The 115,343-nt window shown below is 60.7% G+C and carries 95 protein-coding genes, 1 tRNA gene, 7 pseudogenes and 1 riboswitch (2 of these 104 running past the window's edge); of the genes and pseudogenes, 50 read left to right on the top strand and 53 right to left on the bottom strand.

Features of this window, described 5'->3' with window-relative positions:
* Together F7P80_RS02900 and F7P80_RS02895 are read left to right on the top strand one after the other, a co-directional pair.
* Positions 1-1,073, top strand: partial view of an ABC transporter ATP-binding protein gene (locus F7P80_RS02900; RefSeq protein ID WP_151042570.1) — the 3' portion only. Its footprint begins 13 nt before the window's first position; 1,073 of the gene's 1,086 nt are visible here — the last part of the coding sequence; its start codon lies off the left edge, out of view; the stop codon is at positions 1,071-1,073.
* A gap of 21 nt (positions 1,074-1,094) precedes the next feature.
* Entirely contained in the window at positions 1,095-1,988 is an 894-nt protein-coding gene (locus F7P80_RS02895; RefSeq protein WP_151042568.1) for an ABC transporter permease, read from the top strand.
* 125 nt (positions 1,989-2,113) lie between these two features.
* Here the strand turns inward: F7P80_RS02895 and F7P80_RS02890 are convergent.
* A pseudogene (locus F7P80_RS02890) lies at positions 2,114-2,527 on the bottom strand (transposase); the annotation flags it as partial.
* Positions 2,528-2,575: 48 nt separating this feature from the next.
* Between F7P80_RS02890 and F7P80_RS02885 the strand changes: the two are divergent.
* The 6 genes and pseudogenes from F7P80_RS02885 to F7P80_RS02860 all read left to right on the top strand — a co-directional run bounded on the left by F7P80_RS02885 (position 2,576) and on the right by F7P80_RS02860 (position 9,653).
* Positions 2,576-3,505, top strand: a pseudogene (locus F7P80_RS02885) (IS5 family transposase).
* 181 nt (positions 3,506-3,686) lie between these two features.
* Complete coding sequence (locus tag F7P80_RS02880) at positions 3,687-4,244, top strand: RNA polymerase sigma factor (RefSeq protein WP_151042566.1); 558 nt, start codon at positions 3,687-3,689, stop codon at positions 4,242-4,244.
* A gap of 106 nt (positions 4,245-4,350) precedes the next feature.
* Entirely contained in the window at positions 4,351-5,436 is a 1,086-nt protein-coding gene (locus tag F7P80_RS02875) for a FecR family protein (protein WP_151042564.1), read from the top strand.
* 86 nt (positions 5,437-5,522) lie between these two features.
* Complete coding sequence (locus F7P80_RS02870; RefSeq protein ID WP_151042562.1) at positions 5,523-7,970, top strand: TonB-dependent siderophore receptor; 2,448 nt, start codon at positions 5,523-5,525, stop codon at positions 7,968-7,970.
* Positions 7,971-7,980: 10 nt separating this feature from the next.
* Positions 7,981-9,207, top strand: a complete 1,227-nt coding sequence (locus F7P80_RS02865; RefSeq protein ID WP_211371985.1) for an MFS transporter — start codon at positions 7,981-7,983, stop codon at positions 9,205-9,207.
* Positions 9,204-9,653: a hypothetical protein gene (locus F7P80_RS02860; protein WP_151042558.1), complete on the top strand. Its 450-nt coding sequence runs from the start codon at positions 9,204-9,206 to the stop codon at positions 9,651-9,653. The genes F7P80_RS02865 and F7P80_RS02860 overlap by 4 nt, the downstream gene beginning before the upstream one ends.
* 27 nt (positions 9,654-9,680) lie before the next feature.
* Here F7P80_RS02860 and F7P80_RS02855 read toward each other — a convergent pair.
* Positions 9,681-10,033: pseudogene (locus F7P80_RS02855) on the bottom strand (carboxyvinyl-carboxyphosphonate phosphorylmutase); the annotation flags it as partial.
* Between the two features lie 121 nt (positions 10,034-10,154).
* Here F7P80_RS02855 and F7P80_RS02850 point away from each other — a divergent pair.
* Positions 10,155-10,775 carry a TauD/TfdA family dioxygenase gene (locus tag F7P80_RS02850; RefSeq protein ID WP_151042556.1) on the top strand — a complete coding sequence of 207 codons (621 nt, stop codon included), beginning with the start codon at positions 10,155-10,157 and terminating at the stop codon, positions 10,773-10,775.
* A 345-nt stretch (positions 10,776-11,120) separates the two neighbouring features.
* Here the strand turns inward: F7P80_RS02850 and F7P80_RS02845 are convergent, their stop codons facing one another.
* Both F7P80_RS02845 and F7P80_RS02840 read right to left on the bottom strand, forming a co-directional pair.
* Positions 11,121-12,605 (bottom strand): FAD-linked oxidase C-terminal domain-containing protein, encoded by a 1,485-nt coding sequence (locus F7P80_RS02845; protein WP_151042554.1) that lies wholly within the window; start codon positions 12,603-12,605, stop codon positions 11,121-11,123.
* Between the two features lie 148 nt (positions 12,606-12,753).
* Positions 12,754-13,047: a polyhydroxyalkanoic acid system family protein gene (locus tag F7P80_RS02840; RefSeq protein WP_151042552.1), complete on the bottom strand. Its 294-nt coding sequence runs from the start codon at positions 13,045-13,047 to the stop codon at positions 12,754-12,756.
* A 99-nt stretch (positions 13,048-13,146) separates the two neighbouring features.
* Between F7P80_RS02840 and F7P80_RS02835 the strand changes: the two genes are divergently transcribed.
* From F7P80_RS02835 to F7P80_RS02825, 3 genes are all read left to right on the top strand, one after another.
* Entirely contained in the window at positions 13,147-13,761 is a 615-nt protein-coding gene (locus F7P80_RS02835) for a hypothetical protein (RefSeq protein WP_054067172.1), read from the top strand.
* Between the two features lie 89 nt (positions 13,762-13,850).
* Positions 13,851-15,119 (top strand): class I SAM-dependent methyltransferase, encoded by a 1,269-nt coding sequence (locus tag F7P80_RS02830; RefSeq protein WP_151042550.1) that lies wholly within the window; start codon positions 13,851-13,853, stop codon positions 15,117-15,119.
* Between the two features lie 5 nt (positions 15,120-15,124).
* Positions 15,125-15,484, top strand: a complete 360-nt coding sequence (locus F7P80_RS02825; RefSeq protein WP_151042548.1) for a DUF1840 domain-containing protein — start codon at positions 15,125-15,127, stop codon at positions 15,482-15,484.
* Positions 15,485-15,564: 80 nt separating this feature from the next.
* On the opposite strand, the gene F7P80_RS02820 is transcribed toward F7P80_RS02825, so the two are convergent.
* The 8 genes from F7P80_RS02820 to F7P80_RS02785 form a co-directional block, all read right to left on the bottom strand.
* A complete protein-coding gene (locus F7P80_RS02820) occupies positions 15,565-16,554 on the bottom strand; it encodes a tripartite tricarboxylate transporter substrate-binding protein (protein ID WP_151042546.1) in 990 nt (329 codons plus the stop codon).
* A 325-nt stretch (positions 16,555-16,879) separates the two neighbouring features.
* Entirely contained in the window at positions 16,880-18,127 is a 1,248-nt protein-coding gene (locus F7P80_RS02815; RefSeq protein WP_151042544.1) for a phenylacetate--CoA ligase family protein, read from the bottom strand.
* A gap of 34 nt (positions 18,128-18,161) precedes the next feature.
* A complete protein-coding gene (locus F7P80_RS02810) occupies positions 18,162-18,989 on the bottom strand; it encodes an ABC transporter ATP-binding protein (RefSeq protein WP_058879980.1) in 828 nt (275 codons plus the stop codon).
* A 117-nt stretch (positions 18,990-19,106) separates the two neighbouring features.
* Positions 19,107-20,426 carry an ABC transporter substrate-binding protein gene (locus F7P80_RS02805; protein WP_054067189.1) on the bottom strand — a complete coding sequence of 440 codons (1,320 nt, stop codon included), beginning with the start codon at positions 20,424-20,426 and terminating at the stop codon, positions 19,107-19,109.
* Positions 20,427-20,512: 86 nt separating this feature from the next.
* The gene (locus F7P80_RS02800; RefSeq protein WP_054067177.1) at positions 20,513-21,577 is read right to left on the bottom strand and encodes a branched-chain amino acid ABC transporter permease; all 1,065 of its coding nucleotides are present in this window, start codon (positions 21,575-21,577) and stop codon (positions 20,513-20,515) included.
* Positions 21,578-21,592: 15 nt separating this feature from the next.
* Positions 21,593-22,522: a branched-chain amino acid ABC transporter permease gene (locus F7P80_RS02795; protein ID WP_054067178.1), complete on the bottom strand. Its 930-nt coding sequence runs from the start codon at positions 22,520-22,522 to the stop codon at positions 21,593-21,595.
* Between the two features lie 27 nt (positions 22,523-22,549).
* The gene (locus F7P80_RS02790; protein WP_054067179.1) at positions 22,550-23,335 is read right to left on the bottom strand and encodes an ABC transporter ATP-binding protein; all 786 of its coding nucleotides are present in this window, start codon (positions 23,333-23,335) and stop codon (positions 22,550-22,552) included.
* A gap of 23 nt (positions 23,336-23,358) precedes the next feature.
* Positions 23,359-25,293 carry an AMP-dependent synthetase/ligase gene (locus tag F7P80_RS02785; protein ID WP_151042542.1) on the bottom strand — a complete coding sequence of 645 codons (1,935 nt, stop codon included), beginning with the start codon at positions 25,291-25,293 and terminating at the stop codon, positions 23,359-23,361.
* Between the two features lie 280 nt (positions 25,294-25,573).
* On the opposite strand from F7P80_RS02785, the gene F7P80_RS02780 reads away from it, so the two are divergent.
* Entirely contained in the window at positions 25,574-26,317 is a 744-nt protein-coding gene (locus F7P80_RS02780) for a Crp/Fnr family transcriptional regulator (protein ID WP_205245379.1), read from the top strand.
* Between the two features lie 62 nt (positions 26,318-26,379).
* Positions 26,380-27,378: a hypothetical protein gene (locus tag F7P80_RS02775; protein ID WP_151042540.1), complete on the top strand. Its 999-nt coding sequence runs from the start codon at positions 26,380-26,382 to the stop codon at positions 27,376-27,378.
* A gap of 104 nt (positions 27,379-27,482) precedes the next feature.
* Here F7P80_RS02775 and F7P80_RS02770 read toward each other — a convergent pair whose 3' ends face one another.
* From F7P80_RS02770 to F7P80_RS02760, 3 genes are all read right to left on the bottom strand, one after another.
* Positions 27,483-28,613 carry an alpha-hydroxy acid oxidase gene (locus tag F7P80_RS02770; RefSeq protein ID WP_211371984.1) on the bottom strand — a complete coding sequence of 377 codons (1,131 nt, stop codon included), beginning with the start codon at positions 28,611-28,613 and terminating at the stop codon, positions 27,483-27,485.
* Positions 28,614-28,624: 11 nt separating this feature from the next.
* A complete protein-coding gene (locus F7P80_RS02765) occupies positions 28,625-29,305 on the bottom strand; it encodes a Fe2+-dependent dioxygenase (RefSeq protein WP_151042538.1) in 681 nt (226 codons plus the stop codon).
* A 144-nt stretch (positions 29,306-29,449) separates the two neighbouring features.
* The gene (locus F7P80_RS02760) at positions 29,450-31,738 is read right to left on the bottom strand and encodes a TonB-dependent receptor (RefSeq protein WP_151042536.1); all 2,289 of its coding nucleotides are present in this window, start codon (positions 31,736-31,738) and stop codon (positions 29,450-29,452) included.
* Positions 31,739-31,961: 223 nt separating this feature from the next.
* On the opposite strand from F7P80_RS02760, the gene htpG reads away from it, so the two are divergent.
* Together htpG and F7P80_RS02750 are read left to right on the top strand one after the other, a co-directional pair.
* Entirely contained in the window at positions 31,962-33,908 is a 1,947-nt protein-coding gene (htpG, locus tag F7P80_RS02755; RefSeq protein WP_151042534.1) for a molecular chaperone HtpG, read from the top strand.
* Between the two features lie 176 nt (positions 33,909-34,084).
* Entirely contained in the window at positions 34,085-34,519 is a 435-nt protein-coding gene (locus tag F7P80_RS02750) for a hypothetical protein (RefSeq protein ID WP_428840846.1), read from the top strand.
* A 45-nt stretch (positions 34,520-34,564) separates the two neighbouring features.
* On the opposite strand, the gene F7P80_RS02745 is transcribed toward F7P80_RS02750, so the two are convergent.
* The 4 genes from F7P80_RS02745 to F7P80_RS02730 all read right to left on the bottom strand — a co-directional run bounded on the left by F7P80_RS02745 (position 34,565) and on the right by F7P80_RS02730 (position 40,606).
* A complete protein-coding gene (locus tag F7P80_RS02745; RefSeq protein ID WP_151042530.1) occupies positions 34,565-37,378 on the bottom strand; it encodes an ATP-binding protein in 2,814 nt (937 codons plus the stop codon).
* A gap of 150 nt (positions 37,379-37,528) precedes the next feature.
* A complete protein-coding gene (locus F7P80_RS02740; protein WP_151042528.1) occupies positions 37,529-38,257 on the bottom strand; it encodes a response regulator transcription factor in 729 nt (242 codons plus the stop codon).
* A gap of 145 nt (positions 38,258-38,402) precedes the next feature.
* On the bottom strand, positions 38,403-39,854 hold the full coding sequence (locus F7P80_RS02735; RefSeq protein ID WP_151042526.1) for a serine/threonine protein kinase: 1,452 nt from the start codon (positions 39,852-39,854) through the stop codon (positions 38,403-38,405).
* Positions 39,851-40,606, bottom strand: a complete 756-nt coding sequence (locus F7P80_RS02730) for a metallophosphoesterase family protein (RefSeq protein WP_151042524.1) — start codon at positions 40,604-40,606, stop codon at positions 39,851-39,853. The genes F7P80_RS02735 and F7P80_RS02730 overlap by 4 nt, the downstream gene beginning before the upstream one ends.
* Positions 40,607-40,805: 199 nt before the next feature.
* On the opposite strand from F7P80_RS02730, the gene F7P80_RS02725 reads away from it, so the two are divergent.
* The gene (locus tag F7P80_RS02725) at positions 40,806-41,465 is read left to right on the top strand and encodes a 2'-5' RNA ligase family protein (protein ID WP_151042522.1); all 660 of its coding nucleotides are present in this window, start codon (positions 40,806-40,808) and stop codon (positions 41,463-41,465) included.
* Between the two features lie 3 nt (positions 41,466-41,468).
* Here the strand turns inward: F7P80_RS02725 and F7P80_RS02720 are convergent, their stop codons facing one another.
* Complete coding sequence (locus F7P80_RS02720; protein WP_151042520.1) at positions 41,469-41,888, bottom strand: organic hydroperoxide resistance protein; 420 nt, start codon at positions 41,886-41,888, stop codon at positions 41,469-41,471.
* 189 nt (positions 41,889-42,077) lie between these two features.
* The gene (locus tag F7P80_RS02715; protein ID WP_058879992.1) at positions 42,078-42,926 is read right to left on the bottom strand and encodes a 3-hydroxybutyryl-CoA dehydrogenase; all 849 of its coding nucleotides are present in this window, start codon (positions 42,924-42,926) and stop codon (positions 42,078-42,080) included.
* Positions 42,927-43,023: 97 nt separating this feature from the next.
* On the opposite strand from F7P80_RS02715, the gene F7P80_RS02710 reads away from it, so the two are divergent.
* From F7P80_RS02710 to F7P80_RS02690, 5 genes are all read left to right on the top strand, one after another.
* Complete coding sequence (locus F7P80_RS02710; protein ID WP_151042518.1) at positions 43,024-44,646, top strand: GMC family oxidoreductase; 1,623 nt, start codon at positions 43,024-43,026, stop codon at positions 44,644-44,646.
* Positions 44,647-44,797: 151 nt separating this feature from the next.
* Positions 44,798-46,573: a PHA/PHB synthase family protein gene (locus F7P80_RS02705; protein ID WP_282959014.1), complete on the top strand. Its 1,776-nt coding sequence runs from the start codon at positions 44,798-44,800 to the stop codon at positions 46,571-46,573.
* 169 nt (positions 46,574-46,742) lie between these two features.
* Complete coding sequence (gene fabI, locus F7P80_RS02700) at positions 46,743-47,519, top strand: enoyl-ACP reductase FabI (protein ID WP_151042514.1); 777 nt, start codon at positions 46,743-46,745, stop codon at positions 47,517-47,519.
* A gap of 79 nt (positions 47,520-47,598) precedes the next feature.
* Entirely contained in the window at positions 47,599-49,032 is a 1,434-nt protein-coding gene (locus tag F7P80_RS02695; protein WP_151042512.1) for a bifunctional enoyl-CoA hydratase/phosphate acetyltransferase, read from the top strand.
* Positions 49,033-49,052: 20 nt separating this feature from the next.
* Positions 49,053-50,270: an acetate/propionate family kinase gene (locus F7P80_RS02690; protein WP_151042510.1), complete on the top strand. Its 1,218-nt coding sequence runs from the start codon at positions 49,053-49,055 to the stop codon at positions 50,268-50,270.
* A 62-nt stretch (positions 50,271-50,332) separates the two neighbouring features.
* Here F7P80_RS02690 and F7P80_RS02685 read toward each other — a convergent pair whose 3' ends face one another.
* Positions 50,333-51,139 carry a putative bifunctional diguanylate cyclase/phosphodiesterase gene (locus F7P80_RS02685; RefSeq protein ID WP_151042508.1) on the bottom strand — a complete coding sequence of 269 codons (807 nt, stop codon included), beginning with the start codon at positions 51,137-51,139 and terminating at the stop codon, positions 50,333-50,335.
* Positions 51,088-52,260, bottom strand: a complete 1,173-nt coding sequence (locus F7P80_RS17250; protein WP_151042506.1) for a sensor domain-containing diguanylate cyclase — start codon at positions 52,258-52,260, stop codon at positions 51,088-51,090. Before F7P80_RS17250 ends, F7P80_RS02685 begins: the two co-directional genes overlap by 52 nt.
* A 457-nt stretch (positions 52,261-52,717) precedes the next feature.
* On the opposite strand from F7P80_RS17250, the gene dtd reads away from it, so the two are divergent.
* The 5 genes from dtd (at position 52,718) to F7P80_RS02655 (ending at position 57,745) form a co-directional block, all read left to right on the top strand.
* The gene (gene dtd, locus F7P80_RS02675; protein ID WP_054065935.1) at positions 52,718-53,176 is read left to right on the top strand and encodes a D-aminoacyl-tRNA deacylase; all 459 of its coding nucleotides are present in this window, start codon (positions 52,718-52,720) and stop codon (positions 53,174-53,176) included.
* A gap of 44 nt (positions 53,177-53,220) precedes the next feature.
* A riboswitch (S-adenosyl-L-homocysteine riboswitch) is annotated at positions 53,221-53,333 on the top strand.
* A 79-nt stretch (positions 53,334-53,412) separates the two neighbouring features.
* Positions 53,413-54,828, top strand: coding sequence for an adenosylhomocysteinase (gene ahcY / locus F7P80_RS02670; RefSeq protein WP_054065934.1), 1,416 nt, complete (start codon positions 53,413-53,415; stop codon positions 54,826-54,828).
* A gap of 133 nt (positions 54,829-54,961) precedes the next feature.
* Positions 54,962-56,134: a TlyA family RNA methyltransferase gene (locus F7P80_RS02665; RefSeq protein WP_151042504.1), complete on the top strand. Its 1,173-nt coding sequence runs from the start codon at positions 54,962-54,964 to the stop codon at positions 56,132-56,134.
* Between the two features lie 39 nt (positions 56,135-56,173).
* Positions 56,174-57,049 (top strand): methylenetetrahydrofolate reductase [NAD(P)H], encoded by an 876-nt coding sequence (gene metF / locus F7P80_RS02660; RefSeq protein WP_151042502.1) that lies wholly within the window; start codon positions 56,174-56,176, stop codon positions 57,047-57,049.
* A gap of 84 nt (positions 57,050-57,133) precedes the next feature.
* On the top strand, positions 57,134-57,745 hold the full coding sequence (locus F7P80_RS02655) for a septal ring lytic transglycosylase RlpA family protein (protein WP_249041353.1): 612 nt from the start codon (positions 57,134-57,136) through the stop codon (positions 57,743-57,745).
* A gap of 105 nt (positions 57,746-57,850) precedes the next feature.
* On the opposite strand, the gene F7P80_RS02650 is transcribed toward F7P80_RS02655, so the two are convergent.
* Positions 57,851-58,753, bottom strand: coding sequence for a 23S rRNA (adenine(2030)-N(6))-methyltransferase RlmJ (locus tag F7P80_RS02650; protein ID WP_054065930.1), 903 nt, complete (start codon positions 58,751-58,753; stop codon positions 57,851-57,853).
* Between the two features lie 317 nt (positions 58,754-59,070).
* On the opposite strand from F7P80_RS02650, the gene rplM reads away from it, so the two are divergent.
* The 3 genes from rplM (at position 59,071) to erpA (ending at position 60,507) form a co-directional block, all read left to right on the top strand.
* Positions 59,071-59,499: a 50S ribosomal protein L13 gene (gene rplM, locus F7P80_RS02645; protein WP_003059004.1), complete on the top strand. Its 429-nt coding sequence runs from the start codon at positions 59,071-59,073 to the stop codon at positions 59,497-59,499.
* A gap of 10 nt (positions 59,500-59,509) precedes the next feature.
* Positions 59,510-59,902, top strand: coding sequence for a 30S ribosomal protein S9 (gene rpsI, locus F7P80_RS02640; protein WP_054065929.1), 393 nt, complete (start codon positions 59,510-59,512; stop codon positions 59,900-59,902).
* A 239-nt stretch (positions 59,903-60,141) separates the two neighbouring features.
* Positions 60,142-60,507: an iron-sulfur cluster insertion protein ErpA gene (gene erpA, locus F7P80_RS02635; protein ID WP_054065928.1), complete on the top strand. Its 366-nt coding sequence runs from the start codon at positions 60,142-60,144 to the stop codon at positions 60,505-60,507.
* 170 nt (positions 60,508-60,677) lie between these two features.
* On the opposite strand, the gene F7P80_RS02630 is transcribed toward erpA, so the two are convergent.
* A complete protein-coding gene (locus tag F7P80_RS02630; RefSeq protein WP_151042691.1) occupies positions 60,678-61,838 on the bottom strand; it encodes an anhydro-N-acetylmuramic acid kinase in 1,161 nt (386 codons plus the stop codon).
* A 68-nt stretch (positions 61,839-61,906) separates the two neighbouring features.
* On the bottom strand, positions 61,907-63,265 hold the full coding sequence (locus F7P80_RS02625; protein ID WP_211371983.1) for a M23 family metallopeptidase: 1,359 nt from the start codon (positions 63,263-63,265) through the stop codon (positions 61,907-61,909).
* A gap of 185 nt (positions 63,266-63,450) precedes the next feature.
* Here F7P80_RS02625 and tyrS point away from each other — a divergent pair, with 185 nt between their 5' ends.
* Complete coding sequence (gene tyrS / locus F7P80_RS02620) at positions 63,451-64,683, top strand: tyrosine--tRNA ligase (RefSeq protein WP_151042498.1); 1,233 nt, start codon at positions 63,451-63,453, stop codon at positions 64,681-64,683.
* Positions 64,684-64,807: 124 nt separating this feature from the next.
* Here tyrS and F7P80_RS02615 read toward each other — a convergent pair whose 3' ends face one another.
* The 3 genes from F7P80_RS02615 to F7P80_RS02605 all read right to left on the bottom strand — a co-directional run bounded on the left by F7P80_RS02615 (position 64,808) and on the right by F7P80_RS02605 (position 66,816).
* Positions 64,808-65,317, bottom strand: coding sequence for a GlcG/HbpS family heme-binding protein (locus tag F7P80_RS02615; RefSeq protein WP_151042496.1), 510 nt, complete (start codon positions 65,315-65,317; stop codon positions 64,808-64,810).
* A gap of 103 nt (positions 65,318-65,420) precedes the next feature.
* Positions 65,421-66,209 (bottom strand): sulfite exporter TauE/SafE family protein, encoded by a 789-nt coding sequence (locus F7P80_RS02610; RefSeq protein WP_058880000.1) that lies wholly within the window; start codon positions 66,207-66,209, stop codon positions 65,421-65,423.
* Positions 66,210-66,360: 151 nt separating this feature from the next.
* The gene (locus F7P80_RS02605; RefSeq protein ID WP_151042494.1) at positions 66,361-66,816 is read right to left on the bottom strand and encodes a chalcone isomerase family protein; all 456 of its coding nucleotides are present in this window, start codon (positions 66,814-66,816) and stop codon (positions 66,361-66,363) included.
* A 218-nt stretch (positions 66,817-67,034) separates the two neighbouring features.
* On the opposite strand from F7P80_RS02605, the gene F7P80_RS02600 reads away from it, so the two are divergent.
* On the top strand, positions 67,035-67,868 hold the full coding sequence (locus F7P80_RS02600; RefSeq protein WP_151042492.1) for an NADPH-dependent oxidoreductase: 834 nt from the start codon (positions 67,035-67,037) through the stop codon (positions 67,866-67,868).
* Positions 67,869-68,043: 175 nt separating this feature from the next.
* Here the strand turns inward: F7P80_RS02600 and F7P80_RS02595 are convergent.
* The 13 genes and pseudogenes from F7P80_RS02595 to F7P80_RS02540 all read right to left on the bottom strand — a co-directional run bounded on the left by F7P80_RS02595 (position 68,044) and on the right by F7P80_RS02540 (position 82,198).
* A tRNA-Phe gene (locus F7P80_RS02595) sits at positions 68,044-68,119 on the bottom strand.
* A gap of 101 nt (positions 68,120-68,220) precedes the next feature.
* Positions 68,221-68,988, bottom strand: coding sequence for a hypothetical protein (locus F7P80_RS02590; RefSeq protein ID WP_151042490.1), 768 nt, complete (start codon positions 68,986-68,988; stop codon positions 68,221-68,223).
* A 3-nt stretch (positions 68,989-68,991) separates the two neighbouring features.
* Positions 68,992-70,461: a metal-dependent hydrolase family protein gene (locus F7P80_RS02585; RefSeq protein ID WP_151042488.1), complete on the bottom strand. Its 1,470-nt coding sequence runs from the start codon at positions 70,459-70,461 to the stop codon at positions 68,992-68,994.
* Positions 70,462-70,615: 154 nt separating this feature from the next.
* Positions 70,616-71,409: pseudogene (locus F7P80_RS02580) on the bottom strand (IS5 family transposase); the annotation flags it as partial.
* Between the two features lie 42 nt (positions 71,410-71,451).
* A pseudogene (locus F7P80_RS16695) lies at positions 71,452-71,607 on the bottom strand (entry exclusion lipoprotein TrbK); the annotation flags it as partial.
* Positions 71,604-72,543, bottom strand: a pseudogene (locus F7P80_RS02575) (LysR family transcriptional regulator). The pseudogenes F7P80_RS16695 and F7P80_RS02575, both read right to left, overlap by 4 nt.
* Positions 72,544-72,575: 32 nt before the next feature.
* On the bottom strand, positions 72,576-74,846 hold the full coding sequence (locus tag F7P80_RS02570) for a TonB-dependent receptor (protein ID WP_151042486.1): 2,271 nt from the start codon (positions 74,844-74,846) through the stop codon (positions 72,576-72,578).
* A gap of 121 nt (positions 74,847-74,967) precedes the next feature.
* Complete coding sequence (locus F7P80_RS02565) at positions 74,968-75,972, bottom strand: siderophore ABC transporter substrate-binding protein (RefSeq protein ID WP_151042484.1); 1,005 nt, start codon at positions 75,970-75,972, stop codon at positions 74,968-74,970.
* Positions 75,969-76,745, bottom strand: a complete 777-nt coding sequence (locus F7P80_RS02560; protein ID WP_151042482.1) for an iron ABC transporter ATP-binding protein — start codon at positions 76,743-76,745, stop codon at positions 75,969-75,971. Before F7P80_RS02560 ends, F7P80_RS02565 begins: the two co-directional genes overlap by 4 nt.
* The gene (locus F7P80_RS02555) at positions 76,742-77,689 is read right to left on the bottom strand and encodes an iron chelate uptake ABC transporter family permease subunit (protein ID WP_151042480.1); all 948 of its coding nucleotides are present in this window, start codon (positions 77,687-77,689) and stop codon (positions 76,742-76,744) included. The genes F7P80_RS02560 and F7P80_RS02555 overlap by 4 nt, the downstream gene beginning before the upstream one ends.
* Positions 77,689-78,630: an ABC transporter permease gene (locus F7P80_RS02550; RefSeq protein WP_151042478.1), complete on the bottom strand. Its 942-nt coding sequence runs from the start codon at positions 78,628-78,630 to the stop codon at positions 77,689-77,691. The genes F7P80_RS02555 and F7P80_RS02550 overlap by 1 nt, the downstream gene beginning before the upstream one ends.
* A complete protein-coding gene (locus F7P80_RS02545) occupies positions 78,630-80,408 on the bottom strand; it encodes an ABC transporter ATP-binding protein (protein ID WP_151042476.1) in 1,779 nt (592 codons plus the stop codon). Before F7P80_RS02545 ends, F7P80_RS02550 begins: the two co-directional genes overlap by 1 nt.
* On the bottom strand, positions 80,402-82,198 hold the full coding sequence (locus tag F7P80_RS02540; protein ID WP_151042474.1) for an ABC transporter ATP-binding protein: 1,797 nt from the start codon (positions 82,196-82,198) through the stop codon (positions 80,402-80,404). Before F7P80_RS02540 ends, F7P80_RS02545 begins: the two co-directional genes overlap by 7 nt.
* Before the next feature lie 269 nt (positions 82,199-82,467).
* Here F7P80_RS02540 and F7P80_RS02535 point away from each other — a divergent pair, with 269 nt between their 5' ends.
* Positions 82,468-83,118, top strand: a complete 651-nt coding sequence (locus tag F7P80_RS02535; protein ID WP_151042472.1) for a TetR/AcrR family transcriptional regulator — start codon at positions 82,468-82,470, stop codon at positions 83,116-83,118.
* Between the two features lie 7 nt (positions 83,119-83,125).
* Here the strand turns inward: F7P80_RS02535 and F7P80_RS02530 are convergent.
* From F7P80_RS02530 to F7P80_RS02520, 3 genes and pseudogenes are all read right to left on the bottom strand, one after another.
* Positions 83,126-83,925: pseudogene (locus F7P80_RS02530) on the bottom strand (IS5 family transposase).
* Positions 83,926-84,079: 154 nt separating this feature from the next.
* Complete coding sequence (gene ybeY / locus F7P80_RS02525) at positions 84,080-84,541, bottom strand: rRNA maturation RNase YbeY (RefSeq protein WP_054065918.1); 462 nt, start codon at positions 84,539-84,541, stop codon at positions 84,080-84,082.
* A 45-nt stretch (positions 84,542-84,586) separates the two neighbouring features.
* Positions 84,587-85,531, bottom strand: a complete 945-nt coding sequence (locus tag F7P80_RS02520; RefSeq protein ID WP_054065917.1) for a PhoH family protein — start codon at positions 85,529-85,531, stop codon at positions 84,587-84,589.
* A 61-nt stretch (positions 85,532-85,592) separates the two neighbouring features.
* On the opposite strand from F7P80_RS02520, the gene ruvA reads away from it, so the two are divergent.
* Positions 85,593-86,171: a Holliday junction branch migration protein RuvA gene (gene ruvA, locus F7P80_RS02515; protein WP_151042470.1), complete on the top strand. Its 579-nt coding sequence runs from the start codon at positions 85,593-85,595 to the stop codon at positions 86,169-86,171.
* Here the strand turns inward: ruvA and F7P80_RS02510 are convergent, their stop codons facing one another.
* Positions 86,172-87,482: a ParB/Srx family N-terminal domain-containing protein gene (locus tag F7P80_RS02510; protein ID WP_170265321.1), complete on the bottom strand. Its 1,311-nt coding sequence runs from the start codon at positions 87,480-87,482 to the stop codon at positions 86,172-86,174.
* 117 nt (positions 87,483-87,599) lie between these two features.
* Here F7P80_RS02510 and ruvB point away from each other — a divergent pair, with 117 nt between their 5' ends.
* The 6 genes from ruvB to F7P80_RS02480 all read left to right on the top strand — a co-directional run bounded on the left by ruvB (position 87,600) and on the right by F7P80_RS02480 (position 94,776).
* The gene (ruvB, locus tag F7P80_RS02505; protein WP_151042466.1) at positions 87,600-88,730 is read left to right on the top strand and encodes a Holliday junction branch migration DNA helicase RuvB; all 1,131 of its coding nucleotides are present in this window, start codon (positions 87,600-87,602) and stop codon (positions 88,728-88,730) included.
* 68 nt (positions 88,731-88,798) lie between these two features.
* On the top strand, positions 88,799-90,025 hold the full coding sequence (locus F7P80_RS02500; RefSeq protein ID WP_249041352.1) for an efflux RND transporter periplasmic adaptor subunit: 1,227 nt from the start codon (positions 88,799-88,801) through the stop codon (positions 90,023-90,025).
* Positions 90,022-91,254 carry an ABC transporter permease gene (locus F7P80_RS02495; protein ID WP_077345481.1) on the top strand — a complete coding sequence of 411 codons (1,233 nt, stop codon included), beginning with the start codon at positions 90,022-90,024 and terminating at the stop codon, positions 91,252-91,254. Before F7P80_RS02500 ends, F7P80_RS02495 begins: the two co-directional genes overlap by 4 nt.
* A gap of 3 nt (positions 91,255-91,257) precedes the next feature.
* Positions 91,258-91,986, top strand: a complete 729-nt coding sequence (locus F7P80_RS02490; protein ID WP_054065912.1) for an ABC transporter ATP-binding protein — start codon at positions 91,258-91,260, stop codon at positions 91,984-91,986.
* 197 nt (positions 91,987-92,183) lie between these two features.
* Positions 92,184-93,812 carry a peptide chain release factor 3 gene (locus tag F7P80_RS02485; protein WP_054065911.1) on the top strand — a complete coding sequence of 543 codons (1,629 nt, stop codon included), beginning with the start codon at positions 92,184-92,186 and terminating at the stop codon, positions 93,810-93,812.
* A gap of 169 nt (positions 93,813-93,981) precedes the next feature.
* Positions 93,982-94,776 (top strand): HAD-IIB family hydrolase, encoded by a 795-nt coding sequence (locus F7P80_RS02480; RefSeq protein WP_054065910.1) that lies wholly within the window; start codon positions 93,982-93,984, stop codon positions 94,774-94,776.
* Between the two features lie 139 nt (positions 94,777-94,915).
* On the opposite strand, the gene F7P80_RS02475 is transcribed toward F7P80_RS02480, so the two are convergent.
* Positions 94,916-95,896 (bottom strand): Bug family tripartite tricarboxylate transporter substrate binding protein, encoded by a 981-nt coding sequence (locus tag F7P80_RS02475; protein ID WP_151042462.1) that lies wholly within the window; start codon positions 95,894-95,896, stop codon positions 94,916-94,918.
* Between the two features lie 213 nt (positions 95,897-96,109).
* Between F7P80_RS02475 and F7P80_RS02470 the strand changes: the two genes are divergently transcribed.
* Positions 96,110-96,898 (top strand): bestrophin-like domain, encoded by a 789-nt coding sequence (locus F7P80_RS02470; protein WP_054065908.1) that lies wholly within the window; start codon positions 96,110-96,112, stop codon positions 96,896-96,898.
* 121 nt (positions 96,899-97,019) lie between these two features.
* Here the strand turns inward: F7P80_RS02470 and F7P80_RS02465 are convergent, their stop codons facing one another.
* Positions 97,020-97,436 carry a DUF4260 domain-containing protein gene (locus F7P80_RS02465; protein WP_151042460.1) on the bottom strand — a complete coding sequence of 139 codons (417 nt, stop codon included), beginning with the start codon at positions 97,434-97,436 and terminating at the stop codon, positions 97,020-97,022.
* Positions 97,437-97,593: 157 nt separating this feature from the next.
* A complete protein-coding gene (gene uvrA / locus F7P80_RS02460) occupies positions 97,594-103,512 on the bottom strand; it encodes an excinuclease ABC subunit UvrA (protein WP_151042685.1) in 5,919 nt (1,972 codons plus the stop codon).
* Between the two features lie 510 nt (positions 103,513-104,022).
* On the opposite strand from uvrA, the gene cyoA reads away from it, so the two are divergent.
* The 5 genes from cyoA (at position 104,023) to F7P80_RS02435 (ending at position 108,985) form a co-directional block, all read left to right on the top strand.
* On the top strand, positions 104,023-105,054 hold the full coding sequence (gene cyoA / locus F7P80_RS02455) for a ubiquinol oxidase subunit II (RefSeq protein ID WP_151042458.1): 1,032 nt from the start codon (positions 104,023-104,025) through the stop codon (positions 105,052-105,054).
* 61 nt (positions 105,055-105,115) lie between these two features.
* Positions 105,116-107,122, top strand: coding sequence for a cytochrome o ubiquinol oxidase subunit I (gene cyoB, locus F7P80_RS02450; RefSeq protein WP_077345484.1), 2,007 nt, complete (start codon positions 105,116-105,118; stop codon positions 107,120-107,122).
* Positions 107,067-107,747: a cytochrome o ubiquinol oxidase subunit III gene (cyoC, locus tag F7P80_RS02445; RefSeq protein ID WP_240184045.1), complete on the top strand. Its 681-nt coding sequence runs from the start codon at positions 107,067-107,069 to the stop codon at positions 107,745-107,747. The genes cyoB and cyoC overlap by 56 nt, the downstream gene beginning before the upstream one ends.
* Positions 107,748-108,194 (top strand): cytochrome o ubiquinol oxidase subunit IV, encoded by a 447-nt coding sequence (gene cyoD, locus F7P80_RS02440; RefSeq protein ID WP_054065903.1) that lies wholly within the window; start codon positions 107,748-107,750, stop codon positions 108,192-108,194.
* Positions 108,195-108,196: 2 nt separating this feature from the next.
* On the top strand, positions 108,197-108,985 hold the full coding sequence (locus F7P80_RS02435) for an SURF1 family protein (RefSeq protein WP_058880007.1): 789 nt from the start codon (positions 108,197-108,199) through the stop codon (positions 108,983-108,985).
* Positions 108,986-109,203: 218 nt separating this feature from the next.
* Here F7P80_RS02435 and cyoE read toward each other — a convergent pair whose 3' ends face one another.
* The 4 genes from cyoE to F7P80_RS02415 all read right to left on the bottom strand — a co-directional run bounded on the left by cyoE (position 109,204) and on the right by F7P80_RS02415 (position 112,789).
* A complete protein-coding gene (gene cyoE / locus F7P80_RS02430; RefSeq protein ID WP_054065901.1) occupies positions 109,204-110,106 on the bottom strand; it encodes a heme o synthase in 903 nt (300 codons plus the stop codon).
* A complete protein-coding gene (locus F7P80_RS02425; protein ID WP_151042456.1) occupies positions 110,084-111,265 on the bottom strand; it encodes a COX15/CtaA family protein in 1,182 nt (393 codons plus the stop codon). The genes cyoE and F7P80_RS02425 overlap by 23 nt, the downstream gene beginning before the upstream one ends.
* A gap of 389 nt (positions 111,266-111,654) precedes the next feature.
* Complete coding sequence (locus F7P80_RS02420; protein ID WP_151042454.1) at positions 111,655-112,335, bottom strand: HAD family hydrolase; 681 nt, start codon at positions 112,333-112,335, stop codon at positions 111,655-111,657.
* 43 nt (positions 112,336-112,378) lie between these two features.
* Entirely contained in the window at positions 112,379-112,789 is a 411-nt protein-coding gene (locus F7P80_RS02415) for a YchJ family protein (protein WP_058880058.1), read from the bottom strand.
* 103 nt (positions 112,790-112,892) lie between these two features.
* Here F7P80_RS02415 and F7P80_RS02410 point away from each other — a divergent pair, with 103 nt between their 5' ends.
* The 4 genes in view from F7P80_RS02410 to aceK are tightly spaced (at most 50 nt apart) and all read left to right on the top strand, a layout consistent with a single transcriptional unit that may run on beyond the window.
* A complete protein-coding gene (locus F7P80_RS02410) occupies positions 112,893-113,315 on the top strand; it encodes a MerR family transcriptional regulator (protein ID WP_151042452.1) in 423 nt (140 codons plus the stop codon).
* Positions 113,316-113,358: 43 nt separating this feature from the next.
* Positions 113,359-114,540 carry an isovaleryl-CoA dehydrogenase gene (locus tag F7P80_RS02405; RefSeq protein WP_151042450.1) on the top strand — a complete coding sequence of 394 codons (1,182 nt, stop codon included), beginning with the start codon at positions 113,359-113,361 and terminating at the stop codon, positions 114,538-114,540.
* Positions 114,541-114,590: 50 nt separating this feature from the next.
* Entirely contained in the window at positions 114,591-115,253 is a 663-nt protein-coding gene (can, locus tag F7P80_RS02400; protein ID WP_054065897.1) for a carbonate dehydratase, read from the top strand.
* A gap of 32 nt (positions 115,254-115,285) precedes the next feature.
* A protein-coding gene (gene aceK / locus F7P80_RS02395; RefSeq protein WP_151042448.1) for a bifunctional isocitrate dehydrogenase kinase/phosphatase crosses the window boundary here: on the top strand, positions 115,286-115,343 show its 5' end (the start). The gene runs 1,742 nt beyond the window's last position; the window shows 58 of its 1,800 coding nt (coding positions 1-58); it begins with the start codon at positions 115,286-115,288; the stop codon falls past the right edge of the window.

Below are 115,343 nucleotides of genomic sequence, written 5' to 3'. Positions count from 1 at the left end.
TGCAAGGATTCAAGCAAGCCAGCCAGCGCTTCTGGCAGCAGCTGGCCGCGGAGCTGGAAGGTGGTGCAGCACTGGCCGCAGGCCCGCAGCGCCGAGACTGGTCAGACGTAGCCGCTGTGGCCGCCAGTGTGCAAGCCCCCGCCGTGGCGCGGGTACAGGATGCACCGCGTGACACCGCTGCAGTGCGATCCGCACAGCCGGTGGTGCATGGCAGCCATCAGCCTGTGCCAGCTGCTGTGGCCCAGCCTTTGCTGCAGATTCAGGACGTGAGCCTGGTCTACCGCACGGCCCAGCAGCAGGTGCAGGCCACGCACCGCGTGCGTCTGGATGTGTACGAGGGCGACCGCTTTGTGCTGCTGGGCGCATCGGGCTGCGGCAAGAGCAGTCTGCTCAAGGCGCTGGGTGGTTTCTTTGCACCGAGCGAGGGCCAGATTCTGCTGGACGGCCAGCGCGTGCAGGGCCCGGGGGCAGATCGTGTGGTGGTGTTTCAGGAGTTTGACCAGCTGCCCCCGTGGAAGACGGTGCGCGAGAACGTCATGTTCCCGCTGCTGGCAGCCGGTGGGCTGAGCCGCGCGGAAGCCGGCGAGCGTGCCGATGCCTTCATCGCCAAGGTGGGCCTGAGCAAGTTTGCCGATGCGCACCCGCACCAGCTCTCCGGCGGCATGAAGCAGCGCGTGGCGATTGCACGCGCTCTGGCCATGCAGCCGCGTGTGCTGCTGATGGACGAACCTTTTGCCGCGCTGGATGCGCTCACGCGCCGCCGCATGCAGGAGGAGCTGCTGGCTCTGTGGGAAGAGCTGCGCTTTACGCTGGTCTTTGTGACCCACTCGATCGAAGAAGCACTGGTGGTGGGCAACCGCATTGCCATACTCTCGCCCCACCCGGGCCGGGTGCGGGCCGAGGTCAACAGCCACCAGTTTGACCTGAGCAGCCAGGGCAGTGCCGAGTTTCAGGCCACGGCCCAGCGCATTCACCGCCTGCTGTTTGATGAGCCTGCATCACCCGCGCCTGCGCAGGCAGAGTCACAGACGGCGGACTCCCCGCTATGGGCTGCTACCCCCGTACATCTGTAAATGCGACAAGGACCACCTGCCATGAGCAGTCTTACTTCTTCCAACGCTGCGAACGTGCAGCCACCCGTGCGGCCTGAGTACGAACGCCAGCTGGAATCTCCCGGTGCGCTGGCTGCAGCACAGCCCCTGTCTGTGCCACAGCGCCTGTGGGCGCAGCCTGTGGTGCGGCGCGTAGCCATTCTGGCGGTGCTGGCCGCGCTGTGGCAGCTGCTGGCCACCTGGCAGGACAACGACTTGCTGCTGCCCACCTTTACCCAGACGCTGCAGGCGCTGTGGGAAGGCGTAGCCAGCGGTGAGCTGCTGGACAAGGCCGCCATCTCACTGCAGGTGCTGGTGCAGGGCTATGTGCTGGGCATTGTGGGCGCACTGGTGCTGACCACGCTGGCCGTGTCCACCCAGCTCGGCCGTGATGTGCTCACCACGCTGACCAGCATGTTCAACCCCCTGCCTGCCATTGCCCTGCTGCCGCTGGCGCTGCTGTGGTTTGGGCTGGGGCAGGGCAGTCTGCTGTTTGTGCTGGTGCACTCCGTGCTGTGGCCGCTGTCGCTCAACACCTATGCGGGCTTTCAGGCCGTGCCAGAGACGCTGCGCATGGCCGGGCGCAACTATGGCCTCAAGGGTGTGCGCTATGTGCTGCAGATACTGGTGCCTGCGGCGCTGCCGTCCATTCTCTCGGGCCTGAAAGTGGGATGGGCCTTTGCCTGGCGCACGCTGATTGCGGCCGAGCTGGTGTTTGGCGCATCGTCGGGCAAAGGCGGGCTGGGCTGGTACATCTTCCAGAACCGCAACGAGCTGTATACCGACAAGGTCTTCGCCGGGCTGCTGACCGTGATCGCCATTGGCCTGCTGGTGGAGACACTGGGTTTTCACACGCTGGAGCGCCTTACCGTGCGCAAATGGGGCACGCAGCGTTAAAGCGCGTGGCAAGAGCTAAGGAGCCTCTGCATAACTCGATTTCAAGCGTGATAGTGCTTGAACGAGTGTGATGTTCCCTTGCCCCTGGCACTCAAGATGCCCGCGTTTCGCGGGCATCTTGCTTTTTATGCACCCACACCAGGCTTGGATTGGCTGTTTTTCAGCAAACGGCCACGGGCCATCCACAAGTTCGCCAAGGCAAACAGGGTATGCAATTGCTGCGTGTTCTTTCTCAAGCCTCGGTAGCGAACTTTGACGTGGCCAAACTGACGCTTGATGACTCTGAATGGGTGTTCGACCTTGGCACGGATCCTGGACTTCACCTGCTCAAGCTGCTCTTGCAGGGCTGATATCGGGTGCTGATGATCTAGCGCCTTGCGCTGGCTGCGCTTCATGGCGATATGCCATTGGAATTTGCGCTCAGGTTCTGGCGTTGGCATGTCGGGACGTTTGTCCGCGCCTTGGTAGCCAGCATCTCCATAGCCATCAACCTCTTTTCCATGCAGCAGGCTGTTGGCTTCAACAACATCATTGACGTTGGGGCGTTGTTGCACAAACATCCGATGAACAGCTTGTAAGCTCAGGACATGAGCCACGCCGCAGCTAAAAAACGTTACAAGACCACAAACTGGGCGCAGTACAACGCCTCACTCAAAGCACGTGGCTCGTTGACGATTTGGCTGGATAAGCGCATGACATGGTTTGCCGCAGCCAGCGGCAAACGCGGGCGCAGCCCGAAGTTTTCTGATGCAGCGATTTAGTTTTGTTTGACACTCAAGAACCTGTTTGGCTTGGCGCTGCGTCAGGCAACAGGGTTGGTGGAGTCAGTATTGCAGCTATCAGGTCTGAGCTGGCCAACGCCAGACTTCAGCACCTTGTCCAGACGCCAGCAGACACTCAATGTTCAGATACCTTACACACGCAGCCAAGCAGGACTGCACCTGCTGGTGGATTCAACTGGGATCAAGTTCTTAGGCGAAGGTGAGTGGAAGTGCAAAAAGCATGGAGCAGAGTACCGTCGCCAGTGGCGCAAGCTGCACATCGGCATCGATGCCAAGACACTGCAGATTAGAGCGATCTGTGTGACTTCTAACAACGTCAGTGATGCAGCAGTGATTCCAGATTTACTGGATCAATTGCCACAGGACGAAAAGTTGGAGAGTCTTACTGGCGATGGTGCTTATGACACCAAGCAGGTATACGAAGCAGTGGTTGTGCATGGAGCTACCCCCATCATCCCTCCCCGAAAAAATGCACGAATACGTAAAGGAAGCGTCTTTGTTCAACGCAACGCAGCGATTGCCGCATGCAAGAGAGTGGGCAGGGGAATATGGAAAGCTTGGAGTGACTACCACCGGCGAAGTTTGGTGGAAACGAAAATGAATTGCATCAAACGACTTGGCGAGCGGGTGATGGCAAGAAGCTTTGAGAGCCAGGTGAACGAGCTGCACATCAGAGCAGCCATATTGAATCGATGTACAGAACTGGGTTGTCCTCAGACTGCGGCCGTGGCATAGCCACGGCTGGGCTTGGGGTAGCTCGTTTTAAATTTTATTTACGCACCAGCGCTAATACGAGCATGAGTTGAGTGGTTGTATTTGGTGCAAAATGCGAATGTTTCTCATTTGTAAATATTGCCCGTAGTCTGGATTTTCCCCGGAATCCAGGTCATTGCTACTTTCTCATCTGCGACCTCCTGTGTTTGAGCGTTATTACCGCGAACTGCTAGGCTTTCTCTCCAACAAGGTACGAGATCGCGATGCTGCGTCTGATCTAGCGCAGGAGAGCTTTGCGCGTGTCTATGCCGCCGAGCGCTCGGGCACTGTGGTACGTGACCCCAGGGCCTTGCTCTACACCACTGCGCGCAATTTACTCACCGATCAGTTTCGACGAGGGCAAGCGGGCGGGCAGAGCGTGGCGATAGACGGAGACGATGAAGCTGTTGAGTTGGACAATTTCGCCGGGCCGAGGCAATTTGAGCCCGAGAACGCACTGGCTTCGCGCCAGCGTTTTGAAGCGCTTGCCAAAGTGGTGGACAGCTTGCCGCCGCGCTGCCGCGAAGCCTTTATTCTGGTTAAATTTGACGGTTTGAGCCATGCCGAAACGGCGGCCCGCATGGGCATTGCTGTTAAAACGGTGGAGATGCAGATTCAGATTGCGCTGGAGGCTTGCTGGAGCCACCTGGATGCCAGAGATGGAGATGTTGCAGACTTGCGCGCTCCCAAAAAGCGATCTTCACCCTGCTCCAAAACATGATTGCCGTGCTCTCCCGCCCCACAATGCGATCCCAATTTTTCTATGCAGCTCTAACTACAGGGTTGAAAGTGGTTTGCGCGTCTTCTTTGATGAACCGACTGCCGATATGACGACAACCCCATCTCTTTCATCCAACGACCCGCCACAGCTGCGCCAACAGGTACTGGGCTGGTTGGTGCGCAGAAATGATGCGGGCTGGACAGCGCAGGACGAAACGCTGTTTCAACACTGGCTGAGCGCCGATCCGCGCCACGCCGAGATGTATGCGCAGTGCGATAGCCACTGGGCGCAACTGGATGCCATGCCAGCCGATCTAGTGGCGAGCATGCGCCGCAAGCTGAAAGAGGACAAGGCACCAGCGAGTGCGGCGCGCGTGAAGCACGCCAAGCCCCAACGCGTGCAGGCATCGCGCAGAAGCTTTCTGTTCTGGCCAGCTACCTCCGCGCTCACGATGGCTGCCATCGGTGGCGTGGGCTATATGGCTTGGCAGCATTTGCAGGCGCAGCCGCTGTCGGTACAGGCGTATCAAACGGAACGTGGGCAGCAGCAGAACATCGCATTGTCGGATGGCTCGCACTTGCGCATGGACACCGCCACACGGCTTGAAGTGCGCATGTTCCGCCAGCGCCGCGAAGTGCGTTTGCTGGATGGGCAAGCTGTGTTCGAGGTACAGCACGATGGCCGCCCTTTTCATGTGCTGGCTGCTAGCCACCGGGTGACGGTGGTGGGCACGCGGTTTTCGGTGCGCTATACGCCAGACATTCCGGGCAACGATGGCGTGCAAGTAGCAGTAGAAGAAGGCAAGGTGCGTGTGGCTGCGCTGCGTGAAACGGAAGTGGATGGCGGCAGCTATGACTTGCTGGCGGGCCAGTTGCTCACGGCGGGCCAGCAATTGCAGACAGATGGGCGTGGCGGAGCAGGTGAAGTCACCAACCTGTCTGCCAGTGGCATAGCACCTTGGCGCCAACAGCGTGTTAGCTTTCTCGATGTGCCTTTATCGCAGGCTCTGGCGGAGTTGGAGCGGTACCGCCCCACCGGCTTGGTGGTGCGCGATGCGAAGGTGGCGGCGTTACGGCTGTCTGGCACCTTTGACCCGATGATGGTGAACGCGCTGCACAAGGCGTTGCCACGCGTGCTGCCAGTGCGCCTGGAAGAGCGGCATGGTGTCTCCGAAGTAGTGTCTGATAAATAAAAATAAGAATTTTTCGTATTTGATACAGGGTTTGCTGAAACAGCTGCGTCTTCTCTCATAGGACTTTGTTTTTGGGAGAAGAATTTATGAGCAGCCGACCCTCTCGGCCCCTGCAATCCAAGACCACACTCGTATTGGCCTTGAGTCTGGCATGGAGCACCACGGCATTGCACGCGCAAGCAGTGTCTGCTCCTGCAGCGAGTTCTCGCGCATCTGACACGGCGCAGTCATTTCAGTTGCAGGCGCAGCCTCTGGCGGAGGCGCTGAACCATTGGGCAGGCCAGACGCGCATGCAGTTGCTGGTACAGCAAAACTTGGTGGCGGGCAAGCGGGCACCAGCAGTATCGGGCACGCTGAATGCGCGTGAAGCACTGTCACGGTTGCTAGCTGGCAGCGGGCTGCGCGCGCGTTTTGACGGCAATCTCGTCACCATTGAGCCGGGCTCTGCAGCGCCACGAAGCGAAGCCACTTTGCCTGCGGTGCAAGTGACCGATCGCGCAGAGCAGGAAGTGGCCAATGGTCCGGTGCTTGGCTATGTGGCCAAGCGCAGCAAGACAGGAACCAAGACCGATACGGCACTAATGGAAACCCCGATGACTATCCATGTCGTCTCCAAAGAGCAGATCGAAAACCAGGGCGCGCAGCAACTCACCCAGGCCCTGCGCTACACGCCGGGCTTGTCTGCAGAAATTCGCGGCGACACCTCGCGCTTTGACATGCTGGCGTTTCGCGGCATCGGCGGTGTGTCAGATACGTTTTTGTATCTTGATGGCTTGCGTTTGCCGCGCGGCGCGTCCTACCTCGTTCCGCAGGTAGATATGCACAGCGTGGAGCGCGTTGAAGTGATCAAAGGGCCTGCTTCGGTGATATACGGGCAGGCCCCTCTGGGCGGCATTGTCAGTATGGTCACCAAACGTCCCACCGCAGAAAATTTCAAGGAGGTCTCGCTTTCACTGGGCAGCCACAACCGCAGGCAATTGGCATGGGACAGCGGCGGCGCACTCAATGAGGACGGCAGCTTGCAGTACCGTTTGACGGCGCTGGCACGCAAGGCAGATACCTCCGTACAGTTCAGCCAGGAGGAGCGCATCTATGTCGCCCCGTCGCTGACCTGGAAGCCCAATGCCGACACGCAACTCACCTTGTACGCGCTTTATCAGCACGACCCCAAAGGGGGCTTTTATGGTGTGTTGCCCTCGGCGGGCTCCATCCTGCCCAATCCGAATGGGCAGATTCCGCGCGATTTCTTCGATGGCTCGCCCGATTACAACAAGTTCGATCGCAAGCAGGCCAGCATTGGCTACTCGCTCAGCCATCGCTTTAACGACCAGTGGAGCTTGTCACAGAATATGCGTTACTGGCGCATGGATCTGGAGCAGAACCAGGTGGGTACCTCGGGCTTAGGGGCGGATCAACACACGATTACGCGCTACGCCCAGTGGTCCAAGGAAAAGCTCAACGCCATCAACATAGACACCCATTTGCAAGGCAAATTGCAAACAGGAGACGTCGCGCACCAGGTGTTGGTGGGGCTGGATCTGCAGCATGACCGTTGGCAGCAGACCCAGGGCTTTGGCGGCGCGCCAGGGCTGGACTATCTCAACCCCGACTACGGGCAAGCCATCACCATGCCGGAGGCCTATACCAGCCCGGATCGCAGGCAGAGCCTGATGGGCCTTTATGTGCAGGATCAGATGAAATGGGGCCGCTGGGGCTTGACCTTGGGTGGCCGCTTCGACAACGCACGCGCCAAGAACGACAACCGCCTAGCCAAGACCTATTCTGACCAGAAGCTGCACAAGTTCACCTGGCGCGCGGGTCTGATGCATAACTTCGACAACGGTGTTGCGCCCTATGTGAGCTACGCGACGTCGTACGATCCATCGGTCACGGCCAACCCTTATGGCGATCCGTTCAAACCGACGACCGGCAAGCAGTACGAAGTGGGCGTCAAATACCAGCCGCCAGGGAGGGACGCGCTGTTCACTCTTTCCGCGTTCGATCTGACGCAGCAAAACGTGCTGACGCAGGACCCGCTCTCCAACAAGCCTAATGCCAAGGTGCAAACGGGTGAGGTGAACTCAAAGGGCGTGGAGTTCGAGGCACGTTTCAGCCCGCTGAAGAACCTCAACATCATTGGCGGCCTGAGCTGGATTGACCCAAAGGTGACGCGCAGCAACGGTGCAGACCTGGGCAAGCGCCCCATCACCGTGGCCAAGCAAACCGCTTCCATCTGGGCCGACTATCGGTTGAGTGAAGGTCCGCTCGCGGGGCTCATGTTTGGCGGCGGTGTTCGCCATGTGGGCTCGGCGTTTGCCGATGCTGCCAATCAACAAAAAATTCCGTCCTTCACTGTGATGGATGCCATGCTGCGCTATGAGTTGCGCTATCTGGACCCATCCCTCAGGGGTGCCACGCTGGCACTCAATGTCACCAACCTCGCCAACAAGACTTTCTTCACCTGTAATGGCGTGAACTTCTGCAACTACGGCCCTGGCCGCACCTTCTTGGCGACATTGAAGTATGGCTGGTGAGATGCAAACAATGGATGCATCGGCCCCCATGGACGATGCCAGTAGTCGCCGCGTGATGCTGGCGATGGGCGTCTTGTATGTCGGCTTTGGTGTGCTGGCCGCTCTGCTGCAAGGCGGCTTGCCGCCCGTACTGCGCGCGCGTGGCCTGTCGGTGGCGCAAATCGGCTGGACTTTTGCGCTGTATTTGCCGATTGGCCTGTCCTTTCTTTGGGCCCCTTTGGTTGATCGCATCCGGCTGCCCTTCCTGTCACCACGCATCAGCTGGATCGTGCTCGCGCAATTGTCGACTGTGGCCGGACTGATCGCAGTGGCCATGCTTGAGCACGCGCCGATGGCACTGCTGTTTGGCCTGGGCCTGCTGGTGGCGGTGGCCGCAGCTACCATGGATCTGGCGCTCGACGCGCTCGCGGTGGAGCTGACGAACGCACAGCGCAAACCCATGGCAGCATCACTCAAGCTGGCGGCGCTGGCCCTGGGCTCGATGATTGGCGGTGGTGTCTTTGTGGCGGTGCTTGGGCATATGGGCTGGCAATTCACCTTCCTGTGCGTGGCCGCGCTCATGCTGCTGTCGCTGCTGCCGGTGCTCGGGCTTGTGAAACAGGAGGATCACCATAGCGCAGGCTCGCAATCGCAAGAAAAGCACTGGTTCGCCTGCCTGCGCCAGGCGCATATGCGCCGCTACCTGCTGTTGCTGGTTGTGTGTGCGGGTGTGATCTTTCCGCTCAGTGCGCTCAACCGCGTAATGCTGGTGGATATCCAAGTGCCGATGGAGCACATCGCATGGCTGGTCGGCACTTTGCAACCGCTTGGCTTGGTGGCGATTGCGCTGCTGACCACGCCCTTGATTCGTGGCCTGGGCCACCAAGTTGCGTTGGCACTGCTCGCGCTTGTCGGCGTTATGTGCGTCGGCCTGCTGATTGCCGGGTATGTGCAGGGCTGGCAAACCGTAGCCATCGTCGGCACGGTGGGCATGTCCACCGTGGTGGGCGGGCTGATGGTGGTGTATTCGGCGCTGATTCTGCGCTGGTCTGAAGGGCCGCAGGCCGCCACCAACTACGCCGTACTGTTTTGCGGCACACGCTTGTCCGGCATCGTGATGTCTGTGTTTACGGGCAAGCTCGTCGCAACCATGTCCTGGCCTGTGTTCTACAGCGCTGGCATGGCGGCACTCATTCTCTCCAGCCTCTGGATGCTCAAGCGCTTGCAAAGCGAACGTGAAGCAGCATCACTCGCATGAATCCAAAGAACAAACATCCTATGAATCAAGCTGAAATGACTATCCCCGGACTAGACCCCGTTCTTTTCGATGCCAGCCAGTGGCCGTTGATTTTTGGGCGCTTTCCAGAACTGAGCGAGAGCGACCGCGTCTCGCGCATCCTCGATTCACTGGACGCAATTCTCGCGCTCAAGCAGCCCTTTGTGATGGCCTGGATTCCGCCAAGTCACGACCACGACGACGAACCGCATGAAGATGAAAAGCGCTCGGTGGTCTGGATCAAAGAGCGCAAAGCGGATCTGCGCGCCTACTGCAAAGGCTATCTCTATGTCACGCAAGACGCAGCCTTGCGCGAGCTGCTGGAAGGGCGTTTAAAGCAAGTGCGCAAGATGTATGGCTTTCCCATGCTCGTCGTAGCAGCCTCCAGTGAGGCTGCAGACAAGGCTCAGAGCTTTTTGCGCGGCTGAGACTGCCTGCGCATTGCCACTGGCGCACTACTTGTAGTGGTGCGCCAGCCCAATCCAGAAGTCTTTGTTCATCAGCTGCTGGCTCTCCAGAAACGGGGCGACGATGGCAGGGTCTTCATCGAGTTTGTGCTCATTTTTGAGCAAGGGTAGGCATTTCTGCATGCCTGCGACTGCGCCTTGCAGGGCTGCATTGGCGTAGAGCACAAAGCCCTGCTCGCCCAGTTCATCGGCGTTGAAGTGGTGGTCTTGCCACAAATCACGATATTCATGAGCTGCAGCGCTTGCAGGCGCTGGGGTAGAGCGCGCACTTCTTCAGCCGGGGTGACGGCTTCGACAGACAGAATATTGGCAACGGCTTCCTGAAATTGCCGCGCGCGTTCACCCGTAACGATTTCCTGCAGAGGAACCCGATGCACCGAAATTGCTCCATCTGAACGACTGTTTGCTGACCCTGAACCGTCACTCATCTCGAAAATCTGAGCGGCGTCATCCGCTGCATACCTGACTTTTACAGATGGATCCAAGAAAACCACGCGCGTCTACGAAACCAATAACTATCTGCCCTACCACACCGACCCCTCCGACGTAGTGGGCCTGCTGTGCGTGCGCAAGGCCCGTGAAGGCGGCCTGTCCAGCCTGGTCAGCGTGGGCGCGATCTACAACGAAATCCTGCGCCGCCACCCCGAGCTGCTGGGCCTGTACTACCGCCAGTGGTACTGCGCCCACCTGTGCGTGGAGGGCGATGCACCGGGCCTGACGCCCATCTTCAGCTACCACCAGGGCAAGCTGACCTGCCGCTATCTGCGCCAGTATTTCGAGCTGGGCCATGAGCAGGCTGGCCTGCCTTTGTCGCCGGTGGAAGTGGAGGCGCTGGACCTGTTTGACGAGGTCATCCACCTGCCCGAGCTGCGTCTGGACATGATGCTTGAGCCCGGCGACATGCAGTTCGCCAACAACTACGCCGTGCTGCACTCACGCAATGGCTTTGAAGACCATGATGACCCCGCCCTGCGCCGCAAGCTGCTGCGCCTGTGGCTCAAGATGCCCAATGCCCGTGAGCTGGCACCGGAGTTTCCGGGGCGCAATGGGTTTCCGGCGCCTGCCGCTGAGGCATTGGCTTAATATTTCTTTTATGCGTTGAATCTGCTGTTTAGGCAGGTTGGATGAGGGCACTCAGCTATGGATAGGTGAGTGCCTTTTTTGTTTTGTGCTTCTTGGTTGGTGGCTTCTGTGTGTTTGTTTGCAGAGGCCGGGTCTCGGCTCGGCAGCCGAGTTCCTTTTTGTGCGCGACAAAAAGCTACTCGCCCGCCGGTGCGACGAGCCGGCCTCTGTCATCAAACGCGCCACGGCAGCTGAGCATCAACAAAAAAGTAGCGGCTAGCGCTTGTATATATTGGATTTCAGATAGTTTTCTATCTGAAGCCCTTGTCTATCCAGCGCTAGCCGCTTTGATTTTTGTAGAGCGGTTTAGAAACGTGGCAAATCCGGATGGCTGATCTGCCCGCCACGCACCAGCATCTTGCCGTACTCGGCGCAGCGGTTATGGGTGGGAATGACCTTGCCGGGGTTGAGCAGACCCAGCGGGTCAAATGCGGCCTTGAGGGCAAACATCTGGTTGTTTTCTTCCGTGGTGAACTGCGTGCACATGGAGTTGAGCTTTTCTACGCCCACGCCGTGTTCGCCCGTCACTGTGCCACCCATGGCCACGCTGGTTTCCAGAATGTCGGCGCCGAACAGTTCGCAGCGGTGCAGTTCGTCGGGGTCGTTGGCATCAAACAGAATCAAGGGGTGCAGATTGCCGTCACCTGCGTGGAAGACGTTGGCGCAGCGCAGGCCGTATTTCTTTTCCATGTCCTGAATGGCGAGCAGGATGTCGGCCAGGCGCTTGCGCGGGATGGTGGAGTCCATGCACATATAGTCCGGGCTGATGCGGCCGGAGGCTGGGAAGGCGTTCTTGCGGCCACTCCAGAAGCGCATGCGCTCTTCTTCGCTGTTGCTCACGGCAATGGCGGTGGCCCCTGCGGCGCGCAGCACCTCGCTCATGCGGCCAATTTCTTCTTCCACTTCTTCGGGCGTGCCGTCAGATTCGCACAGCAAAATGGCCTCGGCCGTGAGGTCGTAGCCTGCTTTGACAAAGTCTTCCACGGCAGCGGTCATGGGCTTGTCCATCATCTCCAGCCCGGCGGGGATGATGCCTGCGGCAATCACGGCGGCCACGGCGTCGCCCGCTTTGCGCACATCGTCAAAGCTGGCCATGATGCAGCGCGCCAGCTGGGGCTTGGGGATGAGTTTGACGGTGACTTCCGTCGTCACGGCCAGCATGCCTTCGCTGCCGATCAGCGCCGCCAGCAGGTCGTAGCCGGGCACGTCCAGCGCGTCAGCGCCAAATTCCACGGGCTCACCTTCGATGGTGAAGCCTTTGACCTTGAGCACGTTGTGCACCGTCAGCCCATATTTGAGGCAGTGCACGCCGCCGGAGTTTTCAGCCACGTTGCCGCCAATGGTGCAGGCAATCTGGCTGCTGGGGTCCGGTGCGTAGTACAGGCCGTAGGGCGCTGCGGCCTCGCTGATGGCCAGATTGCGCACACCGCACTGCACCACGGCCGTGCGGCTGTACGGATCGACTTTGAGGATCTGGTTGAACTTGGCCAGCGATAGCGTCACGCCCATGGCGTGCGGCATGGCCCCGCCAGACAGGCCCGTGCCCGCACCGCGCGCGACCACGGGCACCTGCAGCGCATGGCAGGCTTTGAGCACGGCCTGTACTTGCTCGTAGGTCTCAGGCAGACAGACCACCAGCGGGCGCTGGCGGTAGGCCGTGAGGCCATCGCACTCGTAGGGTGTGGTGTCTTCGGCATGCCACAGCAGGGCGTGTGCTGGCACGTGCTGGGACAGGGCTTGCACCACCTCGGCCTGGCGGGCGGCGCGTTCGGAAAGGCTGGCAGTCGTCATGAGCGCTGACTGTAGAGCAAGCCCTGCCCAAACGCTGTGATTTTTCTTGCAAGCCTGTGTGAAAGTCTGACGTGGTTATTTAAAAAATATAGCTGCTAGCGCTTGCTGGATGGGCGATAGAGGCTGTTTTTATGATGAATCTACAGGCTCAGGCTGCCTGCAGCATTTCGTCAAACTGGGCGTTGAGCTTGGCTTCGATCTGGTCCTGGAACATGGCGGCCAGAAAGCCGAGCTGGGCCTGCAGGCGCAGCCGGGTCTCGGTCACGTGCAGCTGGCCTTCAATGCCATTGCCTTCAAAGTGCAGCACGTCCTGCTGGTCCCCCGCTTCATAGCGGCATTGCACGCCAAATTTGTCGCTGGCTTTGCTGGCCCAGGTCTGGGCATGTTGACGCACCACGGGCAGGCCCAGCGCATGCTGGCGTTCAATCAGGATTTGGGACACAGGTCACACCTCAAAGCAGAAGAAAAGGGCCTGCATCATAAAAGCAGCCCGGTGGCTGCATACACTTAGGGCCTGGTTCTTGACACACAGGCATGCGCTATGGATTTTTTGACTTGGATTATTGTGGGCTCCATTGCCGTCTATGTACTGCAGGGTGTGGAGCACCGCCGCCGCGTGCGTCTGCTGGGCTCGCATCTGGCTCCGACCCAGATCGAAAAGCTCATGGGTGGGCTGATTGAAGGCTATATGCGTGCGCTCGATGAAAAAGATCCCGAGCGCCAGAAGCAGGTCTGGGCCATTCTGGACAACAGCGAAAAGACCCTGGCCGATCAGCTGCAGCGCCTGGCAGACTCTTTCGGCAAGGAAAACGCCGAAGACACACGCGTGAGCACCTTGCCGCTGGCGCTGCCGTACTTTGACCGCCTGCTGCCTGCCTACACCTTTGACATGCGTGAAGCGCTGCGCATGCACGCCCATGCCGTGCGTGAAGCCTGCGCACCGGACGATGTAGACATGGCTACACGCAAGCGCATGGCCTACACCATGACAGCCGAGCTGTTGCTGCTGCAGCACACCTGCCACTGGTTCTGCAAGTCGCGCACCATTGCTTCCATGCGCCTGATGGCTCGCCAGAAAACGTCTTATGAGCAGGTGCTCCAGTCTGTTTCGCCCAGCACCCGCACGGCCTATGAGCGTCTGGTAGGCAAGGTCTAAGCGCTGCCCCACAAGAAGCGAAAAAATCTTTCAATATTGGGTGTTCAAGCGTATTGACGTCAGCCAGCGCCGGTTTCAACAATGGGGGCATGAACAACATGCTCACCTCACTGGAAAAGCGTTTGGCGGGGCTGCCTGTCCGTGTCACGGTGGAGTTGCCAAACGGTCAGCACCTGGGCCCCGAACAAGGGGATGTTCGGCTCAGCCTGCGTTCGCAGGCCGCGCTGCTGGCCTTGAGCCAGGGGCAGATTGGCACGCTGGCTTCCGCCGTGGTGGAGGGCTGGGTCGATCTGCAGGGCAGCATGCGCGACATCATGGCTGCAGCCAGTGCACTGCTGCACAGTGACCCCGTAGGAAGCACGGCTCCGCGCTGGAGCACCCAGCTGGTGGAGCGCATGCGTTCCATGGCCCTGCACACGCTTGAGCGTGACGCCATGCAGGTGCAGTACCACTATGACCTGTCTGATGCGTTCTACGCGCTCTGGCTGGACCCGCTGCGCGTTTACTCCTGTGCCTATTACCGAGAGCCAGACATGACGCTGGCACAGGCCCAGGAAGCCAAGCTGGACCACATCTGCCGCAAGCTGCGCCTGCAAGCCGGTGAACGGCTGCTGGACATTGGCTGTGGCTGGGGTGGCCTGATCGTCTGGGCGGCGAAGCACTATGGCGTCAAGGCCAAGGGCATTACGCTGTCGCGCAACCAGCACCAGTATGTGCGTGAGCTGATTGCCCGTGAGGGCTTGCAGCAGCAGGTTGAGGTGGCGCTGTGTGACTACCGGGAGCTCAAGGATGCGCCGTTTGACAAGCTGGTGTCCGTGGGCATGTTCGAACATGTGGGGCGTGTGAACCTGCCTGCGTATTTCGAGGCCGTGCGCCGCCTGCTGCAGCCCGGCGGTCTGGCGCTGATTCACGGCATTACCGCTGGGGGCACGCGCAATCGCCAGGTGGGGGCAGGCATGGGGGATTTTATCGGCCGCTACATCTTTCCGGGCGGAGAGCTCATGCATGTGAGCGCAGTGCTCAACGACATGGCCGATGCCGAGCTGGAGATGGTCGATACCGAGAACCTGCGCCCTCACTACGCACGCACGCTCTGGGCCTGGTCGGATGCACTGGAGGCGCAGCTGGATACGGCGCTGCAGGTGCTGTGCGAGACGCTCCACCGTGAACAGGCCGAGCGTTCCCTCAAGGCCTACCGGCTGTATCTGGCTGGCTGCGCCATGGGGTTTGAACATGGCTGGACTGCGCTGCATCAGATGTTGGCCACGCATCCTGATGGGATAATGAGCACCGGAAGTCTGAGGGGGGCACAATCACAGTACCCATTCCACCGCGACTACATGTACACCAAGGGATAACGACCATGGCCTATACCTTTCAATCTCGTGCAACGGCAGACCTGATCATGCTGGCCGCGACCGGCAAGTACATTCTGGAGCTGCTGGGTAAAACGCCTGGTGAGCCCGGCATCGTGACGGTAGAGCAAATCCCTGAAGCGCTGCGCACGCTGGAGCAGGCCGTGCAGGAGGATGACGCACGCCGCAAGCAGCTGCAGACCATGCAGCAAAGCGAAGACGGCAACGATCGCGCCCAGGCAGCGGCGATGTCTGCACAGCTGGGGGCCATCAGCCTGCGTCAGCGCGTGGCACCGCTGGCAGACATGCTGCGCCGCAGCGCTGCTGAAGGCAAGGATGTGACCTGGTCTGTGGCTGCAAGCCGATAGCTATAGGGCCTGCACCAGACAAAAAAACCGCTCCGCCTGATGGCTGGAGCGGTTTTTTTTATGAGGGAGCAGAGCCGTGATCAGTCTGCAAACTGGCCGTTGGCCTTGATGACTTCACCCCAGGTGGCGATTTCCTTGGCAACGAACTTCTTGTGTTCCTCAGGCTCGACGCGCTGGTCGTTCACCACGATAGCGCCCAGGCCTTCCTGCTTCTTGATGAAGTCAGGGTCCTTGACGGCAACTTTCAAGGCCTCATTGATGGTCTTGAGCACCTCGGGTGGTGTGCCCTTGGGTGCGTACAGGCCGTGCCAGATGGTGACGTTGAAGTCCTTCAGACCTTGCGAATCCAGCGTGGGCAGATCCTTCAGGGCGGGCACCTTGAGAGGCTCCAGTGTGGTCACGCCATAGGCCTTGACCTTCTTGGCCTCAATCTGTGACGTGGTGTTGGTGGTCTGGTCGCACATCAGGTCGATGGTGCCGCCCATCAGGTCGGTAATTGCCGGGGCTGCGCCCTTGTAGGGCACGGGCGTCATGGGCACATTCAGTGCGCTCTGGAACATCAGACCGCACAGGTGGCCGGCCGAGCCCAGACCCGAGTGACCCAGGTTGATGTTTTCCTTGTCCTTGTTGATCAGCTCACGCAGTTCGGCAAAGTTGTTCGCTGGCAGGTTGGGGCGGCCAATGACGGTCATGGGCACATCGTTGACGATGCCCAGGAATTCAAAGTCCTTGAGCACGTCGAACGACAGCTTGCGGTAGAGCGTAGGCATGGTGGACATGCCAATGTGGTTCACCAGCAGGGTGTAGCCGTCAGGGTTGGCATTGGCGACCTTGGCGGTACCGATGGAGCTGCCTGCACCACCCAGGTTTTCAATCACGATGGTGGCATTGAGTGGCTTGCGCATGGCTTCAGCCAGGTCGCGTGCGACACGGTCTGTAGGGCCGCCTGCGGCAAAGGGCACGACAAAGGTGATGTTCTTGTTGGGGGCGGGGTAGTTCTGGGCAAAGCTGCCTGTTGCGGTGGCAGCGGCGGCAAGTGCGATGGCTGTGATTGCAAACGTTTTTTTCATGCTGGATCTCCTGAGTATTTATAGGAACTCGTGATGCTAGGCATGGGGGTGTCCTGGGGGATTAGAAGAAACCCGCATGCAACTGGCAAAAAATTCTATGAAGGCTTCAGGCTTGCTCCAGCGCAAAAAATCTGGATGGCATGCTTGATGTTTATTGTTTTTATCTGTTGCTAATTATTGCTGTGAGAGGGTTTGTTTGCGGGCTTCTTGGCTTAAGTGCTGCAGGTGCTTGCAGAGCATCGGTAGCGCGAAAAGCGCTTGCACCAGCACAGGAAGACATGTTCCTTTTGCATGGTGAAAGTGCCTTGTCGTATTGTAAAAATTGCTACTGGTAGCTGCGCTGATCGTCAATCACTTTTCCGTCGTTGGGCAAGCTGCCGGGCAGCACCAGTTCGACCTCCGCGCGCAGCTTGGTCACATCGCGCACAGCGTCGGCAATGCGCAGCGCCAGGCCTTCAGCGGTTTCTAGGGTTTCGACCTGCAAGCTCATGTGGTCGCTGGCCATGGCTCCCGTGACCACAAGCCGCGCTTTGAGCACTTGCGGGAAGCGCTTGATGACTTCGGCCACTTGGCCGGGCTGCACAAACATGCCGCGCACCTTGGTGGTCTGGTCGGCACGCCCCATCCAGCCTTTGATGCGGGTGTTGGTGCGGCCTGTCGGGCAGCTGCCAGGCAGGACGGCGGACAGGTCCCCCGTGCCAAAGCGAATCAGCGGGTACACGGGGTTGAGGGTGGTGATGACCAGCTCTCCGACTTCGCCTGCCGCGACAGGCTCGCCGGTGCCCGGGCGCACGATTTCCACAATCACGTTTTCATCCAGCACCAGACCTTCGCGTGCCCGGGTTTCGTAGGCAATCAGTCCCAGATCCGCCGTGGCATAGCACTGGTAGGCCTCTACACCCTGCTGCTGCAGCCACTCGCGCAGCGAAGGGGGGCAGGCCTCGCCACTGACCAGTGCCTTGCGCAGGCTGGGCAGGGGTGTGCCCAGCGACTGGGCTTTTTCCAGAATCAGTTTCAGAAAGCTGGGCGTGCCGATATAGCCTGCAGGCTGAAGCTCGGCAATGGCCTGCACCTGCTGTTCTGTCTGGCCAGTGCCGCCCGGGAAGACGGTGCAGCCAATGGCGTGTGCGCCGGTTTCCATCATGGAGCCAGCAGGCACAAAGTGGTAGCTGAAACTGTTGTGAACCAGCTCACCGGCGCGAAAGCCCGCAGCATAGATGGCACGCGCCATGCGCCAGTAGTCACGCTGCGTACCTTCTGGCTCGTAAATAGGGCCGGGGCTGGCAAAGACGCGAGGCATCCGGGGGCCAAAGCTGCAGGCGTTAAAGCCGCCAAAGGGGCTGGATGCGCGCTGTGCTTTCTGGCGCTCCAGCAGCTCGTACTTGCGTGTGACAGGCAATTGCGCCAGTGCTTCACGGCTGCGGATGCTGGATGCATCCACGCCCTGCAGAATCTGTGCAAAAGCGCTGGAGCTGTGCTGGGCATGGGCAATTTGTGCAGGCAGCGCAGCCATGAGTGCCGCTTCACGTGCTTCGGGGCTGCGCAGTTCCAGATCGTCGTAATACTCAGACATTGGGTCCTTCCAGGTTCCGGGGGGGCCAAAGCGCTCAGGCCAGCCAGCGCTTGCGGCGTTTGTAGCTCTTGACGTCGCGGAAGCTCTTGCGTTCGCTGCCGCCAACGCCCAGATAGAACTCCTTGACGTCTTCGTTGCTGGAGAGGTCTTTGGCCGTTCCATCCATCACGATGCGGCCACTTTCCATGATGTAGCCGTAGTCGGCGTATTTGAGCGCCATGTTGGTGTTCTGCTCAGCGAGCAAAAAGGTCGTGCCTTCCTTGGTGTTCAGGTCTTTGACGATGTTGAACACCTCTTCCACGATCTGAGGTGCCAGACCCATGGAAGGCTCATCCAGCAGCACGACGCTGGGGTTGCTCATGATGGCGCGGCCAATCGCGCACATTTGCTGTTCACCACCCGATGTATAGGCCGCCTGCGAGCTGCGGCGGGTCTTCAGGCGTGGGAAATAGGTGTAGACCTTGTCCAGGTTGGCGGCGATTTCGCCCTTGTTCGTGCGGGTGTAGCTGCCAGTCAGCAGGTTTTCTTCAATGGTCAGGTGGGCAAAGCAGTGGCGCCCCTCCATAACCTGCACCACGCCGCGTTTGACCAGGTCTGCGGGAGAAAGGTTGTGAATGGCTTCACCGCGCAGCTCAATGCTGCCCTTGGTGACTTCACCGCGTTCACCCTTGAGCAGGTTGGAGATCGCGCGCAAGGTGGTGGTCTTGCCTGCGCCGTTGCCACCTAGCAGGGCCACAATGCCTTTTTCTGGCACCTGCAAGGAAACGCCCTTGAGCACCAGAATCACGTGGTTGTAGATAACCTCAATACCGTTGACAAACAGAATGGGTTGCGGGTGCGCAGAAGTTGGAAGTGCACTCATGACTGCCTCGATAGTTATGCCGGGGCAGGGGACTGTCCCGGTCTGGGATCCAACACAGTGGCCAGATCGCTGCTGTGGAGGCTGCGCCATCACGCATGGGGCAGCCTCCATGCGCGATCACTGCACCTTGCTGCAATCACGTCGGGCAACCTTTTTTTCGGTTGCGTACTTGTCCGCGTACTCCTTGACCAGTTCGCCCACGATGGCCTGGTCGGCCTGGTACCAGTCAGAGACGACGTTGAACTTGCTGCCATCCCACTGGGCAATACGCTGCCAGTCTTCGCCCAGGTGGTTGTCGCAGCTGGTCTGGATGGGGCGTACGATGTCCTTGAAGCCCAGCTCGGCCAGACGCTCCTCGGTCAGGTTCAGGTTTTCCAGGCCCCAACGTACCTGCTCAGGTGTTACAGGTTTGCCCTTGCCAAATTTTTCCTGGGCCGTGCGAATGGCCTCCGTCTGCAGCATCGCAATCACCATGCCGCGGGTGTGTGCCAGCTGCCCCAGAATGCCTGCATTGGCGGAGCTGCCCTGGCCCTTGTCGTAGATCTCTTTCTTGATCTCGTCATGCACGGCACCGCGTGCAGCCGTGTTATGGATGGTCACGGTGTTGTAGCCCTTGGCGCCTTGACCGATCTCCTTCACATCATGGTCAGAACCACCCCACCACACGGCATAGATCTTGTCGCGTGGGTAGCCGGTGGACTGGGCTTCACGCACGGCGGTAGGCGTCATCACGCCAGCACTCCACAGCAGCACATAGTCGGGGCGCTGCTGGCGTACCTGCAGCCAGGTGGACTTCTGCTCCACGCCAGGGGCGGTCACAGGCAGCAGCATCAGCTCAAAGCCTTCCTTGGCCGCACGCTTTTGCAGCAGTGGAATGGGTTCTTTGCCGTAGGGGGAGTCGTGGTAGACCAAGGCAATCTTCTTGCCTTTGAGTGAGCCTTTTTCCTTTTTCAGGATGTCCTGGATGATGGCATCCGCTGCGGTCCAGTAGGTGCCCAGCAGTGGGAAGTTCCACTCGAACACCGAGCCATCTACCGCTTGCGACAAACCATAGCCGGGGGTGATGACTGGCATCTTGTCGTTAGGCGCACGGTCTGTGACGGCAAAGGTGATGCCGGTGGACTGGGTGTCAAAGCCAGGAGCGCCGCCGTTGGCCGCCTTCATGCGCTCGTAGCATTCCACGCCACGTGCGGTGTCATACGCGGTTTCGCACTCTTCGTACTTGAGCTTGACGCCATTGATGCCGCCCTTGGCATTGACCAGCTTGAAGTAGTCCAGCTTGCCATCTGCCCATGGCACTCCCAAAGGAGCAAACTGCCCTGTGCGGTAGACCATGACGGGCATGTACTGCTCCTGGGCCATGGCGCTGGTGGCCATCAGGCCCTGGGCACCTAAGATCGCCGCTGCAGCGGCCACGACGCGGTGTTTCCATTGCATGCTTGTCTCCTTTGTTTTCCGGTTTTTTGCAGTCATGAAAAGCCACCTCTTCGGGTGGAGGGTTAGCCCCTTGCGGGGAATCTTGCTCAATGCGGGAACGGCCAGATACGCAGCTTCTGGCGCGCGGTGCCCCACAGGCGTGCCAGACCGTGTGGCTCCACAATCAGGAAGAACACGATGAGGCCGCCAAAAATCATGTGCTCCAGATAGGTGGCGGCAGCTGTGGACAGGGGCAGACCCAGCCAGTGCGGGATGTGTGTCAGTGCCAGGGGCAGCAGCACGAAGAAGCCTGCGCCAAAGATGCCGCCAGCGATGGAGCCCAGGCCGCCGATGATGATCATGAACAGCAGCTTGAAGGACATGTCCAGACTGAATGCGGCAGGCTCCCAGGAGCCCAGGTGCACAAAACCCCACAGTGCACCGGCGACACCGACGATGAAGGAGCTGACGGCAAAGGCGCTGAGCTTGGCGTAGATGGGGCGGATGCCGATCACGGCAGCGGCTACGTCCATGTCGCGCATGGCCATCCACTCACGGCCGATGGCACCTCGCACCAGGTTCTTGGCCAGCAGGCCCAGCACGCACAGGAAGATCAGGCACAGCAGGTATTTGTCCATGGGGGTGTTGATGTGCCAGCCCAGGATGCTGAGCTTGCCTGCACTGACCGAGCCTGAAGAGGAGTGGTTGGTCACCCATGCAGCGCGGCTGGCCAGCCAGTCCATGAAGAACTGGGCGGCCAGAGTGGCCACCGCCAGATACAGGCCGCGAATGCGCAGGCTGGGAATGCCGAACAGCACACCAAAGAACATGGCGACGACACCGCCCAGGATGAGGGAGAGAATGAGCGGAAAGTCGTCAATGCGGGCCTGCAGGTTGTAGGCGGCATAGGCGCCCACGGCCATGAAGGCACCCGTGCCCAGCGAGATCTGGCCGCAGTAGCCCACCAGCACGTTTAGCCCAATGGCGGCCAGCGACAGGATCACAAAGGGGATCAGAATCGCCTGGTACACATAGTCAGAGGCCAGCATGGGGACCAGCACAAAGGCGGCCGCAATGATCAGAAGAATGCCGATGCGATCCTGCCGGATGGGAAACAGCTGCTGGTCTTCGCGATAGCTGCTTTTGAACTGTCCATTTTCACGATAAAGCATTGCAGACCTCTCCTGTCAAACGCGGTCAATGATCTTGTCGCCAAACAGTCCCTGGGGACGGATGAGCAGAAAGCCCAGCGCCAGCACGTAGGCGAACCAGTTTTCAATGCCGCCTCCCAGATAGGGGCCGAGGTAGATTTCGGACAGTTTTTCTCCCAGTCCGATGATGAGGCCGCCGATGATGGCGCCGGGCACCGAGGTCAGGCCTCCCAGAATCACCACAGGCAGGGCCTTGAGCGCCACCAGCGACAGTGAGAACTGCACGCCGGACTTGGAGCCCCAGATGATGCCGGTGACGAGGGCTACGCCGCCTGCGACAGACCACACGATGACCCAGATGCGCGACAGTGGAATGCCGACAGACTGTGCTGCCTGGTGGTCATCCGCCACAGCGCGCAGGGCGCGGCCTGTGCGTGTTTTCTGGAAGAAGATGGACAGACAGATCACCAGCGCTGCGGCAATCAGTGCGGCATACAGATCTTCCTTGCTGACCAGAATGCCGCCCTCGAACACATGGTCGAGCACAAAGACGGGATCCTTGGGCATGCCCACATCAATGCCGTAGACGCCGCTGCCAAAGAACAGTGGTCCCAGACCGTCTAGGAAGTAGGCAATGCCCAGCGTGGCCATCAGCAAGGTGATGGGCTCCTGGTTGACCAGGCGGCGCAGGGCCAGGCGTTCAATCAGCCAGGCGATCACAATCATGGCACCCAGCGATATGGCTGCAGCAGCGGCCAGCGTCCACCAGGCGGACTCCACACCCAGCCACTGCGGAATCCATTCCGCAAAGCGCGCCATGGCCAGGGCTGCAAACAGCACCATGGCGCCCTGCGCAAAGTTGAAAACGCCAGAAGCCTTGAAGATCAGCACAAAGCCCAGCGCTACCAGCGCATAGAGCATGCCGGTCATCAGGCCGCCAATCATGGTTTCGAGAAAGAATGCCATTGCGTGTCTCCCGTGATCGCGATGGTGTCAGTGGCTGGAGCCCAGATAGGCTCGGATCACGTCTTCGTTGTTGCGGACTTCGTCGGGGGCGCCGTCACCGATCTTCTTGCCGTAGTCAAGCACCACGACACGGTCGGAGATGTCCATCACCACGCCCATGTCATGCTCGATCAGGACGATGGTGGTGCCGAACTCGTCATTGACGTCGAGGATGAAGCGGCACATGTCCTGCTTTTCTTCCACGTTCATGCCGGCCATGGGTTCATCGAGCAGCAGCACCTTGGGCTCCATGGCCAGTGCGCGGCCCAGGTCCACGCGCTTTTGCAGGCCATAGGGCAGCTGGCCTACGGGCGTCTTGCGATAGGCCTGAATTTCAAGGAAGTCGATGATGTGCTCCACAAACTCGCGGTGGGCAATTTCTTCCTTGAGCGCCGGACCAATGCGCAGCGCCTGCATCAGCAGATTGCTTTTGATCTTGAGGTTGCGCCCGGACATGATGTTGTCAATCACGCTCATGCCCTTGAACAGCGCCAGGTTCTGAAAGGTGCGCGCAATGCCCATTTCCGCGACCTGGCGGCTGTTCATGTTGGAGAAGGTCTGGCCGCGGAAGGTGATCTTGCCTTCGCTGGGCGTATAGACCCCGTTGATGCAGTTGAGCATGGAGCTTTTGCCTGCGCCGTTGGGGCCGATGATGGAGCGGATCTCGTGCTCGCGGACATTGAAGGAAATGTCCGTGAGTGCCTTCACGCCACCAAAGCGCAGGCTGATGTTCTGGATGTCCAAAATGACATCGCCAATGTTCTTGTCTGTCATGGCTGCGGATCTCTTGGCTAGGTTCAGGCTGCGGCGCGAGAGGCCGGGTAGGTCTTGGCCTCCAGGATCTGGAGCGTGGCGCTGACGCTGCCGGTGCGCCCGTCCTCAAACTTCACCTGGGTCTCGATGAACTGCTCGGTCTTGCCGGTGTACAGCGCATCAATCAGCACGGCGTACTTTTCGGCAATGAAGTTGCGGCGTACCTTGCGGGTGCGGGTCAGCTCGTCGTCATCGGGGTCCAGCTCCTTGTGCAGCACGAGGAAGCGCGCGACCTGGGTGTCGGCCATGCCTGCTTCCGTGGCCAGGTCGGCATTGACCTGTGCAATGCAGTTGCTGATGAGCTCCAGCACCTGCGACTTGGATGCCAGGTCCACATAGCCGCCGTAAGGAATGCCCTGGCGCTCGGCCCAGTTGCCCACGGCTTCGTAGTCGATGTTGATAAAGGCGCAGACCTGGTCACGCTGGTGGCCAAAGCACACGGCTTCCTTGATCTGGGGGAAGAACTTGAGCTTGTTCTCGATGTAGTTAGGCGCAAACATGGCGCCGGTGTTCATCTTGCCCACGTCCTTGGCGCGGTCGATGATGCGCAGGTGGCCGTCTTCGTCGATCACGCCAGCATCGCCCGTGTGGAAGTAGCCCTGCTCGTCGATGACTTCGGCCGTGGCGTCCGGGCGCTTGTAGTACTCCTTGAGCACGGACACACCCTTGACCAGCACCTCGCCGTTGTCGGCAATCTTCAGTTCAATACCCGGTGCGGCCTGGCCGACGGTGTTGAGCTTGACTTGGCCATTTTGCTGAATGCAGACGTAGGCGCAGGTTTCGGTCTGGCCATAGAGCTGTTTGAGGTTGATGCCGATGGAGCGGAAGAACTTGAACAGGTCCGGACCGATCGCAGCACCAGCCGTATAGGCCACGCGGATGCGCGACAGGCCCATGACATTGCGCAGCGGCCCGTAGATCAGCAGGTCGCCCAGGCGGTATTTGAAGCGGTCCCAGGCTCCTACGGGCTTGCCATCCAGAATGTCCGCGCCGACGCGCTTGGCCAGCTCCATGCAGCGGTTGTAGAGCCACTGCTTGGGCTTTGCGGCATCTTCCATGCGGATGGACACGGAGGTCAGCATGCCTTCAAACACACGCGGGGGCGCAAAGTAGTAGGTCGGGCCGATTTCGCGCAGGTCGATGCTGACGGTGTTGGCCGACTCGGGGCAGTTGATGGTAAAGCCCGCCACCATCCATTGCGCCAGAGAGAACAGGTGGTCCCCCACCCAGGCGGGCGGCAGGTAGGAGATGACATTGTCCGCAGAGGTGAGGCCATCGACTTGCACGCCGCCCTGTGCGGATCCGATGAAGCTGGCATGGGTCTGGCACACGCCCTTGGGCTTGCCGGTGGTGCCCGAGGTGTAGAGGATGATGGACACATCATCAGGGCGCACGGACTGCGCCATGGAGTCCCAGACGCCAGGGTGCTCCTTGTCCCAAATCGCACCCATCTGCTTGAGCTGCTCGGTGCTGATCAGGCCGGGCTCGGCGTATTTGCGCAGTCCGCGGGGGTCGTCGTAGATGATGTGCTGAATGCCGGGCACGGTTTCACGCACTTCCAGCAGCTTGTCGACCTGCTCCTGGTTTTCGGCAAAGGCAAAGGCAATCTCTGCGTCCTGGATGACGAAGCACATCTCCTGGGCCACGGCATCCTGATACAGCGGAATCGGGACGGCGCCAATGCTCTGCACGGCCAGAAAGCCCATGTAGACGTGGGGACGGTTGTCGCTGATGAAGGCCAGGTTCTGCCCCTTGGCCAGTCCCAGTGCAGCCAGACCGCAGGCCATGTGGCGCACGTCACGGGCGACGTCAGCCCATGTCCATGTCTGCCAAATGCCGTACTCCTTTTCGCGCAGGGCTACAGCATCGGGCCTTTGGGCAGCATGCTGCAGCAACAGGTGCGGGAATGTTGTCGCCATCACAGATCCTCAAAGTTTCATGCAAGCACGGGTCACAGGCCTGCCGCACACACGGCACAACCCACAGATTGAAGTTCATGGTAGGTGGCGGTTTGACGCTTTCTTGTCTTTGCAACGACTTTCTCGGGAAAGACCTGATCGGGTTTTTCCGTGGAAAGCGCAGCAAGATGTCGTTTTTTGCTGCGATTTGATTTCAGTCAGAGCGCCATGCATGACGGCGTGTGCTGCGTTGTCGCAAACCCCATTGCTCAGGGGCGGGCTTGTGCGCATGCTTGGGGTTATGAGTTCCAGCACTTCCCTGTATCAACGTCGTCGTCTGGCCACCGCTGAAGAGATTGCAGCCATCCCCTGGCTGCATTCGCTGCTGCCGGCGGAGCGGGAACGTGCGATTGCGGCCTTGCAGGTGACGGAAGCCTGCGCGGGCGAGTACGTCTGTCACGCGGGCAAAAGCGTGAAGTACTGGTGGGGCCTGATTGATGGCCTGCTCAAGATGAGTGCCGACAACAGCGACGGCCTGACCATGACGTTTGCTGGCGTGCCGCCCGGTGGCTGGTTTGGGGAGGGCACCTGCCTCAAGCGCGAGCCGTATCGCTACAACATCCAGGCGCTGCGCAAGAGCGTGCTGGCGGGTATTTCGCTGGAGACCTTTCAGTGGCTGCTGGACAACTCGCTGGCCTTTAACCGCTTCATCATGAACCAGCTCAACGAGCGGCTGGCGCAGTTCATTGCAGCGCGGGAGATTGACCGTATCAGCAACCCCGATGTGCGTGTGGCGCGCAGCCTGGCCGCCTTGTTCAACCCCGTGCTGTATCCGGCCGTGGGCTCGGTGCTGCGCATCACCCAGCAGGAACTGGCGTATCTTGTGGGGCTGTCACGCCAGCGCGTGAACGAGGCACTGGCTACGCTGGAGGCCCATGGCGCGCTCAAGGTGGAGTACGGCGGCCTGCGTGTGCTGGATCTGCAGGCCCTGCGCGAAGGGCTGTTCACCTCCATCAAACGTGCCCCTGCTGCCTCTGTGGCATAGGCCACTGCCGCACAGGGCTACAGCATGGGCAAGACAATGGAGGTCTAACTCAGTAAGCCGACATGTCTTCCTCAGACCGCAAACCATTCCGTGGCTCCTCTTCGGAGGGAGCCCCCCGCACAGACCGCACCGGTGGTCCCCGTCGTGACCGCAACGAGGGAGGCTTCGGCCGCTCAGAGCGCCCACGCTTCCAGCAAGAAGATCGTCGCAGTGCGGGCGGCGATCGCCCCCGTTTCAGCAATGATCGCAGCGGTCCTCGCCGTGACCGTGACGAGGGCGGCTTTGGCCGCTCGGAGCGTCCACGCTTCAATGAAGACCGTGGCCCACGCCGTGAAGGCGGTGAGCGTCCGCATTTCAACAAGGAACGCAGCTTTGGCGACCGTCCTCGCCGCGAAGAAGGTGGCTTTGGACAGTCCGAGCGCCCACGCTTTGACAAGCCACGCCGCGATGGCGACCGCCCCCGTTTTGAACGTGACGACCGCGCACCTCGCGGTGATCGCAAGTTCGGTGACCGTCCTCGCCGCGAAGAAGGCGGCTTTGGCCAGTCCGAGCGCCCTCGTTTCAACAAGGAACGCAGCGCAGGCGACCGCCCCCGCTTTGAGCGTGACGATCGCGCACCACGCGGTGAGCGCAAGTTCGGTGACCGTCCTCGCCGCGAAGAAGGCGGCGTTGGCCAGTCTGAGCGCCCTCGTTTCAACAAGGAACGCAGCGCAGGCGATCGCCCCCGCTTTGAACGTGACGACCGCGCACCACGTGGTGAGCGCAAGTTCGGCGACCGTCCCCGCCGCGAAGAAGGCAGCTTTGGCCAGTCCGAGCGTCCACGCTTTGACAAGCCACGCCGCGATGGCGATCGTCCCGCACGTAAATCCGGCTTTGGCAAAGGCCCCCGCCAGGACGACCAGCGTGAGCAGCAGTTTGAGCGCTCCTTCGAGGTCCGCGAGGGCGAGACACGTCGCGCCTTCAGCGGCATTCGTGCCTACCATGCACCTGCTGCACTGAAGGGCAAGGCTGCGCCTGTGAAGATCATTCGCCCGGAAGACAAGTTCGGCGACAAGAAGTAAAAAAGAGAGCTGTCAGCGCTGAATTTATAAGCAATTCAGCATGAAAGTTATCTGAAAACAAGCAAGGGGGCGTGCAAGCAGCTCCCTTTTTTATTGCAGATGCTTTAACGCTGCTGCCAGAGCACTGCGGGCGTGATGTCGGCCACGGTGGCGCAGCCCAGCTGGGCCATGGTCAGTTCCAGCTCAGCACGCAGCAGGTGCAGCAGGTGGGCCACTCCAACCAGTCCGGCGGTGGCTAGTGCATACAGCTGCGGGCGTCCAATCAGCGCGGCGCTGGCACCCAGCGCCAGCGCTTTGACCACGTCTGTGCCATGGCGCACACCGCTGTCCAGCAGCAGCGGCACCTGACCTTGCACGGCCTGTGCGATCGCGGGCAGAACCTCGATGGGGCTGACCACGCCATCCAGCACGCGGCCGCCGTGGTTGGAAACGACCAGCGCATCCGCCCCCAGGTCCACGGCCTGTTGCGCCTGTGCAGGCGACAGAATGCCTTTGACGATGATGGGCAGCTGTGTCTGGGCGCGCAGCCAGCGCAGGTCATCCCAGGTGGGGATCTGCTGTATGAGGGGGGTGCCAAACAGAATCGGCCCCAGCAAAGGCGGGGTGTGCTGCGTGCTGGGCATGCCGCGCAGATTGGCCGCTTCCACGCCATGCGGCAGCGCAAAGCCAGAGCGTTTGATGGAGGCATCCACCGTCCAGACGATAGCGGTGTAGCCCGCAGCTTCTGCACGACGGATCAGCTGCAGGCTGTGCTCACGCGCAGGCTGCATGTAGAGCTGGAACCAGCGTGGCGTGCTGTGGCCCATTTCCGTGGCAGCCACCTGCCCCGCCTGTGCAATTTCCTCCAGCGTAAAGCTCGACAGCGTGCTCACCACCATGCCCGTCTGCAAGGCCATGGCCGCGCGGACGGTCGCCAGCTCACCTTCTGGGTGCACCAGCCGCTGGTAGGCCACAGGAGCCAGGAGCAGAGGGCTGGCCAGCGTCTGACCCAGCAGCTCGATGCGGGTATGGGCATGGCGCAGATCGGCCACGGGCTGCGGAACCAGCCGCAGCGCATCCAGTGCCGCGCGGTTGTGCGCCAGCGTCAGGTTCTGGTCGGCACCACTCTGGATGTGCTGCCAGGCCTGTGCCGCGATGTGGTGAATGGCATGGCGTTCGTAATCCGCCGCGCAGCGGATGTCTGCCGGAATCTGCGTGTGTGCGGCGCGTACTGCTTCACCCAGGGCGTTGCGCATGGTGTGCTCCATCATGCCTGCGACCACATGCGCAGCAGGTTGTGATACGTGCCGGACAGCGCAGACAGTCTGGGGTGATCAGGGCAGTCCGCAGTCAGCTGCTGGATGGACTGGTCCAGGTCAAACAGCAGGCGGCGTTGCTCGTCGGACTGCACCAGGCTTTGCGTCCAGAAGAACGAGGCATAGCGCGTGCCCTGGGTGACCGGGTTGACGCGGTGCAGGCTGGTGCCGGGGTAGAGAATGGCATCGCCTGCCGCGAGCTTGACGCTCTGGTGGCCAAACGTGTCTTCGATGATCAGCTCACCGCCTTCGTATTCGTCGGGGTCGCTGAAGAAGACGGTGGTGGACACATCGGTGCGCACCTTGATGGCTGTGCCCGGAATCACAAACAGCGCGTTATCAATGTGGTTGCCATAAGTGCCGCCACCTTCATACCGGTTAAAGCGCGGGGGCAGCACACGCAGCGGCAGCGCCGCAGACAGGTACAGCGGGTTGCGCGACAGTTTGTCCAGAATCAGGGTGCCCATCTTCTGCGCCAGCGGGCTGTCAACGGGCAACTGCAGATTGCTTTTGACCCTGGCCGCCAGATGTCCCGCCGTGGTGCGGCCATCCTGCCAGTTGGCCGCTTCCATGGCCTGGCGGCATTCGCGAACTTCTTCAGGGGTGAGGAGGGCGGGGATTCGGAGCATCATGGTGGCTCAACCTTTTTCAACAAAGCATGCACATCACACAGCCATGGCATGCAGTATGTATGGAAAAGCCCCGCTGCAGCAGGTGCTGGCGGGGCTTTGTTCAGCGCTGTCTGCCCAGGTCAATCTAGGCCTGGCTCACAGTCCTCAGTAAGTGAACTTGAGGGTGGCAACGGCAGAGCGGCCGGGAGCGATGGTCGCATAGTGCGTAGAGCGCACGCCGCTGTAGTACACCTTATCTGTCAGGTTGTAGACGTTGACTTGCAGTGCCAGATTGGGGTTGAACTGGTAGCTGGCCATGGCGTCATAGCGGGCATAGCCGCTGGCCCCCTTGGTGACGATGCCGCCATCGTTGGCTCGCACATAAGCTGCATTGACAGAGCTTTGTGTGTAGATGCCAAGGCCCAGTGTCAGCTGCTGGCTGGGCTTGTAGCTGCTCCACAATGTAAAGCTGTGTTTAGGCGTGTTGGTAAAGGGCAGGCCGTTGGCGATATTGTCTTGGCCCATGTCCTTTTGTTTGCTATCCATGTAGGTATAGCCACCAAACAAGCTGAAGTTTTTGGCAATTTGGCCGTTGAATCCCAACTCCAGGCCATTGACCACCTTGTTGCCTCCCATGTAGGTTTCACCGTTTTCGGTGATGCGTACATTGGTGACTTCGTTGCGGAAAATTGCGGCAGTTACCCCCAGCTTCTTATTCAGTAAATCCCACTTTGTTCCAAACTCGATAGAGCGCGTCTTTTCTGGGCTCAGATCTGCCTGCTCATTGGTGTTGGTCGTCAAATCTTCATTGCCATTGCCCAGCGTCGAGCCGCCCGGGCGAGAAGATGTACTCAGATTGGCGTAAATGCTGCCGTTGGACGCTGGCTTGTAGACCACGCCCACCTGGTAGTTGAACAAAGTATCCGTGCGCTCCAGATCGTAGGCTGGATATGTGTTGGGCGCACGACCACCTGCCGGCCCGGAAGCTTGCAGCTTATAGTGGTCAAGTCGCAGGCCTGCGTTCAGCAACCACTGTTTGTTCAACTCAATAGTGTCAAAACCATAAAGTGCAATCGTGTCGATCTGATTGCGCGTGGCTTGTGTAGGCAGGGTGTAACTGCCAGTCCAGGGCGTATGAATATCTGGGCTATTCAGCGAAGCACACCACATACTCACCGCGTTGCATGTGCCGCCAGTTTGCACTGCGGCAGCACGGGCATCTGACTTTTCCTTGGACAGTTCCAAGCCTGCCGCGAAGCTATGACCGATATCGCCAGTCTGGGCCTTGCCTGTGAATTCCGCCACGTTCTGCAGGGTGGTGACTTCGGCGCTGCGGGCATTGCCACGACGCCATACATAACCATTCAGCACATTGCCTTTGCTGTCATCGGGCTGTGTCCAGAGGTAGTCCTGCTTGGATTTGCTGTAGCGCAGCGTATTGCGGAACTTGTTGGTTTCAGTGAGCTTGTGCTCCACGCTGGCAGTGAAGAGATCGCTTTTTTCTTTGCTGAAATCTCGGTCAACCAGTCCATACCAGTTTTTACGGCTGTTGCCATAGGTAGGGCGTACGTTGCTGCCGCCAGGGAGGGTGGAGACTGAGGGTGTTCCGGCCGCAGTTTCCGTGGTTGATCCTTGCTTGTTGTTGCCGTACAGATAAGGAATACCGCTTTCTGGGATGTCATCGGTCTGCAGATGCTGCCATCCCAGCGTGACTTCCGTGGGCGTACCCATCCCAAAAGTGATGGTCGGTGCAATACCCCAGCGCTTATTGGTAGGGCCGTCGCGGCCAGGTATATCGGCGTCATGTGCCATGGCATTCAGACGGAAACCTGTCGTGTCGTTCAGCTTGCGGTTGAAGTCCAGCGTAGTGCGCTTGTAGCTGTCAGTGCCCAAGCCTACTTCACCATGGATGAAGTCTCCATCCTTGGCTTTCTTGGTGCTCATATTGATAGAGCCACCTGCACCACCACGGCCGGCATAGGTCGAGTCGGCGCCCTTGACCACTTCGATCGCTTCCAGATTAAACACTTCGCGCGAACCGGCGGCGATGTCACGCATGCCATCCACAAAGGTGCTGGACTGAGCATCCATGCCACGGATGAAGGGCTGGTCGCCAGTGGGGTTGCCGCCTTCACCATTGCCAAAAGTGATGCCGGGAACGGTACGTAGCGCTTCTTGCAGGTTGGTTGCCCCAGTTTCTTCGATGACGATGTCATTGATGATATTGACGGTCATCGGTACGTCCAGCAACGGAACTGTGAATTTGCTGGAGACAGCTTCATCACTCTTGACACTGGGGGCAGCACTATCCGTCACCGTCACAGTCGACAGGGTAGCAGTTTCCTGGGCAAAAGCAGTGGCACCAGCAATGCACAGACCTGTGGCCAGAGCCACTTGCAGGGAGGTCAGTTCGCTGTGCACGCCTTTGTTAGATGTTTTTGGGGCGTTGGACATGAGAAATTTCAGGGGGAATGCCCCACCCAATTGCGGGGCGGGCGAATTGTATTCCTGAGTAAGAACAATTCTTTTTTAGGTTCTTGTGGTGTGGTTGCAAGTATTGTCTTTGGGCTGCCCTGTGGTGCTCTTGAAATGGTGGTTTGGGGCCCCACATGCCAGCCTGTGCCAGATGTCTGGCTTTGCAATTTGGTATTCACTTCTGACAGCAACTGATAAAAACATGAGCAAGCAAACCCATTCTTTCCAGGCCGAAGTGGCGCAATTGCTGCATTTGGTGACCCACTCGCTGTACTCCAACCCCGAGATCTTTCTGCGTGAGCTGATCTCCAACGCTTCGGACGCCTGCGACAAGCTGCGCTTTGAAGCCTTGAACGACAGCAGCCTCTATGGCGACCAGCCCAATCTGGAAGTGCGCGTGTCCTTCGACAAGGATGCCAAGACCATCACCATTGCCGACACCGGCATTGGCATGAGCCAGCAGGAAGCCATCGACAACCTGGGCACGATTGCCAAGAGTGGCACCAAGGCCTTCATGGAAAAGCTCAGCGGCGACCAGAAGAGCGATGCCCAGCTGATTGGTCAGTTCGGCGTGGGTTTCTACTCGGGCTTTATCGTGGCCAACAAGATCACCGTGGAGTCGCGCCGTGCAGGGCTGCCAGCGTCTGAGGGCGTGCGCTGGATCAGCGGTGGCACGGGTGACTTTGAAGTCGAGCAGATCGAGCGCGCCGAGCGTGGCACCAGCATTACGCTGCATCTGCGTGACGATGCCGAAGAATTCCTCAATGGCTGGAAGCTCAAGCAAGTCATCAACAAGTACTCCGATCACATCAGCCTGCCCATCCTGATGGAAAAGGAAGAGTGGAAGGACGGCGAGAACGATCAGCCTGGTGGCATGGTCAAGACCGGCGAATGGGAAACCGTCAACAAGGCCAGCGCCCTGTGGACCCGCGCCAAGAAGGACATCACCGAAGAGCAGTACAAGGAGTTCTACAAGGCCATTAGCCACGACTATGACGACCCGCTGACCTGGAGCCACAACCGCGTCGAGGGCAACACCGAGTACACCCAGCTGCTGTACATCCCTGCCAAGGCACCGTTTGACCTGTACCACCGCGACAAGAAAGCGGGCGTGAAGCTGTATGTGAAGCGCGTGTTCATCATGGACGATGCCGATGCGCTGATGCCTGGCTATCTGCGCTTTGTGAAGGGCGTGATTGACTCGGCCGACCTGCCGCTGAACGTCAGCCGCGAGCTGCTGCAGGAAAGCCGTGATGTGAAGCTGATCCGTGATGGCTCGGTCAAGCGTGTGCTTGGCATGCTGGAAGACCTGGCCAAGCACGACAAGCATGAAGCCGCCACCGATGCCGAGGGCGTGACCGATGTGGTCAGCGAAGAAGACAAGGCCAAGGAAGGCAAGTACAGCCAGTTCTACGCCGAGTTTGGCGCGGTGCTCAAGGAAGGCCTGGGCGAAGACTTCGCCAACAAGGAGCGCATCTCCAAGCTGCTGCGCTTTGCATCGACCACGTCGGACACGGTGTCCGTCTCGCTGGCCGACTATAAGGCTCGCATGAAGGAAGGCCAGGAGGCGATTTACTACATCACCGCCGAAACCCTGGCTGCTGCCAAGAACAGCCCCCAGCTGGAAGTGTTCAAGAAAAAGGGCATTGAAGTCCTGCTCATGACCGACCGTGTGGACGAGTGGGCACTGAACTACCTCACGCACTTTGACGGCACGCCGCTGCAGTCTGTGGCCAAGGGCGCGGTAGACCTGGGCAAGCTGCAGGACGAAGCCGAGAAGAAAGCCGCCGAAGCAGCAGCCGAAGCCTTCAAGCCCGTGCTGGCCAAGCTCAAAGAAGCGCTCAAGGACAAGGCCGAAGACGTGCGCGTGACCACCCGTCTGGTGGATTCGCCCGCCTGCCTGGTCGTGACCGAAGACGGCATGAGCACCCAGCTGGCCCGCATGCTCAAGCAGGCCGGCCAGACCGTGCCACAGACCAAGCCTGTGCTGGAAGTGAACCCCGAGCACGCCCTGGTCAAGAAGCTGGACGGCAGCGTGCATTTCCACGATCTGGCGCACATCCTGTTTGACCAGGCGCTGCTGGCCGAAGGTGGCATCCCCGAAGATCCTGCCGCTTACGTCAAGCGTGTGAACGCCTTGCTGGTCTGAGCTTGATCGCTGTGTGACCATCGCCCCAGTGCTTCAGGTGCTGGGGCTTTTTTATGCATGAAAAATGGCTTAAGCGCTTATGCAGCAAGCGCAGGCAGCTATTTTTTGTGAAGATGATGGCAGGTGAAAGTGCCCGCAATTTGTGCAGGGAAGGCGAGCGGCGGACAATGGCAGGCATGAAAACACTGTTTCTGACTTTGATGGCTGGCAGCTTGCTGGCGGGGTGTGTAACCTCGGCGGGTGTCGGGGTAGGTGTGCCTGTGGGGCCATTTCGCGTCGGCGTGGGCATGGGAACAGGTGGAGTCTCTGCTGGTGTCAGCACGGGTGTGGGCCCGGTCGGCGTGGGTGTGGGCGTGAACCAGCGGGGACAGGTGACTGGCAATGCGGGTGTAGGTGTCTCCACCTCCGTCGGTGGTGGCGCACACGTGGGAGCAGGTGTGGGCACATCCACCGTGCTGCATGACCCGCATGCAGCCCCTCAGAAGCAAGCGGTGCCGGAATCTGCAGCACCACAGCAGCCGCAGCCTGCCACCTCCGCCCCGGGCGCTGTGCAGTGGCGTGATGCGCAAGGCAATGTGGTGCCGGAGTGCCGTATCCGCGGCATGTGCTGACGGCGCACGGCACATGATCTTCGTGCCAGCAGGCGCATCGTCTGTTTAGGCGCTGCTATAGCCTTCGAGTGCTGTCACCCCGGCTTCTGCTGCTGCACAGGCCTGGCTGGCCAGAGCTTCGATCTGGGCGGTATCCCCCTCTTTCAGGGCCGCAGACAGTGCGCTGGAAAAATGCCCCAGCTGCATCAACCCGAAAGTGGCGGCCGTGCCCGTCAGTTTGTGCGCTTCTGCGTGCATGCACTGCCAGTCGTGCTGCTGTGCGAGCTGCGGCAATTGTTTTGCGCGCTGTAGTGTGTCGGTGGTGAACTGGGTCACCAGCTGCTCCAGCTTGGTGGCATCAAACAACTGTGCCAGCGCATCCATGGCGGAGGCATCAAAGACCGGTGGCAGCGTATCGGCCTGCGTGCAGGTGCGCATCTCATCCATAGAGCTGGGTCGTGCAGCCGCACCCAGCCATTTCTGCAGCACGGTGTGCAGCGCAGATTCCAGCAGGGGCTTGCTCAGATGGGCATTCATGCCTGCTGCCAGCGAACGCTCTACATCCTGCACTGCGGTATGCGCCGTCATGGCAATGACGGGCAAGTGCTCAAATCCGGGCAGCTGCCGCAGTGCGCGGGTGGCGCTGATACCGTCCATGTGTGGCATCTGCATGTCCATCAGCACGCAGCTGAAGTATTGCGGGCCGAAGGACTGCAGCTTCATCAGCGCCTGCGCACCATCTTCCGCCACATCGGTTTGCAGGCCGATGGCATGCAGCATGCCTTCGGCCACAGCTCGGTTGAGGGCGTTGTCATCGACCACCAGCACCCGCAGGCCCTGCCAGTCCACAGGGATGGCATGCGCTGGCGCCTGCGCTGCGGGCGTGCGTTGCACGATGCTGCGTGCAGGCTCCAGCACGGCCGTGAACCAGAAGTTGCTGCCCGCTCCTACGGTGCTTTGCACCCCCACTGTGCCACCCATGAGCTGGGCGAGCGCACGGGAGATGGCCAGACCCAGTCCTGTGCCGCCGTAGCGGCGCGTGATGGAGTTGTCAGCCTGCTGATAGGCCTCGAACAGCAGCGGAATATGGTCGGCAGGAATGCCGGGGCCAGTGTCTCTCACGCTGGCGTGCAGCATGATGCGGTGCAGGCTGCTGCCGGGGTCAAGCCGTATGGTGATGTCGATATGCCCGCTGGCGGTGAACTTGATGGCGTTGTTGACGTAGTTCAGCAGGATTTGCGCAATGCGGTGCGGATCTCCGCGCAGGCTGTCGGGCACTTCGCGCGCGATCTTGTAGTGCAGTGTCAGCCCCTTTTTGCTGGCTTCTTCCTGGCACATGCTCAGCACGTCGAGCACCACCGTCTCCAGGCTGAAGTCGGTGCTCTCCAGCTTGAGCTGACCAGCGTCGATCTTGGAGAAATCCAGCACTTCATTGACGATGCCACGCAGGTGCTGACCGGCGCGCAGCACGTTGTACAGCTGTTCGCGCTGCGTCTGCGGCAGCTCTGCCTTCAGCAACAGCTGCGTCAGGCCCAGAATGGCATTCAGCGGTGTACGAATTTCATGGCTGATGGCTGCCTGCATGGCCGTGCGCTCCGCCGCACTTTGTTCGGCCTGGCGCTTGGCCTTGTTCAGGGCCTGGGCCTGAATCACTTCTTTGGTGACGTCCAGCCAGACGCCGTTGAACACAATGCTGCCGTCGGCTTCCACATGCGGATTGGCTCGGGTCTTGATCCAGCGGTTGACGCCGTCGAGCATCTGCATGGATACCTCAAAATTCACGGGCTGCAGGGTCTTGGCGCTGTTCAGAAAGTGCTGCTTGATACGCGCCATCACTTGCTGGTTGTAGTGGCGAAAGTAGTGGGATGCGGCTTCAATGCTGTGATCTGCATCGGCTTCCAGTCCCATGAGGTGTGTCCACTGCGGACTGACGAAGCGCAGCTGCCATGACTCGTCGGCAAACAGATGCACCTGGAAGACGGCGCCGGGCAGTGCACTGGTCAGTGCCTGCAGCTGCTCGATGAGCAGGTTTTTCTGCTGTTGCTGCTGCAGCTGTGCCTGCAGCGCCTGGGCTTGCTGCAGTGCCGTGTTCAGGCCCTGCAGGGTGCGCGCCATGGTGCCGATTTCATCATGGCGTTCCTGGCCATGAATGGGAATGTGGTATTCCTGCCGGCTCATGCGCTGCATGCTGTGCGTGAGCTGCCGCAGAGGCAGTGAAATGTTGTGCCATGCCAGCCATGCGGCGTAAGCGAAGATCAGCAGCACACTGAGCCAGCCAGTCCAGTTGGTCAGGCTCAGTGTGTGCTGTGTCTGCTGAATCAGCGTGCGGGAGGCATGCTCGAAATAGGCATCGGTCTGCTGGCGCAGACTCTCCATTTCATGGCGCAGCTGCCTCAGGGTCGGGGACAGCTCCTGGGCCAGGATGTGCAGCGGGCGGTCAATATTCCATTGCAAATAGGCGTCAAGGGAGTGATGGCCTGCTGCAAAAAAACGCTGCGCCTGTGTGGTGACGGCTTCCAGGCTGGGAGTGTGGCCCTGTGTCATGCGCTGGATGTCCTGTGCGTCCTGGTCGAAAGCCTGCTGCAGCTGATGCAGGCGCTCCTTGGCCACAAAGGCCTGCTCCATGTCACCGGTGGTGAGGACTTCATAGATCAGGGTGGACGCATCGCTCAGATACTGGTACAGCATGCCGACTTCATGCTTGGCGGCGGACTGTGTTTGCAGCAGAGCGCGGTACTGAACTTCAATGCGCTGAATCTGCCAGGTGGCATAGGTGGAAATCAGTGCAAAGGCAATGCCCATGGCACTGACCAGCAGCACGATTTTGGCAGTCAGGCTCAGCGCGAAGCGCTTGCGGAACGTGGAGCTTTGGTGCTGCATATCCAGTCATGAAGACGGGTGAAGGCCCTGCGGGGTAGATGCTGGCATTGAAAGACTGCAGTCCACAGGTGCTGCACGGCCTGCAGCATTATCTGCTGCACAGCCAAGGCGCGTGACGCAAAGCCACAGTGCCAGCGCAATTGACGGCCGTTAACTGGCAGTGGTGGCCTGTGCCATCTCGGGCGCAGGCAGGAGCTCCATGCGATAGCCCAGCCCATAGATGGCACTGAGCAGGTAGATGCTGCCCTGGCCATGGTATTGGCCCAGCTGGAGTTTGGTGCGCAGCCGCGAGGCATGGGTGTCCAGCGTGCGGGATGGGGAAGGGGGGGTGCTGCCCCAGACCGCTTCGGTCAGGTGGTTGCGCGAGAGCAGGCGACCGCAGTTCTGGAACAGGAATTCCGCCAGCTCGTACTCACGGTGCTTGAGTTCAATAGGCTGTTCCTTGAGATAGACCGTGCGGGTGTGTGGCTCGAGGCGATAAGGGTCAAAGTCCAGACGCATGGTGGATACGTCGGGATAGGCACGGCGCATCAGCGCGGAGACACGTGCCATCAGCTCCTGCACGCGCAAAGGCTTGGTCATGAAGTCATCCGCCCCGGCATTGAAGGCGGCGACGATGTCTTTTTCCTCATTGCACTGGCTGGCAAACAGGATAGGCAGCTTGCTGCCTCCGGCTTCGCGCAGTGCACGAACCACCTCAATGCCACTCAGTCCTGGCAGCAGCCAGTCAACGATCAGAAGGTCAAAGCTTTCGCGGCGCATGGCGCGAAGCAGGTCTTCTCCTGTTTCAAACAGGATGGTGGCATGGCCCATCTGATGAATGGTCGCCTCCACCAGCTTGAGGAAAATGGGATCGTCGTCTAGAGCAGCAATACGCATCCCGTCGTTGTAACAAAAAATTTCACATTTCGAACGCTGTGACTGCAAATGAATGCAAAAAAATCTGATGTTTTTGCGATAGGTCGTTGCTCCCAAAAAGAAAAAAGTGAATTTCGGGCGGCGTGTCAAAAACAAGACGCTTGTTCTAATTTTCAGGATATGAAGTGTTGGCCCGGTGCAGTGCCGTAAAAGGCAGCTGCTGCTTGACGAGGATGACGGTGCAGGGCGCATCGCGTGCCACGCGCATGGGCACAGTCGCAATCCAGCGCTGCAGCTGCAGGCCGTGGGTGGCGGCACCCATGATGATCAGTCCTACGTTGTTGCCCTCTGCGTAGCGCACCAGGGCCTGCGCCACATCACCGGATTCCAGCACGTGGTAGCTCACCCCGTGTCCCCCGGTTTCCAGGCCCTGCGCCCATTGCTTGAGCCGTGCCAGGTGCATGCGGTGCAGGGCGGTTTCGCTGCGGCTGCTGTCCGTGCTGCTGCTGGCAGCAGGGGAAATGACGGTCACCACCGCCAGCCGCGCCCCCGGCCGCGTGGACAGCGAGCGCGCCACGGCCTGGCGCAGGCTGTAGAGTGTGGCATCGGTCACATCCTTGTGCGGCACGGCCACCATGAGGATGGGCACGTCCGCAGCCTGCTGCGAGGGCAAGGGACTGGGGTGGTATTCCATGCCAGCGGCCCTGAGCCAGCGGCGCAGCTTGCCGAAAAAGGAAATGCCTTTGAGCCGCAGGCCGCGCTGGGTGATGGGCACTTGCTGCGGGTGGCTCAGGTCAAAGGCCAGTTCCGCCGCGCTGGGGTAGCGCTGTGCGGCTTCAGGCTCCAGGCAGCGCAGAATGATTTCCTGCAGCCAGTCCGGCACATCGGCGCGCAGCGCTCGCGGTGGTGTGGGAGCCATCCACATGCGCTGGCGCAGACCGGCCTGGGTGGTGGGTGCTCCAAAGGGCAGCTCGCCGGTGGTGAGCTCGTAGAGCATGACGCCGATGGCGAAGATATCGCTGCGGATATCGCCGCGCACGCCCACGATTTGCTCAGGGGCTATCCAGGCAGGGGAACCGACGGCCTTGCGCAGCTCTTCGGCCAGCAGATCCGGGTAGTGGGCGTGGCAGGACAGGCCAAAGTCCAGCAGTACGGCATTGCCACTGTTCTGAATGAGCACATTGCCGGGCTTCAGATCCAGGTGGCAGCAGTTTTGCTGGTGCAGGCTGTGGGCGGCCTGGGCCATGGCCGTGCCCAGCTGGGTAATCGTTTCTATGGGCAGGGGCTGTGGCTGATCCAGCCAGTGCTGCAGTGTTTGGCCCGCCATGTGCTCCATGACGATGTAGGGCACGCGCAGCAGGTCGCCTGCGGCCACAAACTGCGGCACATGGGGGCCGTGCAGCGCAGGCAGGATTTGCAGCTCTACCTCAAAGCTGACGATGTTCTCCGCCCCGTCACCGGCTGTCATGCGCGGGATTTTCATCACCATCGGAAAGCCCGGTGATGCGGCCTTTGGCTGCGCATAGCGCACGCTGTAGATGTGGGCCATGCCGCCTGCGTGGACGCAGTCGTCAATGATGAAGCCGTCAATCTCTGTGCCCGGCGTGCGCTTTTTCATTGCCCCTGCTCCAGACGGTCGGCAAAGGCATTGGGCAGCTCGCTGTGCCGGATGGCCTGCATGGCAGCGCCATGGTCGTAGGGCACGCGGTAAAAGGTCAGGGTGGCGGCCTGGCTGTCATACATGGCGTACATGGCGCGCACATCACCGTCGCGCGGCTGACCGCAGGAGCCCACGATGGCCAGCCATTGCCGGTGTGCGGGCACGGGAATGGGCACGCCAGGCTGCGGCACAAAGCGCATGAGCTTGGCCGTGGGCGTGAGGTAGTACAGCGCCTGCTGGTGCACATGGCCGCTGAAGACGTAGCGGATGTTGATGTCCATATCGCTGGCGGCCGCCATGCTGCGCTCGGCCATCAGGCTGCTGTCCACATAGGGCCAGCGCTCGGGATGGTGGGCGCTGGCATGCACCAGCAGCAGGTGTTCGTGCTGGCTCAACAGCGGTAGCTGCGCCAGAAAATCCTTGTGCGCCGGACTGAGCTGGGCATGGGTCCAGAGCGCGCCCTGTTCGCCCACGTGCTGGATCTGACTGGGTGGGAGCAGGGCCAGATCGTCGTGGTTGCCGCGCACCGCCCAGGCACCCGCCTGCACGGCCCGCATGATGGTGTCGAGCACAGCCGTGGGCTCGCCGCCATAGCCCACCATGTCGCCCAGAAAGGCCAGCTGGGTGGCACCTTGCGCCTGTGCGTGGGCCATGCAGGCCTGCAGCGCCTGCAGATTGCTGTGGATGTCTGAGAACAGGGCCAGTTTCATGCCGCCATGGTGGCGCGTCTAACTGGCGTTAAGCTTGCAGGGCGTACTGGGAATTACCCGGTTTGCTCTTTTAAAGATAGCTTTTAGCGCTTGATTAATATTGATTTCAGAGTGATTTTTATCTGAAATCAAGCATTTGCAAGCGCTGCAAGCTATGGTTTTTTATGCAGGTGCAGCGCCTGCTCCGTCATCTGCATGTATGCCAACGATTGCCCATACCGAGGTCTGTGAGGATCGCGATTTTGCCGAGTGGCACCAGGGTCGCCCCTGGTGTGGGGTCTGGGTGGTGCGTGCTGAAGCGCCCCGGGTACAGGCGCTGGTGCAGGTAGCGCGCAGTGCGCTGCGGCCCTGGCTGCTGCCACGCTATGCACGCCAGCCGCATATCACGCTGGCCTACCGTGGGCTGATGCCGCGCGATGCAGCAGATACGCAGGCTGAGTTTGGCCTGCTGCAGCTGCTTGCCGATGTGCAGGCCCTGCAGGCAGCGCAGCTGCCGCCTTTTGCCTGGCAGCTGCAGGGCGTGGGCAGTTTTTCGACCGTCCCGTATCTTGCGCTATCGCACAGCCCTGCGCTGCACATCGCACATGAGGCACTGATGGCGCGCATGCCTTACCCCGGCTGGCACTATGTGCCGCACATCACGCTGGGGCATTACGGCCGGCGGCTGCCACTGGCCGAGGCGCTGCAGGCCCTGCAATCCAGCGTGCCCGGTGGGCCGCTGCATGCTGCGCAGGCCGACGCGCTGTGGCTGGCGCGCTATCGCAGCAGCGATATTGCCGGGCCGCTGTACTTTGAAGGCCGGTTTGACCTGGCTACGCAGCAGTACGTGGCTGAGCCAGAGGCGCTGCTGCAGCCGTAGGCCTCAAGCCACCGTCAGCGTCACGGGCACATTGCCGCGCGTGGCATTGGAGTAGGGGCAGACCTCGTGGGCTGCATCCACCAGTTGCTGTGCCTGGGCATGGTCCATGCCTGGCAGGCGGATGGTCATGCGCACGGCAATGCCATAGGCCTGACCGACGGGGCCGAGATCGACCTCGGCATCGATCGACAAATCCTGCGGCAGGCTGATTTTCTGACGTGCAGCCACGGCCTTGAGTGCACCAATGAAGCAGGCGGAGTAGCCTGCAGCAAACAGCTGCTCGGGGTTGGTGCCCGTGCCGCTGCTGCCGGGGGCGGACAGCTGAATGTCCAGCTTGCCATCATCGCTGCGCGCCGCGCCTTCGCGTCCTCCGGTGGTGTGAGTGCGTGCGGTGTAGAGCACTTTGTCCAGTTGCTGGGTCATGGCATTTCCTTGGGTTATGCAAGTTGAAAAAACCAACGGCACACAAACCGTGCCGTTCATGGGATGAGGAGCAATGTAAGACGCCGTGCCAGACCTTGCTGTAGGCAAGGATGACAAAAAAGCGCCAGGCAGCAAGGCTGCGGCTGGCGCTTGGTTGGGCATGCCACTGTGCGGCACGCTGGGTAGGACTTAGTAGGTGTAGACGCCCTGGCCGGTCTTGCGGCCCAGACGGCCAGCAGCCACCATTTCACGCAGCAGGTAGCAGGGGCGGTACTTGCTGTCGCCAAACTCTTCCAGGTAGACCTCCATCACGGCCAGACACACGTCCAGACCAATCATGTCGGCCAGTGCCAGTGGGCCAATGGGGTGGTTGCAGCCCAGCTTCATGCCCTCGTCAATGTCTTCGGGCGTGGCCGTGCCTTCGGCCAGCACGTAGAAGGCCTCGTTGATCATGGGCACCAGAATGCGGTTGACCACAAAGCCGGGCGCGTTCTTGACGGTAATCGGTGTCTTGCCCAGCTTTTCCGCCAGCGCCTTGACCGCGTCATGTGTGGCATCGCTGGTCTGCAGGCCACGGATGATCTCCACCAGCTTCATCATGGGCACGGGGTTGAAGAAGTGCATGCCGATGAACTTGTCCGCACGCTGGGTGACGGCTGCCAGCTTGGTGATGGAGATGGAAGAAGTGTTGGAGGCCATCAGCGCCTCAGGGGTCAGCAGGCTGTCGAGCTGCTGCAGGATCTTGACCTTGAGGTCGTAGTTTTCCGTGGCGGCCTCAATGACCAGCTGTGCTGCCTTGAGGTCGTCGTAGCTGGTGGAGGTCTTGATCAGCGACAGCGCCTTGTCCTTGTCGGCCGCCGTGATTTTTTCCTTCTTGATCAGGCGGTCAAGGCTGCCAGCAATGGTGGCCAGCCCTTTCTGGACGGCGGCTTCGGAAATGTCCACCATCACCACGGGAATGCCTGCGACTGCACATGCCTGTGCAATGCCATTGCCCATGGTGCCTGCACCTACGATACCTACGGTCTGAATACTCACGGTTCTATCTCCCTTTGTGGTTGGTATGCGTGAAAGATGGTATCCCAAGACATTGACAGAATGCGTAACGTAAGCGTCTTGTTCATCAGGGGGTGACATGGGAGAAGCGTTTGACTACATCGTGATTGGTGCAGGTTCTTCAGGCAGTGTGCTGGCGGGGCGGCTCAGTGAATCGGGTCTGCATCAGGTCTGCGTGCTGGAGGCAGGTGGTGCCGATGATTCCGCCTTGCTGCAATGCCCGGGCGGGCTGGCCGGGCTGGCCAAGACCGGGCATTTCAACTGGTCCATGGCAACCGTGCCGCAGCCGGGGCTGGGCGGCCGCGTGGGCTATCAGCCACGTGGCAAGGGGCTGGGAGGCAGCAGCTCCATCAACGCCATGATCTACCTGCGTGGTCAGCCCGAAGACTTTGACTGGTGGGCGGCACAGGGCAATCCGGGCTGGGCATGGGAAGACGTCAAACCCTGGTTTCTCAAGGCCGAACACCAGGAGCGTGGTGCCGATGCATTTCACGCCCAGGGCGGGCCGCTGAACGTGGCCGATCTGCAGCAGCCCAACCCCTTGAGCCAGGATTTTGTGGCAGCTGGTGTGCAGGCAGGCTTTCCCGCAAACACGGATTTCAATGCCGCCAGCCAGGAAGGTGTGGGCCTGTATCAGGTCACGCAAAAAAGCGGGGAGCGCTGCAGCGCTGCCAAGGCCTATCTGACGCCCCATCTGCACCGTCGCAATCTGCATGTGCGCATGGGCGCACAGGTGCTGCGCATCGTGCTGGAGCACAGCGATCAGGGCCTGCGCGCCACGGGTGTGGAGTATGTGCGTGGCGGCGTGCGCCACATCGTGCATGCGCGGCGTGAAGTGCTGCTCAGCGCGGGTGCCTTGCTGTCACCACAGGTGCTGATGCTCTCGGGCATTGGCCCGGCAGCGCATCTGCAGGAAGTCGGTATAGCGCCGGTACATGATTTGCCGGGTGTGGGCAGCCATCTGCATGACCACCTGGACGCTACGCTGGTGCTGGATGCACCGCAGCTGACGCAGTCGTTTGGTCTGTCGCTGTCTGGCGGCTGGCATCTGGCGCAAGGCGCATGGGAGTGGTGGCGTCACCGCACGGGTATTTTGACGAGCAATTTTGCAGAAGCCGGCGCTTTTTTGCGCAGCAGCCCCGAAGAAGCATTGCCTGATCTGCAACTGCATTTTGTGGTGGCCAAACTGCTTGACCATGGGCGCAAGACGGTGTGGGGCCATGGCTACTCCTGCCATGTCTGCGTGCTGCGTCCGCGCAGCCGGGGCACGGTGCGCCTGCGCAGTGCAGACCCGCTGACGCTGCCAGCGGTAGACCCGAACTTTCTTGCGGATGCAGATGATCTGCAGCGCACGGTGCGTGGCGTGCAGATCGTGCGGCGCATTCTGGCGCAGCCAGCGCTGGCCCGTCATGGTGCCAGAGAGCTGCCAGCTTCCGCAGCGGCGCAGACGTCTGAGCAGATTGCAGACTGGGTACGCCAGTATGCCGACACCATCTACCACCCGGTAGGGACCTGCCGCATGGGGCCCGGGCCACAGGATGTGGTGGATCACCAGCTGCGCGTGCATGGCGTGCAAGGGCTGCGTGTGGTGGATGCTTCCATCTTTCCGCGCATTACCAGCGGTAACACCAATGCGCCTTGCATCATGCTTGGTGAAAAAGCGGCGCATATGGTGCTGGCTGAGGCGCAAAGATGGGCTTAGGCGGGTGTTCTGCCATGCAACGCGCGCAGGCTGTGGTTTTGCGGTCTTGATGGATATCAAGATTGGCGGGTTCGCATTTGGCAGGAATGCCGCTTTTCCTGAGAATGCAAGTGAAAGACGAGACAAGCTGTAACTTTGCAATGGGAACAAAGTGGTAGTCGAAAACATACAAACTGATTCGCAGACAGAAGCGACGCAGGCCCTGGATGACCGCGTACGAGCGGCCATGAGCCATATGACCATGGGCTTGTCGCCCATTGCCCTGGGGCTGGCCACCGCAGACTGGTGGCTGCATCTGGCTTCTTCCCCTGGCAAGCAGATGCTGCTTGCGCAGCGCGCTGCACAGCTGGTGCAGCAGGCGGCCAAGTCTACGGCACAGCCCGCGGGAGAAAGCGATGCACGCTTTAAGGACGCTGCCTGGCAGCAGTGGCCCTGCAGCGTGATGAAGGAAAGTTTCAAGGCCGGAGACAGCTGGTGGCGCGAAGCCGTCAAGGTCGATGGCATGACACGTCACCACCGCCAGCTCATGGAGTTCTTTGCCCGGCAGTGGATGGACGCGCTGTCCCCCTCGAACTGGGCACTGACCAATCCCGAAGTGCTGGCCAAGGCCCGGGAAACGCAGGGCGAAAGCCTGCGCAAGGGTTTGGAGCTGTTTGTGCAGGACCTGGAAACCGCACGCAATGCCCGGCCAGACACGCCTGCAGAAGCGCTGGAGCCCTTGCCCTACGCCGTAGGCAAGGACGTGGCCTGCACCCCGGGCAAGGTGGTGTTCCGCAACCACCTGATCGAGCTGATCCAGTACAGCCCTGCCACCGACAAGGTGCTGCCAGAGCCGGTGCTGATCATTCCGTCCTGCATCATGAAGTACTACATCCTGGACTTGTCGCCGCACAACTCCATGGTCAAGTACCTGGTCGAGCAGGGCCACACTGTCTTCATCATTTCCTGGCGCAATCCTGATGCCTCAGACCGTGATCTGAAGATGCAGGACTACCTGAGCACTGGCGTGCTGCAGGCCATGGCCGCCGTCAAGGACAACACGGGTGCCAGCCGCATCCACACCATGGGTTACTGTCTGGGTGGTACTTTCCTGGCGATTGTGGCGGCAGCGCTGGGGCGTCTGAAGCGCAAGAAGACCCGCACGGCCAAGGAGCAGGCGCTGATTCCTGCCGATCTGCCGGAACTGGCATCCGTGATCCTGCTGGCGGCGCAGACTGACTTCTCTGAGCCCGGCGAGCTTGGCGTGTTTATCGACGAAGAGCAACTGGCCCATCTGCGCCAGCGCATGAATGAGCAGGGCTATCTCTCGGGCAAGCAGATGGGAGGCTCCTTTCAGTTCCTGGCTTCCAAGGACCTGGTCTGGTCCCGCAATACACGCCGCTATCTGATGGGCGAAGAAGACAGCAGCTTTGACCTGATGAGCTGGAATGCGGACCAAACACGCCTGCCTGCCCGCATGCACAACGAGTATCTGACCTCGCTGTTCCTGAACAATGCGCTGGCCTCTGGTCAGTACCGCTTTGCCGGGGCCACTGTGGCGCTGATGGATATTGACGCGCCCATGATGGTGGTCGGCACCACGCGCGACCACGTCTCACCCTGGAAGTCGGTCTACAAGATCCATCTGCAGACAGATACGCACGTTAGCTTTGTGCTGGCGGCAGGCGGGCATAACGCAGGCATCGTGTCAGAGCCTGGCCGTCCGCGCCGCAGCTACCAGATCGCCAGCGTCGAAGATGGCGCGGGCTGGGTCGATCCGGACGACTGGGTGGCACAGACCCCTGTGGTGCAGGGCTCATGGTGGGAGGCCATGGACCGCTGGATCAAGCAGCGCTCAGGCGCTCCCATCAAGGCCAAGCCCATCAAGGCTGACAAGGTGGTGTGCGATGCGCCGGGCGAATACGTCATGGTGCGCTACGCCGATTAAGACCTGCTGAGCCGCTTCCTCGTATTCAGCCTGTCACACCACCTGTGTATGTTCTGCTGCGCAGCAGCGGTGGTGCCGGGCATATGCCGTCCATGCAGGTCTGTGCCATGTGCTGGCGCAGACCTGCGCCGCTTTCTCTAGTTCTTCCAACTTCTTGCAGTCCTCAACCATGATTTCTCCATCGCTGTTCAGCCTGGCTGGCAAAAAAGGCCTGGTGCTTGGTATTGCCAACGACCGTTCCATCGCCTGGGGATGTACCTCCCTGGCGCGTGCACTGGGGGCGGACATCGTGGCGGCCTGCCTGAACGACAAGGCCCGCAAGTGGGTAGAGCCTTTGACATCACCCATTGGCGTGGATCTCGTCAACTGCAATGTGGAAGAGCCTGGCCAGCTCGAAGCACTGGTGCAGCATGCGGTAGACAAGTTCGGCAAGCTGGACTTTGTGATCCATTCCATTGCCTGGGCGCCACTCGAAGATCTGCACGGTGATGTGGTGGACAGCTCGCGTGAAGGCTTCGCGCGTGCAATGAGCGTCTCCTGCCATTCCTTTGCTGAACTGGCAAAGCTCTGCGTACCCCATATGCCTGAGGGCGGCAGCCTGCTGTCCATGAGCTATCTGGGGGCCGATGAAGCCGTGCCCAACTATGGCGTGATGGGGCCAGTGAAGGCGGCTCTGGAGTCCATGGTGCGCTATATGGCCATGGAGCTGGGACCTAAGAACATCAGGGTGCATGCGGTCTCGCCTGGCCCTATCTTGACGCGCGCCGCATCCGGCATTGCCGACTTTGACGAACTCATGGCCACAGCACAGGCCAAGGCCCCGCTGCAGCGTCTGGTGACGCTGGAAGAAATCGCACAGCTCAGCGCTTTTCTGTGCTCTGACGCTGCCTCTGGCATGACAGGTCAGACCATTTATGTGGACGGTGGCGTCCACGCCGTGGATTGATTCTGAAAACTGCACAGGCCATGCTGCCAGGGCAGTCCGTCATCCGCACACCACACAAAGACAAAGGGAGAACATCCGAATGCATACGAACGCACCAGAGACTGAATGGATGGAAAACGTCACCTATGACGAATTGACGGTGGGGCAAAGTGCGCGCCTGCTGCGCACAGTGTGCCTAGAGGACATCCAGGCATTTGCGGCGGTGTCTGGTGACATCAACCCCGCACACCTGAACGCAGAATATGCCGACAGCACCATGTTCCATGGCGTGATTGCCCACGGCATGCTGGGGGCAGCCCTGATTTCAGCCCTGTTTGGTACACAGTTCCCTGGCCCGGGCACGATTTATCTGGGGCAGGAGCTGAAGTTCACCCGGCCTGTGCGTATCGGTGACACCCTGACGGTGCTGGCCACGGTGGCGGAAAAGGACGACGAGAAAAAACGCGTCAAGATGGACTGTCTGGTGACCAACCAGAAGGGCGAGGTGGTGCTCAAGGGTGAAGCCAAGCTGATGCCACCGACCCAGAAAGTCAAAGTGCAGCGCATTGATGCGCCGCGCATCCAGCTGTTTGACCCCGAAGCACGCCAGAAAGACTTGCTGGCCCGTGTGCAGTCGCTGGAGGCTGTGCGTTGCGCCGTGGTACACCCCTGCGATGAAGGCTCGCTCAGCGGTGCCATGGACTCAGCCCGCCATGGCCTGATCATTCCCGTGCTGATTGGTCCTGAGGGGCGTATTCGCCGCGTGGCGGAGGAAGCTGGTATCAACCTCGACGGCGTGGAAATCATTTCCGTGGAGCACAGCCACGCAGCAGCAGAGCTGGCAGCGGCCATGGCAGCACGTCAGGATGTGGAAATTCTGATGAAGGGCAGCCTGCACACCGACGAGCTGCTCAAGGCCGTGCTGGCTCAGCCGGCACTGCGCACGGGGCGGCGCCTCTCGCACATCTTCCGCTTTGATGTGCCGCTGTACGACAAACCACTCTTGATCACCGATGCAGCCATCAACATTCGCCCCAGCCTGCTGGAAAAGGTGGACATTGTGCAGAACGCCATCGACTTTGCACGCGTGCTGGGCACGGAAAAGCCCAAGGTGGCCATCCTCTCAGCGGTGGAAACCGTCACCCCCAGCATTCCTTCCACACTGGACGCTGCCGCCCTGTGCAAGATGGCAGACCGTGGCCAGATCAAGGGCGGTGAGCTCGATGGCCCGCTGGCGTTTGACAACGCCGTGTCCACGGATGCGGTGCGCATCAAGGGCATTGACTCCGGAGTGGCTGGGCAGGCCGATATTCTGATGGTGCCGGATCTGGAAAGCGGCAATATGGTGGCCAAGCAGCTCGAGTATCTGGCGCATGCATCTGGCTCCGGGCTGGTGCTGGGAGCCCATGTGCCGATTGCGCTGACCAGCCGTGCCGATGGTCCACGCGCCCGTGTAGCGTCCTGCGTGCTGGCACTGCTGGCAGCGCATGAAAAGCGCAAGCAGCGCGCCGAAAACGCCTGGAAGCTGGGTTGAACCTGAAGGGGAGTCTGACAATGGCCATTCTTGCCGTGAATGCGGGGTCTTCCTCGCTGAAATTTTCCCTGCACCCACTCAAGGACGGGCAGGTGCAGCCCTTTGTACTGTCCGGCAACATCCAGGGGCTGGAGCCTCAGGGCTCACCCATGATGAGCTGGGCGTATCTGGGGAAAAAACATGCCGAGCCACTGAATGTCAGTGCTGGCAGCACCTCGTTTGCAGCAGCGCTGCAGGGCGTGCGTGCGCTGATCGATCGTCTGGAAGCTGCGCCAGACATCGAGGCCGTTGCGCACCGTGTGGTGCATGGTGGTGGCGTGTTCACGGCATCGGTGCTGGTGACTGATGCAGTGCTGGAAAAGCTCGCGACCTTTAATTCACTGGCACCACTGCACCAGCCGCACAACCTGGAAGGCATTCGCCAGTTCCGGGCGGCGTTTCCGCAGTTGCCGCAGATCGCCTGCTTTGACACAGCCTATCACGCCACCATGCCTGAGGTGGACTATGCCTTTGCCCTGCCCAAGGCGCTGCAGGACCAGGGGGTGCGCCGCTATGGTTTTCATGGCCTGTCCTACCAGTACATCATGTCCGTGCTGCAGGAGCGCACCATCCGTGGCCGTGGCCGCGTGGTGATGGCGCACCTGGGCAATGGCGCCAGCCTGTGCGCGGCGCTGGCGGGCAACAGTGTGGCAACCACCATGGGCTTCTCTGCGCTCGATGGCCTGATGATGGGCACGCGCAGCGGTGCACTCGATGCCGGTGTGCTGCTGTATCTGATGGAGCAGGGCTGGAGCTATGCGCAGATGGAAAAGCTGCTCTACAAGCAAAGCGGTCTGCTGGGGGTGTCCGGCATTTCTGCTGACATGCGCAAGCTGCGTGCCGACGGCAGCGAAAACGCCCAGCGTGCGATTGACCAGTTCACACACCGCGTGATTCGCGAGACCGGCGCGCTGGTGGCCTGCCTGGGCGGGCTGGATGCGCTGGCCTTCAGCGGCGGCATTGGTGAAAACGATGCGGTGCTGCGCGAGCATGTGTGTGAGCGGCTCAGTTGGCTGGGCATTCGTCTGGATGCACAGCGCAACCAGGAAGCCACAGGCAAGGAAGCCTATGCCGTGCACGCACCGGATAGCTCTGTGGAAATCTGGGTGATTCCTACCGATGAAGGCCGTGTGGCCGCCCGTGAAGCAGCCGCCTTGCTGCAGGCGCAGCGTTCCGTGCAAGCTGCCCAGATTGCATAGCGCTGCCTGACGGCGGAAGCGCAGGACGCTGGAGGCACTGAGCAAGTGCCTTCAGCGTTTTTTCATGCAAAGGATGTGTGGCGCTGGCGGTGCTGCAGTTGCCACCGGGTGGCATCTTCGGCAGTCATGGGGCGAGCCAGATAGTAGCCCTGTGCCAGGTCACAGCCCAGCTGCTGCAGCAGCTCCCATTGCTCCCGGGTTTCCACGCCTTCTGCCACGGTACGCAAACACAGGCTTTTGGCCATGTGGATGATGGCAGTGACCAGATTGACATCGTCCTGATTCTGCAGGATGTCCTGAATAAAACTGCGGTCGATCTTGAGCTTGTCCAGCGGGTAGCGCTTGAGGTAGGCCAGAGACGAATAGCCCGTGCCAAAGTCATCAATGGACAAGCGCACACCCAGCTGCTGCAGGGCTTGCAGCGTGCCCAGCACATGGCTGGATTGTTTCATCAGCGTGGTTTCCGTCAGCTCAATTTCCAGCCACTGTGCTGCCACGCCTGTGTCCTGCAGCACCTGCTGGACTTCGGCCAGCAGATGGCTATGGCTGAACTCAATGGCCGACATGTTCACGGATACCACCACGGGCGGCAGCCCTGCATCGCGCCAGGCGCGGATCTGTTTGCAGGCGCTGCGCATGACCCAGCGGTCGATCAGAGAGATCAAACCACGTGACTCGGCAAAGGCAATGAATTCACCGGGCGGCAGCAGGCCGCGCTCGGGGTGTTGCCAGCGCACCAGGGCTTCAAAGCCTTCGAGCCGCTGTGTCTGGAAATTCCACAGTGGCTGGTAGTGCAGCGCCAGGCCCTGGTCATTTTCTACGGCTTCGCGCAGCAGCCGGTCCTGCGCGAGCAGGCGGCTGGGGCGCATGTCCAGCAGTGCGCTGTAGTACTGCAGTGCGCCGTGCCCATCTTTTTGGCGGTTTCCATGGCGGCGCTGGCATTGAGCAGCAGGGCATCGGCGCTGTTGCCGTCTTCCGGGTAGAGGCTGATGCCGATGGAGGCTGGCAGATGCACCTGTCCACTGGGCAGGGTGTAGGGCTTGTTGAGCACAAAGCGCAGCTCGCGCGCAATGCACTCGGGCTGGCAGGCGGTCAGCGGTGAAGCCAGTACCACCACAAATTCGTCACCGCTCAGGCGGGCCACGATGTCATCCGGGTGTACCTTGCTGCGCAGGCGGCGCGCCACCTCGGTGAGCACCTTGTCTCCAGCTTCGTGGCCCAGGGAGTCATTCACATCCTTGAAGTGGTCCAGGTCCACATACAGCACGGCCGCCGGGTATTTGCTCTGCTGGGCATGGGCGATGGCCGGTTGCAGCTGGCGCATCAGCCCTTGTCGATTGGGCAGACGGGTGAGTGGGTCGTGAAAGGCCAGAAAATGCATTTCTGCTTCTGCCCGCTTGCGTTCGCTGATGTCGCGCAGCACCAGCAGGCCGATCTGCGTATCGCCCTCTGGCAGCAGGCTGATGTTTATCTCCACATCCATTTCCTGCCCGTTGTGGTGCAGCAGCCGGGTTTCGTAGGCGTGTTCCGTGCCTTGCTCCATCAGCCGTGCAGAGTCGGCGCGCAGCACATGGGGCAGCAGATGCAGCACGGGCTTGTCCAGCAGCTGGCTCAAGGGGTAGCCGGTCAGGGCTATGGCGGCTGGGTTGGCGTCAAAGATCTGGCGGTTGCGAAAGAAGATGATGGCTTCGCGCGTGGCATTGGCATAGCGCTGCAGCCGGGTGTTCCAGTCCTGCACCAGCTGCGCAGCATCCAGCAGCGACAGGTTGTGCTGTGGCATCACGATGATGGCGTTGACCTGCCCGCCCTGTTTCTGTGCGATGAGCAGGGTGGGGATGCACTGATCCCGGGCATACACCAGCGGGGTCTGCAGGCTGGCACCCTGGGTGCAGGCACTGGCCAGGCGTTCGAGTTCGCACTTCCAGCGCTTCCAGTTGCAGGGGGCAAGATAGTGCAGCGGCGCCTGACCGAGCAGCTCCTGCACAGGCATGTCAAGCAGCTGGGCATAGGCTGCGTTGGCCCAGGTGCAGCGGCCATCTGGTCAGTTCAGGCATGCATGGGCGCACCGATGCTCAGCGCCACGGCGTGCAGGAGGTCTTGCGGTGTTTCGTGAGGAATGCGGGGTTGTGCGGGCGTCATGGATGCACCGAATGTCGGGTCAGTACGTGACAAGACCGTGCCAGCGCAGCGTGTGCCGGAGGGGAGGCACAGAGAGTGAAGACAGGGGGCGGGGTTCATGTATCGGGATAGAGCGAGCATCGGAACCAGGCCTTGCGTTAGGGCAAGCTTTGAGCGTCGAAGTCCCGATCGCTCCGGGATGTCTGCTCTGTACATGGCATGCATAAAATGAGAGCGCTCAGCGCAGGAAAAATCTGGAATTCAAAGTGCTTGAAGTGCAAAACTGAAGCACTGCAAGCGGTCGATGCTCTATTTTTTTGATTAAGAAGATGAAAGTGTTATTGCAACGCGTATGCCAGGCGCGCGTGGAAATTGCCGGGCAGGTGTCCGGCGCGATCGGGCATGGTCTGCTGGCACTGGTCTGTGCCGAGCAGGGTGACAGCGAAAAAGAAGCCGACAAGCTGCTGGCCAAGATCTTGAAGCTGCGCATCTTCAGCGACGAGGCAGGCAAGATGAACCGCAGCGTGCAGGATGTGGGCGGCGGCCTGCTCATCGTGAGCCAGTTCACGCTGGCAGCCGACACCAGTAGTGGCAATCGCCCCAGCTTTACCCAGGCGGCCAGACCGGATGAAGGCCGGCGCCTGTATGACTACTTTGTGCAGCAGGCACGTGCGCTCTATGCAGCGGGGCCCGTGCAGACCGGCGAATTTGGTGCAGACATGCAGGTGCATCTGGTCAATGACGGGCCGGTGACCATTCCCATGCGTATTGCCCCCGCTGCTGCCTGACGGCGGCAGAACTGCGGGCGCTCGCGTACAATACGCGCCTCTTTCCTTTCGAGGAGCGTTGCAGCGTCCATCCCAAGTCAGCGGTGGCGTGAGGCTCGGAAGGGCAGCAGGGCCGCTTCAGGCGGCGCTCGCTTCTTGGCAACGACGCTCACCCACGCTTTCTGTGCGGTGAGGCCTGTCAGCCCAAAATCCCCAGAACGTGGTTTTTTCAAGTTGTTTTCCGCACAGGAGAAACCATGAGCAACACACTCGACCGCGCCATTGCGGACATCTCTCTGGCCGACTGGGGTCGTAAAGAAATCAAGATCGCTGAAACCGAAATGCCCGGCCTGATGGCTGTGCGTGAAGAGTTTGCTGCGCAGCAGCCCTTGAAGGGCGCACGCATCACCGGCTCCCTGCACATGACGATTCAGACCGCCGTGCTGATCGAGACACTGACCGCACTGGGCGCAGAAGTGCGCTGGGCTTCGTGCAATATCTTCTCGACCCAGGACCACGCCGCGGCCGCGATTGCCGCCACCGGTGTGCCCGTGTTCGCCATCAAGGGTGAAACACTGGAAGACTACTGGGATTACACCCACCGCATCTTTGAATTCGGCCCCGCAGGCAGCGATGCCGAAGGCCCCAACATGATCCTGGACGACGGCGGCGACGCCACCATGCTCATGCACCTGGGCATGCGCGCTGAAAAAGACCTCTCCGTGCTGGACAACCCCGGCTCGGAAGAAGAAAAGATTGTGTTTGCCGCTATCCGTGCCAAGCTGGCCCAGGACCCCACCTGGTACAGCCGCAAGTCCGCCAAGATCATGGGCGTGACCGAAGAAACCACCACTGGTGTGCACCGCCTGAACGAAATGTCTGCCAACGGCACACTGAAGTTCCGCGCCATCAACGTGAACGACTCGGTGACCAAGTCCAAGTTCGACAACCTGTACGGCTGCCGCGAATCGCTGGTGGACGGCATCAAGCGTGCCACCGACGTGATGATCGCCGGCAAGATCGCTGTGGTGGCTGGCTACGGTGACGTGGGCAAGGGCTGCGCCCAGGCGCTGGCTGCGCTGCGCGCCCAGGTGTGGGTGACGGAGATCGACCCCATCAACGCCCTGCAGGCCTGCATGGAAGGCTACAAGGTCGTGACCATGGAATATGCCGCCGACAAGGCCGACATCTTCGTGACCACCACCGGCAACCGTGACGTGATCCGCCATGAGCACATGGTCGCCATGAAGAACGAAGCCATCGTCTGCAACATCGGTCACTTCGACAACGAAATCGACGTGGCTTCGCTGGAGCAGTACCAGTGGGAAGAGATCAAGCCCCAGGTCGATCACGTGATCTTCCCTGACGGCAAGCGCATCACCCTGCTGGCCAAGGGTCGTCTGGTGAACCTGGGCTGCGCCACCGGCCACCCCTCGTTCGTGATGTCCAACTCCTTTGCCAACCAGACCCTGGCGCAGATCGAGCTGTTCACACGCCCTGACGCCTACGAAGTGGGCAAGGTGTATGTGCTGCCCAAGATCCTGGACGAAAAGGTCGCCCGTCTGCACCTGAAGAAGGTGGGCGCACAGCTGACCGAGCTGACCGATACCCAGGCCGCCTACATCGGCGTGAAGAAGGAAGGCCCTTACAAGCCTGACACCTACCGCTACTAAGCTGTGGCGGTGGCATGGTGAGGCGCAGGAAGTCCTCGCCATGCCTGCTCTGGCGCTTGATGTTTTTCATAGCTGCCAGCGCTTGCTGGATCAGCGCCAGAGCCCAATTTGAGTCATAAAAGGAAACTACGCAATGCGCGCAGATGTATTTTTGGTGGACAACGGCTATGCCACCACCCGTTCTCAGGCACAGCGCCTGATTGCTTCGGGCGTGGAATGGCGTCTGACACCACTGGCCCCATGGAAAAAAGTTGTCAAGAATGGTGACGACATTCCTGCTGGCGCCGAGCTCAAGCTGCTCGACGATGCCGAGGTCAAATTCATCTCCCGCGGTGGTTTGAAGCTGGAAGGCGCTCTCAAAGCCACTGGCTTGAAGATTGAAGGTCTGCGTTGTCTGGACGTGGGTCAGAGCACAGGCGGCTTTACCGACTGCATGCTCAAGCACGGTGCAGCACAGGTGATTGGCGTGGACGTTGGTCAGGGCCAGCTGCACGAGAGCCTGCGCGCGGATGTGCGGGTGATTTGCGTGGAGGGACTGAATGCCCGCTCCATGACCGCAGAAGTGCTGGAAGACGCCTGCGAAGAAGTGATTTCTGAGCGCTGGGAAGAGGAAGAAGACAACGACACCCAGCCTCAGGCGCCCTATGCGTGGATGCGCAATGGCGGCGAAGTCGGTGAAGACTACGACGACAGCAACGACGCCAAGGACGCTGAGATTGAAGCCTTCAAGGCCGAGCGCGCCGCCAAGGCCAAGGCCCGCGAAGAAGGCTCGATCCCTACCGAGCGCCGCCGCAAGGCGGAATATGCCGAGGTGGACACTACGGCCGAGTTTGACTTTGTGACCGGCGATGTGTCCTTTATCTCGCTGACGCTGGTGCTGCCTGCCGTAGTGCGCCTGCTCAAGCCCCACGGCCACCTGCTGATGCTGGTCAAGCCCCAGTTTGAACTGCAGCCGGGCCAGGTCGGCAAGGGCGGCATTGTGCGCGACCCCGCCCTGTACAAGGAAGTGGAAGAGCGCATCCGCGCCTGCCTGACGGAGCTGGGCCTGGAAGTGAAGGCATGGCTGGATTCGCCCATTGAAGGCGGTGACGGCAACCACGAATTCTTTGTGCATGCCGTGCAGGGTGCAGAAATCAAGCATCTGGACCAGCCTTTGCCAGAGCAGCCTGCTGCGCCTGCAGCCAAGCGCGTCTCGCGCACCGTGCTACGTGAGCTCAAGCGCATCGACATCATCGACGATGAAGAAGATGGCTACAACGTGCCGGGGCCTGCACGCCCCAAGCGTAAAAACGTCAAGAAGTATTGATGACCGCGCAGGGCGCGCGCTGCGCCCTGCGTCCCCCAGATGCCAACAGCCTGCCGGGAGGGCAGGCCAGGAGTGAGCAACGTGGCAACAGCTTTCCCTATCAGTTTCGAGTTTTTCCCCACCAAGACGCCTGAAGGCGCGGCCAAGCATGTGCAGGTGCGCAAGGACTTGTCTGCCCGCAACCCTGAGTTCTGCTCGGTGACCTATGGCGCGGGTGGTTCCACCCAGGCCGGCACATTCAGCATGGTGCGCGACATTCAGGCCGAAGGCATGCAGGCAGCCTGCCACTTCTCCTGCATCGGTGCGACCAGCGAGAAGGTGCGCAGCGAGCTGCAGCAGCTCAAGGACATGGGCGTCAAGCGCATCGTGGCGCTGCGTGGTGACCTGCCCAGCGGCTATGGTCTGGGCGGTGAATTTCACTACGCCAGCGATCTGGTGGCCTTTATCCGCAAGGAGTTTGGTGACTGGTTCCACATCGAGGTGGCCGCCTATCCCGAGACCCACCCCCAGGCCAAGTCGCCCGATGCAGACCTGCGTGCCTTTGCCACCAAGATCCAGGCCGGTGCCAATAGCGCCATCACGCAATACTTCTACAACGTCGACGCATACTTGCGTTTTGTTGAAGGGATTCAAGCACTTGGCGTGTCGGTTCCGGTCGTTCCCGGTATCATGCCGATCACCAATTCTTCTCAACTCATGCGCTTTTCCGATGCGACAGGCGCTGAGATTCCCCGCTGGATTCGCCTGCGCCTGCAGGCCTATGGGGACGATGTAGCTTCCATTCGCGCCTTCGGCCTGGATGTGGTTGCACGACTGTGTGAGCAGCTTCGCGCCAACGGCGCCCCTGGCTTGCACTTCTATACGATGAACCAGAGCGCTTTCACCCTGGAGCTGTGTGATCGTCTGGGCCTCTGAGGCCCGGGCTTAGCACCTGCTGACCCTTGCGTGATGCCTGTGGCTCACTGCTTCAAGGGTCAGTCCATGTCAGAACCAAGGTGCTTGTCATTTCCTGAAACCGTAACGTGTGCACCGCTGCCTCGCCGCAGCGGCATAGCCTTGAGCGCCGTGCTGCTGAGCATGGCGCTGGCAGCCTGTACACCGCTGCAGACCTCCAGCGACGCCAAAGGCACTGCCCCAGCTGCTCGTGTGCAGGGCACGGGCCTGCATGGCTCCGAACAACTGGCCAAGGTGGCGCCACCAGCCATGCGCTGGGACCGCATGGGCGATCCTGCCAAGGCGGTGGAGAACCGTTTGTACGAACTGCAGTGGCCCGAGGTCGATCAGCAGGGCATGGCCTCCTGGTATGGCCCGGGCTTTCATGGCCGCAAGACCGCCAATGGCGAGCGCTTTAACCAGTTTGACCTGACCGCCGCCCACCCCACCTATGCCTTTGGCACCCAGCTGTGCGTGCGCAGCAAGGCCACAGGTCAAGCTGTGGTGGTGCGTGTGAACGACCGTGGCCCCTTTGTCAAAAACCGCGTGATTGATCTGAGCAAGGCGGCCGCCGAAGAAATCGGCATGCTGGACAAAGGCGTGAAGGCCGTGGAAATCTACAAGCTCGACGATGGTCAGGAGGAATGCCCCGCTGCCTTGCTGCAGGCGCAGGGTTAAAGTCAGCATCTAAAAAAAGAGTGGCTAGCGCAGGTGGTACAAGGGTTTGGCAATCATTTGATTTGCAAACCCAGCAGTATCAAGCGCTAGCTGCTCTTTTTTTATTTATTCGCCGAACTCCAGCGTGTGGGTGGCGTTCTTGTCTTGCGCCAGCAGCTGCTGCATCTGGGGCAGGGCTTCTTTCAGTGCGGCGCGCAGCGTAAAGGGCGGATTGATCAGGAACATGCCGCTGGCGGGCAGGCCAGGGCGTTTGCCTTCGGTGGCATTGCCCCAGTCGTTGACCTCACTGCGGATCTTGCTGCCCTTGACCGTGAGCGTGGCGTGCAGCCAGCTGCGGCCTGCCTTGGTGGCCATGGTCTTGAGGCGCTTGGGTAGATCGTGCGCTTCCTGGCGCGGAATGATGGGATACCACACGGCATACGTGCCGGTGGCAAAGCGCACCAGCGCGTCCTCGATCATGGTCAGCACGCGGCCGTAGTCGGTCTTCATTTCATAGCTGGGGTCGCACAGCAAAAAACCGCGGCGCGAAGGTGGCGGCAGAAAGCGCTTCACGCCGGCAAAGCCGTCTTCCAGCAGCACTTCCACCTGCTTGCCGGCCTGCAGCTGAGCCATATTGCCGTCCAGCGAGCGCCAGTCGTTGGGGTGCAGCTCAAACAGGCGCAGCTTGTCCTGCGGGCGCAGCAGGCTTTGGGTGATGAAGGGCGAGCCGGGGTAGGTGCGCACACCCTTGCCCTGGTTCACGCTGCGCACGGTTTCCATATAGGCGCGCAATGCAGGCGTCAACTGGTCCAGCGGGGTGCTGGTCAGGCGCTCAATGCCGTCCTTGGATTCGCCGCTGGTGCTGGCAAAGTCGCCATCCAGGCGGTACAGGCCTGCACCGGCATGCGTGTCGATGACGCTGATGGCGGTTTCTTTCTGGGCCATGTGCTGCAGCGCAGCAATCAAAACAGTGTGCTTGAGCACGTCGGCGTGGTTACCGGCGTGAAAGCCGTGGCGGTAGCTGAACATAGGTCGTGATTCTTTTCGTTGTAGGGGCGCGGCGCTTGCGTGCGATGGGCAAGGCCGCTCAGATGTGTCTAGTGTGCCTAGTGTGAGCGCTCTGAGCGTCAGGTGGTCAATTCCACACAAAGACACAGTGCGATGGCGCTATTGGACGCCATTTTGTATAATGGCGGGCTTCGCAGCGATTTTATGGGTCCCGCGGCGAAGTGTTTGGCAGTGTGCTTGCACGCGGTCAGGCAGTTACCGCCTAAGAGGCTTCCTTTTTAAGAAGAAGCGCCGACCGCGGAAAAGGGCCCGCAAACCCTCTTAGAAAGAGTAATCTCATGTCTACATTCAGCGCAAAGCCCGCTGAGGTGCAACACGAGTGGTTTGTGATTGACGCCACCGACAAGGTGCTCGGACGTGTCGCCAGCGAAGTGGCACTCCGTCTGCGCGGCAAGCACAAGGCAATCTACACACCTCACGTTGACACCGGCGACTACATCGTCATCATCAACGCCTCCAAGCTCAAGGTCACTGGCACCAAGAACCTGGACAAGGTGTACTACCGTCACTCCGGTTTCCCCGGTGGCATCACTGCTACTAACTTCCGCGACCTGCAGGCTAAGTTCCCTGGCCGCGCTCTGGAGAAGGCCGTTAAGGGCATGCTGCCCAAGGGTCCTCTGGGCTACGCCATGATCAAGAAGCTGAAGGTGTACGGCGGTGCTGAGCACCCCCATACCGCACAGCAGCCTAAGGCTCTGGAAATCTAAGGAGACTTGAATGATTGGTGATTGGAACAATGGTACCGGCCGTCGCAAGTCCAGCGTCGCTCGTGTATTCCTGAAGAAGGGCTCCGGCAAGATCACTGTGAATGGCAAAGACATTCAGCAGTACTTCGGCCGCGAAACTTCCATCATGATCGCTAAGCAGCCTCTGGCGCTGACCGATAACCTGGAAGCTTTCGACATCCAGATCAACGTCCACGGTGGCGGCGAATCTGGTCAGGCTGGTGCAGCCCGTCACGGCATCACTCGTGCCCTGATCGACTATGACGCAGCTCTGAAGCCCGCGCTGAGCGCTGCTGGCTTTGTGACCCGCGACGCTCGCGAAGTTGAGCGTAAGAAGGTCGGTCTGCGCGGTGCTCGTCGCGCCAAGCAGTTCTCGAAGCGTTAATTCGCCTCAGACCTGGCTCGAAGGTGGTTGCCTCACGGCAGCTGCCTTCCCACAAAAAAGCCGCTATTGCTCTTGGGCATGGCGGCTTTTTTGTGGGAGTCTCCATGCCAGCTACCCCCATCTGGTCGCAAGGGTTAATGCCCACACTGGGACTGTCGTCAAATACCGCTCATGCTTAATTCCTGAGCAATCTGCAGTACCATTGCCGCCGATTTCAGAAGAATTCTCGGAGTATCCCCATGAGCGCCGTAGCCGAAAACACGACCACCGAAATGCCAGAACCCATCATCTTCACCGACAGCGCAGCTGCCAAGGTGGCGGATCTGATTGCAGAAGAAGGCAACCCTGACCTGAAGCTGCGCGTCTTCGTGCAGGGTGGCGGCTGCTCGGGCTTCCAGTACGGTTTCACCTTTGACGAAATCGTCAACGAAGACGACACCACCATGACCAAGAATGGTGTGTCCTTGCTGATCGATGCCATGAGCTACCAGTACCTGCTGGGCGCAGAGATCGACTACAAGGAAGACCTGCAGGGTGCGCAGTTCGTGATCAAGAACCCCAATGCCACCACTACCTGTGGCTGCGGTTCCAGCTTCTCGGTATAAGCCGCGGGCACGAACGCTTCTCCTTCAAAAAACAAAAAAGCCGCTGAATGTCAGCGGCTTTTTTGTATCTGCATCTTTAAAAAAGGTAGCTGCTTGCGCTTGAATTGAAAGCTTTTGCAATACTTTTCTATTTGAAATCAAGTCGTATCAAGCGCTGGAAGCTATGCTTTTTAAGCAGGGTAGATGGCGCCGAGAATCCGTGGCCCTTGTGCACCTGTCACACGGGGCAGATTGCCGGGCAGGCCCTGCATGCACTGGCGTGCCAGCCAGGCAAAGGCGGCAGCTTCCACCTGCAGCGGTGGCATGCCACGCACGGCCGTGCTTTCTACGCGCAGCTGGGGTAGCAGGGCTTGCAGTTGGCGCATCAGCTCGCCATTGAGCGCACCGCCACCACACACCAGCAGTGCATCACTGCGCGCGCCAAAGCGGCTGACGGCTTCAGCACAGCTGTGGGCGGTCAGCGCGGTCAGCGTGGCCTGTACGTCTTCGGGGCGGGGTGTGCTGCCCAGCTGGGTCAGGTGTGACTGCAACCAGCGTGGGTTGAACAGATCACGCCCCGTGCTTTTGGGTGGAGGTAGTTGCAGATAGGGCTCTGCCAGCATGGCATTCAGTAGCTCGGGCAGCACGCTGCCGCTGGCAGCCCATGCGCCATCACGGTCAAAAGGCTGGCCGGTGTGCTGCAGGCACCACCAGTCCATGAGGGCATTGCCAGGGCCGGTATCAAAGCCAATGACGGCGCTGCTGCTGTCGCACAGCGAGGGCAGGATGCTCAGGTTGGCAATGCCGCCAATATTGAGTACCAGCGTCGCCTGGTTCACGCGGCCAAAGATGCCCTGATGGAACGCTGGCACCAGCGGTGCGCCCTGGCCGCCAGCGGCCACGTCGCGGCTGCGCAGATCGGCCACGACGGTGATGCCGGTGCGCTCGGCCAGCAGGGCAGGGTTTTGCAGCTGCAGGGTGTAGCCCGTGCCATCGTGCATCTGGGGCTGATGGCGCACGGTCTGGCCGTGTGCACCAATGGCGCGCACCTGCTGCGGGCGGGTGTCCGTGTCCTGCAGCAGCTGCTGAACCACGTCGGCATAGATGCGGCTGACGGCATTGCCGGTCAGTGCAGCGCGGTGCAGTTCGTTCATGCCGTCCGGGCTGTTCAGTGCCAGCAGTTCCTGGCGCAGGGCCATGGGGAATTCCAGGCTGGCATGGCGCAGGACCTGAATTTGCTGGCTGCTGTCCCAGCGTGCCAGTACACCGTCCACCCCATCGAGCGAGGTGCCTGACATCAGGCCAATGTACAGGTCAGCGCTGGCATGGGTGTGGTGTGTGGGTGCGGGCATGGGATGTGTCAGGCTCAAAGAAAAAGGGCCTCGAAAATCGAGGCCCTGTGAAGCGTAGCATACGCTGCTTATTGTGCGGAAGCCTGGCGAATCAACTCTGCAGAGGCCAGTTGCTCGTGCAGCGCACTGGCTTGCTTCATGAAGGCTTCACGCACTTTTTCAGAAATGGGGTTGGCTTCCTTGGCGGCAATCACCGACTGAGGGTCCTGGTGCACGCCATTGACGCGGAACTCAAAGTGCAGGTGAGGGCCGGTAGCCCAGCCTGTGGAGCCAACGGCACCAATGTTCTGGCCCTGCTCCACACGCTGGCCCTTCTTGACGTCGATGCGGCTCAGGTGGGCGTAGACCGTGACATGGCTGGTGTTGGCGTGCTTGATGAAGATCACATTGCCAAAACCGTTTTGCCAGCCGGCAAAGTCCACCACACCATCACCCACGGTACGCACCTTGGTACCTGTGGGGGCAGCATAGTCAGTGCCCAGGTGGCGACGCCATGTGCCGTGGATGGGGTGCTTGCGCATGGCAAAGTTGCTGCTGATGCGCGAGAACTCCACGGGCGAATTCAGATACGCGCGGCGCAGGCTGGAGCCGTCCATGGCGTAGTAGGAGCCGCGTTCACCGGGCTCTTCAAACCACATGGCCTGGTAGAGCTTGTCGCGGTTCTTGAACTCGGCAGCCAGCACACGGCCGGTGCGCAGAAATTCGCCATCCGCTTCCAGCGTTTCGTAGATGACCGAGAAACGGTCGCCCTTGTGCAGGCGGCGGAAGTCGATGTCCGAGAAGATGTCGGTCAGCTGAATGGCAACAGCATCGGGCAGGCCAGCACCATCGGTCGCTGCAAACAGCGAGGTGTGGATGGTGGCGCCGGTCAGGCGGGTGTTGACGGTCAGTGGAGCCGTAGAGACGGTGGCAGCGAATTCGCCATCGTCCTGACGCTCCAGCACCAGACGCTGGAAGTGGTCGCTGTTTTCATCCTGAATCCAGCGCACGGTCAGCTTGCGCAGCTGGTGGTCATTGCTGGTTTCTGCAGAGACCAGGCGGCCGCTGCGGTTCAGGATGTGCTGACGCGCCAGCTCATTGCTGCGCAGAAAAGCGGAAGCGCCGGGGTCTTCAACGCCCAGGCGCTTCAGCAGTGATTCTGGTGTGTCGCTCGCACGGGTGTATTCGGTGCGATAGAGAGAAAAATCGTTCAGATCGGTCAGGTCTGCCAGCGTGTTGCCATCAGCCAGCGAAGCGATGGGCTGTGTCAGTGTGCGGATGGGCAGATTCGCGGGATCGGGGCCGAACGAGGCTACGGCAAATGCACCGCCGCCTGCAGTCAACATGAAGGCTGCAATCGCTGCGGTGACGCGCTTGGGATGGCGCTGAATAGATTGTGCGAGCTGTGCGAGCCAGGCACGGCCAGCAGAAACTAGTTCGGTAGTCAAAACAGGAGTTCCCGGAAGTGATATGTACCCCTCATGAAAGAGTATGTATGGGGGACGGGGGTACGAACTCTATGAGCATAGAGGCCATTGAACCATCTGTAAATGGTATGGCGACTAGAATCCACCACTGCAATTGATCCCGAAGTATACCGGGGAGGGTATTCCCCGTGCTGAGAACAAACTGTATGAATCAAAAAGTTGATACCACTTACCCGGTCACTGAGGCGGTTCAAAAAGCGCTGGCCGTTACCAAGCGTGGCGTTGATGAGTTGCTGCCCGAAGCAGACTGGACGCAAAAGCTCGCCCGCTCCGAAGCTACGGGCGCGCCTCTGCGTATCAAATTGGGTCTGGACCCTACAGCGCCTGATATCCATCTGGGTCATACAGTGGTGCTGAACAAGATGCGCCAGCTGCAAGATCTGGGCCATCAGGTGATTTTTCTGATTGGTGACTTCACGACCCTGATCGGCGATCCCTCGGGCCGTAACTCCACCCGTCCGCCGCTGACTGCGGAGCAGATCAGGGTCAATGCCGAAACCTACTACACCCAGGCTGCCAAGGTGCTTGACCCCGCAAGGACCGAGGTGCGCTACAACAGCGAATGGTGCGACCAGCTGGGCGCACGCGGCATGATCCAGCTGTCCGCCAAGTACACCGTGGCACGCATGATGGAGCGCAACGACTTCCACCAGCGTTTCACCGAAGGCAGCTCCATCAGCCTGCATGAATTCCTGTACCCCCTGCTGCAGGGTTATGACTCCGTGGCGCTCAAGGCCGATCTGGAGCTGGGAGGCACCGACCAGAAGTTCAACCTGATGATGGGCCGCCATCTGCAGGCGGAGTACGGTCAGGAACCGCAGTGCGTGCTGACCATGCCCCTGCTGGTAGGTCTGGACGGCGTGCACAAGATGTCCAAGTCCAAGAACAACTACATCGGCATCACCGAAGATGCGAACACCATGTTCGCCAAGACGCTGTCGATCTCGGACGATTTGATGTGGGACTGGTACACCCTGCTGTCCTTCAAGAGCCTGGACGAGATTGCCGCGCTCAAGGCAGGAGTGGAAGCTGGCCGCAATCCCAAGGATGCCAAGGTCATGCTGGCCAAGGAAATCACCGCGCGCTTCCACAGCGCAGCGGCGGCCGATGCTGCAGAGCAGGACTTCATCAACCGCTCCAAGGGCGGCATTCCTGACGACATCCCCGAGGTGACGCTGAGTGGCGCACCACTGGGGATTGGTGCACTGCTCAAGCAGGCCAACCTGGCTCCATCGACCAGCGAAGCCAACCGCCTGATTGATGGCGGCGGCGTGCGTGTGGATGGCGCGGTCATCAGCGATCGCGGCCTGAAGCTGGATGCAGGCACCTATGTGCTGCAAGTGGGCAAGCGCAAGTTTGCACGCGTGACCCTGGGCTGATCCAAGCACCAGTCCCAACAAAAAAAGCGGCTGCCTTGTCATCAAGGCAGCCGCTTTTTTACGTGTCAGATTTTGATAAAAATCTGCCTTCAGCGCTTGTGTAGCAAGCGCTGATAGCTATGTTTTAGTTAGCAAGTTGCTGTTGCACGGCTTCCAGTGCCTTCTGGGCGCAGGCTTCATCCAGATGGCCGCCAGGGGCACCGGCTACGCCAATGCCACCCACGGTAGCGTTACCCACCTTGATGGGCATGCCGCCAGCCAGGACCAGAAAGTCAGGAATGTCCGTCATGCCTGCGGCGTCAGGGTTGGACTGGACTGCCTTGGCAATGCCGCTGGTGGGATTGCGGGAGGAGGCCGAGGTGTAAGCCTTGGCCTGAGAGGCCTTGACGGTGTGAGGGCCTGCACCATCTGCACGGATAAAGCTCAGCAGCACGCCGGCGTTGTCCACGACGCTGACCGATACGACATAACCGGCTTCCGTGCATGCTGCTACGGCCTTTTGTGCCAGCAAGGAGGCGGTCGCGCTGGTGATGCTGGTGGACGTGGTGGTGCCCGCAGCCATGGCAGTACCGCCCATGGTCATGCAGGCGGCGGTGGTCAGGGTGAGGGCAAGTCGCTGGGCGCGAGATGGCATAGGGGCACTCCGTATCAGTGTGAAAAATCTCACTCTAGTGGTGGCCCCTGCTGCGCCATGGTGAGCGGGAAGAGCAGCTTGGTGTCAGCAGATGTCTATGTTTTCAGCTGCGCGCAAAAAACAGGGTCGCCATGACCAGGCCTGTCAGCACAATCCCCCAGCGCAGGATGTTGGCGGGAATCTGGCGCGCTACGCGTGCGCCACCATAGCCGCCCAGGGTGGCGGCAATCATCATCAGGATGGCCAGCTCCCACTGCACAATGCCGCCAGCGGCATAGATGGCCACGGCAATGGCGGTCAGCAGGGCTGAGACCAGGTTCTTCATGCCGTTCATGGCATTGAGCTGGGTCTGTCCCAGCAGGCTGAACAGTGCCAGGCACAGAATGCCCAGGCCGCCGTTGAAATAGCCGCCGTAAAAAGCTACGGCCAGCATGCCGGCTGTGGCCTTGAGTGTGCTGGCAGGCGTGCCGGGGGCGGTGGAGCGCGAGGCCCAGGCACGAATCTGAGGCCCAAAGGCAAACAGTGCTGTTGCGGCCAGCAGCAGCCAGGGCACCACGCGGCGGAAGGTGTCATCTGGGGTTAGCAGCAGCAGTGCTGCACCAGCTGCGCCGCCCAGCAGTGACAGTACGATGGACTTGCGCATGGTCAGTCCGGGGGGGGCTGCCATGTCTTCTTTAAAGCCCCAGGCGCTGGCGGCATAACCGGGCAGCAGGGCCACCGTGCCCGTGGCATTGGCGGTGACGGCCGGTACCCCGACAAAAACCAGTGCAGGCAGCGTCAGAAAACTGCCGCCTCCAGCCACTGCGTTCAGTGCGCCTGCGACAAAGGCTGCAGCGAGCAAGAGGGCTACCTCGCTCCATGAGGCAAGATCTAGCATGCCCAGAATGTCCATGGGTTGTCTCCGAGTCGTAGTTATGTATGCTGGACGCTGGGCGCAGCTCAGCGCGCCCGTGTGCTGATCTTAGTGGCTCAGCACGCGCGGGCAGGGTATGCAAAATTCAAAGCACTTTGGACTGCGGTGCGGGTAGTGCGCTGCGCTTGCCTCAACGAGCAGCGGCAGGCACCAGGCTGGCTTTGAGCTTGCGGTCCGCCGGCGCATCGCCCAGCCAGATGCGCAGGATCAGGCCAAAGTACTCGTCATCTCCGACTGGATCACCCTGTTGTACGCCGTGGATGAAAAAGGTCGTGCCCTGGCCTGGCACAAACTCCATGGCAAAGGTCTCGCCGGGTGCCACTTTGCTGCGGCCCGAAAAAATTTCAATCAGGCGATTGCTGGTGAGGGTGTAGCGCTGCATTTGCTCGGGCGTGGCATTGTGCTTCAGGCCGAGAATGAAGGACAGCCCCAGGTCTGCACCAGGTAAATCCCGCAGGGCTAGAAACTGGATGCCTACCGGGCCGTTGAGTTGCAGGGCTTCTTCTACAGTCTGTACCTTGCGTGGCAGGTACAGCGCCATGTCATACACCTTGAAGATGGCGCTGGCTGCTGTCAGCGTCAGCATGCCAGCGCATGCGTGCCATACGGGGCCAGGTGGGTGTGGAAGCTGATGTGGCAGATGCTGTCATGGGGTGTCTCCTCACTGTTATGGAAAAAATCCCCCGGTTGTAACTGTTTCGACTTGTTACGCGAAGCGCATCCGACGTCCGGTATCTGTCAGTCCACTGTGCGCTGCCTTTCTAGAATGCAGCATCCACCTTTTTACTGTCTGGAAAACACACGATGTCTCACACTGCCTTGCAAGCGCGCTATGGAGATGAAGCGCCAGCGCTGAACCTGCCTGATCTCGCCGTACTGGATGCGATGCTGAACCATCGCTCCGTACGCCACTTTCTGCGTGACCCGCTGCCTGCCAACACTGTGGAAACACTGGTGGCAGCGGCACAGTCCGCGCCCACCTCATCCAATCTGCAGACCTGGAGCGTGATTGCGGTGGAATCGCAGGAGCGCAGGGAAGCCTTGGCCAATCTGGTCGGCCCCCAAAGGCATCTGGCCGTGGCTCCGCTGGTGCTGGTGTGGCTGGCTGATCTTTCGCGCATCGAGCGCTTGGGTAAGGCGCAGGGCCGCCATCCTGTAGGTCTGAACTATCTGGACACTTTCCTGATGGGGGTGATTGATGCAGCCTTGGCAGCGCAGAATGCCGTGGTGGCTGCAGAAGCCATGGGGCTGGGCACGGTCTATGTGGGCGGCATGCGCAACCAGCCTGAGGAAGTGGCCAAGGTGCTGGGTACGCCCAGCAATGTATTCCCCGTGTTTGGTCTGGTTGTCGGTCAGCCAGACCCCGCGCGTCCGGCGCAGATCAAGCCCCGCCTGCCTCAAAGCGCCGTGCTGCACCGTGAGCAGTACCAGTTGCCTGTGGATACGCAGGCCGAGATTGGCAACTACAACAGTCATCTGCGCGCCTTTATGCGTGCGCAGGGTATGAAGGAAATGGACTGGAGCACCCAGGTGGTGGAACGCCTGTTGACTCCTGAGGCGCTGACGGGGCGTCATCGTCTGTATGAAGCGCTGCGCAATGCGGGCTTTAGCTACAGGGATATAGAGGCTCAGAGCTAAACGCTGTCAGCTACTGTATGGACAACGCTCCTGTATGAAGCTGGAGTGCTGTCTGTGCAGTGCATGCGGTGCACTGTGCACTGTAGAGGTGCTTAGGCTTCGAGCATGAGAAAAGCCCTAAGTCGTTGAAAACTTAGGGCTTTGTGACTCCAGCGGACTTCCGTGGAATGGTATCTGGTGGCTTGGGACGGGATCGAACCGCCGACACGCGGATTTTCAATCCGCTGCTCTACCAACTGAGCTACCGAGCCATTTTGCTGCAATGTAGTACTGCAGCGAGAACCGAATTGTAGCGGTGTTTTGGAACACTTTTTTCAAAAGCGCCCATTTTTTTCAAAAAGTCCGTTGGCGCCTAAAACTGCACGGTCAGGCCGAGGATGGGGCCGCCCAGGCGCAGGTCCATGCGCTGTGCATCCTTGCGGTAGTCCACATTGAGCTGGCGATAGCCCAGGCTGAGGTACAGCTGCTCACGCACCTGGTAGTTCACGGTGGCCAATACCTGCCAGGTGGCGTGAGAGCCTACGCCAAAGCCGCCTGCATCGGCATAGAGCAGGGTGGACCACTGCGGGTTGAACTGGTGGCGCCAGCGCACGGCCAGAATGGGGTCGGTAAAGCGTTTGCTCAGCCTGGTTTCGGGCAGCAGAGGCTGGGCCTCCACACTGCTGCGCACATTCCACCAGCGGGCACCGACCATGGCGTCCAGGCTGTCATTGGCAGAGAGCTCCCAGTTGTAGCCGCCCAGTACGGAGACCGAGGTCTGCTTGATGCGGGCCTTGGCTTCGAGGGGGAAGCCTGCGGGCAGGCTGGCCGATTTGTGCAGCGAGACATGGCTCATGTCCAGGTGCAGCACGTAGCGGTCCTTGCGGGCCGTGGCGTTCAGAAAGGCTGAGGCGTGCAGGTCTTTCCAGATGTCGGAGAACGGCTCGGAGACATGGGCCGTGGGCAGGCTGGGGCTCACGGTGATGGAGCCGCGAAGGCTGGGCGTCCACACATAGGGAGTGAGCTGAAAACGCCAGCTGCTGGCTTCCAGATCCGAGCTTTGCGCATGGGCAGGACTCAGTGCACACAGCATCAGGGCGCTGGCACAGAGGATATGCGGTGGAATACGGGTGTGAAGCATGGCTTACAGGGTGTTCTTGTAGGTCTTGCCGCCCTTCATGATGGCCCGCAGATGGGTATCGGGGTCGCCCAGGAAGTCCAGATTGCCATTTGGGTCGCCATCGACCACGAGCAGGTCAGCCCATGCGCCGGGGGCAATGCGGCCCAGCACGCCTGGGTAGGGGTTACGGTCGCCAGACAGGGCCAGCAGTTCTCCATTGAGGCCCGTGCCCTGGTGGAGTACGGTCAGCGGGTCATAAAAACGCGTGAGTTTGGCCAGCTGCCTGCCCTGCGTGACGGTGTTCTTGGGGTTGAACAGAATGTCTGTGCCCCAGCCGGTCTTGATGCCGTATTTCTTGGCCAGGCCATAGGCACGAATGGTTCCTTCGGCCACCAGCTGCTGGTTTTTGCGGCGTTCCAGATCCGGGTAGAAGTTGCTGTCTTCGTCGGCCAGGAAGGGTTGTAGGCTCCACCAGATGCCTTCGTCACGCATCATGCGGGCGCTGGCATCGTCCGCCAGCTGGCCGTGTTCGATGCATTTGACGCCTGCGCGGATGGAGCGCTGAATGCCCTTGGGCGTGTAGACGTGGGCCATGGCATAGGTGTTCCAGTCGGCCGCAGCTTCCACGCCTGCGCGCAGTTCTCGCTCGGTGAACTGGGTGCTGTCCAGCGGGTCGTATTCCGAGGCCACGCCACCACCGGCGAGCAGCTTGATTTGCGAAGCGCCCAGCATGAGCTGTTCACGCACGCGGCGCAGCACTTCGGGCTCGCCATCGGCAATCATGGAGACGCCTGCACGCTCCACCAGGCTCAGAGGGGCGTTGTTGGCAGGTGGGATGTCATTACGGAAGCGGAAGTCGCCATGGCCGGAGGTCTGCGAAATCATGGCCCCGCTGGGGTAGATGCGAGGGCCGTCAGTGAGACCTTCATCAATCGCACGCTTGAGGGCAAAGGCAGGGCCGCCTGCATCGCGCACCGAGGTGAAGCCGCGCAGCAGGGTGCGCTGTGCTTCCTTGGCCGCGACCAGGTACAGATAGCCGAGGTCGGCCGTCATGGCGGTCAGCTGTGGAATGGCTGCCAGCATGCTGTGCCAATGCACATCGATCAGGCCGGGCATGACCAGTTTGCCCTGACAGTCAACAATTTCCGCACCTTCCACAGGCGTGCCAGCGGGCACGATGTCGGCAATGCGCTGGTCCTGGATCAGGATGTGTACGCCTTCACGCACGCCTTTGCCCGAGCCATCAAACAGACGCAGATTGGTCAGCAGCAGCGGGCGCTGAGCATTGGCGGCTGTACCTTGCGCCATGGCACTGGGCAGGGCAAAAGGTGCCAGCATGGCGGCTATACCACCAAGGAAGCTGCGCCGTGACAGGTCTTCCAGCACGCGGTGGTGCAGGCGTTGGCACATGGGGCTGCTGCAGGCGCAGCCACGCGCACGGATGGGGCCAAAGCGCCAGGGGAGTGAAGGGGAAGCATCAGAAGGTGCGGTCATGAGTGCCTAGAAGGTGAAAAAACGATGTATCACAGCGCGCAAAGCTGTGCTGCATCCATTGTGCGTGCATGCTGCGCAGACGTACATGGCCAGAAGCCAGAAGGTACGGCATCAGAATGCCAGCTTGGCATATCTTGTAAGAACGTGTTTGCGATCTTCGTAGAAGCAGAGCAACAAAGGCCAAGTGAATGAACTGCAAGCTGGTGTTGAGCCAGCGTTCGCAGTTCTTTCATAACCGTCGATTCTTCTCTAGCCATGCAAAGCTTCGCTCAACTATCGAGCGTTTGGGCATTACCTCAAATCTGTGAAGCTCGCTGCGCTTTGCAATCTGCACTTGCACATGCTCGCCCAACAACTGCTTGACTCCCATGGCAAAGCGGTTGCCGGTATAGCCCGCATCGGTGAGCACCACCTGAACTGCACTCAAAGAAGCCTTGCAGCGCTCAAACGCTTGCAAAGCACCTTGGCGATCTGTCACATTGACTGTCGTCACCGCAATGGCATGAGGCAGGCCAAGTGTGTCCACCGCAATATGGCGCTTGATGCCCGAGACTTTCTTGCCCGCGTCATAGCCCTTAAAGCCCGCCGTGTCCGTGTTTTTGACGCTTTGCGCATCAACAGTCACGAGCGTGCTCGATTCGCTGCGCCCCTGTCTGCGTCGGGCCACGCCAACCTGATTTTTTAAGTGCCCGCTCCAAGGCACTGATGCCATGTTCGTCGGGCTCGCTCCATTTGCGCCCAATAGGCATAAACACTTTGCCATTTGGGAAAGTCAGGGGGTAAATAGCGCCACTGGCAACCGGTTCTCAGCAGGTACAGCACTGCGCAAAACACCTCATACAAATCAAGCGTGGCAGGCTTGGTCCTGCGGCGTACCTTGCGCAACTCTGGCTCAATTTCTGCAAACTTCTCACGGCTAATGTCGCTGGCGTATTTCTGTCTTTTCACACACCAGATTGTCGGGGCAAACAAGATCGCAAACACGCTCTAACACTGCTGCCGCAGCTCCTTGAGCCGTTCGGGATTGGCCGCCAGTTCTTCCACTGTTGGAATATTCGTATCCACAGTGTCGGCCCTCTGAGGCGACTCGGACTGACCGCAGGCCGTCAACGCGGCCACCAACAGGAATGGGATGATCTTCTTCATGGCGTAGGTTTCTCCGGTGGGTCGTGGCTCGGCATGGGCATGGGTGAGTCCGGCGACTCGATGGCCTAGACGCGCTCAATGAAGCGGGCAAGCTCATCGGATGGATCGCCCTCAAGGCGCAGCAAGTAAGTCGTCAGAGGCGGCAAACTCGATGCCAGCGGCCGTGCCACCACGCCCGACTCATGGCTGGCGGCAATACGCGCTGCGCCCGCCAGCCCGAGCGCGAAGCCAGCGGATACCAACGCCATCATCAAGTCGCAGGAAGCAACCCGCTCCGCGACCAGCGGTTCCATTTCGGCGCGGCGCAACACGTCGACCGACGTGCTTGGCATGGCCTTCACAAACCTGTGGATCGCACAGAACCAGCGGATAGCGCAGCAACTCGTCCAACGGAATACGTTTGTGCGCCAGCAGCGGGTGCCGCGCTGGCACCGCCACCATCAACGCATCGCTCCAGACGGGCAGAGCGACGATGCCATCGCCCGCCTCGTCGGACTGTGCTAACCCCACGTCGTACAGATCGTCATGCAGCCCCTTGATCTGCTGTGACAGCGGCACCTCGAAGAGTCGGATTTCGACCTCGGGTTCTTCTTGCCGGCATAGGGCCAGCAGAGCTGGCAGGCGTGACGGTGTGATACCGTCCGACAAGGCTACACGCAACTGCCCATGAAATCCGTTGGCCGCTGCTTTTACGCTGTCCCTTGCTTGTTCCAGCGCAGCAAAGACGCGCCGCACATGCTCCAAGAACAGTTTGCCCGCACGGGTGAGCCGCGTGCTGCGTGTAGTCCGAGCGAACAACACCACGCCCAACTCTTCCTCCAATTCCTTGATCGCCCGCGACAGTGGTGACTGTTCGATATGCAGTCTCTCCGCTGCGCGGGCGAAGTGCAGTTCTTCGGCTACGGCCATGAAGTAGCGCAAATGTCTTAATTCCATAGCCGCTTCTACTTGCTATACCGTCATTGCGGCTAGAAATCCATCGTGGCTGAGAGGTAGAAGGTGCGCGGCGCGCCCAGGGCCAGGCTTGTGTAGTGCGGCTTCGCCCAATATGCCTTGTTGGTCAGATTGGTGACGCTGGCTCGCAATGTCAGCGGACGGCCTGAGACCTTCGTGGCATAGCGTGCACCCACATCGAACACGGTGCGGCCAGGTATCGATAGGGAGTTGTCCGCGCTGAGATATTGCTTGTCCGCCCAAGTTGCATTGGCCGTCAGCGTCAAACCTTGCATCGTAGGTACGTCCCATTCCGTTCCCAGCTTGGCCTGCCATTTGGGCAATCCGGTTGCCTGCTTGCCTTCATTGGCAGCAACAGCGGCTTTCATGACTTCGGCGTCCGAATAGGCGATACCGCCCATCAGGCGCACGCCGTTCATCGGCGAGCCGAAGAAGCCCCATTCCACGCCTCGGTTGCGCTGCTCGCCACCAAACGAAAAGACGTTGGTGACGGGATCGGTATAGCTGCTCGGGCGCTTGATTTCATACAAACTGACCGTATGGGCGAATTCACCCAGATCAAACTTGATGCCGACTTCCTTTTGCTTGGTCTTGTAAGGTGCGAAGACTTCGCCCGCGTTTTCTGCGGTGTTGGGTGCTATCGCCCCCTGGCTCAAGCCCTCGATGTAGTTGGCATACACAGATATCTGGTCGGTGGCCTTGACCAAAATTGCCGCTGCTGGTGTTGTGGCACTTTCTTTGTAGCGTTGGCCCATGCGTGCTCCGGTCGTACCATTGAAACTGTCGTTGACCACTTGTTGGCGACGTACTCCCAGCGTCAGTTGCACCCTATCTTCCGCGAACGACAAGGTATCCGCCACCCCGAAGCTGGTCAGCCGCGTATCCGTTTTCGTCAGGGCTGGAATATTGCTGGGACGTTCTGCTTCAGGCCCCCACACCGGGTTGTAGATGTTGGTCACCCAATCTTGCGGCAGGACGTTTCGGAAGCCTCTTAGGAGGTAGTCCTCGTTGTAGTAGGTGGCGTTGAGTGCGAACTGATGCCCCACCGAGCCTGTACGAGCCTTACCTTTTATACCTACTTCAGCCGACTTCCGCTCCATCCTGTCGGACACGCCGCTGTAGTTGATTCGGAAGTCACCTGCTTGGTTGAATACCTGCGGCACGCCCATGATCGTGTCGATTTCAGACTTGCTGGTGCCTGCTGCGGCATAGGCCGTCAGTTGATCGGTCAGGTCAAATTCGCCCCGCAGCATGGCGCCCTTTTCCGTAAGGTCGAAGAAAGTCCACGGTGGATTCCACGAGACCTCGGGTTTAGGCGGGTTGGGCACGGGCAGCCCTGGAGCCAGGGTGATGCCACGGGTCAAGCCATCACCGCGTTCCGTGCTCTGATATAGATCAGCGGAGACACGCACGCGATCACCGCGCCAATCCAGCCCGAGAGCAGCCTGCGAGACCTTCTTCTTCTGGTCGTTCAAGGCGGTATCACCATCACGGTAGACGCCGTTGAAACGGATGCCGAACTGCTTGTTCTCGCCAAAACGACGGCCTAGGTCGATATGGCCGCCGAAGTGCGAGTCCGACATGTAGGTTCCCGTCAGGCGCGTCAATGGCTCGTCGCCCGCGCGCTTGGTCACGAGATTTACCGCGCCCCCGGCCGATCCCTTAGGTGGCATGCCGTTGAGCAGGGCCGAAGGCCCCTTGAGCACTTCGACGCGCTCGAACATCTCGGGCGAACTGCGGTAATAGCCTGCCATGCCGGCCAGGCCGTTGACGGTCACATCACCCACATCGGATGGAAGACCGCGAATCGAATAACTCTCCAGGGCCTCTCCAGCGATGCCGCTGGTGAACACCGTCGGATCGGTCTTGGAGATCACTTCCTGGATGTCCTTGGCCTGCTGGTCCGCAATGTATTTATCCGTGTAGGTGATGGTGGAAAACGGCGTTTCCATGAAGTCCTTGTCGCCGAGGAATCCCATGCGCCCACCAGTTGCTACTTGCCCACCTGAATACGTCGGCATCGTCGCTTCGCCCGTGACTGTCACCGCCGGCAACGTAGCCACCTCTCCAGCCGCAGACGAAGACGATTGCTTTTCGCTGGCATCGATTTCCACATTGCTTGCCTGTGCCCATACCGGCGGTGCAACCACGGCCAGGGCACTGAATGTCAATCCGAACAGCAGCGCCTTCTGCACGGCGATGGCAATGCGGTTTGGAGTGAAGTCAAAGGTTGGAGGTATTGCCGGCCGTACGGAGCGCACGGTGTGTTGATGGGGCTGGGCCATCTGATGCTCCTTTCAGTTGAGGTTGAGGCGGTTCTCGCCACGTTTTGCAGATGAGAAGAAAAGAAATAGAACGAATGAGACTCGTTAGCGAAAATGGCTTGAAGGCAAGCGACTGAGCAAGTCAGTCCCGATAGCCCTTGATAACGTCGTCGATTACGAGCTTCAAAGAGGTCGGGCTGGCGGCGGTGATGTACCAAGCCTCGGAATCGGCAAAGACCACACGGCCGTTCTTCCAGGCATTGGTCTGGCGCAGCAGTGGATTGCCCAGGCTCTCCGCGTTCAAGCCCGGCCGGCCCTCCATGACAGCGGTACGATCCACGATGTAGATCACGCCGGGGTTGGCCTGCTGGATGAACTCGCTGGAAACCGGCTGGCCATGCAGGCCGGTTTCGACGGTCGGGCTTGCGGGCGTCACGCCCAGGGCGTTGAAGACGAAGCCGTAGCGCGACTGCATGCCGAAGGAACTGAAAGCGCCGTTGTTGTGCAGCACGATTAGCGCCTTCTCGGGGCTGCTCTGCGTGATGCGCCTGGCCTCTTCAACCTTGGCGTCCAGTTCGGTGGATTTCTGGCGGGCAAGGTCTTCCTTGCCGAAGATGCGCCCCAGCGTGATGAGGTGATCCTTGATGACCTCGATGTGCTTGACCTGGCTGTCCCGATAGTCCACGTCGAAGTGGATGGTTGGGGCGATCTCGCTCAGTTCCTTGTAGTGTTTCGCCTGAAGCGAGGTAATCAGGATCAGATCGGGCTTGGCCGCGTGAACTCGCTCCAGATTGGGCTGAACGATGGCGCCCGTGTCCTCGACTTGAGGGGCATCCTTGTACCGGCCGAGAAAATGCGGAACGAAGTCCTTGGGCATACCGACGACGGAAACGCCCAGTTGGTCGAGGAAATCGACTTCGTTCATGTCGAGGGCCACCACGCGCTGCGGCAGCTTTTCGATCACGGTTGTTCCCAGCTTGTGCTCAACCGTGACAGTTGCGTAGGTTGGCTGCGCGGCTTGGGTGGTGGCCTGTGATGTCGATGCCTGGGCCGATTCGGCCAGCTTCTGGTCGCAGCCCTGCAACACGACCATTGCGGTCATCAGCAGGGCGAGCGTCCAATGCCTGTGTTTGTGATTGAAGGTCATTTCAGTTCTCCTGATGGGTTGAAGTAGTTGCACAGGCGTCCGCGTTCGCCGTGCGTGATCTCGAAGTCCAGTCCGTACAGTTCCTTGAGCCGCGCCTCGGTCACGACCTCCGGCACCGAGCCGGCGCAATGCACCGCACCGCCCTTCATCGCCACGATGTGGTCGGAATAGTTGGCGGCGAAGTTGATGTCATGCACCACCAGAATCACGGTGCGGCCGTGCTCGTCGCACAGGCGGCGCAGCGCGCGCATGATCTGCACGGCGTGCTTGATGTCGAGGTTGTTCAGTGGCTCATCGAGCAGCAGGCATGGCGTCTGCTGGGCGATGGTCATGGCCAGGAAAGCCATCTGACGCTGGCCACCGCTGAGTTCATCGAGATAAGCGCCGCGCAGCGGCTCCAGCGTCAGGAACGCGATGGCCTTGTCGATCGCCTGGTGGTCATCGGCGGTCAGCGCACCGCGGCTGTAGGGAAAGCGGCCGAAGGCGACCAGTTCCTCCACCGTCAGGCGTAGATTGAAATCGGGGGACTGGCGCAAGGTAGCGACGCGCTTGGCGTAGTCGCCGATGCGAATGTCCGCAGCCCTGCTGCCTTCGATCAGGATGTCACCCCGAGTCGGCTCCAACAGCCTGGCGATCATCATCAGCAGCGTCGTCTTGCCAGCGCCGTTGGGGCCGATCAGCGAGGTCAGCCGCCCCGCTGGAAAGCGCACGTTCACATCGGAAAGGACGGTTCTGGCACCGTAGGTTTTGGAGAGGTTGTGGACGGTGATCATGCAGTCCCCCGCGTGCGTGCCATCAGCGCGAGGAACCAGGCGCCACATACCAGGTTGACCAGAATGCCGACGGTGGTTCGGTAGTTGAAGACGTGTTCGACCGCGAGCTGGGCCAGGATGAAGGTGCCGATGGCGATAGCGCAGCCCATGGGCAAGGTGATCCGATGCCTGAAGCTGCGGGCCAGTGCATAGGTGGTGTTGGCCACGAAGATGCCCATGAACGCGGTAGGCCCGAGCAGGCTGGTCGAAATGGCGACCAGTACGGCGATCAGCGCGAGATACAGCCGCACGGTGCGCTGGTAGTCCACGCCCAGGGAGACAGCCTGGTCTCGACCCAGCGAAAGCGCGTCCAGCATCGGCAGGGTCTTGAGTGCTGCGACACACACCGCCACGACGAGAATGGCCGAAACGAGCAACTGGCCAGGCTCCGCCTTGCCGAAGGACGCCTGACTGAAGCCCAGCAGGACGGAAAACTCGCCGGGGCTGACCTTGAGCTGGACGAACTGCGTGAAGGTGCCGATCACCATCGTCAGCACCAGCCCCAACAGCAGCAGGAAGTACACGTTGTTCCGGCCATCGCGGAACAGCCAGCGATGGATGGCCCACGAGTAGCAGAGCATCAGCAGGACGGACAGGAAGAAGTTGCCGTTCGCGCCGAGCACGACCAGGCTCTGCGTGCCCATGAGGAGGACAGCCAGGGATTGCAGCAGCAGGTAGACCGCCTCGTATCCCATGATCGCCGGTGTCAGTATCCGGTTGCCGGTAATGGTCTGGAACACGATCGAAGACCAGGCGATGCAAACCCCGCCGATGAGCATGGCGGCCAGCCGTGCAAATCGCTTGGGAATGACGTAATCGAAATCGAAGCCGGAGCGGAAGAACAGGAAGGTCAGCGCCAACGCGATGACCACCATCCAGACGGCGTGCCGGGAAGCCATGCGCATCACTTGTTCCTCCAAATGATGAGCAGGAGAAACAGCACGCCGCCCACGCCGCCTGCGGTTAGGCCGATGGGCACCTCGAACGGGTAAATGAGCAGGCGACCGAGAATGTCGCAGGCCAGCAGCAGCGATGCGCCGCCCAGCGCCACGACGGGCAGCGTGCGGCCCAGGTTGTCGCCGTAGTGCAGTGCGACCAGATTGGGAATGACCAGCCCGACGAAGGGAATGGCTCCGACGGTGATGACCGTGGCGGACACGGTGACGGCCACCAGCATCAAGCCCAGCGCCACCGTGGCCGGGTAGTTCAGCCCCAGGCTCGTGGCCATGCCTTCGCCCATGCCCAGCACGGTGAAGCGGTGCGCGTACAAGTAGGTCAGCGCAACGATCGGCAGGATCAGGTAGATGATTTCGTAGTTGCCCTGGACGATCTTGGAGAAGTCACCCAGCAGCCAGCCCTGCATGCTTTGCAGGATGTTGTGGCGATAGGCGTAGAACTCGGCGATGGCGCTGAGCACGCCGCCGTACATCAGTCCGATCACCGGGACGAGAATCGTGTTCTTGAAACGGATGCGGCGGACGATTGCCACGAAGATCAGACTGGCCGCGAAGCAGAAGGCCAGCGCGAACAGCATCCGGCCCTCCGTGCCTGTCGCTGGCATCGTGGTCAGCGCGACCAGGATGCCGAGCTTGGCCGCATCCAGTCCGCCCGAGGTGGCCGGCTCGACGAACTTGTTGCGGACGATGTGTTGGAGGATGACGCCGCAGACGGACAGGCCCACACCGGTCAGCACCAGCGCCATCAGGCGCGGCAGGCGGCTGGCCGTAAGCGTCAGCCAGGCATCACCCGACAGCGAGAACACTTGAGACCATGCCATCTGCTGCGCACCAACCAGCAGCGATGCGCCGCACAGCACGATGAACAGGCCGAACAGACTGGCGCGCATCAGGAAGATGCTCCACCTGACGCGGCAGGGGCAATGCGCCAGCCTTTGGCGGACTGACGCTGGCCCAGGAATGCCGCGTACCGCCCCTGACTCTCGCGCAACTGCGCAGGCGGTCCCTGCTCGACGACCTGGCCGCCTTCCAGCACCACGATCTGGTCGGCCATCGCCACGGTGGAAAGCTGGTGCGCGATCACAATCAGCGTGCGCCGGCCGCGCAGCCGTGCCAGTGCCTTGGCAATGGCAGCCTGGTTCTCTGCGTCCAGGGCGGCAGTGGCTTCGTCCACCAGCAGGATGGGCGCGTCCTTGATGAGTGCGCGGGCGATGGCGATGCGCTGGCGCTCGCCGCCGGACAGGCGCGCGCCGCCCTCGCCGACAGGGGTGTCCAGGCCCTGCGGCAGGCGAGCGATGATCTCGGCCACGCCAGCCTGCTGCGCGGCTTCCATGACCTCGGCATCACTAGCATCGGGTTTGCCGATGCGGATGTTGTCGGCGATGCTGCCCGTGAACAGATAGCTGTCCTGGAAGATCTGGCTGATCTGGCCGGCCAGTTGCGCGCCCGACATCTGACGTACATCCACGCCGCCAACGAGCACGCTGCCCTGGCTTACGTCGAAGAAGCGCGCGATCAGCCGCACCAGCGTGGTCTTGCCCGAGCCGGATTCACCGATCAGCGCGGTCATGCTGCCCGGCGCGATGCGCAGGCTCACGCCGCGCAGCACGTCGGGTTCATCCGCCGCGTAGCGGAAATGCACGTCGCGCAGTTCGACCGAGGCATCGCGTGGCGCCTGTGGTGCCTGTAGTGCCTGGGGCTCCGACAACGGTTCGACGGCGAACAGCTCGCGGATGGCATCGAGTTGACCGCGCGCGCCGCGCAGCACTTCGCCATAGCCGGCCACTTCCAGCAGCGAATCGATGAAGCGGCCGACCAGCAGCAGCGCGACGATGACCGCCGTGATACCGCTGGCCGCCACGCCACCGCCCAGGTGCTCGTTCATCCACAGCGCCGCCGCAATCAGCAAGGCGGCGAACACAGCCTGCACGGCCCAGGTGTTGATGACAGCCGAGCCTGCCGACAGCCAGATCAGCCGAGACCCCGATTGGCGCTGCCGCTCGAAGGTCTGTTCCAGCCAGCGCGTACTGCCGTCCTCGCCGTTGAAAGCGCGCAGCACCGACTGGGCCTGAGCGAACTCCACCACGCGCTGGCTGGCATCGGCAAAGCGCCGGTGGAAGGCATCGTCGGCGCGCCGAGAAAGCCTGCCCGTCAGCGCGAGAACACCCGCCAGCAGCGGCAAGGCCACCAACGCGATCCACCCCAGCGGCCCATGCAGCACGAACAAGGCTGCGACGAGCACCACGGGCGTCACGACGCCAGCGATGACCGGGGTGAACACATGTGCCGGAAGCTGGGCCACGGCCATCATGCCTTGCGTGACGACGTGGCTGAGCCGGGCCGTGTTCTGCGGCGTGAACCAGCCCACGGGCAGGCGTGCCACATGATCGCCAAGGCGGTGCCGCGCGCCTTGCAGGATGGCCACGCCCACGCGCACGCCGGCCTGCTCCACACGGCGGCGCAAGGCCCAGCAGACGGCCAACCCGGCCAGCAGCACGGCCAGCCACGGTGCGACGCCTTTCACGTCACCGGCCAGCAGGTGCGTGAGCACCGGCACCAGCGACGTGATCGTCAGCCCGCAGAGCACGCCATAGGCCACGGCCATCCAGGCGTAGCGGCGGAAGACGGGCGCATCCCCGCCCAGCAACCGGATGAAGGTCTTCAGCATGGCTGGCCCTCCGAAACTGGCGCGGCTTCGTCAGCACGGTCGTAGCCCCCTTGAGTCCACAGCCGTGCATAGCGGCCGCCCTGTGTCAGCAACTGCTCATGCGTGCCGTGTTCAATGATCCCGCCGTCTTCGAGCACGAGGATCTGGTTGGCGTGCATCACCGTGTCGAGCCGGTGCGCGATGACCAGCAGCGTGCGGCCCCGCGCGAAGCGGGCCAGCGCATCCTGGATCGCCACCTCGTTGCCGGCGTCGGCAGCGGCCGTGGCCTCGTCGAGCACCAGCACGGGCGGGTCGAGCAGCACGGCGCGTGCGATGCTCACGCGCTGGCGCTCGCCGCCGGAAAGCTGGGCGTCCTCGCCAACCACCGAGTCGTAGCCGCGCGGCAGGGCCAGGATGCGCTCGTGGATGTTGGCGGCCCGCGCGGCGTCCTCGATCTCCTGCTGGCTGGCCGAAGGCCGGCCCAGCGCAATGTTGTCGCGCACGCTGGCGTGAATCAGGCGCACTTCCTGTAACACGAAGCCGATGCGCCGGTAGAGCTGTGAAGTCTCGATGTGCCGCAGATCCGCGCCGCCGAGCGTGATGTGCCCTTCGCTCGGGTCGAAGAAGCGCAGCAGCAGCCGCGCCACCGTGGACTTGCCCGCTCCCGACGGGCCGACGATGGCCGTGACCGTGCCGGGTTCCAGCGAGAAGCTGATGTTCGACAGCACCTGATGCCCGTCGCCGTAGGCGTAGCCGACGCCCTCGAACCGAACGTCGTGGCCGACAGGGATTTGCTGCCGGTCTGGCGCGACAAGCTCCAGCACCGGCGTTTCCAGCAGCGCCAGCACGCGCTGCGCGGCCCCTGTGGCGCTGCCCAGGTCGTGCAACAGCGTGTGCAGCAACAGTAGCGGCGCGCAGATGCCCGGCGCCACCAGAGCGAACGGCAGCACGTCCACGGGCGCGATCCAGCCCAGGCCCGAGAACAAGACACCGAAGGCCAGCACCACGCCCAGCACTGTGACCGGCGCGATCATCGCGTGGGCATGGGCCATCGCAGCCACCAGCGGACGGGTGAAGCTCACGAACGCCTCGGCGAAGGCATCGACGGCCTCCCGGTAGCCGCCATGCGCCTGGCCAGCAGCGCCGAACGCCTTGACTACGGGAACGCCGCTGACGAACTCGACAGTCGCGCTGTTGATGCGTCCCAGCCGGGCGACGAACTCCTCCATGCTCGACCCGCTGGCCTTCATGGCGTAGCGCAGGAACAGGAAGAAGCCGGGGAACGGCAGCAGCGCGGCGATGGCCATGCGCCAGTCCAGCGCAAACAGATAAATGACCGAGATCAGGATCGCGCCCACTGCGCGCGCCACCGCCGTGTAGAAGTGCGCGGTCAGGCTGTGCAGCGTGGCGATGTCGTCCTGCATCGCCTGCTTGACCTCGCCCGATGCCCGGCTGGTGAACCAGCCCAGCGGCACCCGGGCCAGCCGCCGCGCGGCGGCCAGGCGCAGATGGTGCGTGATGCGGTTGTCGGCCAGGTGGGCGGTCAGCTCGCCGGCCGACACCAGCGCCATGCCGGTGAACATGGAAGCCACGCTCGCCACGACCGTCCACCAGATGTCGCCCTGTGCCGGTGCAGCATCAGCGTCGCCTAGGGCGATCTTGGCGATGTGTGCGATGCCTGCCAGCGGCACCAGCGTGAGCATGGTGCCCACGGCGGCCAGTACGGCGGCGGCGATCAACTGCCCACGTATAGGGCTCAACACCCGACTGATCGGGTTCCCTGGGTTGGCTGCTGCGTCATGAATGCCCATGAGAGATAAAAGTCCAGAAATTCAAATGGATACGTATGACCTCACCCATTGCTGAGAGCGGTAAGGCAGACACCTGCCAAGGCGTTTGGTGTGCCGGTTTCCGGTCTTTCAGTGCCATGCACGACCTCGCACCCTGGTCATCGCTACATGCAGGTGAGAATTACTTTCATAACTATAAACTAAATCTGCCATTAGTTGCATAACCTAAACTAAATATTGAAAAGAGGGTTAAAGTGGAGGCGTAGCCGCCGCCAAACCAAGGAAAAGACATGAAGCAGTCAGAGCGCCCCGCACCGCGCGGACGCCCCCCCACGATCACGCGCAAAAGGATTGCCGACGCTGGCATCGAGATCGGCCTGCCTAACATCACCTTTGTTGGCGTTGCCGCCGCGCTAGGTGTCAGCCACATGGCGCTCTACAAGCACGTGCCGAGTCTTGAGGAACTCAAGCACCTGGTTGCCGAGGAAATCTTCAACCGATGGCAGATTCCCCTACCTAGCGACGGCACCCGTGACGGACTGCGGGAGTACCTGACCGTGTTCTCCGCATCCGTGTGGGAGTTCGTCAAGACACATCCGGGGGTCACGCCATATGTGATCCGCAGGTTGGCGGTGACACAGCCCATGCTCGCCAAGATCGACGGACACCAGCGTCATATCGCCCAGGCTTACGGCATCACAAAGGAGCAGGCGCGCTGGCTGCTGGCGACCGTGGCCTTCCACTGTCTTGCCGTAGCCGATACGGTGTATTCGGTCGCTGGGCGAGAACCCGCTGTGGATGCAGACCGCGCCGTGGAAGAAGCCGAGATGGAAGCGGAACTCGATCAAGGCATACGGGCGCTCATCGTCGGTGCGCTGGCCATGCTGGAAGATGGCGATCGATCGCATGGTTCACCCGATTCCTTGACACTTCGGCCTTAGAACGTGTTTACGATCTTCGTAGAAGCAGAGCAACAAAGGCCAAGTGAATGAACTGCAAGCTGGTGTTGAGCCAGCGTTCGCAGTTCTTCCATAACCGTCGATTCTTCTCTAGCCATGCAAAGCTTCGCTCAACTATCCAGCGTTTGGGTATTACCTCAAATCTGTGAAGCTCGCTGCGCTTTGCAATCTGCACTTGCACATGCTCGCCCAACAACTGCTTGACGCCCATGGCAAAGGGGTTGCCGGTATAGCCCGCATCGGTGAGTACCCCCTGAACTGCACTCAAAGAAGCCTTGCAGCGCTCAAACGCTTGCAAAGCACCTTGGCGATCTGTCACATTGGCTGTCGTCACCGCAATGGCATGAGGCAGGCCAAGTGTGTCCACCGCAATATGGCGCTTGATGCCCGAGACTTTCTTGCCCGCGTCATAGCCCTTAAAGCCCGCAGTGTCCGTGTTTTTGACGCTTTGCGCATCAACAATCACGAGCGTGCTCGATTCGCTGCGCCCCTGTCTGCGTCGGGCCACGCCAACCTGATTTTTTAAGTGCCCGCTCCAAGGCACTGATGCCATGTTCGTCGGGCTCGCTCCATTTGCGCCCAATAGGCATAAACACTTTGCCATTTGGGAAAGTCAGGGGGTAAATAGCGCCACTGGCAACCGGTTCTCAGCAGGTACAGCACTGCGCAAAACACCTCATACAAATCAAGCGTGGCAGGCTTGGTCCTGCGGCGGACCTTGCGCAACTCTGGCTCAATTTCTGCAAACTTCTCACGGCTAATGTCGCTGGCGTATTTCTGTCTTTTCACACACCAGATTGTCGGGGCAAACAAGATCGCAAACACGCTCTAACAGGCCTTCCTGTCCTGCATGTAGGACTGCTGGCTTTGATGCATGGGCTGCATGTATCCGGACACAAAAAAGCTCCCATGGCGGGAGCTGGTGTGTGCAGGTGGGCAGGACTCAGTCTTTGGCGTAGGGGTCGGCGTAGCCGAGCTCCTGCATGATGTCGGTTTCGTAGGCCTCCATCTCTTCGGCATCTTCCTCGCTGGTTTCGTGGTCCCAGCCCTGGGCATGCAGCGTGCCGTGCACGATCATGTGGGCGTAGTGTTCTTCCAGCGACTTGTTCTGCTCTTTGGCCTCACGCTCAATCACGGGGCCGCAGATCACCAGGTCGGCCTGCACAGTGGGTTCCTGCTGGTAGTCAAAGGTCAGCACATTGGTGGCGTAGTCCTTTTTGCGGTATTGCAGGTTCAGGGCATGACCTTCTTCAATGCCGACGATGCGCACAGCCATTTCGGCATCGACGGCCAGTGCGTGCTTGATCCATTTCGTCACACGGGCACGGGTGAGCAGTGCCTTGTGTTCCGCCAGGTTGTCAAACTTGCCAAATTGCAAAGAGAGTTCCAGATTATTTAGTGCCATTTTGGTCTCTAGCGCCCGTCTGGCAAGCGCTGATAGCTATCAAAATTAGTCTCTGCTACGGCCATTGCTGGCATCGTAGGCATCCACAATGCGCGCCACCAGGGGGTGGCGCACCACGTCGGCGCTGGTGAAGCGGTTGATGGAAATGCCCTTGACGCGTTTGAGGACGCGCTCGGCATCAATCAGGCCGCTGGTTGCGCCTTTGGGCAGGTCGATCTGGCTGATATCGCCCGTGATCACGGCCTTGGCGCCAAAGCCGATGCGCGTCAGAAACATCTTCATCTGCTCGGGCGTGGTGTTCTGCGCTTCGTCCAGGATGACGAAGGCATTGTTCAGCGTGCGGCCACGCATGAAGGCCAGAGGGGCAATTTCCAGCGCGTTGCGTTCAAAGGCCTTCTGCACTTTTTCGTAGCCCATGAGGTCGTACAGCGCGTCGTACAGGGGACGCAGGTAGGGGTCTACCTTCTGTGTCAGGTCGCCGGGCAGAAAGCCCAGGCGCTCGCCCGCTTCCACCGCAGGGCGGGTCAGGATGATGCGCTGCACGGCACTGCGCTCCAGTGCATCCACGGCGCTGGCCACGGCCAGATAGGTTTTGCCTGTGCCTGCGGGGCCAATGCCAAAGGTGATGTCGTGCTCGGCAATGTTCTGCAGGTACAGGGCCTGGTTGGGTGTGCGTGCGCGCAGGTCGGCACGGCGGGTGGAGAGCTGGATGGCGTCGGGGGTGGGCTCGAGCATCTCGACATCCCCGGCCAGCATCAGCTGCAGCGTGTCTTCGGAGATGGGGTCATCCGCCATTTCGTACAGGGCCTGCAGCAGCTCCATGGCATCCTGGGCCTTGGCCTTGGGGCCGTCGACCTTGAACTGCTCGTGGCGGTGGGCAATCTTGACCTGCATGCCCACTTCGATGGTGCGCAGGTGCGCATCGGCAGGACCGCACAGATGGGACAGGCGGGTGTTGTTGTAAGGCGTAAAGGTGTGGCGCAAGATCACGCTGATAATTCCTTGCTAGGAAAGCCGCAGCCATGGTGGGCTGCACACAAAAAGGATAGCGATGATAGGCAAACTGACTGGAACCCTGCTGGAGAAGAACCCGCCCGAAGTCCTGGTGGACTGCCATGGTGTGGGCTATGAGGTGCAGGTGCCCATGAGCACTTTCTACAACCTGCCCCAGGTGGGCCAGCCCATCAGCTTGCTGACGCACTTTATCGTGCGCGAGGATGCACAGTTGCTGTATGGGTTTGCGACCGCGCAGGAGCGTCAGACATTTCGGGAATTGATCAAGATCTCCGGCGTTGGTCCGCGCATGGCATTGTCGCTGCTGTCAGGCCTGAGCATTGAAGAGCTGGCACAGGCGGTTGCCACGCAGGAAGCAGGCCGTCTGGTCAAGGTGCCGGGAATCGGCAAAAAGACCGCAGAGCGCCTGCTGCTGGAGCTCAAGGGCAAGCTGGGCGATGCCGTGGTGACTGGGGCCGCTGCTCAGGTCAAAAGCGATGCACAGGCAGACATTCTGCAGGCGTTGCTGGCACTGGGCTATTCGGACAAGGAGGCATCCGCCTGCCTCAAGCAGCTGCCCGCCGATATTGGGGTGAGCGAAGGTATCAAGCTCGCGCTCAAGGGTTTGTCCAAGTAATCAGGGGCTTTCAGGCTTGGACGCAGTCGCAGCTTTGCTGCGGTAGTGCAGCGCCTGGGCCAGCTTGCCCGGCGTCTGGCCTTTGCGGGCCAGTTGCTGCAGGGTCGTGTGGTGGAGTGCCGGCATTTGCCCCATGTCCGCAGCAGTCTGGCCTGTGGGGCCAATGGCTGTGTCAGGCGGGGCTTGGGTCATGAGCGTGGCGGCATCGTGCACGGCCTGCAGATAGCCGTGGTCGCTGCCATCACCACGGCCCAGGGTATCCAGCTGGTAGGCGCGCAGATCCAGGTGCTGGGGTGGCGAGCGCAGCCACTGTGCCCAGTAAAACTCCAGAAATTCTGGTGCATCGTCTGGCACTTCATGCCCCACGCCGCGCGTGAAATAGACCAGTGAGCGGTAGGCATCGTCCTGCAGCCCACCGGACAGGCCCATGTGCCGGGGCAGGGACGCTGGGGCGATGGCCTTGCCGTCAGCATCTTGCAGCCAGGTGTAGCCCTTGGCGCGCATGGTACGCCAGAAGCTGGCCTGGTTCAGGTGCTGGTAGTCAGCCTGAATCTGCACGGGAATGCGCAAGCCTCCCCCAGCCTTGCCTAATCGGTCATCCCCCTGACCGATGGGCGCTTCCCACAGGCTGCTCAGGCTGTGGTGGCCATCCGTCATATAGATCTGCCCGCCCGGGCCAAGGACGGCGGTTTTGAGAGCGCCGAGATTGCGCTCGGCAGCAGGTGTCTGGCAGGCAAAGCTCTCGGCATCGGTCAGGCGCGAGGCAGGCGTGACCGACTTTTTGCGCACACCACCCAGACCGCTGAGACGGCACCAGTCGTCAAAGGCCTGCTTCCAGCGCTGGTCGCGGTAGCGTGCCTGTTTGCTGTAAATCTGGTCATAGCCCGCGGCTGGCTGTGTGGGGCGGGCCTGATCGAGCGTGATGAACTGCCAGCTGCCGCTGCGCTGCGTGGCAGGTGCCTGCGCGATGTCTCCCAGGCGTTGGCAAGTGCCTGTGACCCGGGGGTCTTGGTAGTGCAGCTGATCTGCGGCCAGATGTGCAATCTGCCGTAGCTGGCGCTGGGTGTCAGGGCTCCAGGTGCCAAGGTAGTGCTGGCCGTCAAGTGCCTGCAGCTGCAGGTCGGCATCCAAAGTGTCGGTCTGCCAGATGCCATGGTCTATGGAGACATAGTGCGGCTGCACGGCGGCAGCGCCTGTGTTGCCAGTTACTTGTTCATGGCACAGCCATTCGCCATCCAGCTTGGTGCTGGGGCTGGCCGTGCTGTGCAGCACCCAGCCACCCAGGCACAGTGCCAGCAGTGCACGATGCATGCGGAGTCTCCTTGTCGGTGGTGCACCAGCATAGCGGGGCAGAGATTGGCCTGCGGGATGGACGAGAAAACTGCCACCTGCTTCAGGCCGCGTAGCAGGCGCGGCACAATGACTGCCATGAGCATCCATACCGAGGACTTTAGTGAAGGGTTTGACGCCGCACCTGCGCGCAAACCCCGTGCCAAGGCCAAGCCTGCAGTCGCAGACGTGGCGGAGAGCAGCATGCGCAGCCCCACGATTTCGCCAGCGCCAGTGAACAAGCATGAAGAAGCGCTGGAGCGCGCCCTGCGCCCCAAGCTGCTTGATGAGTATGTGGGGCAGGCCAAGGCGCGCGAGCAGCTGGAGATTTTCATCGGTGCAGCCAAAAAGCGCGGTGAGGCGCTGGACCATGTGCTGCTGTTTGGCCCGCCCGGTCTGGGCAAAACCACGCTGAGCCACATCATTGCGGCGGAGCTGGGGGTGAACCTGCGCCAGACCTCCGGCCCGGTGCTGGAAAAGCCCAAGGATCTGGCGGCGCTGCTCACCAACCTCGAAGCCAATGATGTGCTCTTCATTGACGAGATTCACCGCCTGAGCCCCGTGGTGGAGGAAATCCTCTACCCCGCGCTGGAGGACTTTCAGATCGACATCATGATTGGTGAAGGGCCAGCGGCGCGCTCCATCAAGCTGGACCTGCAGCCCTTTACGCTGGTGGGAGCCACCACGCGCGCAGGCATGCTCACCAACCCGCTGCGCGACCGCTTTGGCATTGTGGCGCGGCTGGAGTTCTACAACGCCGAGGAGCTGGCGCGTATTGTCACGCGCAGCGCCGGCCTGCTGGGCGCGCCGATTGATGCAGAAGGTGCGCAGGAAATTGCCAACCGTTCACGTGGCACACCGCGTATTGCCAATCGCCTGCTGCGCCGCGTACGCGACTATGCCGAGGTCAAGGGCAACGGCACCATCACCCGTGAGATGGCGCAAAAGGCCTTGTCCATGCTGGACGTAGATCCCCGTGGCTTTGATGTGATGGACCGCAAGCTGCTCGAAGCTGTGGTGCACCGCTTTGACGGTGGTCCGGTGGGGGTGGACAACATTGCCGCCAGCATTGGTGAGGATGCAGGCACGATCGAGGATGTGATTGAGCCCTATCTGATTCAGCAAGGCTATCTGCAGCGCACGCCGCGTGGGCGCATCGCCACCAAGGCGGCTTATCAGCACCTGGGGCTGGTGGCGCCGCAGTCGGCGGGTTCACTGTTTAACGAGTAAAAGCATTGGTCTGATGCAGGTGCCTCAGCTGCCTGTGTCATGCTGCGTCCAGCACCCGGGAGATGTTTTTGAACGCCAAACCAAGCAACAAGCAACCAGCAACGGAACATTCTGGCCGCAAGCGCCTGTGGTGGGGCGTAGCCGCAGCCATCGTGGCCGTGGCTGCCTATGCCGGTGTACAAAAGTGGCGTGGACCGGTGGTGCCTGCCGTGCGGGTTGAGGCCCAGCCACTGGTGCGTACCCTGCAGTTTTCGGCACGGGTGGAAACCCGCTCGCGCGTAGGTGTGGGCAGCACCATCGTCGGCCGTGTGGACAGCGTGGAAGTCCGCGAAGGCGATGCCGTACAGGCTGGGCAGCTGCTGGTGCAGCTCGAACCTGCGGAGCAGCAGGCCGCCGTGCAGCAGGCGCAGGCCAGTCTGGCGCAGGCAGAAGCACAGCTGGCCAATGTGCGCAGCAACAGCCGCATCGGCCATCAGGCCCAGCTGGCACAGGCACAGGCTGGGCTGACGCAGGCCGAAGCCGACTGGCAGCGCAACCAGCAGCTGGTGGCGCAGGGTTTTCTGAGCCAGGCAGCACTGGACGACAAGCGTAAGGCGCTGGACGTTGCACGCGCACAGCTGCAGGCCGCACAGGCACAGGCTGCGGCATCCGCCAATGGTGGCGCGGAGCTGCAAGCCGCTGAAGCGCAGGTGCAGCAGGCACAGGCGGCACTGGCTGCGGCGCAGGCCAAACTGCAGCAGACCCGCATCGTGGCGCCCAGCGATGGCAAGGTACTGCTGCGCGATGTAGAGCCAGGGCAGATCGTGCAACCGGGTACAAGCTTGCTGCAGCTGGCGCTCGATGGGCCCACCCTGATCGTGGCGCAGGTGGATGAGCGCTATCTGGACCAGCTGCGTGAAGGCCAGAGCGCGACCGTGGTGGCAGATGCCTTCCCGTCTCAGCGACTGGCGGCAACAGTGGTTTCGATTGCGCCGGGCGTGGATGCCCAGCGTGGTGCGGTAGAAGTCAAGCTGGCGCTGGATGAAGCACCCCCTGCGTTTTTACGTGAAGACATGACCTTGTCCGTGGCGGTGGAGACGGGCAAGGTCGATCAGGCTCTGGTCGTGCCCCTGCAGGCCCTGCATGGCAGCGAGGTCTTGGTGCTGGATGACGGCAAAGCCACGCCGCGCCCCGTACAGCTGGGCCTGCGCACGCTGGAGGCAGCACAGGTGCAGTCTGGCCTGCAGGCTGGTGAACGGGTCTTGCTGCCACCCGCTCAGCCTGACCAGCGCGTGCGTGCACAGGTGCGCCCATGAGCGTACATCTGCCCTGGCGGTTTGAATGGCAGGTGGCCCTGCGCTTTCTGCGCGAAGGGCGAATGCAGAGCTGGCTGATCGTCGGTGGTGTGGCTGCTGGTGTGGCAGTGATTACTTACATTGCAGCATTGATTAATGGGCTGCAGGCCAATACCGTGAGCAAGACACTGGGTACACAGGCCCATATCAGCCTGCGTGCGCCTGAGGATGTGGTGATTCCGCTGTCGGCGGCAGCACCCGGCACCTGGCTGCTGTCAGACACCCAGCCGCGTGCGCAGCGGTTGCGCTCCGTGGACAACTGGCAGCAGTTACTGCCCGTGCTGGAGCAAGAACCGGGCGTGGTGGCGGTTTCACCCATGGTGTCTGGCTCCGGCCTGGCGCTGCGCGGCGAGGCCACGCAGTCCATTGCCATCATGGGCGTGGAGCTGGAGCGTTACCAGCGCATCGTGAATCTGCGTGAAAAAATCGTTGCAGGCACCTGGGGCCTGCAGCCGGGGGACACCATGATTGGTGTGGAGCTGGCCGCAGACCTGGGTGTGCGCCCGGGTGACCGCTTCACCATAGACACAGGCAGCGTGCAAGAGCCTGTGCGGGTGAGCGCACTGCTGGATATGGGCGTCAAAGATCTGAACCGGCGCACCGTCATCATTCCGCTGCGCAGTGCCCAGAGCCTGCTGGGGCTGCCCGGTGGTGCCACGGTGCTGGACGTGAAAGTGGACGACGTCTGGCTGGCCGAAGCACTGGCGGAGCAGCTGCGCCAGCGCTATCCCTATGAGATTGAAAGCTGGCAGGCCACGAATGCGCAGCTGGTCTCTGCGCTGAAGGCGCAGAGCATCAGCACGGCCGTGATTCGGGCGGTGGTGCTGATCGTGGTGGTGCTGGGCATTGCCAGCGTGCTGGTGGTCAGCGTGGTGCAAAAGCGCAAGGAAATCGGCATTCTGCGTGCCATGGGCACGACGCGCGCCCAGGTGCTGCGTGTGTTTCTGCTGCAAGGGGCCATCGTCGGCGCGCTGGGTTCGGTGGCCGGACTGCTGCTGGCATGGGCGCTGGTGCTGCTGTTTACCGCCATGGCGCGCGGGGCTGGCGGCGGCGCGCTGTTTGATATCAGCCTGACCTGGCAGGATGCCCTGTCTGCCGCCTTGACCGCTACCCTCTGTGGCGTGCTGGCAGCCGTAGCCCCTGCACGCAGTGCCGCGCGGCTGGACCCTGCGCAGGCGATCCGGATGTAAGCCATGCCTACTGAAAAGTCTTTTTCAACCCCGCCACTGATTGCCTTACAGGGCGTGCGCAAGTCCTACAACCTGGGCTTGCCGAGTGAGGTAGAGGTGCTGCATGGCGTTGACCTGTGCATTCAGCCCGGTGAGTTCATCGCTCTGGTGGGCCCCTCGGGTTCAGGCAAAAGTACCTTGCTCAATGTGCTGGGCCTGCTCGAGCGCATGAGCAGCGGCAGCTACCGGCTGCAGGGGCGTGAAACCAGCGATCTGGATGACGACGGGCTGACCTTGCTGCGCCGCCAGTCGCTGGGCTTTGTGTTTCAGTTCCACCATTTGCTGCCTGCATTTACGGCGCTGGAAAACGTCACCCTGCCAGCACTGATGGCACAGGGGGTGGTGACCGGGCAGGACCGCCGCAGGGCCATGGATTTGCTGGAGGCTGTGGGGCTGGAAAAAGCTTTGCACAAAAAACCGGCCGAGCTGTCCGGCGGCATGCAGCAGCGCGTGGCGATTGCGCGTGCGCTGGTGCAGCAGCCCCCGCTGGTGCTGGCCGATGAACCCACAGGCAATCTGGACACCCAGTCTTCGCAGGAGGTGTTTGCCCTGCTGCGCCAGATTCACCGCGACCTGGGCACGGCATTTCTGATCGTCACCCACGACCCACGGCTGGCCCAGCAGTGTGACCGGGTGGTGGAAATCGTGGACGGGCAGATTGCGCGGGATATGGCCCAGTCAGCTGCTAAGTGATTGATTGCATTGAAAGAGCTGCCGTCAAGGCTTGCCCTTGCTGGTCTGTGTGACACCTGCTGCTGGCACGCCGTGCCAGGTCGCTTTCCCGTAAAATTGCGCCTCTTTACATTTGAGAGGCCCGCTTGAGCAGCATGCGCTTGCGGCCCTTTGTCGCAACGCGTGGCAGCAGCCGCGCCTGAATAGTTCCCCATCCAGTGTCATACGCTCCAGAAACACGGCGTCGCCGCACCTTTGCCATCATTTCCCACCCTGACGCGGGTAAGACCACGCTGACCGAAAAGCTGCTGCTGTTCTCGGGCGCGATCCAGATCGCGGGTGCCGTGAAGGGCCGCAAGGCGTCGCGCCATGCGACATCCGACTGGATGGAAATCGAAAAGCAGCGTGGTATCTCGGTGGCATCGTCCGTGATGCAGATGAGCTACCGCGACCACGTCATCAACCTGTTGGACACCCCCGGCCACAAGGACTTCTCGGAAGACACTTACCGTGTGCTGACCGCTGTGGACTCGGCGCTGATGGTGATTGACGCGGCCAACGGTGTGGAGTCGCAGACCCGCCGTCTGATTGAGGTCTGCCGCCAGCGCAATACGCCCATCATCTCCTTCGTCAACAAGTTTGACCGTGAAGTGCGCGACCCGCTGGACATCATGGATGAAGTCGAGCGTGAGCTGGGCATGCCCTGCTGCCCCATCACCTGGCCTGTGGGTCAGGGCAAGCTGTTCGGCGGCATCATCAATCTGCAGACCAGGACCATGACGGTGTTTGCGCCTGGCAGCGAAAAGCGTCCGGAAGACTTTGAAGTCATTCCGCTGACCGAAGTCGATACGCTGCGCGCCCGCTTTGGCCAGGCCTTTGACGATGCCATGGAATCCATGGAGCTGGCGCAGGGCGCATCGGCCGAGTGGGACCACGAAGCTTTCCTGGCGGGCAAGCTGACCCCCGTGTTCTTCGGCTCTGGTGTGAACAACTTCGGCGTGATGGAAGTGCTCAACGCTGTGGTCGATATGTCGCCCCCGCCCGGGCCCCGCGTGGCTTTCACCGAGGTCAACCGCCAGCGCCAGGAAGTGATCATCAGGCCCGAAGACAAGGGCTTCTCGGGCGTGGTGTTCAAGGTGCAGGCCAATATGGACGCCAACCACCGCGACCGTATCGCCTTTGTGCGTGTGGCGTCGGGCAAATACACCCCCGGCATGAAGATGAAGGTGCAGCGCACCGGCAAGGAGCTGCGCCCCACCTCGGTGGTGACTTTCATGTCCCAGCGCCGCGAAGCCGTGGATGAAGCCTACGCAGGCGACATCATTGGCTTCACCATCCACGGCGGTGTGCAGCTGGGGGACTCCATCACTGACGGCCCCAACCTGCAGTTCACCGGTCTGCCTTTCTTTGCACCCGAAATGTTCATGACCGTGGTGCTGAAGAACCCGCTGCGCACCAAACAGTTGCAGCAGGGACTGATGCAGCTGGGCGAAGAGGGCGCGATTCAGGTGTTCAAGCCCGATGTGGGCGGCAATATGCTGCTGGGCGCGGTTGGTCAGCTGCAGTTTGAAGTGGTGCAGCACCGCCTCAAGACCGAGTACGACTGCGATGTGCGTCTGGAAGGCTGTCAGTACACCGGCGCACGCTGGATCACGGCAGATACGCCTGCGGAGCTGCGCGAGTTTGAAAACGCCTATCCCATGCGTCTGGCGCACGATGCGGCCGATACCCTGGCCTTCCTGTGCACCAGCCCGTATGACGTGCGTCTGGCGCAGGAGCGTTTCCCCAAGATTCATTTCCATCCGCTGCGCGAGCATGCAGGTCTAAGCCTTGGTTCTGCGAACTAAGACGTCGGGTATATCGGCCTGCAGACTTTGTTGCACCGGCTCGCCGTAGCGCTGCTACTGTCTTCGCCGGTGCGTCGCGTATGCGCCGCTTCGCTGACCGATCTGCCCAACGTGGCAGTGTGTGATTGTTGAACCCGTGCTTGGCACGGGTTTGTTTTGAGAGTGTGTTGTGAGCCAAGACTTTCTGCGTCCCCTGTCCGAATTGCCCGTGCCCTCCAATATCCTGGGCGTGCTGACCGATATTGATGACACGCTGACCACCGATGGCGTGGTGCCAGAGCACGTCGTTGCGGCCATCGGCCGCCTGAAAGATGCAGGCCTGAAGGTGGTGCCCATTACGGGCCGCCCTGTGGGCTGGAGCGTGCCGTTTGCGCGCGCGTGGCCTGTGGATGCCATCGTGGCCGAGAACGGCGCAGTGGCGCTGCGTCGCAATGCTGAGGGCGGTCTGGACAAGCTCTACCAGCAGGACGACGACACCCGCGTGCGCAACTTTGCACGCATGCAGGAAGTGCTGGCGCAGATCGAGCAGCAAGTGCCCGGCGCCCAGCGCGCCACCGACTCGCATGGCCGTGAGTGCGATATTGCCGTGGACCACAGCGAGTTCACCAATATGCCGCAGGCGCAGATCGACGAGTGCGTGGCCATCATGCGTGAAGCAGGCATGAACGCTACGGTCAGCTCCATCCACATCAATGGCTGGTTTGGCGACCACAACAAGCTCGAAGGCGCACGCTGGATTGTGCGCGAGCTGTTTGATATGGATTTGGACGCCACGCTGGGCCAGTGGGTCTACATCGGCGACTCCACCAATGACCAGCTGATGTTCCAGCACATGCCCCTGAGTGTAGGCGTGGCCAATATTGCGCGCTTTGTGCCCCAGCTCAAGCACCTGCCGCGCTATGTCTGCACCGCAGAGCGTGGTGACGGCTTTGTGCAGCTGGCAGCACACCTGCTGCAAAAATAAGAGCTTTTAGCGCTTGTAATTGCTTGCTTTTCAATAGAAAAATATCTGAAAGCCTTGAGTCGCAAGCGTTACCAGCTATGAAATTCAAAGGCCTGCACGCGCGCGCATGCAGGCCTTGGCCGTATTGGAGAGCGACTATTTAGTCGATGCTGACCTGGGCCTTGTCGATCACGCCCTTGTACATGGCGGTGTCTTGGTCGATCAGCTGCTGGAATTCGGCCGGGCTGCTGCCCACGGCTGCAAAGCCAAGCTGTGTCAGCTTGCTCTTGACTTCGGGGGAAGCGACGGCCTCTGCAATGGCTTGTGAGAGCTTGTCCACGATAGGCTGAGGCGTGCCTTGGGGGGCAAGTACACCCACCCAGGAATTCATCACAAATCCGGGAAAGCCGGACTCTTCCATGGTGGGGATGTCGGGCTCGCCGGGCCAACGCTGCTTGGAGGCCACGGCCAGTACCTTGATCTTGCCGTTCTTGGCATGCGGCATGGGCACCAGGGCTGGGTCAAACAGCATGTCGACCTGACCAGACATCAGGTCAGACAGGATGGGCGCACTGCCGTTATAGGGCACATGTTGGGCATTCAGGCCGTTCTCCTGTGCCCAGCGTGCGCCGATCATGTGGGCGCTGGCACCTGTGCCGCTGGAGGCATAGTTCAGCGGATTTTGCTTGCCGTACTCGGCCAGTTCTCTGGCATTGCTGACGGGCAGCTTGTTCGAGGTGAACAGGAACATGGGCAGATCCGCCACATGGCTCACAGCCACAAAGTCGCTGGCCTTGTAGGGCAGCTTTTTGTACAGCGACATGTTCACGGTATAGGCAGCCAGGACGCTGACAAAGTGGTAGCCATCAGCCGGGGAGCGTGCGGTCTGCGAAACGCCAATGGTGCTGTTGGCGCCGGGCTTGTTTTCGATCACCACGGGCTGGCCCAGGCGTTTGCCGACAGCTTCAAACACGGTGCGGCTGACGATGTCGGTAGAACCGCCGGGGGTGTAAGGCACGGTGAGCTTGATGGGTTTGGTGGGCCAGTTGCTGCCGTCCTGGGCCATGCTGTGACCTGTGGCGGCCAGCGCGGTGATGGCCAGTGCAGCGGCCAGTGCTGTACGGCGGGTAGTGGATGCCATGTGCTTGTCTCCGTTGTTGTCTTTGCAAGGCAGTGGATGCTGCCGCTCCCTGAATGTCGCCATATTTTTGATAGGCGACATTTTCAATGTAGAGAAGAAGCATGTGCAGGGATTGGGGGGAATCCCTTGGTTGCTGTCACTTGTGCGCCATGACTGCAAAAAATGCAGCAGTGCTTGCCTAGAATCGCGGCAGTTTTTGACCGGATGCCCTGTATGTCTGAATTGCTTGCCTTGGTGGATGCTGAATCCTTGAAGATGCTGCTGGCCATTTTTGTGGTGCTGGCCCTGTCATCGTGGGTGGGGAGTGTGATCGGGCGTCAGCAGCGCAAACAGAATCCTGCCAAGGATGAAGGCATCAAGATTGTGCTGGGGGCGACGCTGTCGCTGTTTGGTCTGCTGATTGGTTTTCTGCTGTCGTTTGCCATCAGTGGCTACAACACACGTGTGAGTGCCGAAGAGCATGAAGCCATGGCGCTGGCCAATGCCTTCCAGCGCACCACCTTGCTGCCCACTACAGAAGCGCAGGCACAGGCCGAGGCCATACTCGACAAGTACCTGGCCTCACGCATCGCGTTCTATCAGGCACCCTCCGATACGGAGCGTGCAGCGCTGCGCATGCAGTCCATTCAGCTGCAGACCAAGATGTGGAACTTCGTCAGTGGCGTGGCCAAACAGGCGCCGAACCCCGTATCCATGTCGCTGGTAGAGGCCTGCAACCAGCTCTACATCAGCCAGCAGCAGACCATGGCCAGCTGGCGCAACCAGATTCCGCTGGCCGCGTGGCTGATCCTGATTGTGTTTGGTGTGTGTTCCAACTTCCTGATTGGCTACCACATGCGCGCAGGCAGCCAGGCCTGGCTGCTGGTCGTGCCATTTGTGACGGCACTGGCCCTGTTCATGATTTCGGAAATTGATGTGCCTGGAAAGGGCGTGATCCATGTGACGCCGCAGAACCTGGAGGCGTTGCAGGTCACGCTGTCCAAAGGTGGGCTGACGCCTTAAGCCCCGCCAACACTACCCTTGATACGTCGTTGCGAAGCCTTGTCGTACGAGTTGTACTGCCTGCGGCTTCGCGCCTCGTCTCAAGCGCAAACCTGTGGTTTGCTGGGTCGTGTTGCCGGCTCTAATTGCCCATGTTCTGCTTGCCGATACGGCCCAGATGCGTCCAGCCAAAGCCCTGGGTGTATTTGAGGCCGTAGCCCAGTGCACGGTCAAAGCCAATGTGGGCCAGCCAGATCAGCGCCAGCGACAGACACAGTGCATGGCCCTGAAACAGAGCAAATGTCAGCAAAGCCGCGGGGCCTAAAGTGGCGTGTGTGGCGTTGTAGCAAAGTGCTCCTGTACGTGCCCCGGTGGCGTAGCCGATGAAGGCAATATCTGGCATCAGAAACAGCGCAGCAAACCAGCCCCAGCCCAGGCTGCCCCAGTGGGCATAGGCCGCACCGCTGATAAGCAGCAGGGCCAAGCTCTCTGCACGCAGCAGCCAGCGCACGCCGCCTTGTGCGGCCCCCTCGTGTGTCGTAGATATGTGTTGGTGCATGCCCTGCAGTGTCTGCGCCTTGGCCAGACTGCACAATCCGGCAGAGTATGGCTGCGGCTGGCGCACCACATGGAAAGCCAAGGTGGCATGCAGCCCGGCTACGGCATTGACCGAGGCGTGGTTGCAGTGCTGGCTGCCTGAGCAGCCAGCCGTCTGCTTACTGGCGTGCCAGCACGGGGGCGATGGCTTGCCCCGTGTGCGTACCCAGCGCCACCACTTCTTCGGGTGTACCGGCTGCGACGATGCGTCCACCACCCGTTCCGCCTTCGGGGCCCAGATCAATGATCCAGTCGGCCTCGGCAATCACATCGAGGTCGTGCTCGATCACGATTACGCTGTGGCCGCCATCCACCAGGCGGTGCAGCACGCGGATGAGCTTGTCCACATCGGCCATGTGCAGGCCCACGGTGGGCTCGTCCAGCACATACAGCGTGTGCGGCGTCTTGTTGCCGCGCTTGGTGATGTCGTCGCGTACCTTGGTCAGTTCGGTCACCAGCTTGATGCGCTGGGCTTCGCCGCCTGACAGCGTGGGTGAGGGCTGGCCCAGCGTGAGATAGCCCAAGCCCACATCTTTGAGCAGCTGCAGTGGGTGGGCAATGCTGGGCATGGAGGCAAAGAACTCCACGGCCTCATCCACTTCCATGTTCAGCACATCGCCAATGCTTTTGCCGCGCCAGGTCACGGCCAGCGTTTCGGGGTTAAAGCGCGCGCCGTGGCAGGTTTCGCAAGGCACTTTCACATCGGGCAGAAAGCTCATCTCGATGGTACGCATGCCCTGGCCTTCGCAGGCGGGGCAGCGGCCTTCGCCAGTATTGAAACTGAAGCGACCAGCGCCGTAACCACGGGCCTTGGCCTCCAAAGTGTCGGCAAACAGCTTGCGGATGGTGTCCCAGAAGCCGATATAGGTGGCAGGGCAGGAGCGCGGCGTTTTGCCAATCGGCGTCTGGTCCACTTCCAGCACGCGGTCAATCGCTTCCGTGCCCCAGACTGCTTCACAGCCGACGAGGGCCGGCGTGTTGCCTGCTTCCATGGCTTCGCGCCCCGCCTTGGTGCTGCGCTGACCTACGAGGTTGGCCACATTGGTGAGCAGGACATCGCGTGCCAGCGTGGATTTGCCGGAGCCGGAAACGCCCGTAATCGCCACCAGACGTTTAAGCGGCACGCTGGCTTCGACGTCCTGCAGGTTGTGCAGGTTCGCACCATTGACCACCAGCCAGTGCAGCGGGCCAGTGGCCTTGCTGGCTGCTAGCTGCAGCTCCGCATTCAGCGCGGCGCTGTCTGCCGCCAAGGCAGCGGCTGCATCGGCAGCGATCTGCTTTTTCGTGCGTTTTTTGGGCTTGGGTGCTTCCTCGGCGGGAAGGTCTGCGGCATCGGCTACGCCATGTACTGGGCGGCGTGGCTGGTAAGGGTGGCGCATGGCGTGCAGCAGGTAGCGGCCGGTTTGCGAGTCTTCGGCCGCCATGATGTCCTCGGGCTTGCCCTGGGCCACCAGGGTGCCGCCGCGCTTGCCTGCGCTGGGGCCGATATCGATCACATGGTCGGCACGGCGAATGGTGTCTTCGTCATGCTCCACCACCACCAGCGTATTGCCCTTGTCGCCGAGCTTGTGCAAGGCGTTGAGCAGAATGTGGTTGTCGCGTGCGTGCAGGCCAATCGTGGGTTCGTCCAGCACATAGCACACGCCTTGCAGATTGCTGCCCAGCTGTGCGGCCAGACGAATGCGCTGGGCCTCACCACCCGAGAGTGTGGGCGCGCCACGGTCCAGCGTCAGGTAGTTCAGGCCGACTTCTTCGAGGAACTCCAGACGACCCAGAATTTCCGGAATCAGGTCGCGTGCAATATCAGTTTCACGGCCTGTGGTGGACAGCTGTTGGAACCATTCGCGCAGTGCACTCACGGACATCTGCGCCAGCTCGGTAATTGCCTTACCGTGGAACTGCACCGCACGGGCGCGGGCGTTCAGGCGGGTGCCTTCGCAGGTTGGGCAAGTGCATTCTTCGAGGTCTTCGACCTCATTCGCCGTCAACGTCAGCTCGCGGCCCCGGTTGTCTTCTGCCAGTGTGCTGTCGTCATAGACCTTGCGCTGGTCTTTGTTCAGCTTCACGCCCGTGCCCACGCAGTCGGGGCACCAGCCGTGCTTGCTGTTGTAGCTGAACAGGCTGGGTTCCAGTTCCGGGTAGCTGGTCGCACAGATGGGGCAGGCACGCTGGGTGGAGAACACCTGTAGCGTGCCCACGCCCTTGCCCTGCTCGGGCGCAGCAATCGCAGCTTCCAGGTCCTCAATGCCCGAGAGCACATGCACCACGCCCTTACCAATTTCCAGCGTTTTGGCGAGCTGCGCGCGCAGTTCTTTTTCGTTGGCGGCCGTGACCTTCACGCTGGCTACGGGCAGCTCGATGGTGTGCTCTTTGAAACGATCGAGGCGCGGGAAGCCTGTGGTCGGCAGGAAAGCTCCGTCCACGCGCAAATGCGTATAGCCCTTGGGACGTGCCCAGTCGGCCAGCTCGGTGTACACGCCCTTGCGGTGCACCACCAGTGGGGCCAGCAGGCCGATATGCTGGCCCTTGAACTGGCTCAGCAGCTGGGCGGCGATGCGCTCGGGTGTTTGCGGTTCTACGGCTGCGCCATCGTGCACGCAGTGCTGCGTGCCCAGCTTGACATAGAGCAGGCGCAGAAAGTGCCAGACCTCGGTGGTCGTGCCCACGGTGGATTTGCGCCCGCCGCGTGAGAGGCGCTGCTCGATCGCCACAGTGGGCGGAATGCCCCAGACCGCATCCACCTCCGGACGGCCCGCAGGCTGCACGATGGAGCGCGCATAGGCATTGAGCGATTCGAGATAACGGCGCTGGCCTTCGTTGAACAGAATGTCAAACGCCAGTGTGGACTTGCCCGAGCCGGACACCCCCGTCACCACATTGAACTTGCCGCGTGGAATGTCCACGCTCAGGCCTTTCAAGTTGTGCTCACGAGCATTGACAATTTCAATAGCATTTTTGGCCTCTAGCGCTTGTCTGGTGGGTACTGACAGCTCTTTTTTGTAGAGCATGGGGGCTACTTCTTCGACCAGCTGGCCGCCCACGCCCATGGCGAGGTCGTACTCGCGCAGGGCTTGCGCCGTGTGTGAACCTTGGACCTGGCGCACTTCTTCGGGCGTACCTTGGGCCACGATCTGGCCGCCACCGTCACCGCCTTCGGGGCCGAGGTCAATCAGCCAGTCGCTGGCACGGATCACGTCGAGGTTGTGCTCAATCACGATCAGGCTGTGGCCCGCTTCCAGCAGTTTGCGCAGTGCGCGCATGAGCTTGGCAATGTCTTCAAAGTGCAGGCCGGTGGTGGGCTCGTCGAACAGGAACAGCGTGCCCTTGCGCGCAATCTTCTGTTTGGACTTGGAGGTGGTTTTGGCCGCTTCGGCGAGGAAGCCTGCCAGCTTCAAGCGCTGGGCTTCACCGCCGGACAGCGTGGGCACGGGCTGGCCCAGCTTCACGTACTCCAGGCCCACGTCCACGATGGGCTGCAGGGCACGGATCACGTCTGCATCCTGCGCAAACAGCAGCGCGGCTTCGGCCACGGTCAGCTCCAGCACATCGGCCACATTCAGGACTCGGCCGCCGCGCTCGATCGTGACTTCCAGAATCTCGGCGCGGTAGCGGCTGCCGTTGCAGTCAGGGCAGCGCAGATACACGTCAGAGAGGAACTGCATCTCCACATGCTCAAAGCCTGAGCCGCCGCAGGTGGGGCAGCGGCCATCGCCGCTGTTAAAGCTGAATTTGCTGGCCGTGTAGCCACGCTGGGCTGACAGCGGGGCCAGCGCAAACAGCTCGCGGATGCTGTCCCACGCTCCTACGTAACTCACCGGGTTGGAGCGCGCAGTCTTGCCAATGGGCGACTGGTCCACAAACACCACATCGGCCAGGTGGTCGGCACCCAGCAGGCGGTCGTGCGCGCCGGGGCTGTCCGTGGGCTTGCCAAAGTGGCGCAGCAGGGCGGGCGCGAGGATGTCTTGAATCAGCGAAGACTTGCCCGAGCCAGACACCCCCGTCACGGTGACCAGGCGCTGCAGCGGAAAGTCCACGTTGAGGTTTTGCAGGTTGTGCTCGCGCGCGCCTTCCAGAATCAGGCGCGGCGTGCTGTCGGTGACCATGCGCTTGAGGCCAAAGCCCACCTGCTTGCGGCCGCCCAGATAAGCCCCCGTCAGCGTATCGGCACGCTTGAGTGCTTCGGGTGTGCCGTCAAACACAATCTGGCCGCCGCGTGCGCCGGGGCCGGGGCCCATGTCGATCATGCGGTCGGCCGCAAACATGACGGCCGGGTCGTGTTCGACGACGACCAGCGTGTTGCCTGCATCACGCAGGCGGTGCATGGCCTGGGTGATGCGCTCCATGTCGCGCGGGTGCAGGCCAATGCTGGGTTCATCCAGCACAAACAAGGTGTTGACCAGCGATGTGCCCAGTGCCGTGGTCAGGTTGATGCGCTGCACCTCGCCGCCCGAAAGTGTGCGGCTCTGGCGGTCCAGCGTGAGGTAGCCAATGCCTACGTCCACCAGGTATTTCAGGCGGGTGCCGATTTCTTCGTTCAGCAGTTTCAGCGCCTGGTATTCCCCTTCGGGCAGACCCGTGGCATTGGCCAGATTCAAGCTGTCAAAAAAGCTGCGCAGCCGCGTGATGGGCAGACGCATCAGGTCATGCAGGCACAGGCCGGGCAGGGCTTCCAGCTGTTCACGGTTCCAGCTGACGCCATTAGGCATAAAGCGCTGTGCGGGTGGCAGCACGGCGTCGGCTTGCGCCTTGCTGCCGATGCGCCAGAGCAGGCTTTCGGTCTTTAGGCGTGCGCCGGAGCAGGTGGGGCATTCCGTGTAGCTGCGGTATTTGGACAGCAGCACACGGATGTGCATCTTGTAGGTCTTGGTTTCCAGGTATTCAAAGAAGCGGCGAATGCCGTACCACTGCTTGTTCCACTGGCCTTTCCACAAGGGCGAGCCTTCGATCACCCAGTGCTTTTGCTCGGCGGTGAGCTTGTTCCAGGCGATGTCGCGCGGAATGCCTTCGGCCTCAGCATGGCGCATCAGATCGTCCTGAATCTCTTTCCAGCCCGGCGTCTGGATGGGCTTGATGGCACCCGTGCGCAGCGTGAGCTTCTCATTCGGAATCACCAGGCCCCAGTCCACGCCAATCACGCGGCCAAAACCCCGGCAGGCCTCACAGGCACCTACCGCAGAGTTGAACGAGAACAGCGAGGGCATGGGCTCGGTATAGGTCAGATTGCTTTCCGGGCAATGCAGGCCTTGCGAGAACTTCCATAGATAGGCATCGCCTTCTTCGGGCATGACGTGCACTACCATGCGGCCGGAGCCGCGCTTGAGGGCCACCTCAATGGCTTCAATGGCGCGCGCACGTTCCACGCGGCTGAAGCGGAAGCGGTCGGCCACCACGTCCAGCACCTTGATTTTTTCGGGTGGGGTGGCCTTGGCTTTCTTGCCTTTGCTCGGGATTTCTTCAGCCGCGTGCGGGCGTTCCACCTCTCGCTCGGCCTGGATCTTGGTAAAGCCGCTGGCCGACAGCCACTGCTCCACCTCTTCCTGTGTGGTGTTGGCTGGCATTTCCACGGGGAAGGTCAGCGCAATGCGTGGGTCACCGGCTTCAGCGCAGCGCTGCTGCAGCTGGCTGTAAATGGTTTCCACCGTGTCGTGCTGCACGGGCAGGCCGGTTTCCTTGTCATACAGACGCGCGGCGCGTGCGAACAGGAGCTTCAAGTGGTCGTTGAGCTCCGTCATCGTGCCCACGGTGGAGCGGGAGTTGCGCACGGGGTTGGTCTGGTCAATGGCAATCGCAGGCGGCACACCTTCGACGCGGTCCACGGCCGGCTTGTCCATGCGGTCCAGAAACTGGCGCGCATAGGCGCTGAAGGTTTCGACGTAGCGGCGCTGCCCTTCGGCAAACAGCGTATCGAACACCAGGCTCGACTTGCCCGAGCCGCTCGGCCCGGTGACCACGGTCAACTCGCCGGTGCGAATGTCCAAGTCAACGTTTTGCAGGTTGTGCTGGCGGGCGCCACGGATGCGAATCAGGCCTTGGGTCATGGTGTACTGCGCGTAGAAGAGGCTCACAAGGAAAGCGGCCGGTCATTCTAGGCAGGCTGGCACGACCTGCTGGTTTTAAGGGTAAGCTGGCGCGGTCTTTGCTTGATTGCGGGTGGCATCGGGAAGTTTTGGAAACATCTTTCATGCGATGCCGGGCATGCAGGGAAACGGGGTGCTCAGCTCGCCCAGAGCGAGGGGGCAGCACTCTGGCACGCTAAAAACCGCAGCTATGACGAGGGTTTTTGACAGCGGGTGTTGTCTGCATACACTGTGGGGATTGACATCTGTCAAGTCTTTTCATTATTTCAGTATTTCCTGAATAATCAACGATTTACGTTGGTTTTGACAGTTGTCAAAAGTTTGATTCGTCCACCGGGAATTCCTGAAAAACATCACGATGCACTGCGTTGCATCAAAAGACTTGGGTGGGAGTCGTTGGGGAGGAGTACATTCGGCGGGTTTTGTAATCCGCGTTTATCCCTAACAGCGCGCATTTTTCGCGTTTACAGCATGCCTAAATCTACGGAAACCCGCGGGCCATTCTGGCTCGCTGCGGCAGCTTTGGCGGCAACTCTTACGGGTTGCAGCAAGGCCGTCGTGCTTAATCCCGCAGGGGACATCGCTGCCCAGCAAGGTGACTTGGTGGTGACTGCCACTTTGTTGATGCTGGTCATCATCGTTCCTGTGATCCTGCTGACTTTGCTGTTTGCCTGGAAGTACCGCCAGACAAACACTGAAGCCGAGTATGACCCTGAGTGGCACCACTCGACCACCCTTGAGATGGTCATCTGGAGCGTTCCTCTGATCATCATCATCGTGCTGGGCACGATCACATGGATCAGCACTCACAAGCTGGACCCTTATCGACCACTGGATCGTATTTCCGCCACGCAGCCCCTGAATGCCGAGGTCAAGCCTCTGGAAGTTCAGGTGGTGTCGCTGGACTGGAAGTGGCTGTTCTTCTACCCCGAGCAAGGTATTGCGACGGTGAACGAGCTGGCTGCACCTGTGGACCGTCCTATCCTCTTCAAGCTCACTGCCTCCAAGACCATGTCGGCCTTCTATGTGCCTGACCTGGCCGGCATGATCTACACCATGCCTGGCATGGAAACGCAGCTGAATGCGGTGATCAACAAGGAAGGTACCTACAAGGGTCTGAACTCGCACTACAACGGTGCAGGTTTCTCGGGCATGACTTTCAAGTTCCTGGGTCTGAACAACGAAGGCTTTGACGCCTGGGTGCAAAAAGCCAAGGACGAAGGCCAGGCGCTGGATGCTGCCAAGTATCTGGAACTGGTGAAGCCCAGCGAACGCAATCCTGTGACACGCTTCTCTTCCGTGCAGGACGGTCTGTATGACCGCATCCTCAACATGTGCGTGGAAGAAGGCAAGATGTGCATGAGCCAGATGATGGAGATCGATGCCAAGGGTGGCGCTGCCTACATGAAGGCGGCCGGTCTGAATCTGCCTCAGGATGTGTGTTCTGTGGAAAACGCGGACGAAGTCGTTGCCCTTCTGGAGCAGCGCCCCGTGCAGCAATAAGCAGTTAACGGCTGGAAAGCTGGCACAGGCTGGCTTTCCGGTCATTTAGCAAGAGACCAATATGTCTGAACCAACAACGTTGCCCAACGATCCGCTGCTCGGGCGGATCAGCTGGGAATCCATACCGATGGCCCATGAGCCCATCGTGCTGGCGACTTTTATTGCCGTGGTGCTTGGTGGCTTGGTGGTGCTGGCTGCACTGACCAAGTTCAAGCTGTGGGGTCCTCTGTGGCGTGACTGGATCTGCTCGATCGACCACAAGAAGATCGGCATCATGTACATCATTCTGGGCCTGGTCATGCTGCTGCGCGGCTTTGCCGATGCGGTGATGATGCGTATCCAGCAGGCCATGGCTTTTGGTGACAGCATGGGCTATCTGCCCCCTCACCACTATGACCAGATCTTCACCGCACACGGTGTGATCATGATTTTCTTTGTGGCCATGCCTCTGGTCACAGGTTTCATGAACTACCTGATCCCTCTGCAGATCGGTGCGCGTGACGTTTCCTTCCCTTTCCTGAACAACTTCTCGTTCTGGATGACCGCCACCGGCGCGATTCTGGTGATGGTTTCGCTGTTCCTGGGCGAGTTCTCCACCAATGGCTGGCTGGCGCTGTCGAATCTGGGTAACCAGAATCCGGGCGTGGGCATGGACTACTACATCTGGGCGCTGCAGCTCTCGGGTGTGGGTACGACGCTGTCGGGTATCAACCTGATCGTCACCATCGTCAAGATGCGTGCCCCTGGCATGAATCTGATGAAGATGCCTGTGTTCGTGTGGACATCGCTGTGTACCAATGCCTTGATCGTGGCTTCCTTCCCGATCCTGACTGCGGCGCTGGCCCTGATGACCATGGACCGCTACTTCGGCACACAGTTCTTCACGAACGAGCTGGGCGGCAACCCCATGCTGTACGTGAACCTGATCTGGATCTGGGGCCACCCTGAGGTGTACATCCTGATCCTGCCCGTGTTCGGTATCTTCTCCGAGATCGTTTCTACCTTCAGCAAGAAGCGTCTGTTCGGCTACACCTCCATGGTGTATGCGACCGTGTGTATCACTGTGCTGTCCTGGCTGGTGTGGCTGCACCACTTCTTCACCATGGGCTCCGGTGCGGCGGTGAATACCTTCTTCGGTATTACCACGATGATCATCTCGATCCCAACGGGCGCGAAGATCTTCAACTGGCTGTTCACCATGTACAAGGGCCGCATCGAGTTCAAGCCTCCGATGATGTGGACCGTGGGCTTCATGTGTACCTTCGCCATCGGCGGTATGACTGGCGTGCTGCTGGCTGTGCCACCTGCTGACTTTGTGCTGCACAACTCGCTGTTCCTGATTGCTCACTTCCACAACGTGATCATCGGTGGCGTGGTGTTCGGTCTGCTGGCTGGTATCAACTACTGGTTCCCCAAGGCTTTCGGCTTCAAGCTCAATGAGTTCTGGGGCAAGGTGTCCTTCTGGTGCTGGCTGGTGGGCTTCTGGATTGCCTTCACACCGCTGTACATCCTGGGTCTGATGGGAGTGACACGTCGCGTGAACCACTTTGAAGACCAGGCACTGCAGATCTGGTTCGTGATTGCTGCTATCGGCGTGGCCATCATTGCTCTGGGTATTGCTGCCTTTGTGGTTCAGCTGGGCGTTTCGATCCTGCAACGCAACCAGAACCGTGACGAAAACGGTGACTCCTGGGGTGCTGGCCGTACGCTGGAATGGGCCACTTCTTCGCCTCCTCCCGTCTACAACTTCGCCAAGACACCTGTGGTGTATGACGTCGATGCATGGTGGGACATGAAGAAGCACGGCTATCAGCGTCCTCTGAATGGCTTTGAAGACATCCACATGCCCAAGAACACGGGTGCTGGTTTTGTTATCTCCATGATTGCCATGGTGCTGGGCTTTGCGCTGATCTGGCACATCTGGTGGCTGGCCATCGTGTCGTTCGCTGGTGTGATCATTGCTTCGATCGTTCACACGTTCAACTACAACCGCGACTACTACATCCCTGCATCTGAAGTGCAGGCGACAGAAGACGCTCGTACTCAACAGCTTGCACGCCATGTCTAATCACACTATCTCCGCCAGCGCCGCTGGCGCGGTGGGACAGCGCGAATACCATCTCGCGCACGAACCCCACCCAGAAAACGGTACATCGCTGGGCTTCTGGCTGTACCTGATGAGCGACGTGCTCATCTTTGCAGCCTTGTTTGCCACCTATGGCGTACTGGGTCGCAGCTATGCAGGTGGCCCAACAGGTGCCGAGCTGTTCAGCTTGCCACTGGTGGCTGTGAACACGGCCTTCCTGCTGGTGTCCTCGCTGACCTTTGGTCTGGCGATGCTGCAAAAGCAGAAGAAAAATGTGGGCGGCACCTTGCTGTGGCTGGGTGTGACTGGCCTGCTGGGTCTGGCCTTCGTTGCTGTGGAACTGTATGAGTTTGCACACCTGATCCACGAAGGTCTGACACCTCAGACCAGCGCCTTTGGTTCTGCATTCTTCACCCTGGTGGGTACGCACGGCCTGCACGTCAGCTTTGGTCTGATCTGGCTGGTCGTGCTGATGGTGCAGATCAAGCAAAAGGGCCTGATCCACGCCAATGTGCGCCGCATCAACTGCCTGTCCATGTTCTGGCACTTCTTGGACGTGGTGTGGATCGGTGTGTTCACCTTTGTGTATCTGATGGGGGTGCTGTAAATGGCTGCACACGAAATCCACGCTGGTCACGCTGACCACCACGAAGAGCATGATGACCTGCACGTCACCGTTGGTGACTACGTGAAGGGCTTCATTCTGGCCGTTATCCTGACCGTGATCCCTTTCTGGCTGGTCATGGGTGACGTGATTCAGGATCGCTCTACCCTGGTCATGGTGCTGGGCCTGTTTGCTGCGGTTCAGGTGGTGGTGCACATGGTGTACTTCCTGCACATGAACGGCAAGATCCAGGGCGGCTGGACCTTGATGACCACCATCTTCTCCATCGTCTTTGTGATGATCACCATCGCAGGTACCTTGTGGGTGATGTTCCACATGAACGCCAACATGATGCCTCACCATCATGCGTATCCACATGGCGCTGAAGCAGCTGCGGTAGCGCCTGCGCAGGCTCCTGCTGCAGTGGAACACGCTGGACACGGCAACTGAGCATGACGGTGCAAACCTCGGGAGGGCGCAAGCCCTCTCGCATCACCTTCACGAAGGCGGTGCTCGCGATAGCGGGCATCGCCCTTTTTTTGACCTTCATCAGCCTGGGTACCTGGCAGGTCCAGCGCCGCGCCTGGAAGCTGGATCTGATTGAGCGTGTCAACACACGCGTGCACAGCCAGCCTGTGGACCTGCCCGCACCTGCGCTGTGGCCACAGGTCGGACGTGACAGCCACGAATACCTGGCCGTGCAGGCCCTGGGGCGGTGGATGGAAGGCCGCAGTGTGCTGACTCAGGCGGTGTCTGACCTGGGCGCTGGCTTCTGGTTCTTGACACCCATGCAGCTGGACAATGGCACGCAGGTGCTGGTGAACCGGGGCTTTATCCCGGCGGATCAGCGCAAGGCCTTTGCCGAGCACATTGCCAGTGCACCTCAAGAGGCTGCGGGTGAGCCTGTGGCTGTGACGGGTCTGCTGCGCCTGAGTGAGCCCAAGGGGGGCTTCATGCGCGACAACGCGCCGGATGAGGACCGCTGGCACTCACGCGATGTCGCTGCGATTGCACAGGCCAAGGGGCTGGAGCATGCAGCGCCCTTCTTTATCGACCAGGGCCTTCCTGGGCAGGCCGTTCCACAGACATGGCCCCGTGCGGGTCTGACCGTGATCAAGTTCACCAATACGCACGCCGTCTATGCGCTGACCTGGTATGGCATGGCCTTGCTGGTGCTGGTGGCTGCATGGCTGGTGATACGCCATGATCGCCGCAAGCGTGACTCCGATAAGGCTGCTTGACGGCCTGATTGATCAGAATGACAGGACCACCTTCGGGTGGTCTTTTTTTGCAGTCCTTCCAGCTCTTACCGTGCGCAGGAGGAGCGTGCTCGCTGGTTCGGCGGGCAGGCATACACAGCAGTGCACCGAAGTACACAGCAAAAAGGCCGCAAGATGCGGCCTTTGTTTTTGATAGCTGCCAGCGCTTGCTGGATAAGCGCTGGAGGTATTTTTGATGTTTAAGAAACGATGTAGTGATCAATCAGCAGCGCGGCAAATACACCGCTCAGGTGGATCAGCGAGAAGCGGAAGGTCTTGCGGGCCAGCGCGTCTGAGTAGTTCATCCACAGGCGCAGCGCATACCAGCTGAATCCCAGGCACAGCACGGAGGCCACGATCAGATACAGCCAGCCGCTCATGCCAAAGATCACAGGCAGCAGACAGCCTGCAAACAGCACCAGGGTGTAGAGCAGGATCTGCATCTGAGTGTACTTGGGGCCATGGGTCACGGGCAGCATGGGCAGGCCGGACTTCTTGTAGTCCTCGACGCGATACAGCGCCAGCGCCCAGAAGTGGGGCGGCGTCCACAGGAAGATGATGAGGAACAGCACCCAAGCCTCAGCGCTGACCTGCCCGGTCATGGCGGCCCAGCCCAGCACGGGAGGCATGGCACCTGATGCGCCACCAATCACAATGTTCTGGGGGGTCGCAGGCTTGAGGATGACGGTGTAGATCACGGCGTAGCCAATAAAAGTTGCCAGCGTCAGCCACATGGTCAGCGGGTTGGTGAAGGCCAGCAAAATGGCTGCACCCACGGTGCACAGAATGGCCGAGAAGGCCAGTGCCTGCTGGGGGGTGAGTTCACCCTTGGCCGTGGGGCGCCAGCTGGTGCGCTTCATGCGGGCGTCGATATGGCGCTCTACCAGACAGTTAAAGGCAGCAGCAGCGGCCGATACCAGCCAGATGCCAAAGCAGGCAATAGCCATGTCACCCAGCTGTGTCAGCGTAGGCACGCCAGGAACGGCCAGCACCATGCCAATCAGCGCGCAGAACACAATCAGCTGCACCACACGGGGCTTGGTCAGTGCGTAGAACTGGCTCCAGCGGGAGCCGGGGGCATCACTTAAGGTTTGAGCATTCATGCGGAAACTCTCCGAGCGCCTGAGCGCGCTTCTTGTTGGGGGGCGGGCTGCAGCGTGTCGCAGCCAGAGCCCAGGTCATGACGGTGACCAGTGCAGCAGCACCACCTGTATGCAGTACGGCGGCCAGCAGCGGCCAGTCCAGCACCACGTTAGACAGACCTGTGGCCACCTGCAGGGCCGTCAGGCCCAGCAGCCACTTGCTTTGTGCCTGCAGCGCAGGCTGGCGGCGCATGGCGATGGCAAGGGCCAGCGCCGCGATCACCACGACATAGGCCGCCAGGCGGTGGATGTAGTGGATGGCCGTCAGCGCCGCAAAGCTGATGTGACTGCCATCCGACAGCAGGCCCAGGGGGCGCCAGATTTCAAAGCCCTGGGCAAAGTCCATGTCTGGCCAGAAGCTGCCATTGCAGTCCGGGAAGGTAGAGCAGGCCAGCACGGCGTAGTTGGTGCTGACCCAGCCGCCCAGTGCAACCTGCACAAAAATCAATGCAAATACCGCCCACAGCGCTGTGCGCAGGCCGCGTGTAACGGGGGCGGGCTCCTGGTTGCGCACGCCTTGCTGATAGCCCACGGCCTGCACGCACAGCAGTGCCAGCAGCACCAGACCGCCGAGCAGGTGCAGGGTGACGATGGCGGGGAACAGCTTCATGGTCACGGTCAGCGCGCCAAAGGCGCCCTGAATCAGCACCCAGACCAGGGTGACGCTGGCCCAGGCCGGGTGGCGTGGGCCGTGCAGCGGCGTCTTGCGGTGTGTGCGCCATGCCAGCACGGTGAGGGCAATGATGAGCACGCCCACCATGGTGGCCAGGTAGCGGTGGATCATTTCAATCCAGGCTTTGCTCAGCGTCACAGGGCCGGTGGGCATGGCTGTTTCTGCCGCCGTGATGTGGTGCAGTGCACCAATGGGGCTGGAGCTGCCGTAGCAGCCGGGCCAGTCGGGACAGCCCAGACCGGAGTCGGTCAGGCGCGTGAAGGCGCCGAACAGGACCAGGTCAAAGGTCAAAAACAGCGTGAGCACGCCCAGCGCGGCCAGATAGCGTGTCGGGCCTGCGCCGCGGTTGCGACGCCATACCCATAGCAGTGGGACGAGCGCAATCAGCGCTCCCAGGCCCATGAGCTCGAGCAGCGGCGCAAAATCATAGAGAGGCTGTTCGCCCATCAGCACTCCTGAAGCAGTGGCTGGAACATGTCCGACAAAGAAAATCAGCCTGTGGTTGCACAGGCTGGTCAGCGGGGAGATTGACTCCGTAAGACCTGCATGCCCTTCAGGCATCAGCGGGGCTGGCAGAAGGAGAGCGAGGAAGACTGCGCCTTGCAGCACCCGGCCACATGGCATCGATAGAGCGTGCAGTTTTGGGGCAATCTTTGATCTAGCGCAGATTTTATCTTTTGCCTTCGTCTTGTGCAGGACGAGCGGTCAAAACAGGCGTGCAGCCCTGCATGCATTCACTAAAAAAAGAGCGTCTTGCGCAGGATTTATCAGGCATTGCAATAGCTTTTATTTGCAAGTGCTTGATATACAAGCGCTAAACGCTCTGTTTTTAAGAGTTATGCCGTCTGGTTGGCCTGTGCCAGCAGGCGGTGCAGGTCAGCCATGTCGTCAAAGACCATGCTGGCTCCTGCCTGTAGCAGCTGCTCGGGCGTGGAGTGGGCATTGACCTTGGGGCAGTATCCCCAGACCGTGGCACCGGCGCGCACGCCTGCCGTGAGGCCGGGGACGGAGTCTTCAATGACCAGGCAGCGCTCGGGTGCAATGCCCAGTGAGGCCGCAGCGGCCAGATACACATCGGGCCAGGGCTTGGTGCGCGGCAGGTCGTGGCCGCTGAAGACATGCTCGCCAAAGTAGGCAGACATGCCCACCTTGTCCAGCTGCATCAGCACCTTGGGCTTGTCTGCCCCCGATGCCACGGCAATCTTGCCGCCCAGCTGGGCGTGTACCTGGCGCACAGCGTCTACGGCGCCGCCAATGGCCACCAGCTCGGCGCGCAGGCGTTCGTTGCGGCGCTCGTAGAACTCGGCCATCCAGGCATCGGTCAGCGGCTTGCCGGTTTCGGCTTCAATGCGTGCGGTCTCGCTGCGCACGGTCTTGCCAATAAAGATGCGCATGCAGTCTTGCTCAGACAGCGCCCAGCCCGCTTCGTTGAGCATGGCGTGCAGCACGCGGTTGGTAATAAGTTCGCTGTCGACCAGCACACCGTCACAGTCGAACAAGATAGCTTCAAATTGCATAGCTGGTGGCGCTTGACAGACAAGCGCTAGAAGTCAAAAAGGCTTAGAACTGGTCGCCGTCTACATAGAACCAGCGGCCGTCTTCGAGGACAAAGCGGCTGCGCTCGTGCAGGCGCACGGCACGGCCTGCCACGCGAAAGCGCGCCACAAACTCGACCTCGGCCGTGGCATCGCCCGTGGGCTGGAAATCCTTGACCTGCAGACCCAGCCACTTGGCGCCGGGCTCAAAGTCCAGCTCGGCTGGACGCTGGCTGGCATGCCAGGTGGCTAGCAGATAGGGCGCGCGCTCCAGCACAAAGGCTGTGTAGCGCGAGCGCATCAGGTGTTCGGCATCGGGGGCGGGTTGGCTGTCAAAGTGTTCGACAAAACGGCCACAGCAGTCGGCATAGGCAATGGGCTTGCCCTTGGAGTTGCTGCGTCCGCATGGGCAGGCGGCGCTGGGCTGCAGGTTCATGGAAGGCGACAGAAAAAATGCTTGCGGGCGATTGTGTGCCAAAAAGTGCACGCATGCCTGCAGATCGGTTTATGACGTTGACGTGCACGTCAATAATGTGCGCATGAGCAAAACCACTTCTGCCACGCCAATAACGTATTCCATCAGCGATCTGGCCCAGGAATTTGACCTGACGACCCGCGCCATCCGCTTTTATGAAGACATGGGCCTGCTGCAGCCCACCCGCCAGGGTGCAGGCGGGCGCACCCGTGTCTACAGCCCGCGTGACCGCACCCGCCTGCGGCTGATCTTGCGCGGCAAGCGCCTGGGCCTGTCGCTGACCGAGGCCAAGGAAATCATTGACCTGTACGACAGCCCGCGTGACACCGCAGTGCAGCTGAGCAAATTTCTGGAAGTGCTGGGCAAGCACCGCCAGCAGATGGAAGCGCGCCTGGAAGACCTGCAGGCCACGCTGGAAGAAGTGCGCGCCCAGGAAAAAGAGGCCAAGTCACTTTTGCGCAAGCTGCAGAAAACAAAAGCTGCATAATTGACGTTAACGTCAACGGCATAACAAACCCAAGGAGACAGACATGAGCCAGTTGCCCGGATTGAACTTCCAGCTTGGTGAAGACATTGACGCACTGCGCGACGCCGTGCGCGAATTTGCCCAGACCGAGATTGCGCCCCGTGCGGCCGAGATTGACCGCAGCGACCAGTTCCCCATGGATGTCTGGCGCAAGTTCGGTGAACTGGGTGTGCTGGGCATTACCGTGCCCGAGCAGTACGGCGGCGCCAACATGGGCTATCTGGCCCACATGGTGGCCATGGAAGAAATCTCGCGCGCCAGCGCCTCCGTGGGCCTCTCCTATGGCGCGCACTCCAATCTGTGCGTGAACCAGATCAACCGCAATGGCACGGAAGCGCAAAAGCAAAAATACCTGCCCAAGCTGATTTCTGGCGAGCACGTGGGCGCACTGGCCATGAGTGAGCCCGGGGCGGGCTCGGATGTCATCAGCATGAAGCTCAAGGCCGAAGACAAGGGCGGCTACTACCTGCTCAATGGCAGCAAGATGTGGATCACCAACGGGCCAGATGCCGACACGCTGGTGGTCTATGCCAAGACCGAACCTGAAATGGGTGCACGCGGCGTCACAGCCTTTCTGGTCGAAAAAGGCATGCCGGGTTTTTCGATTGCGCAAAAGCTGGACAAGCTGGGCATGCGCGGCAGCCACACGGGCGAGCTGGTGTTCAACAACGTGGAAGTGCCCGCAGAGCACGTGCTGGGCCAGGTCAATGGCGGTGCCAAGGTGCTCATGAGCGGGCTGGACTATGAGCGCGCCGTGCTCACGGGCGGCCCGCTGGGCATCATGCAGGCGGTGATGGACAACGTGGTGCCCTATATCCACGACCGCAAGCAGTTTGGCCAGAGCATTGGCGAGTTCCAGCTCATCCAGGGCAAGGTGGCTGACATGTACACCGTGCTGCAGGCCGGGCGCTCCTTTGCCTACACCGTGGCCAAGAACCTGGACATGCTGGGCAGCGAGCACGTGCGCCAGGTGCGCAAGGACTGCGCCAGCGTGATTCTGTGGTGCGCCGAGAAGGCCACATGGATGGCTGGTGAGGGCATACAAATCTATGGTGGCAATGGGTATATCAATGACTATCCCCTGGGCCGACTGTGGCGAGATGCGAAACTCTACGAGATTGGCGCTGGCACCAGCGAGATCCGTCGCATGCTGATTGGCCGCGAGTTGTTCGCGGAAACCTGCTGACGGTTCTGGCATGGGCTGCGCCATTTCCCACACAAGAAAGGAAACGCCACATGACAACCACATCCATTGAACAGCTCTTTGTCCATAACAAGGAGTGGTCGGAACAGATGGAGCGTGATCGCCCCGGGTTCTTTACAGGTTTGATGGCGCAGCAAAAGCCCAAATACATGTGGATTGGCTGCTCGGACAGCCGCGTCCCTGCCAACCAGATCACGGGCCTGGAGCCAGGTGAAGTGTTCGTGCACCGCAACGTGGCCAATGTGGTCGTGCCCAGTGACCTGAACTGTCTGACCACCATCCAGTACGCGGTGGACCACCTGAAGGTGGAGCACCTGATGGTCGTGGGCCACTACGGCTGCGGCGGTGTGCTGGCTGCGCTGGAAGGCGTGCGTCTGGGTCTGGCCGACAACTGGACCCGCCACGTGCGCGATATCCGCGACAAGCACTATGAGCTGCTCAAGGCCACCCCTGTGCAGCACCGCCACGACGTGCTGTGCGAACTTAACGCCATCGAGCAGGTGGTGAATGTGGCGCAGAGCACCGTGATGCAGGATGCCTGGGCCCGTGGCCAGAAGGTGTCGCTGCACGGCTGGTGCTACAGCCTCAAGAACGGTCTGATTACCAACCTTGAAATGACCGTGCCCGGAGTGGGCGGCCTGCACGAGGTGTATCTGGCAGCCGTGGAAAAAGTCGCTCAACGTAAGCGCGACTGACAAACTGCCTGGGAGGAGCGAGAATTTTTGCCATGTTTCCGCAACGACTCGATGCTCCTCAGGCTTATGCCATTGCCCTTGCGATGATGG

Origin of the sequence: Comamonas kerstersii (assembly GCF_008801935.1) — a bacterium.
GTDB classification, from domain to species: domain Bacteria; phylum Pseudomonadota; class Gammaproteobacteria; order Burkholderiales; family Burkholderiaceae_C; genus Comamonas; species Comamonas kerstersii.
The sequence above is the reverse complement of the archived record's forward strand: the minus strand, read 5'-3'. Positions and strand labels throughout refer to the sequence as shown.

Bases quoted from the DNA above. Each gene is read 5' to 3' on its own strand.
- F7P80_RS02735 (WP_151042526.1), bottom strand. From the start codon at position 39,854: ATGAAAAAGCGCACGCCGGGCACAGAGATTGACGGCTTCATCATTGAC.
- F7P80_RS02470 (WP_054065908.1), top strand. From the start codon at position 96,110: ATGTCTGAATTGCTTGCCTTGGTGGATGCTGAATCCTTGAAGATGCTG.
- F7P80_RS02550 (WP_151042478.1), bottom strand. From the start codon at position 78,630: ATGCGCGCCAGTCTGTTCGGCCTGTTCATCGTGCTGTGCGGCGCATCG.
- F7P80_RS02545 (WP_151042476.1), bottom strand. From the start codon at position 80,408: ATGCTGAAGACCTTCATCCGGTTGCTGGGCGGGGATGCGCCCGTCTTC.
- F7P80_RS02810 (WP_058879980.1), bottom strand. From the start codon at position 18,989: ATGAGTGCACTTCCAACTTCTGCGCACCCGCAACCCATTCTGTTTGTC.
- ruvA (WP_151042470.1), top strand. From the start codon at position 85,593: ATGATAGGCAAACTGACTGGAACCCTGCTGGAGAAGAACCCGCCCGAA.
- cyoB (WP_077345484.1), top strand. From the start codon at position 105,116: ATGTCTGAACCAACAACGTTGCCCAACGATCCGCTGCTCGGGCGGATC.
- ruvB (WP_151042466.1), top strand. From the start codon at position 87,600: ATGAGCATCCATACCGAGGACTTTAGTGAAGGGTTTGACGCCGCACCT.
- F7P80_RS02760 (WP_151042536.1), bottom strand. From the start codon at position 31,738: ATGTCCAACGCCCCAAAAACATCTAACAAAGGCGTGCACAGCGAACTG.
- F7P80_RS02785 (WP_151042542.1), bottom strand. From the start codon at position 25,293: ATGGCGACAACATTCCCGCACCTGTTGCTGCAGCATGCTGCCCAAAGG.
- F7P80_RS02765 (WP_151042538.1), bottom strand. From the start codon at position 29,305: ATGATGCTCCGAATCCCCGCCCTCCTCACCCCTGAAGAAGTTCGCGAA.
- F7P80_RS02865 (WP_211371985.1), top strand. From the start codon at position 7,981: ATGGATGCATCGGCCCCCATGGACGATGCCAGTAGTCGCCGCGTGATG.
- rplM (WP_003059004.1), top strand. From the start codon at position 59,071: ATGTCTACATTCAGCGCAAAGCCCGCTGAGGTGCAACACGAGTGGTTT.
- tyrS (WP_151042498.1), top strand. From the start codon at position 63,451: ATGAATCAAAAAGTTGATACCACTTACCCGGTCACTGAGGCGGTTCAA.
- F7P80_RS02665 (WP_151042504.1), top strand. From the start codon at position 54,962: ATGCGCGCAGATGTATTTTTGGTGGACAACGGCTATGCCACCACCCGT.
- F7P80_RS02745 (WP_151042530.1), bottom strand. From the start codon at position 37,378: ATGCAGCACCAAAGCTCCACGTTCCGCAAGCGCTTCGCGCTGAGCCTG.
- F7P80_RS02690 (WP_151042510.1), top strand. From the start codon at position 49,053: ATGGCCATTCTTGCCGTGAATGCGGGGTCTTCCTCGCTGAAATTTTCC.
- F7P80_RS02775 (WP_151042540.1), top strand. From the start codon at position 26,380: ATGTCTTCCTCAGACCGCAAACCATTCCGTGGCTCCTCTTCGGAGGGA.
- F7P80_RS02795 (WP_054067178.1), bottom strand. From the start codon at position 22,522: ATGGCATTCTTTCTCGAAACCATGATTGGCGGCCTGATGACCGGCATG.
- uvrA (WP_151042685.1), bottom strand. From the start codon at position 103,512: ATGACCCAAGGCCTGATTCGCATCCGTGGCGCCCGCCAGCACAACCTG.
- F7P80_RS02465 (WP_151042460.1), bottom strand. From the start codon at position 97,436: ATGCACCAACACATATCTACGACACACGAGGGGGCCGCACAAGGCGGC.
- F7P80_RS02835 (WP_054067172.1), top strand. From the start codon at position 13,147: ATGGATTTTTTGACTTGGATTATTGTGGGCTCCATTGCCGTCTATGTA.
- metF (WP_151042502.1), top strand. From the start codon at position 56,174: ATGCCAACAGCCTGCCGGGAGGGCAGGCCAGGAGTGAGCAACGTGGCA.
- F7P80_RS02610 (WP_058880000.1), bottom strand. From the start codon at position 66,209: ATGGACATTCTGGGCATGCTAGATCTTGCCTCATGGAGCGAGGTAGCC.
- F7P80_RS02770 (WP_211371984.1), bottom strand. From the start codon at position 28,613: ATGCGCAACGCCCTGGGTGAAGCAGTACGCGCCGCACACACGCAGATT.
- F7P80_RS02475 (WP_151042462.1), bottom strand. From the start codon at position 95,896: ATGGCATCCACTACCCGCCGTACAGCACTGGCCGCTGCACTGGCCATC.
- dtd (WP_054065935.1), top strand. From the start codon at position 52,718: ATGAAAGTGTTATTGCAACGCGTATGCCAGGCGCGCGTGGAAATTGCC.
- F7P80_RS02815 (WP_151042544.1), bottom strand. From the start codon at position 18,127: ATGTCTGAGTATTACGACGATCTGGAACTGCGCAGCCCCGAAGCACGT.
- F7P80_RS02820 (WP_151042546.1), bottom strand. From the start codon at position 16,554: ATGAAAAAAACGTTTGCAATCACAGCCATCGCACTTGCCGCCGCTGCC.
- F7P80_RS02495 (WP_077345481.1), top strand. From the start codon at position 90,022: ATGAGCGTACATCTGCCCTGGCGGTTTGAATGGCAGGTGGCCCTGCGC.
- htpG (WP_151042534.1), top strand. From the start codon at position 31,962: ATGAGCAAGCAAACCCATTCTTTCCAGGCCGAAGTGGCGCAATTGCTG.
- F7P80_RS02650 (WP_054065930.1), bottom strand. From the start codon at position 58,753: ATGTTCAGCTACCGCCACGGCTTTCACGCCGGTAACCACGCCGACGTG.
- erpA (WP_054065928.1), top strand. From the start codon at position 60,142: ATGAGCGCCGTAGCCGAAAACACGACCACCGAAATGCCAGAACCCATC.
- F7P80_RS02825 (WP_151042548.1), top strand. From the start codon at position 15,125: ATGGCCTATACCTTTCAATCTCGTGCAACGGCAGACCTGATCATGCTG.
- F7P80_RS02535 (WP_151042472.1), top strand. From the start codon at position 82,468: ATGAAGCAGTCAGAGCGCCCCGCACCGCGCGGACGCCCCCCCACGATC.
- F7P80_RS02590 (WP_151042490.1), bottom strand. From the start codon at position 68,988: ATGCTTCACACCCGTATTCCACCGCATATCCTCTGTGCCAGCGCCCTG.
- cyoD (WP_054065903.1), top strand. From the start codon at position 107,748: ATGGCTGCACACGAAATCCACGCTGGTCACGCTGACCACCACGAAGAG.
- F7P80_RS02490 (WP_054065912.1), top strand. From the start codon at position 91,258: ATGCCTACTGAAAAGTCTTTTTCAACCCCGCCACTGATTGCCTTACAG.
- F7P80_RS02420 (WP_151042454.1), bottom strand. From the start codon at position 112,335: ATGCAATTTGAAGCTATCTTGTTCGACTGTGACGGTGTGCTGGTCGAC.
- cyoE (WP_054065901.1), bottom strand. From the start codon at position 110,106: ATGAATGCTCAAACCTTAAGTGATGCCCCCGGCTCCCGCTGGAGCCAG.
- F7P80_RS02615 (WP_151042496.1), bottom strand. From the start codon at position 65,317: ATGCCATCTCGCGCCCAGCGACTTGCCCTCACCCTGACCACCGCCGCC.
- F7P80_RS02540 (WP_151042474.1), bottom strand. From the start codon at position 82,198: ATGGGCATTCATGACGCAGCAGCCAACCCAGGGAACCCGATCAGTCGG.
- F7P80_RS02685 (WP_151042508.1), bottom strand. From the start codon at position 51,139: ATGCGCCCCAGCCGCCTGCTCGCGCAGGACCGGCTGCTGCGCGAAGCC.
- F7P80_RS02830 (WP_151042550.1), top strand. From the start codon at position 13,851: ATGAACAACATGCTCACCTCACTGGAAAAGCGTTTGGCGGGGCTGCCT.
- ybeY (WP_054065918.1), bottom strand. From the start codon at position 84,541: ATGGCACTAAATAATCTGGAACTCTCTTTGCAATTTGGCAAGTTTGAC.
- F7P80_RS02720 (WP_151042520.1), bottom strand. From the start codon at position 41,888: ATGACCCAGCAACTGGACAAAGTGCTCTACACCGCACGCACTCACACC.
- F7P80_RS02600 (WP_151042492.1), top strand. From the start codon at position 67,035: ATGTCTCACACTGCCTTGCAAGCGCGCTATGGAGATGAAGCGCCAGCG.
- F7P80_RS02565 (WP_151042484.1), bottom strand. From the start codon at position 75,972: ATGACCTTCAATCACAAACACAGGCATTGGACGCTCGCCCTGCTGATG.
- can (WP_054065897.1), top strand. From the start codon at position 114,591: ATGACAACCACATCCATTGAACAGCTCTTTGTCCATAACAAGGAGTGG.
- F7P80_RS02875 (WP_151042564.1), top strand. From the start codon at position 4,351: ATGACGACAACCCCATCTCTTTCATCCAACGACCCGCCACAGCTGCGC.
- rpsI (WP_054065929.1), top strand. From the start codon at position 59,510: ATGATTGGTGATTGGAACAATGGTACCGGCCGTCGCAAGTCCAGCGTC.
- F7P80_RS02725 (WP_151042522.1), top strand. From the start codon at position 40,806: ATGCCAACGATTGCCCATACCGAGGTCTGTGAGGATCGCGATTTTGCC.
- F7P80_RS02415 (WP_058880058.1), bottom strand. From the start codon at position 112,789: ATGAACCTGCAGCCCAGCGCCGCCTGCCCATGCGGACGCAGCAACTCC.
- F7P80_RS02510 (WP_170265321.1), bottom strand. From the start codon at position 87,482: ATGCATCGTGCACTGCTGGCACTGTGCCTGGGTGGCTGGGTGCTGCAC.
- F7P80_RS02730 (WP_151042524.1), bottom strand. From the start codon at position 40,606: ATGAAACTGGCCCTGTTCTCAGACATCCACAGCAATCTGCAGGCGCTG.
- F7P80_RS02845 (WP_151042554.1), bottom strand. From the start codon at position 12,605: ATGACGACTGCCAGCCTTTCCGAACGCGCCGCCCGCCAGGCCGAGGTG.
- F7P80_RS02750 (WP_428840846.1), top strand. From the start codon at position 34,085: ATGAAAACACTGTTTCTGACTTTGATGGCTGGCAGCTTGCTGGCGGGG.
- F7P80_RS02740 (WP_151042528.1), bottom strand. From the start codon at position 38,257: ATGCGTATTGCTGCTCTAGACGACGATCCCATTTTCCTCAAGCTGGTG.
- F7P80_RS02410 (WP_151042452.1), top strand. From the start codon at position 112,893: ATGAGCAAAACCACTTCTGCCACGCCAATAACGTATTCCATCAGCGAT.
- F7P80_RS02870 (WP_151042562.1), top strand. From the start codon at position 5,523: ATGAGCAGCCGACCCTCTCGGCCCCTGCAATCCAAGACCACACTCGTA.
- F7P80_RS02800 (WP_054067177.1), bottom strand. From the start codon at position 21,577: ATGCTTTATCGTGAAAATGGACAGTTCAAAAGCAGCTATCGCGAAGAC.
- F7P80_RS02860 (WP_151042558.1), top strand. From the start codon at position 9,204: ATGAATCCAAAGAACAAACATCCTATGAATCAAGCTGAAATGACTATC.
- F7P80_RS02435 (WP_058880007.1), top strand. From the start codon at position 108,197: ATGACGGTGCAAACCTCGGGAGGGCGCAAGCCCTCTCGCATCACCTTC.
- F7P80_RS02805 (WP_054067189.1), bottom strand. From the start codon at position 20,426: ATGCAATGGAAACACCGCGTCGTGGCCGCTGCAGCGGCGATCTTAGGT.
- F7P80_RS02425 (WP_151042456.1), bottom strand. From the start codon at position 111,265: ATGGGCGAACAGCCTCTCTATGATTTTGCGCCGCTGCTCGAGCTCATG.
- F7P80_RS02790 (WP_054067179.1), bottom strand. From the start codon at position 23,335: ATGACAGACAAGAACATTGGCGATGTCATTTTGGACATCCAGAACATC.
- F7P80_RS02405 (WP_151042450.1), top strand. From the start codon at position 113,359: ATGAGCCAGTTGCCCGGATTGAACTTCCAGCTTGGTGAAGACATTGAC.
- fabI (WP_151042514.1), top strand. From the start codon at position 46,743: ATGATTTCTCCATCGCTGTTCAGCCTGGCTGGCAAAAAAGGCCTGGTG.
- F7P80_RS02585 (WP_151042488.1), bottom strand. From the start codon at position 70,461: ATGACCGCACCTTCTGATGCTTCCCCTTCACTCCCCTGGCGCTTTGGC.
- F7P80_RS02605 (WP_151042494.1), bottom strand. From the start codon at position 66,816: ATGCTGACGCTGACAGCAGCCAGCGCCATCTTCAAGGTGTATGACATG.
- F7P80_RS02695 (WP_151042512.1), top strand. From the start codon at position 47,599: ATGCATACGAACGCACCAGAGACTGAATGGATGGAAAACGTCACCTAT.
- F7P80_RS02780 (WP_205245379.1), top strand. From the start codon at position 25,574: ATGAGTTCCAGCACTTCCCTGTATCAACGTCGTCGTCTGGCCACCGCT.
- F7P80_RS02710 (WP_151042518.1), top strand. From the start codon at position 43,024: ATGGGAGAAGCGTTTGACTACATCGTGATTGGTGCAGGTTCTTCAGGC.
- F7P80_RS02630 (WP_151042691.1), bottom strand. From the start codon at position 61,838: ATGCCCGCACCCACACACCACACCCATGCCAGCGCTGACCTGTACATT.
- F7P80_RS02895 (WP_151042568.1), top strand. From the start codon at position 1,095: ATGAGCAGTCTTACTTCTTCCAACGCTGCGAACGTGCAGCCACCCGTG.
- F7P80_RS17250 (WP_151042506.1), bottom strand. From the start codon at position 52,260: ATGCCTGTGCAGGAGCTGCTCGGTCAGGCGCCGCTGCACTATCTTGCC.
- F7P80_RS02555 (WP_151042480.1), bottom strand. From the start codon at position 77,689: ATGCGCATGGCTTCCCGGCACGCCGTCTGGATGGTGGTCATCGCGTTG.
- cyoA (WP_151042458.1), top strand. From the start codon at position 104,023: ATGCCTAAATCTACGGAAACCCGCGGGCCATTCTGGCTCGCTGCGGCA.
- ahcY (WP_054065934.1), top strand. From the start codon at position 53,413: ATGAGCAACACACTCGACCGCGCCATTGCGGACATCTCTCTGGCCGAC.
- F7P80_RS02570 (WP_151042486.1), bottom strand. From the start codon at position 74,846: ATGGCCCAGCCCCATCAACACACCGTGCGCTCCGTACGGCCGGCAATA.
- F7P80_RS02560 (WP_151042482.1), bottom strand. From the start codon at position 76,745: ATGATCACCGTCCACAACCTCTCCAAAACCTACGGTGCCAGAACCGTC.